The organism is Paenochrobactrum sp. BZR 201-1 (assembly GCF_044987585.2).
GTDB lineage: Bacteria > Pseudomonadota > Alphaproteobacteria > Rhizobiales > Rhizobiaceae > Paenochrobactrum > Paenochrobactrum pullorum.
In genome coordinates this window covers 1-115,343 of sequence record NZ_JBJDRZ020000004.1, presented here as the reverse complement: position 1 = coordinate 115,343, position 115,343 = coordinate 1, and the positions used below count along the sequence as shown (strand labels likewise).

Annotated in this window: 100 protein-coding genes and 1 riboswitch (1 of these 101 running past the window's edge); of the genes, 38 read left to right on the top strand and 62 right to left on the bottom strand. The window is 49.5% G+C overall.

Going from position 1 to position 115,343, the window contains the following annotated elements:
• Both ACI0FR_RS02355 and polA read right to left on the bottom strand, forming a co-directional pair.
• Window positions 1–198, bottom strand: partial view of a DEAD/DEAH box helicase gene (locus ACI0FR_RS02355; protein WP_404907271.1) — the 5' portion only. 1,680 nt of this gene lie to the left of the window's left edge; the window shows 198 of its 1,878 coding nt (coding positions 1–198); the start codon lies at window positions 196–198; the stop codon falls past the left edge of the window.
• Between the two features lie 127 nt (window positions 199–325).
• Window positions 326–3,253, bottom strand: a complete 2,928-nt coding sequence (polA, locus tag ACI0FR_RS02350; protein ID WP_374829073.1) for a DNA polymerase I — start codon at window positions 3,251–3,253, stop codon at window positions 326–328.
• Window positions 3,254–3,703: 450 nt separating this feature from the next.
• Between polA and ACI0FR_RS02345 the strand changes: the two genes are divergently transcribed.
• From ACI0FR_RS02345 to ACI0FR_RS02330, 4 genes are all read left to right on the top strand, one after another.
• Window positions 3,704–5,101 carry a M20/M25/M40 family metallo-hydrolase gene (locus ACI0FR_RS02345; protein WP_404907269.1) on the top strand — a complete coding sequence of 466 codons (1,398 nt, stop codon included), beginning with the start codon at window positions 3,704–3,706 and terminating at the stop codon, window positions 5,099–5,101.
• A gap of 23 nt (window positions 5,102–5,124) precedes the next feature.
• Complete coding sequence (locus ACI0FR_RS02340; RefSeq protein WP_404907268.1) at window positions 5,125–5,742, top strand: ribonuclease D; 618 nt, start codon at window positions 5,125–5,127, stop codon at window positions 5,740–5,742.
• Window positions 5,743–6,125: 383 nt separating this feature from the next.
• Window positions 6,126–6,818 (top strand): outer membrane protein, encoded by a 693-nt coding sequence (locus tag ACI0FR_RS02335; protein WP_374829070.1) that lies wholly within the window; start codon window positions 6,126–6,128, stop codon window positions 6,816–6,818.
• A 189-nt stretch (window positions 6,819–7,007) separates the two neighbouring features.
• Window positions 7,008–9,176: a transglycosylase domain-containing protein gene (locus tag ACI0FR_RS02330; protein ID WP_374829069.1), complete on the top strand. Its 2,169-nt coding sequence runs from the start codon at window positions 7,008–7,010 to the stop codon at window positions 9,174–9,176.
• 68 nt (window positions 9,177–9,244) lie between these two features.
• Here the strand turns inward: ACI0FR_RS02330 and glpK are convergent, their stop codons facing one another.
• Window positions 9,245–10,732 (bottom strand): glycerol kinase GlpK, encoded by a 1,488-nt coding sequence (glpK, locus tag ACI0FR_RS02325; protein ID WP_404907266.1) that lies wholly within the window; start codon window positions 10,730–10,732, stop codon window positions 9,245–9,247.
• Between the two features lie 109 nt (window positions 10,733–10,841).
• Between glpK and ACI0FR_RS02320 the strand changes: the two genes are divergently transcribed.
• Together ACI0FR_RS02320 and ACI0FR_RS02315 are read left to right on the top strand one after the other, a co-directional pair.
• Window positions 10,842–11,588, top strand: coding sequence for an SDR family NAD(P)-dependent oxidoreductase (locus ACI0FR_RS02320; protein ID WP_374829067.1), 747 nt, complete (start codon window positions 10,842–10,844; stop codon window positions 11,586–11,588).
• 24 nt (window positions 11,589–11,612) lie between these two features.
• On the top strand, window positions 11,613–12,533 hold the full coding sequence (locus tag ACI0FR_RS02315; RefSeq protein ID WP_404907264.1) for a carbohydrate kinase family protein: 921 nt from the start codon (window positions 11,613–11,615) through the stop codon (window positions 12,531–12,533).
• A gap of 20 nt (window positions 12,534–12,553) precedes the next feature.
• Here ACI0FR_RS02315 and pncB read toward each other — a convergent pair whose 3' ends face one another.
• The 7 genes from pncB to ACI0FR_RS02280 all read right to left on the bottom strand — a co-directional run bounded on the left by pncB (window position 12,554) and on the right by ACI0FR_RS02280 (window position 27,426).
• The gene (pncB, locus tag ACI0FR_RS02310) at window positions 12,554–13,858 is read right to left on the bottom strand and encodes a nicotinate phosphoribosyltransferase (protein ID WP_404907262.1); all 1,305 of its coding nucleotides are present in this window, start codon (window positions 13,856–13,858) and stop codon (window positions 12,554–12,556) included.
• A gap of 113 nt (window positions 13,859–13,971) precedes the next feature.
• Complete coding sequence (locus tag ACI0FR_RS02305; protein ID WP_404907261.1) at window positions 13,972–22,569, bottom strand: GH36-type glycosyl hydrolase domain-containing protein; 8,598 nt, start codon at window positions 22,567–22,569, stop codon at window positions 13,972–13,974.
• 388 nt (window positions 22,570–22,957) lie between these two features.
• Entirely contained in the window at window positions 22,958–23,995 is a 1,038-nt protein-coding gene (locus ACI0FR_RS02300; protein WP_404907259.1) for a sulfate/molybdate ABC transporter ATP-binding protein, read from the bottom strand.
• A gap of 13 nt (window positions 23,996–24,008) precedes the next feature.
• Window positions 24,009–24,887, bottom strand: a complete 879-nt coding sequence (gene cysW / locus ACI0FR_RS02295; RefSeq protein ID WP_374829062.1) for a sulfate ABC transporter permease subunit CysW — start codon at window positions 24,885–24,887, stop codon at window positions 24,009–24,011.
• Window positions 24,871–25,734: a sulfate ABC transporter permease subunit CysT gene (gene cysT, locus ACI0FR_RS02290; RefSeq protein ID WP_374829061.1), complete on the bottom strand. Its 864-nt coding sequence runs from the start codon at window positions 25,732–25,734 to the stop codon at window positions 24,871–24,873. The genes cysW and cysT overlap by 17 nt, the downstream gene beginning before the upstream one ends.
• Window positions 25,735–25,786: 52 nt before the next feature.
• Window positions 25,787–26,815, bottom strand: coding sequence for a sulfate ABC transporter substrate-binding protein (locus tag ACI0FR_RS02285; RefSeq protein WP_404907257.1), 1,029 nt, complete (start codon window positions 26,813–26,815; stop codon window positions 25,787–25,789).
• A gap of 215 nt (window positions 26,816–27,030) precedes the next feature.
• Entirely contained in the window at window positions 27,031–27,426 is a 396-nt protein-coding gene (locus ACI0FR_RS02280) for a hypothetical protein (RefSeq protein WP_404907256.1), read from the bottom strand.
• Window positions 27,427–27,670: 244 nt separating this feature from the next.
• Between ACI0FR_RS02280 and ACI0FR_RS02275 the strand changes: the two genes are divergently transcribed.
• The gene (locus tag ACI0FR_RS02275; RefSeq protein ID WP_404907254.1) at window positions 27,671–28,057 is read left to right on the top strand and encodes an MliC family protein; all 387 of its coding nucleotides are present in this window, start codon (window positions 27,671–27,673) and stop codon (window positions 28,055–28,057) included.
• A 60-nt stretch (window positions 28,058–28,117) separates the two neighbouring features.
• On the opposite strand, the gene ACI0FR_RS02270 is transcribed toward ACI0FR_RS02275, so the two are convergent.
• From ACI0FR_RS02270 to ACI0FR_RS02260, 3 genes are all read right to left on the bottom strand, one after another.
• A complete protein-coding gene (locus ACI0FR_RS02270; protein WP_374829057.1) occupies window positions 28,118–28,507 on the bottom strand; it encodes a DUF930 domain-containing protein in 390 nt (129 codons plus the stop codon).
• Between the two features lie 165 nt (window positions 28,508–28,672).
• On the bottom strand, window positions 28,673–29,467 hold the full coding sequence (locus tag ACI0FR_RS02265) for a GGDEF domain-containing protein (RefSeq protein ID WP_404907252.1): 795 nt from the start codon (window positions 29,465–29,467) through the stop codon (window positions 28,673–28,675).
• A gap of 616 nt (window positions 29,468–30,083) precedes the next feature.
• Window positions 30,084–31,346 (bottom strand): D-amino acid dehydrogenase, encoded by a 1,263-nt coding sequence (locus ACI0FR_RS02260; protein WP_374829055.1) that lies wholly within the window; start codon window positions 31,344–31,346, stop codon window positions 30,084–30,086.
• 233 nt (window positions 31,347–31,579) lie between these two features.
• A riboswitch (glycine riboswitch) is annotated at window positions 31,580–31,666 on the bottom strand.
• Window positions 31,667–31,803: 137 nt separating this feature from the next.
• Here ACI0FR_RS02260 and ACI0FR_RS02255 point away from each other — a divergent pair.
• From ACI0FR_RS02255 to ilvD, 3 genes are all read left to right on the top strand, one after another.
• Window positions 31,804–32,040, top strand: a complete 237-nt coding sequence (locus tag ACI0FR_RS02255) for an Lrp/AsnC ligand binding domain-containing protein (protein WP_184222405.1) — start codon at window positions 31,804–31,806, stop codon at window positions 32,038–32,040.
• A 169-nt stretch (window positions 32,041–32,209) separates the two neighbouring features.
• Window positions 32,210–32,572: a response regulator gene (locus ACI0FR_RS02250; protein WP_404907364.1), complete on the top strand. Its 363-nt coding sequence runs from the start codon at window positions 32,210–32,212 to the stop codon at window positions 32,570–32,572.
• Between the two features lie 574 nt (window positions 32,573–33,146).
• A complete protein-coding gene (gene ilvD, locus ACI0FR_RS02245) occupies window positions 33,147–34,982 on the top strand; it encodes a dihydroxy-acid dehydratase (RefSeq protein ID WP_404907250.1) in 1,836 nt (611 codons plus the stop codon).
• A gap of 76 nt (window positions 34,983–35,058) precedes the next feature.
• Here ilvD and ACI0FR_RS02240 read toward each other — a convergent pair whose 3' ends face one another.
• The 5 genes from ACI0FR_RS02240 to ccmA form a co-directional block, all read right to left on the bottom strand.
• Complete coding sequence (locus tag ACI0FR_RS02240; protein WP_374829053.1) at window positions 35,059–35,664, bottom strand: DsbE family thiol:disulfide interchange protein; 606 nt, start codon at window positions 35,662–35,664, stop codon at window positions 35,059–35,061.
• A complete protein-coding gene (ccmD, locus tag ACI0FR_RS02235; protein WP_374829052.1) occupies window positions 35,657–35,842 on the bottom strand; it encodes a heme exporter protein CcmD in 186 nt (61 codons plus the stop codon). The genes ACI0FR_RS02240 and ccmD overlap by 8 nt, the downstream gene beginning before the upstream one ends.
• A 17-nt stretch (window positions 35,843–35,859) precedes the next feature.
• Window positions 35,860–36,654 carry a heme ABC transporter permease gene (locus tag ACI0FR_RS02230; RefSeq protein ID WP_374829051.1) on the bottom strand — a complete coding sequence of 265 codons (795 nt, stop codon included), beginning with the start codon at window positions 36,652–36,654 and terminating at the stop codon, window positions 35,860–35,862.
• Between the two features lie 197 nt (window positions 36,655–36,851).
• On the bottom strand, window positions 36,852–37,517 hold the full coding sequence (ccmB, locus tag ACI0FR_RS02225; RefSeq protein ID WP_374829050.1) for a heme exporter protein CcmB: 666 nt from the start codon (window positions 37,515–37,517) through the stop codon (window positions 36,852–36,854).
• Window positions 37,517–38,137, bottom strand: a complete 621-nt coding sequence (gene ccmA / locus ACI0FR_RS02220; RefSeq protein WP_404907247.1) for a heme ABC exporter ATP-binding protein CcmA — start codon at window positions 38,135–38,137, stop codon at window positions 37,517–37,519. The genes ccmB and ccmA overlap by 1 nt, the downstream gene beginning before the upstream one ends.
• Before the next feature lie 312 nt (window positions 38,138–38,449).
• Between ccmA and acnA the strand changes: the two genes are divergently transcribed.
• Window positions 38,450–41,137 carry an aconitate hydratase AcnA gene (acnA, locus tag ACI0FR_RS02215; RefSeq protein WP_374829048.1) on the top strand — a complete coding sequence of 896 codons (2,688 nt, stop codon included), beginning with the start codon at window positions 38,450–38,452 and terminating at the stop codon, window positions 41,135–41,137.
• A gap of 855 nt (window positions 41,138–41,992) precedes the next feature.
• On the opposite strand, the gene ACI0FR_RS02210 is transcribed toward acnA, so the two are convergent.
• The 4 genes from ACI0FR_RS02210 to ACI0FR_RS02195 form a co-directional block, all read right to left on the bottom strand.
• Entirely contained in the window at window positions 41,993–42,532 is a 540-nt protein-coding gene (locus ACI0FR_RS02210; protein WP_374829047.1) for a GNAT family N-acetyltransferase, read from the bottom strand.
• Between the two features lie 201 nt (window positions 42,533–42,733).
• Window positions 42,734–43,510: a Bax inhibitor-1/YccA family protein gene (locus ACI0FR_RS02205; protein ID WP_374829046.1), complete on the bottom strand. Its 777-nt coding sequence runs from the start codon at window positions 43,508–43,510 to the stop codon at window positions 42,734–42,736.
• Window positions 43,511–43,755: 245 nt separating this feature from the next.
• Window positions 43,756–46,305: an ABC transporter permease gene (locus tag ACI0FR_RS02200; protein WP_404907245.1), complete on the bottom strand. Its 2,550-nt coding sequence runs from the start codon at window positions 46,303–46,305 to the stop codon at window positions 43,756–43,758.
• The gene (locus ACI0FR_RS02195) at window positions 46,302–47,021 is read right to left on the bottom strand and encodes an ABC transporter ATP-binding protein (protein WP_404907243.1); all 720 of its coding nucleotides are present in this window, start codon (window positions 47,019–47,021) and stop codon (window positions 46,302–46,304) included. The genes ACI0FR_RS02200 and ACI0FR_RS02195 overlap by 4 nt, the downstream gene beginning before the upstream one ends.
• 244 nt (window positions 47,022–47,265) lie before the next feature.
• On the opposite strand from ACI0FR_RS02195, the gene ACI0FR_RS02190 reads away from it, so the two are divergent.
• Together ACI0FR_RS02190 and thpR are read left to right on the top strand one after the other, a co-directional pair.
• Window positions 47,266–48,003: an arylesterase gene (locus ACI0FR_RS02190; RefSeq protein ID WP_374829043.1), complete on the top strand. Its 738-nt coding sequence runs from the start codon at window positions 47,266–47,268 to the stop codon at window positions 48,001–48,003.
• A gap of 214 nt (window positions 48,004–48,217) precedes the next feature.
• Complete coding sequence (gene thpR / locus ACI0FR_RS02185) at window positions 48,218–48,811, top strand: RNA 2',3'-cyclic phosphodiesterase (RefSeq protein ID WP_374829042.1); 594 nt, start codon at window positions 48,218–48,220, stop codon at window positions 48,809–48,811.
• Here the strand turns inward: thpR and ACI0FR_RS02180 are convergent.
• Window positions 48,763–49,233, bottom strand: a complete 471-nt coding sequence (locus ACI0FR_RS02180; RefSeq protein WP_374829041.1) for a low molecular weight protein-tyrosine-phosphatase — start codon at window positions 49,231–49,233, stop codon at window positions 48,763–48,765. The genes thpR and ACI0FR_RS02180 overlap by 49 nt on opposite strands.
• A 61-nt stretch (window positions 49,234–49,294) precedes the next feature.
• Between ACI0FR_RS02180 and ACI0FR_RS02175 the strand changes: the two genes are divergently transcribed.
• From ACI0FR_RS02175 to ACI0FR_RS02155, 5 genes are all read left to right on the top strand, one after another.
• Window positions 49,295–49,591, top strand: a complete 297-nt coding sequence (locus ACI0FR_RS02175; RefSeq protein ID WP_404907241.1) for a 4a-hydroxytetrahydrobiopterin dehydratase — start codon at window positions 49,295–49,297, stop codon at window positions 49,589–49,591.
• Between the two features lie 128 nt (window positions 49,592–49,719).
• Window positions 49,720–50,112 (top strand): YkvA family protein, encoded by a 393-nt coding sequence (locus ACI0FR_RS02170; RefSeq protein ID WP_404907239.1) that lies wholly within the window; start codon window positions 49,720–49,722, stop codon window positions 50,110–50,112.
• A 297-nt stretch (window positions 50,113–50,409) separates the two neighbouring features.
• Window positions 50,410–50,913, top strand: coding sequence for an invasion associated locus B family protein (locus tag ACI0FR_RS02165; RefSeq protein WP_374829038.1), 504 nt, complete (start codon window positions 50,410–50,412; stop codon window positions 50,911–50,913).
• A 287-nt stretch (window positions 50,914–51,200) separates the two neighbouring features.
• The gene (gene rlmN / locus ACI0FR_RS02160) at window positions 51,201–52,436 is read left to right on the top strand and encodes a dual-specificity RNA methyltransferase RlmN (RefSeq protein WP_404907237.1); all 1,236 of its coding nucleotides are present in this window, start codon (window positions 51,201–51,203) and stop codon (window positions 52,434–52,436) included.
• Window positions 52,433–52,912, top strand: coding sequence for a hypothetical protein (locus ACI0FR_RS02155; protein WP_404907236.1), 480 nt, complete (start codon window positions 52,433–52,435; stop codon window positions 52,910–52,912). Before rlmN ends, ACI0FR_RS02155 begins: the two co-directional genes overlap by 4 nt.
• A 22-nt stretch (window positions 52,913–52,934) precedes the next feature.
• Here ACI0FR_RS02155 and ACI0FR_RS02150 read toward each other — a convergent pair whose 3' ends face one another.
• On the bottom strand, window positions 52,935–53,594 hold the full coding sequence (locus tag ACI0FR_RS02150) for a LysE family translocator (protein WP_374829035.1): 660 nt from the start codon (window positions 53,592–53,594) through the stop codon (window positions 52,935–52,937).
• 203 nt (window positions 53,595–53,797) lie between these two features.
• Between ACI0FR_RS02150 and ACI0FR_RS02145 the strand changes: the two genes are divergently transcribed.
• The gene (locus tag ACI0FR_RS02145; protein WP_374829034.1) at window positions 53,798–55,018 is read left to right on the top strand and encodes an argininosuccinate synthase; all 1,221 of its coding nucleotides are present in this window, start codon (window positions 53,798–53,800) and stop codon (window positions 55,016–55,018) included.
• Between the two features lie 71 nt (window positions 55,019–55,089).
• Here the strand turns inward: ACI0FR_RS02145 and map are convergent, their stop codons facing one another.
• The 6 genes from map to ACI0FR_RS02115 all read right to left on the bottom strand — a co-directional run bounded on the left by map (window position 55,090) and on the right by ACI0FR_RS02115 (window position 58,745).
• A complete protein-coding gene (gene map / locus ACI0FR_RS02140) occupies window positions 55,090–55,869 on the bottom strand; it encodes a type I methionyl aminopeptidase (RefSeq protein WP_404907234.1) in 780 nt (259 codons plus the stop codon).
• On the bottom strand, window positions 55,866–56,078 hold the full coding sequence (locus tag ACI0FR_RS02135; RefSeq protein ID WP_374829032.1) for a ParD-like family protein: 213 nt from the start codon (window positions 56,076–56,078) through the stop codon (window positions 55,866–55,868). Before ACI0FR_RS02135 ends, map begins: the two co-directional genes overlap by 4 nt.
• A 68-nt stretch (window positions 56,079–56,146) precedes the next feature.
• On the bottom strand, window positions 56,147–56,797 hold the full coding sequence (trhA, locus tag ACI0FR_RS02130) for a PAQR family membrane homeostasis protein TrhA (RefSeq protein ID WP_404907232.1): 651 nt from the start codon (window positions 56,795–56,797) through the stop codon (window positions 56,147–56,149).
• Between the two features lie 124 nt (window positions 56,798–56,921).
• Window positions 56,922–57,692 (bottom strand): transglycosylase SLT domain-containing protein, encoded by a 771-nt coding sequence (locus ACI0FR_RS02125; protein WP_404909759.1) that lies wholly within the window; start codon window positions 57,690–57,692, stop codon window positions 56,922–56,924.
• A 7-nt stretch (window positions 57,693–57,699) separates the two neighbouring features.
• Complete coding sequence (locus ACI0FR_RS02120; protein ID WP_374829030.1) at window positions 57,700–57,888, bottom strand: hypothetical protein; 189 nt, start codon at window positions 57,886–57,888, stop codon at window positions 57,700–57,702.
• 164 nt (window positions 57,889–58,052) lie between these two features.
• Entirely contained in the window at window positions 58,053–58,745 is a 693-nt protein-coding gene (locus ACI0FR_RS02115; RefSeq protein ID WP_374829029.1) for a fumarylacetoacetate hydrolase family protein, read from the bottom strand.
• A 288-nt stretch (window positions 58,746–59,033) separates the two neighbouring features.
• Here ACI0FR_RS02115 and ACI0FR_RS02110 point away from each other — a divergent pair, with 288 nt between their 5' ends.
• The gene (locus ACI0FR_RS02110; protein ID WP_404907362.1) at window positions 59,034–60,665 is read left to right on the top strand and encodes an alpha-D-glucose phosphate-specific phosphoglucomutase; all 1,632 of its coding nucleotides are present in this window, start codon (window positions 59,034–59,036) and stop codon (window positions 60,663–60,665) included.
• Window positions 60,666–60,703: 38 nt separating this feature from the next.
• Here ACI0FR_RS02110 and ACI0FR_RS02105 read toward each other — a convergent pair whose 3' ends face one another.
• A complete protein-coding gene (locus ACI0FR_RS02105) occupies window positions 60,704–61,876 on the bottom strand; it encodes an Mrp/NBP35 family ATP-binding protein (RefSeq protein WP_404907227.1) in 1,173 nt (390 codons plus the stop codon).
• A gap of 177 nt (window positions 61,877–62,053) precedes the next feature.
• Here ACI0FR_RS02105 and ACI0FR_RS02100 point away from each other — a divergent pair, with 177 nt between their 5' ends.
• From ACI0FR_RS02100 to ACI0FR_RS02075, 6 genes are all read left to right on the top strand, one after another.
• The gene (locus ACI0FR_RS02100; RefSeq protein WP_404907225.1) at window positions 62,054–62,449 is read left to right on the top strand and encodes a VOC family protein; all 396 of its coding nucleotides are present in this window, start codon (window positions 62,054–62,056) and stop codon (window positions 62,447–62,449) included.
• A 73-nt stretch (window positions 62,450–62,522) separates the two neighbouring features.
• Window positions 62,523–62,924 (top strand): hypothetical protein, encoded by a 402-nt coding sequence (locus ACI0FR_RS02095; protein ID WP_404907223.1) that lies wholly within the window; start codon window positions 62,523–62,525, stop codon window positions 62,922–62,924.
• Between the two features lie 82 nt (window positions 62,925–63,006).
• Complete coding sequence (locus tag ACI0FR_RS02090; RefSeq protein WP_404907221.1) at window positions 63,007–63,531, top strand: copper chaperone PCu(A)C; 525 nt, start codon at window positions 63,007–63,009, stop codon at window positions 63,529–63,531.
• Window positions 63,532–63,957: 426 nt separating this feature from the next.
• Window positions 63,958–64,137 (top strand): hypothetical protein, encoded by a 180-nt coding sequence (locus ACI0FR_RS02085; RefSeq protein ID WP_404907219.1) that lies wholly within the window; start codon window positions 63,958–63,960, stop codon window positions 64,135–64,137.
• Window positions 64,134–64,640 (top strand): hypothetical protein, encoded by a 507-nt coding sequence (locus ACI0FR_RS02080; RefSeq protein WP_404907217.1) that lies wholly within the window; start codon window positions 64,134–64,136, stop codon window positions 64,638–64,640. The genes ACI0FR_RS02085 and ACI0FR_RS02080 overlap by 4 nt, the downstream gene beginning before the upstream one ends.
• A 147-nt stretch (window positions 64,641–64,787) precedes the next feature.
• Complete coding sequence (locus ACI0FR_RS02075) at window positions 64,788–65,021, top strand: hypothetical protein (protein WP_404907215.1); 234 nt, start codon at window positions 64,788–64,790, stop codon at window positions 65,019–65,021.
• A gap of 90 nt (window positions 65,022–65,111) precedes the next feature.
• Here ACI0FR_RS02075 and ACI0FR_RS02070 read toward each other — a convergent pair whose 3' ends face one another.
• The 9 genes from ACI0FR_RS02070 to ACI0FR_RS02030 form a co-directional block, all read right to left on the bottom strand.
• Entirely contained in the window at window positions 65,112–65,837 is a 726-nt protein-coding gene (locus ACI0FR_RS02070) for a L,D-transpeptidase (RefSeq protein ID WP_404907213.1), read from the bottom strand.
• A gap of 129 nt (window positions 65,838–65,966) precedes the next feature.
• Complete coding sequence (locus ACI0FR_RS02065; RefSeq protein ID WP_404907211.1) at window positions 65,967–70,613, bottom strand: translocation/assembly module TamB domain-containing protein; 4,647 nt, start codon at window positions 70,611–70,613, stop codon at window positions 65,967–65,969.
• Window positions 70,610–72,583 (bottom strand): autotransporter assembly complex protein TamA, encoded by a 1,974-nt coding sequence (locus ACI0FR_RS02060; protein ID WP_404907210.1) that lies wholly within the window; start codon window positions 72,581–72,583, stop codon window positions 70,610–70,612. The genes ACI0FR_RS02065 and ACI0FR_RS02060 overlap by 4 nt, the downstream gene beginning before the upstream one ends.
• A 399-nt stretch (window positions 72,584–72,982) precedes the next feature.
• Complete coding sequence (locus ACI0FR_RS02055) at window positions 72,983–73,624, bottom strand: SH3 domain-containing protein (protein ID WP_404907208.1); 642 nt, start codon at window positions 73,622–73,624, stop codon at window positions 72,983–72,985.
• Window positions 73,625–73,854: 230 nt separating this feature from the next.
• Window positions 73,855–74,232 (bottom strand): cytochrome o ubiquinol oxidase subunit IV, encoded by a 378-nt coding sequence (gene cyoD, locus ACI0FR_RS02050; RefSeq protein ID WP_374829017.1) that lies wholly within the window; start codon window positions 74,230–74,232, stop codon window positions 73,855–73,857.
• Complete coding sequence (gene cyoC, locus ACI0FR_RS02045; RefSeq protein ID WP_374829016.1) at window positions 74,232–74,861, bottom strand: cytochrome o ubiquinol oxidase subunit III; 630 nt, start codon at window positions 74,859–74,861, stop codon at window positions 74,232–74,234. Before cyoC ends, cyoD begins: the two co-directional genes overlap by 1 nt.
• A gap of 2 nt (window positions 74,862–74,863) precedes the next feature.
• Complete coding sequence (cyoB, locus tag ACI0FR_RS02040) at window positions 74,864–76,843, bottom strand: cytochrome o ubiquinol oxidase subunit I (protein WP_374829015.1); 1,980 nt, start codon at window positions 76,841–76,843, stop codon at window positions 74,864–74,866.
• A 24-nt stretch (window positions 76,844–76,867) separates the two neighbouring features.
• Window positions 76,868–77,899, bottom strand: a complete 1,032-nt coding sequence (gene cyoA, locus ACI0FR_RS02035; RefSeq protein ID WP_374829014.1) for a ubiquinol oxidase subunit II — start codon at window positions 77,897–77,899, stop codon at window positions 76,868–76,870.
• A gap of 370 nt (window positions 77,900–78,269) precedes the next feature.
• The gene (locus ACI0FR_RS02030; protein WP_374829013.1) at window positions 78,270–79,274 is read right to left on the bottom strand and encodes a 2-hydroxyacid dehydrogenase; all 1,005 of its coding nucleotides are present in this window, start codon (window positions 79,272–79,274) and stop codon (window positions 78,270–78,272) included.
• Window positions 79,275–79,533: 259 nt separating this feature from the next.
• Here ACI0FR_RS02030 and ACI0FR_RS02025 point away from each other — a divergent pair, with 259 nt between their 5' ends.
• Window positions 79,534–80,094: an SH3 domain-containing protein gene (locus ACI0FR_RS02025; RefSeq protein ID WP_404907206.1), complete on the top strand. Its 561-nt coding sequence runs from the start codon at window positions 79,534–79,536 to the stop codon at window positions 80,092–80,094.
• Between the two features lie 98 nt (window positions 80,095–80,192).
• Here ACI0FR_RS02025 and irrA read toward each other — a convergent pair whose 3' ends face one another.
• On the bottom strand, window positions 80,193–80,600 hold the full coding sequence (irrA, locus tag ACI0FR_RS02020) for an iron response transcriptional regulator IrrA (RefSeq protein WP_374830425.1): 408 nt from the start codon (window positions 80,598–80,600) through the stop codon (window positions 80,193–80,195).
• Window positions 80,601–80,879: 279 nt separating this feature from the next.
• Here irrA and fabA point away from each other — a divergent pair, with 279 nt between their 5' ends.
• From fabA to fabI, 3 genes are all read left to right on the top strand, one after another.
• Window positions 80,880–81,398 carry a 3-hydroxyacyl-[acyl-carrier-protein] dehydratase FabA gene (fabA, locus tag ACI0FR_RS02015; RefSeq protein WP_374829011.1) on the top strand — a complete coding sequence of 173 codons (519 nt, stop codon included), beginning with the start codon at window positions 80,880–80,882 and terminating at the stop codon, window positions 81,396–81,398.
• 173 nt (window positions 81,399–81,571) lie between these two features.
• A complete protein-coding gene (gene fabB / locus ACI0FR_RS02010) occupies window positions 81,572–82,795 on the top strand; it encodes a beta-ketoacyl-ACP synthase I (RefSeq protein ID WP_374829010.1) in 1,224 nt (407 codons plus the stop codon).
• Window positions 82,796–82,806: 11 nt separating this feature from the next.
• Window positions 82,807–83,622, top strand: coding sequence for an enoyl-ACP reductase FabI (fabI, locus tag ACI0FR_RS02005; RefSeq protein ID WP_404907204.1), 816 nt, complete (start codon window positions 82,807–82,809; stop codon window positions 83,620–83,622).
• Window positions 83,623–83,700: 78 nt separating this feature from the next.
• On the opposite strand, the gene ACI0FR_RS02000 is transcribed toward fabI, so the two are convergent.
• From ACI0FR_RS02000 to tsaB, 20 genes are all read right to left on the bottom strand, one after another.
• Window positions 83,701–84,717 (bottom strand): methyltransferase, encoded by a 1,017-nt coding sequence (locus tag ACI0FR_RS02000; protein WP_404907202.1) that lies wholly within the window; start codon window positions 84,715–84,717, stop codon window positions 83,701–83,703.
• Between the two features lie 85 nt (window positions 84,718–84,802).
• On the bottom strand, window positions 84,803–86,944 hold the full coding sequence (pnp, locus tag ACI0FR_RS01995; protein ID WP_374829007.1) for a polyribonucleotide nucleotidyltransferase: 2,142 nt from the start codon (window positions 86,942–86,944) through the stop codon (window positions 84,803–84,805).
• Window positions 86,945–87,238: 294 nt separating this feature from the next.
• A complete protein-coding gene (gene rpsO / locus ACI0FR_RS01990) occupies window positions 87,239–87,508 on the bottom strand; it encodes a 30S ribosomal protein S15 (protein WP_184222244.1) in 270 nt (89 codons plus the stop codon).
• Between the two features lie 271 nt (window positions 87,509–87,779).
• Window positions 87,780–88,760 carry a tRNA pseudouridine(55) synthase TruB gene (gene truB / locus ACI0FR_RS01985; protein ID WP_404907199.1) on the bottom strand — a complete coding sequence of 327 codons (981 nt, stop codon included), beginning with the start codon at window positions 88,758–88,760 and terminating at the stop codon, window positions 87,780–87,782.
• A gap of 2 nt (window positions 88,761–88,762) precedes the next feature.
• Window positions 88,763–89,206 carry a 30S ribosome-binding factor RbfA gene (gene rbfA, locus ACI0FR_RS01980; RefSeq protein WP_374829005.1) on the bottom strand — a complete coding sequence of 148 codons (444 nt, stop codon included), beginning with the start codon at window positions 89,204–89,206 and terminating at the stop codon, window positions 88,763–88,765.
• A 229-nt stretch (window positions 89,207–89,435) separates the two neighbouring features.
• Window positions 89,436–92,363 carry a translation initiation factor IF-2 gene (infB, locus tag ACI0FR_RS01975; RefSeq protein WP_404907197.1) on the bottom strand — a complete coding sequence of 976 codons (2,928 nt, stop codon included), beginning with the start codon at window positions 92,361–92,363 and terminating at the stop codon, window positions 89,436–89,438.
• Window positions 92,360–93,001 (bottom strand): RNA-binding protein, encoded by a 642-nt coding sequence (locus tag ACI0FR_RS01970; RefSeq protein WP_404907196.1) that lies wholly within the window; start codon window positions 92,999–93,001, stop codon window positions 92,360–92,362. Before ACI0FR_RS01970 ends, infB begins: the two co-directional genes overlap by 4 nt.
• A 116-nt stretch (window positions 93,002–93,117) precedes the next feature.
• A complete protein-coding gene (nusA, locus tag ACI0FR_RS01965) occupies window positions 93,118–94,722 on the bottom strand; it encodes a transcription termination factor NusA (RefSeq protein ID WP_374829002.1) in 1,605 nt (534 codons plus the stop codon).
• Window positions 94,723–94,775: 53 nt separating this feature from the next.
• Entirely contained in the window at window positions 94,776–95,459 is a 684-nt protein-coding gene (rimP, locus tag ACI0FR_RS01960) for a ribosome maturation factor RimP (protein WP_404907194.1), read from the bottom strand.
• A gap of 165 nt (window positions 95,460–95,624) precedes the next feature.
• A complete protein-coding gene (gene trmB / locus ACI0FR_RS01955) occupies window positions 95,625–96,326 on the bottom strand; it encodes a tRNA (guanosine(46)-N7)-methyltransferase TrmB (protein ID WP_404907192.1) in 702 nt (233 codons plus the stop codon).
• A gap of 30 nt (window positions 96,327–96,356) precedes the next feature.
• Window positions 96,357–97,622, bottom strand: coding sequence for a methionine adenosyltransferase (gene metK, locus ACI0FR_RS01950; protein ID WP_404907190.1), 1,266 nt, complete (start codon window positions 97,620–97,622; stop codon window positions 96,357–96,359).
• 209 nt (window positions 97,623–97,831) lie between these two features.
• On the bottom strand, window positions 97,832–98,242 hold the full coding sequence (locus tag ACI0FR_RS01945; RefSeq protein ID WP_374828998.1) for a helix-turn-helix domain-containing protein: 411 nt from the start codon (window positions 98,240–98,242) through the stop codon (window positions 97,832–97,834).
• A gap of 160 nt (window positions 98,243–98,402) precedes the next feature.
• Window positions 98,403–99,989, bottom strand: a complete 1,587-nt coding sequence (lnt, locus tag ACI0FR_RS01940) for an apolipoprotein N-acyltransferase (protein ID WP_404907188.1) — start codon at window positions 99,987–99,989, stop codon at window positions 98,403–98,405.
• 79 nt (window positions 99,990–100,068) lie between these two features.
• Window positions 100,069–101,151 carry a hemolysin family protein gene (locus tag ACI0FR_RS01935; RefSeq protein WP_404907187.1) on the bottom strand — a complete coding sequence of 361 codons (1,083 nt, stop codon included), beginning with the start codon at window positions 101,149–101,151 and terminating at the stop codon, window positions 100,069–100,071.
• Window positions 101,152–101,153: 2 nt separating this feature from the next.
• Window positions 101,154–101,648, bottom strand: a complete 495-nt coding sequence (ybeY, locus tag ACI0FR_RS01930) for an rRNA maturation RNase YbeY (protein ID WP_404907360.1) — start codon at window positions 101,646–101,648, stop codon at window positions 101,154–101,156.
• Between the two features lie 152 nt (window positions 101,649–101,800).
• The gene (locus ACI0FR_RS01925; RefSeq protein ID WP_374828995.1) at window positions 101,801–102,865 is read right to left on the bottom strand and encodes a PhoH family protein; all 1,065 of its coding nucleotides are present in this window, start codon (window positions 102,863–102,865) and stop codon (window positions 101,801–101,803) included.
• 60 nt (window positions 102,866–102,925) lie between these two features.
• Complete coding sequence (gene miaB / locus ACI0FR_RS01920) at window positions 102,926–104,335, bottom strand: tRNA (N6-isopentenyl adenosine(37)-C2)-methylthiotransferase MiaB (protein ID WP_374828994.1); 1,410 nt, start codon at window positions 104,333–104,335, stop codon at window positions 102,926–102,928.
• A gap of 59 nt (window positions 104,336–104,394) precedes the next feature.
• On the bottom strand, window positions 104,395–105,198 hold the full coding sequence (gene olsA / locus ACI0FR_RS01915; protein WP_404907185.1) for a lyso-ornithine lipid O-acyltransferase: 804 nt from the start codon (window positions 105,196–105,198) through the stop codon (window positions 104,395–104,397).
• On the bottom strand, window positions 105,195–105,698 hold the full coding sequence (locus ACI0FR_RS01910) for a GNAT family N-acetyltransferase (protein ID WP_374830418.1): 504 nt from the start codon (window positions 105,696–105,698) through the stop codon (window positions 105,195–105,197). The genes olsA and ACI0FR_RS01910 overlap by 4 nt, the downstream gene beginning before the upstream one ends.
• Window positions 105,699–105,755: 57 nt before the next feature.
• Window positions 105,756–106,460, bottom strand: a complete 705-nt coding sequence (gene tsaB, locus ACI0FR_RS01905) for a tRNA (adenosine(37)-N6)-threonylcarbamoyltransferase complex dimerization subunit type 1 TsaB (protein WP_374828992.1) — start codon at window positions 106,458–106,460, stop codon at window positions 105,756–105,758.
• Window positions 106,461–106,665: 205 nt separating this feature from the next.
• Here tsaB and dps point away from each other — a divergent pair, with 205 nt between their 5' ends.
• Window positions 106,666–107,157: a DNA starvation/stationary phase protection protein Dps gene (dps, locus tag ACI0FR_RS01900; protein ID WP_374828991.1), complete on the top strand. Its 492-nt coding sequence runs from the start codon at window positions 106,666–106,668 to the stop codon at window positions 107,155–107,157.
• 15 nt (window positions 107,158–107,172) lie between these two features.
• Here dps and ACI0FR_RS01895 read toward each other — a convergent pair whose 3' ends face one another.
• On the bottom strand, window positions 107,173–107,538 hold the full coding sequence (locus ACI0FR_RS01895; RefSeq protein WP_404907183.1) for a septal ring lytic transglycosylase RlpA family protein: 366 nt from the start codon (window positions 107,536–107,538) through the stop codon (window positions 107,173–107,175).
• A 702-nt stretch (window positions 107,539–108,240) separates the two neighbouring features.
• Between ACI0FR_RS01895 and ACI0FR_RS01890 the strand changes: the two genes are divergently transcribed.
• The 7 genes from ACI0FR_RS01890 (at window position 108,241) to phoB (ending at window position 115,193) form a co-directional block, all read left to right on the top strand.
• Window positions 108,241–108,609, top strand: coding sequence for a YbaN family protein (locus ACI0FR_RS01890; protein ID WP_374830416.1), 369 nt, complete (start codon window positions 108,241–108,243; stop codon window positions 108,607–108,609).
• Window positions 108,610–108,757: 148 nt separating this feature from the next.
• Window positions 108,758–109,804: a PstS family phosphate ABC transporter substrate-binding protein gene (locus ACI0FR_RS01885; RefSeq protein ID WP_404907181.1), complete on the top strand. Its 1,047-nt coding sequence runs from the start codon at window positions 108,758–108,760 to the stop codon at window positions 109,802–109,804.
• A gap of 136 nt (window positions 109,805–109,940) precedes the next feature.
• Window positions 109,941–111,404 carry a phosphate ABC transporter permease subunit PstC gene (gene pstC / locus ACI0FR_RS01880; RefSeq protein ID WP_374828988.1) on the top strand — a complete coding sequence of 488 codons (1,464 nt, stop codon included), beginning with the start codon at window positions 109,941–109,943 and terminating at the stop codon, window positions 111,402–111,404.
• A complete protein-coding gene (pstA, locus tag ACI0FR_RS01875; RefSeq protein WP_404907179.1) occupies window positions 111,404–112,732 on the top strand; it encodes a phosphate ABC transporter permease PstA in 1,329 nt (442 codons plus the stop codon). Before pstC ends, pstA begins: the two co-directional genes overlap by 1 nt.
• Window positions 112,733–112,794: 62 nt before the next feature.
• Window positions 112,795–113,568: a phosphate ABC transporter ATP-binding protein PstB gene (gene pstB / locus ACI0FR_RS01870; RefSeq protein WP_374830414.1), complete on the top strand. Its 774-nt coding sequence runs from the start codon at window positions 112,795–112,797 to the stop codon at window positions 113,566–113,568.
• A 35-nt stretch (window positions 113,569–113,603) separates the two neighbouring features.
• Window positions 113,604–114,326 carry a phosphate signaling complex protein PhoU gene (gene phoU / locus ACI0FR_RS01865; RefSeq protein WP_374828986.1) on the top strand — a complete coding sequence of 241 codons (723 nt, stop codon included), beginning with the start codon at window positions 113,604–113,606 and terminating at the stop codon, window positions 114,324–114,326.
• 180 nt (window positions 114,327–114,506) lie between these two features.
• A complete protein-coding gene (gene phoB / locus ACI0FR_RS01860) occupies window positions 114,507–115,193 on the top strand; it encodes a phosphate regulon transcriptional regulator PhoB (RefSeq protein WP_374828985.1) in 687 nt (228 codons plus the stop codon).
• Window positions 115,194–115,343: the final 150 nt, after the last annotated feature.

Below are 115,343 nucleotides of genomic sequence, written 5' to 3'. Positions count from 1 at the left end.
TTTACCGTCCAAAAGCTTGGCAGCAATAGCAATACCAAATGCAACGGTTTTACCGGAGCCCGTCTGGGCAGAGACTAAAAGGTCAGTATCGGCCGCTTCGGGTGCCAATACTGCCGTTTGAACGGCAGTAAGCGAGGCATAACCACGAGCGGCAAGAGCGCCGGACAGAGCCGGAGCGATTGTTTCAGGCAGGGACATGAATGACTTTCGAAAAAAGAATTCCACATCCGGGACGCAAAGATCGCCTTGGCACGACGGATACAGAAAACAAATTGGTTACGTTCTCCCTAAAGGGTACAGCGCCCGTGGTCAACCTTGCTCATGCTTAGTGTGCCTCATCCCAGTTATGCGCTGCACGCGCATCTACCTGTAACGGAACCGAAAGAGACACTGCCGGCATGGCAGCATTTTCCATAATATCGCGGATCACCGGTATGGTTTTTTCTACCTCTTCTTCAGGGGTTTCAAAGATTAATTCGTCGTGCACCTGCAAAAGCATCCGTGCCGACAGACCCACCGCATCAAGAGCATCTTCCATGCGCACCATCGCACGGCGGATAATATCAGCAGCAGAGCCCTGAATTGGCGCATTAATGGCAGCGCGCTCGTTAAAAGCACGGATTTGCGCATTAGACGCTTTAATTTCAGGGTAATGCGCGCGGCGGCCGAAAATGGTTTCGACATAGCCATGTTCACGCGCAAATTCCTTGGTCGCATCCATATAATCACGAATTCCAGGAAAACGCACGAAATAAGTTTTAATATATTGGCTCGCCTCTTCACGCGAAATCGACAATTGATTGGCAAGGCCAAAAGCCGAGATACCATAAATGATGCCGAAATTGATAGCTTTGGCGCGGCGGCGCACTTCAGACGGCATGCCTTCCACCGGCACACCAAACATTTCAGAAGCCGTCATGGCATGAATATCAATACCATCGGCAAAGGCCTGTTTGAGTTGTGCAATATCCGCCACATGGGCAAGCACGCGCAATTCAATCTGGCTATAGTCGGCAGAAATCAGCTTATTGCCTTGCTCAGCCACAAAAGCGGTTCTGATTTTGCGGCCTTCACTGGTGCGCACCGGAATATTCTGCAAATTCGGATCCGATGACGACAAGCGCCCTGTGGTGGTTGCAGCCATCGAATAAGATGTATGCACGCGCTTGGTTTGCGGATTAATAAAGCCCGGCAGCGCATCCGTATAGGTAGATTTTAATTTGGTAAGCTGACGCCAATCAACGATTTTGCGCGGCAACTCATGGCCTTCTGCGGCCAAATCTTCCAATACTTGCGCCGAGGTTGACCATTGGCCGGTTTTGGTTTTTGCGCCACCCGGCAGGTTGAGCTTACCAAACAGTATATCACCAAGCTGTTTTGGTGATGCAATATTGAGCTTTTCACCGGCCAGTTCGTAAATTTCTTCCTCATATCCGGCGGCTGCTTGTGCCAATTCACCTGAAAGACGCGACAATATCTGGCGATCAACGGAAATGCCGCGCTCTTCCATCCGCGCCAGAACAGCAACCAGCGGACGTTCCAGACGTTCATAAACGGAAGTCAGTCCATCAGCAATGAGGCGTGGCTTCAACACCTGCCACAGACGTAAAGTAACATCAGCATCTTCGCCGGCATAGGCGGTGGCTTTTTCCAGATTGACCATATCAAAGGTGACGGCATTTTTGCCAGTGCCGGCAACATCTTTATAGACAATGGTTTTATGACCCAACCAGCGCTCGGCCAGTGCATCCATGCCATGCGCATTGGCACCCGCATCAAGCACATAAGACAGCAACATCGTATCATCAAAAGACACGATATTGACGCCGTAGCGGCGCATGATCAGCCAGTCATATTTCATGTTCTGCGCAATTTTCAGCACAGATTTATCTTCCAAAACCACCTTCAGCGCTTGAATGGCAGCATCGAACGGGATTTGGTTTTCAACCAATCCGCCGCCCAGCAAATCATCCTGACCGGACTTATGTTGCAACGGCACATAACCTACTTTGCCGCTTTCAAGAGCGATAGAAAAACCAATCAGATCAGCCTGCATCGGATCAAGCGAATTGGTTTCGGTGTCAAAGGACATCACGCCTTTTTCAAGCGCTTCATCGAGCCAGCTTTCCAACAATTTTAGATCACGGATACAGGTATAGGATGATGTATCAATCTTTTTCGTCAGTGCTTGACCTATGCGCGACGCCACCAGATCGGACGGCATACCGCCTGCGACCGCTGCGGCAGACCCGGCATTATCTGCATCAGCTGCTGTCACTGCCGTGCCCAAATCCAGATCAGGTCCACGGGCATCCGCGCCCCATTCGGTTTCCACATGACATGGTTCGACCACAGACGCATCCGTATCAGTTGCATCCGCCACACGGCGAACCAATGAGGTAAATTCCATCGCCTTCAGGAAGCTGATCAATTTTGGCCCGTTTTGCGGCTCAAGTACAAAAGCATCCAGATCAACATCCACCGGCACATCGGTGCGTAATGTCACCAGTTCACGCGCAATTTTGGTCTGCTCGGCATAAGCGATAATATTCTCACGGCGCTTATTTTGCTTGATCTCGCCAGCACGCGCCAGCAATGTATCAAGATCGCCATATTCTTCCAAAAGAAGAGCGGCGGTTTTGGGCCCGATTCCCGGAATGCCCGGAATATTATCGGTGCTGTCACCGGTCAATGATTGCAGATCAATCATTTTTTCCGGCGGAACGCCCCATTTTTCAATCACTTCCGGAATAGCAATCTGCTTGTCTTTCATCCCGTCATACATCCACACTTGTGGCGAAACGAGCTGCATCAAATCTTTATCCGACGAAACAATTGTTACATCGCCGCCAGCTTGCGTTGCATGGCGGGCATAAGTGGCAATCAGATCATCCGCCTCAAAGCCTTCTTTTTCGATGCAGGGCAGATCGAAAGCGCGCGTTGCCTGACGGATAAGCCCGAATTGCGGGATCAAATCTTCCGGCGGTGCGGTACGATTAGCTTTATATTCCGGATAAATTTCATTGCGGAAGGTTTTCGACGAATAGTCAAAAATCACCGCAAAATGCGTCGGCACTACGCCCAAATCCGTGTCGCGGGCATCTTTTAAAAGCTTCCACAACATGTTGCAGAAACCCGACACCGCGCCAACCGGCAAACCATCAGATTTGCGCGTCAGCGGTGGTAATGCATGGTAAGCCCGGAAAATATAACCCGAACCGTCGATGAGAAATAAATGATCGCCTTTTTTCATGGCTCAAAGTCTTAAAGCAATCTGCCGCGAAAAGAAATAAAACCTTGATAATCTCCATGCCCCATCCACGCATATGATTATTATTTTCAAAAAACACGCAAAAACGACGCTGAAATTTCGTAATTTTGCCCTTGAAAGGACATGATTCCATGGTCAATTCATTTTCATCAACGCACTGTTGATCGTCAGCTTTCCCCCCAACTAAAGCTGACCAAAGCCGTTTCCCCCACCCCTTTCGGGAAATGTGCAACTTGAGAGTATGACCGTTGTGGCCTTCCCCCTCGCCACGACGGTCAGTACATTTACCCATTCCCTTAAAGTCTTAAGACCCGACACGCGCTTTCATCCTTGCAGCACAATGATACGATGCTGTAGTGTGCCTTTACTTCATTTCGCGTCCAAATCTGGTTTAATGTCCAAACCGGATTTTACACCAAGTCAGGCTTAGCAATGTCCACAATCGCTCTCGATCCCGTTTTGTCGCATATTGATACCAGTTTTGACGCCAGCGTCGAACATTTGTTCGATTTGTTGCGCATCAAATCCATTTCCACCGATCCGGCTTTCAAAGCCGATTGCCGCCAAGCCGCCGAGTGGCTGGTCAAAGACCTGCAATCCATCGGCTTTGAGGCAAGTGTTCGCGATACACCGGGGCATCCGATGGTTGTTGCCCATCATGAAGGCCCCTCAAGCGATGCACCACATGTGCTTTTCTACGGCCATTATGATGTGCAGCCTGTTGATCCGCTCAATCTTTGGGAAAATGATCCGTTTGCACCTGCCGTCAAAGATTTGGGCAATGGCCGCAAAATCATGACCGGTCGCGGCACCTCGGACGATAAAGGCCAATTGATGACCTTTGTTGAAGCTTGCCGCGCTTATAAAGCCGTCCATGGCAAATTGCCGGTTAAAGTCACCCTTCTGTTTGAAGGCGAAGAAGAATCCGGTTCACCATCATTGAAGCCGTTTTTGGAGCAAAACAAACAAGAACTGAAAGCCGATTGCGCGCTCGTTTGCGACACCTCGATGTGGGATATCAACACACCGGCTATTTCGGTAGGCTTACGCGGTCTTGTAGGCACGGAAGTTACCATTTTTGCAGCTGACCGCGACCTTCATTCCGGCTTTTTCGGTGGCGCTGCGGCCAACCCTATCCATATTTTGAGCAAGATCATTGCCGATATTCATGATGAAAACGGCCATATCACTATTCCTGGCTTTTATGACGGCGTTGAAGAAACTCCATCACAAATCCTGCAATCATGGGACAATCTCGGTCGCACAGCTGAAAATTTCTTAGGTCCTATTGGTCTTTCCCAGCCAAGTGGCGAAAAAGGCCGCAGTATTCTGGAGCTGACATGGGCGCGCCCGACTGCCGAAGTCAACGGCATCACCGGCGGCTACACAGGCGACGGCTTCAAAACCGTTATTGCTGCTCAAGCTTCTGCCAAAATCTCATTCCGCCTTGTACATAAACAAGATCCGGAAAAAATCCGCGCCGCTTTCCATCAGTTTGTTCTCGACAGATTGCCAACCGATTGCCGCGCAGAATTTTCCGATCACGGCGGCTCACCTGCCATTCAACTGCCTTACGATTCCTCCCTCGTCAACAAAGCTAAAGACGCATTGTCCGACGAATGGCCAAATCCGGCAGCTCTCATCGCTATGGGCGGCTCCATTCCAATCGTTGGCGATTTCGACACTTATCTGGGCATGGAATCGCTGCTCGTCGGCTTCGGCCTTGAAGACGACCGTATCCACTCACCAAACGAAAAATACGAAATCACTTCCTTCCATAAGGGGCAGCGCTCATGGGCTCGCATTCTAAACGCCCTGGCACAAAAATAATCCCCGCAAAGAAACGGCATGCAATGACTATTCGCTTTCACAAAAACGATCTGCCTGATTTAAGCAATTATCAGGTGGATTCCGTTGCCATCGACACCGAAACACTGGGACTTAATCCACTGCGCGACCGCCTATGCGTGGTGCAGATTTCGCCCGGTGACGGTACTGCCGACATCATCCAGATTGAAAAGGGGCAAAAACAGGCACCGAACCTGATGAAACTTTTGAGCGATGACAACATCACCAAAATTTTCCACTTCGGCCGTTTTGATATTGCTGTTCTTTATCACACATTCGGCGTGATGCCGCTGCCGGTTTTCTGCACCAAAATTGCTTCAAAACTGACCCGCACCTATACAGACCGCCACGGCCTGAAGGAAATTTGCGGCGAGCTGCTGGATGTTTCGATTTCCAAGCAACAGCAGTCATCGGATTGGGCGGCAGAAATCCTGTCGCAAGCTCAGTTGGAATATGCAGCCTCGGATGTGCTTTATCTGCACCGCCTCAAAACCATTCTTGAGCAGAGACTGGAACGCGATGGCCGTAAAAACCAAGCCGCAGAATGCTTCAAATTTCTGCCGACCCGCGCAGAACTTGATCTGATGGGCTGGGATGAGCAGGATATTTTCTCGCACGCCTGATTTATCTGCATCTCAATTCAACTAGAGCGTGTCGCACTTAATCATATCCACTGTGCTCGCTCTAGCGTTTTGTTTTTACGCATGTCTTTATCCCAAAACCGGTGCCCACTTTTGGGAGACATGCTCTAGAATCAGCAAAAGGTGACAGCGCGAAAGCTTTGTCGCCTTTTTCATTTTAATATTTTATTCCATCAAACCTATATTTCCAATAATACTTATTTTATTAAAAATAAACAAATATTCATTCATATAAATCAAATATAATAATATATTAAAAGCAACAATCCATGATGTGTTACTTTAATACTACATACATATACAGGTTATCATGAGACGATGTCTTCATTATCTACCCTATACATTATTTCACAATTGAGGTTTTCATGAAAAAATTACTTATAGCATCTACACTTGCATTAACCACTGCCAATTATGCTCAGGCAGCCGATGCCATTATGCATCACGAAATCGTGCCCGTTATTGACTACGGACACTCTTGGACAGGCGCTTATTTAGGCTTCCAGACTGGTTATCAGAATGGCAGCTTCAAAGAACGCTTTGACGGTCAGCATCACACGCGCAACAGTTCCGACGGAGTGTTAGGTGGAATTTATGGCGGTTATAACTTTGAATTCTGGAATAATATGATTCTCGGTATTGATGCGGATTTAACCTACAATAGCGCGCGCCAAAACCTGATCTATACTGCGGTTATCGATTCCACTACATCACAAGATTTCAATCATGAAAGCAAGCTGGAATGGTCAGGTGCTGTACGCGCACGTCTTGGCTTTGCGATGGATCGCTGGATGCCCTACCTCGCCGGTGGTATTGCCTTCGCTCAAGTAAAAAATTCGCTTTATGACACAAACTTCAATTATCAAGACGCTAACTCCACCATGACCGGTTGGACAGCTGGTGTAGGTGTTGATTACGCACTTGCCAGCAATACAGCACTGCGCCTTGAATATCGCCACACAGATTATGGCCGCAAAACCTTTGCCATTGATAATTTTGAATACAAAACCAAGCTTAAAACCGACGAGGTTCGCATCGGGGTTGCCTATCGCTTCTAAGGCGTGATCATATTCACGTTCCTTGAAGTCTGCTCTGACCAATGCCTCCATGGTCAGGGCAGGTTTCACTCATTACCAATCAAGCGGGGCAAACAATAAATCCGGTTACAATCTTTACCCCCCTTTAAACCGCCGCATTTATCATACAGAGCAGACAAAAATTATTAGCCGGACAGAATCTGATCACGTATGTCGTCACGCAAAAATAACAACAATCGCATTGAGCCGAGCTTTGGTGGTTCAAAACAAAAAAATGGCCATGATGATTTTCGTGCTGACGAAAGTGATCGCACATCTGGCAGACGCACGCCGCAACCGAAACAAAAAGGCAAACGCTCAAAGAAAAAGCCTGCCGGCTTTTGGGGCAGATTGCGCCGGTTGATTTACTGGTTAATGGTTCTTGGCCTTTGGGGCGCCATCGGTTTTGCCGGTGTACTGGTTTATTTTGCCGCTAAAATGCCACCGACAACTGATTGGGAAATTCCTGACCGTCCACCAAATGTCAAAATTCTCGATGCCAACGGCAATCTGATCGCCAATCGCGGCACAACGGGTGGTGAATCTGTAGGCTTACATGAAATGTCGCCTTATATTCCGCAAGCCGTTGTCGCCATTGAGGACAGACGTTTTTACTCCCATTTCGGTATTGATCCGATTGGCCTTGCTCGTGCAGTGGTAACCAACATCACCAAGGGGCGCGCAGCACAGGGCGGCTCCACCCTGACCCAGCAGTTGGCTAAAAACCTGTTTCTTTCACCTGAGCGCACCATCGAGCGTAAGGTGCAGGAAGTCATGCTCGCTTTATGGCTTGAGCATAAATATACCAAAGACCAGATTTTGGAGATGTATCTCAACCGCGTTTATCTGGGTTCCGGTGCTTTTGGTGTCGATGCCGCTTCAAGACGTTATTTCGACAAATCCGCCCGTGATGTCACGCTTATTGAAGCAGCTACTCTGGCTGGCCTTTTAAAAGCCCCTTCCCGTCTCTCGCCTGCACGTGACCCGCAAGCTGCCTCCGACCGTGCCAAACTGGTGCTGGCCGCCATGCGTGAACAAGGCATGATCAACGATACCGATAAAGCCATTGCTGAAAGCGAGCCGCCAACACGCGCCGCCAGCTATTGGCAAGGTTCGGAAAACTATGCCGCAGACCGTATTGTCGGTTCATTGAAAAGTCTGATCGGCGATGTGCATGACGACATCACGGTTCAGACCACCATCGACATGAACCTGCAACATACGGGCGAGGAAATCATTCGTGATCTGATTTCGCAAAACAAAGACAAAATGCAGGTTTCACAAGGCGCACTTGTCTCCATTGATGCAACAGGCGCTGTGCGCGCCTGGATTGGTGGCTATGATTACGCCGCCAGCCAGTTTGACCGCGCAAGTGACGCCCGTCGTCAGCCCGCTTCTGCATTTAAACCTTTTGTCTATCTGACCGCTCTTGAACAAGGACGCACACCGGATTCCGTTCGCAATGATGCACCGATCCGCATCGGTAAATGGACACCGGGCAATGACAGCGGTAAATATATGGGTGAAGTGACACTTGCCACCGCCCTTTCCCATTCGCTCAACTCCGTTTCGGCGCAATTGGTGATGGAAGTCGGCCCGCAAGCGGTCATTGATACAGCCCATCGTCTCGGCATCCAATCGAAGCTTGCCGACAATGCTTCGCTGGCACTTGGCACCTCCGAAGTATCCTTGGTGGAACTCACCGATGCTTATGTGCCATTTGCCAATGGCGGCTATAGTGCGCCTCCCTTTATGATTGAAAAAGTTACAACCAATGACGGCACCGTGCTTTATCAACGTGACAATATTTTAGGCCCACGCGTTATTGATGAACGCAATATCGGCATGATGAACGCGATGCTCAGCCGTACCGTTGAAGACGGTACCGCCAAGCGCGCGCAATTCGGTTGGCCTGCTGCGGGTAAAACCGGTACCGGACAAAACTTCCGCGATGCATGGTTTGTCGGCTATACTTCAAACCTTACCACCGGTGTTTGGTTTGGCAATGATGACGGTAAATCGATGAAGCGTGTTTTCGGCTCCACTTTGCCGGTGACCGCATGGAAAAGCTTCATGACCGCCGCGCATAAAGGCGTGCCGATTACACCGCTTCCCGGCTCCTATCATATCGAAAATATCGTACCGGGCGGAAGCGATAATATGCCCGATATTGATGCGCCATTCGGCAGTTATGACGGCCAGAATGTGCCACAGGATGATGATGGCTATTGGCCACCAGCACCTGAAACCACACAGCCAAATGCCGCTATTGATGACAACGCACCGGCACAACCGGCAAATAAACCAACCACATTGCTCGATATCATTATGGGCAATTAAAATAGCAACCTATAAAAAAACCAAAGACTGCGCCCATCAGGACGCAGTCTTTTTTATGCGCTGAACAATTAGCGGGACAAAGTGCGCGACAACGCATCTTTCCAACCCGAAATCTTACGCGTCCGCTCCATCTGATCCATTTTAGGCGCAAAACGACGCTCAAGCGCCCATGTTTGGGAAAACTCATCAGCGCCGGCCCAAAGACCCGCCTTGGAACCGGCAAGCCATGCCGCACCCAATGCTGTTGTTTCAAGAATTTCAGGGCGATCCACCTCGACATTGAGAATATCGGCCAGACGCTGCATGGTCCAATCCGAAGCCACCATGCCGCCATCGACACGAAGCACGGTTTGCGAAGCATTTTGCCAGTCTTTTTGCATCGCCTGCAATAAATCAGCGGTTTGATAGGCAACCGATTCCAGTGCAGCGCGGCAAAATTCGGCGGGGCCTGTATTGCGTGTCAAACCATATATCGCACCACGCGCATCCGCATCCCAATGCGGCGCACCAAGGCCAACAAAAGCCGGAACCAGATAAACATCCTGATGCGGATCAGCATCATCTGCAAGCTTGCCCGACTGATCGGCGCTTTCAATAATTCTCAAACCATCGCGTAACCATTGCACTGCCGCACCGGCAATAAAAATTGACCCTTCCAGTGCATAAGCGACTTTGCCGTTCAAACGATAAGCAATCGTGGTCAAAAGCCGGTTCTTTGAGCGCACAATATCTTCGCCGGTATTAATCAGTGCAAAACAACCAGTGCCATAGGTTGATTTAACCATACCTGGTTGAAAACAAGCTTGCCCCATCAAAGCGGCATGCTGATCGCCCGCAACACCAAGGATTGGGATTTCCGCTCCTAAAATTTCGGCGCTTGTGACGCCAAAATTATCAGCGCAATCTTTTACCTCCGGCAGCATTGCCTGCGGAATATCAAATAGCTTTAACAGCTCGTCATCCCAAGTCTGCTCAGCAATATTGAACAGCTGCGTACGCGAGGCATTGGTGGCGTCGGTCGCATGAACTTGCCCCCCCGTCAGTCGCCAGATTAAAAAACAATCAATAGTGCCAAATAGTAATTCGCCTTTTTCGGCGCGCACTCTGGCATTGCGGACATTATCTAAAATCCAGCGGATTTTGCTTGCCGAAAAATATGGATCAAGCAACAAACCCGTTTTGGAAACCACCATCTCCTCGTGGTCGCTATCGCGCAATTGCGAGCAAAACAAAGCAGTTCGCCTGTCTTGCCAGACAATCGCATTATAAAGTGGGCGACCGGTATGTTTGTCCCAAACAACCACAGTTTCGCGCTGATTGGTTATGCCGATGGCAGCAACTTGACCGGCCTCTATATGCGCGTTGCGGATGGCTTGACGGCTTGTTTCCACAACGGTGCGCCAGATATCCTCCGGATCGTGCTCGACCCAGCCGGATTGTGGAAAATGCTGTTCAAATTCTTCCTGTCCCACACCAACAACGCGCCGCCTTTGATTGAACACAATACTGCGTGTTGATGTTGTTCCCTGATCAATTGCCAATATAAATTTTTGCATATGGCCTCCATAAAGAATGCCAAACTACGGATTAACGGTGAGATGATCAATAAGTCTACTCGAATTCCTTTAATCAATAGGTTATTCAAGGTTGAACAGTGAGGCAATTATGAGTGAATCAGAGCGTAAAACTCTTGTATTGACCGGCGCCAGCCGAGGTATCGGCCATGCTACCGTCAAACGTTTTTCCAAAGCCGGATGGCGGGTTATCACCTGCTCGCGGCAGGATTTTTCCGAAAATTGCCCGTGGCCTGCGGGGCCTGAAGACCATATCAAAATTGATCTGGCCGATGCAGAAGATATCGGGCGCGGAATTGGCGAAATTCGTCGACGCCTTGAGGCGCAAGGAAGCCGGTTGCATGCACTCGTCAACAATGCCGGTATATCGCCCAAAGCCGAAGGCGGGCGCCGTCTCAACTCGCTGGAAACCCCGATGCAGATTTGGCGTGATGTCTTTCAGGTCAATTTCATGGCTCCGATCATGTTGGGACGCGGCCTTTTTAAAGAATTGGAAGCGGCACAAGGTTCCATCGTCAACGTAACCTCTATTGCCGGAAGCCGTGTGCATCCTTTTGCCGGCACCGCCTATTCCACCTCCAAAGCAGCGCTTGCAGCCCTCACCCGCGAGATGGCTTCGGATTTCGGTCCGCACGGCATTCGTGTTAATGCAATTGCACCGGGTGAAATTGAAACATCCATTCTCTCGCCCGGTACCGAAAAGCTGGTAGACCAGCTGCCATTACGCCGTTTGGGCCAGACCTCGGAAGTTGCCGAAACAATTTATTATTTGTGCTCCGAAGCCTCGTCTTATGTCACCGGCTCTGAAATCCACATTAACGGCGGACAACACGTCTGATTATTTATAAAACAGGGGGACAACATGATCCTGTGCTGCGGCGAAGCTTTGATTGACATGATTGCGGAGATTAATGAAGCTGGCGAACCCGTTTTCAAGCCTCATGCGGGTGGTGCAATTTTCAATAGCGCCGTTGCCATTGGCCGCCTTGGTGCGCCTTCCGGCTTGCTCACCGGCCTCTCATCCGATTTTTTCGGTGACGTGTTGCGTGGCACCATGGCCGCATCCAATGTCAGTGACAAATACGCTATTCCATCCGACCGCCCGACAACACTTGCCTTCGTTCGCCTTGTCAATGGTCAGGCATCCTATGCTTTTTATGATGAAAATACCGCAACCCGCCTGCTGCATATCGATGATATTCCAGCTTTGGATGACGCTGTGTCGGCCTTGCTTTTTGGCGGCATCAGCCTGATTTCCGAACCATGCGGCAGCACTTTTGAAGCGCTGATGATGCGGGAAAAAACCAAACGGGTCATTATGCTTGACCCCAATATCCGCGCCAATTTCGTTCAAGACCGCGACGCCTACCTGTCGCGTCTCAACCGTATGATCAAACATGCCGACATCATCAAATTATCGGATGAAGATTTAGGCTGGTTTGCCAGCGAAGACAATCAAGATGCCAAGATTGATGAATGGCTTGCCCAAGGCGTGAGACTTATTATCATTACCCGCGGCGCCAATGGTGCGGATGCTTATACACCGCATGGCAAATTATGCGTGGCTGCGCAAAAAGTGAATGTCGTTGATACAGTCGGTGCCGGCGATACCGTCAATGCCGGTATTTTAGCAAGCCTCCACAGCCAGCAGCTTTTAAACAAGCAAGCTGTTGCGAAACTCTCCGACATGGCCATTTTGCAAGCTCTGCGCCTTGGTATTAATGCGGCATCAGTGACGATTTCCCGTGCAGGAGCCAATCCACCTTGGGCGCATGAGCTTTAACAATCAGCTGTGCGGGATCATTAAACCCGCACCAGATGGTCGCTGCGCTCTTCGTTGCCGAAGAATTTAATATAGCGCTCCACTTCTGCCGGATCGCCGGTGGCCTTCTGGATATTGTCCGACAATTTTACTGCCTGACGGCCATTGGCATCAATCACTTTGCAAACCAGCGAAATGGCTTTCAAGCCATCAATACTGTTTGGCGCGCATCCGGCAAAATCATTGGTTAGGTTCGTGCCCCAACCAAAGCTCATCCGCACGCGATCTTTAAAATGATGGTAGGTTTCTTCAATCGTATCCACATCCAAAGCATCGGAAAAAATCAACATTTTCTCACGCGGGTCTTTGCCGTGTTCTTTCCACCATTGAATAATACGCTCACCACCTTCAATCGGCGGAGCGCTGTCAGGACGGAAACCTGTCCAATCCGCCACCCAATCAGGTGCATCGTGCAAAAATGCAGCCGTACCGAATGCATCCGGCAGCACAATTAAAAGATTGCCGCCATAATAGCGGTTCCAGTCCTGTAAGACGCGGTAAGGAGCGGTACGTAGTTCTTCATCCGTATTAGCAAGGGCTGCAAGCACCATCGGCAATTCATGCGCGTTGGTGCCAAGCGCTTCCAGATCGGTATCCATCGCCAGCAACACATTGCTGGTGCCAGTGAAAGAATCGCCGATACCTTCTTTCAAAGCTTCCACACACCAGCGCTGCCACAGGAAAGAATGGCGGCGGCGGGTACCGAAATCCGATACTTTCAGGTCCGGCAATTCACGCAACCGCTCGACCTTGCTCCACATTTTAGCTTTCGCACGGGCATAAAGCACATCAAGTGCGAAAGGCCCTAAATTCTTCATCGCGGCGCGCGAGCGCATTTCATTGATGATGGCAAGGGCCGGAATTTCCCACATGGTGGTGTGTGACCAAGGCCCGTGGAAATTGAGCTCATACTGACCATCACGGCGGATCAGTTCATATTCCGGCAGTTGGAAATCCTGCAGCCAATGCAGAAATTCCGGCTGGAAAATCTGCTTGCGGCCATAAAATGTATTACCGGCCAGCCAGATCATTTCCTTCTTTGAAATGCGCAACGTGCGGGCATGGTCTAGCTGGGCGCGTAATTCGCCTTCATCAATCTCGTCAGCCAAACGCACGGTTTTGGTACGGTTGATCAGCGAAAAAGTTGCATCAACTTTCGGATAGAGCCCCCAGATCATTTGCAGCATAAGCAGTTTATAAAAATCCGTATCCAGCAGACTGCGGACGATCGGATCCAGCTTCCATGCATGGTTATAAACACGCCGGGCAATATCTGTTCTGGCCATAACGGCTCCCATTCCACTTAATAATTTGGCTAAGCATTACGCTTAGCCAATAAACGAAAACCTGCAATAAAAAAGGCGGGATACTACCCGCCTTTTCAATCATTTCAGCTTAATTACAGAAGCTCAAGCAAAATTTCATGGTTGCCATCTTCAGCAATCGTGATGCTTTCCATGGATTGGGCTAGTTTTTTACCGTCAACCATTACTGTTCGCGCCTTGGCACCGCGTTTCACCACCACATGATAATGCGCTTTGCCAAAGTGCAGATCGGCTTCAAAACCATCCCATTCCGGTGGCAAACAAGGCTCGATAAAGAGCTGATCACCACGGCGTTTAAGCCCCAAAATGCCTTCTGTAGCAACACGGAAGAACCAACCGGCGGAGCCTGTATACCATGTCCAGCCGCCCTGTCCGCGTCGCGGCTCCACCGAGTAAATATCAGCGGCAATTACATAAGGCTCGACGCGGTAGGTCTCAGGTTCTGCCCCGTGATTGACCGGATTGATCATCGAGAACAGCTGATAGGCTTCTTTAGCCTTACCCATTTTGGTCAGTGCCAGAATGGCCCATGTCGCACCATGAGTATATTGGCCGCCATTTTCACGCACACCCGGCGGATAGCCTTTAATATAACCCGGCTGTTGCTCGGTCTTGTTAAATGGCGGCGTAAAGAGACGTAGCAACCCGCCCTCACCATCCAACAGATGCTCATGCAGCGATTGCATTGCCTGTTCTGCACGTTCATCAGAAGCCGTGCCCGACAAAACGCCCCATGATTGCGCGATCGCATCAATCGAGCATTCGTCACTCTCTTTCGAGCCAAGCAAAGCGCCATTGTCGTAGAAGCCACGGCGATACCATGCACCGTCCCAGCCATCACGCTCCAAGGCTTGTGCGAGGCTTTCCAGATGTGCACCCCACTCTTTCACACGAATTTGGTCGTTACGGCTTTGGGCAATCGGCAGCATTTGTTTGAGTGTATAGCTCAAGAACCAGCCAAGCCAGACGCTTTCGCCACGCCCTTCAACGCCGACAAGGTTCATGCCGTCATTCCAGTCGCCCCCCAACATCAATGGCAAACCATGCTGGCCGGTGCGTTTGATGGCAAGATCAAGCGCCAAGGCACAATGTTCATAGACACTCACCGTGTGCTCGGTGATTTCCGGCTGATAGAAGGCATCATGCTGGCCTTCTTCAAGCACCGCCCCTTTTAAGAAAGGTATCTGTTCATCCAACACAGCCGTATCGCCGGTGGTTTCCACATAAAGCGACGCTGCATAACCTAGCCAGACGACATCATCGGAAATCAATGTTCTGACGCCTGCACCCGTTTCCGGTAGCCACCAATGCTGCACGTCACCTTCTTCAAATTGACGCGATGCAACATTGATCAACTGCGTACGTGCCAAGCTTGGGTCAAGCAGCAACAGCGACAGGCTATCTTGCAACTGATCACGGAAACCAAAGGCACCACTGGCCTGATAGAAAGCAGCACGTGCCCAGATACGGCAGGCTAGGCTTTGATATGGCAGCCAACCATTGACCATCACGTCAAAGGACTGATCAGGCGTTTTGACCTGTACCGGTTTAAAGAATTCTTTCCATTGGTTGCGGCAAGCTTGCAATGCGGCGTCAAAATCAACGCCCCTGATATCTTCAAGCAATGCGCTTGCCGATGCCTCATCTTTCTCGTCACCAAGATAGAAGATGATTTCTTTGGTCTCGCCGGCTTTCAATTCAAAATTAAAAGCTAAAGCGGCACAAGGATCGCGCCCGGCTTCAACAATATTGGAAAGTGCCTGCGCTTTCATCACGGCATCCGGCATTTCCACCGAACCGGTATGGCCGATAAATTCGGAACGGTCGGAGGTGACGGATTGCGGCTTTTGCGACATGGCGAAAAACGCAACCTGCTTTGAGCGGTCAGTGTGATAAGGATTGCGTGCCAGAAGAGCATGCAAATCTGGCCGGTAAGACGGCACAATAAACGGCGCATTTTTGGCGCGTTTATTGCCAAGCACCCATTCGGCATAGGCATAGCTACGCAAATGACGTTTGCCCTTGCCCTTATTCGTAACAGTCAGACGTGATAAGCGCACCGGTCTTTCCGGATCAACAATATGGGTCAGTTCCAGCGCCACATCGCCGTGGTTTGCCGAGAATGTGCTGAAACCATGCCCGTGACGCGCCTGATAAGTGACTGCCGCATCACGCACCACACCAGCCGTTGGCGCAAAGCTTTTGCCGCTCTCCAGATCAACCAGATAGATTGCCTCTCCACTGCGGTTAGTAACGGGATCATTCGCCCAAGGGGTCAGCTGATAATCGCGGCTGTTGCCGGCCCAAGTAAAGCCTGCCCCTTCCACTGAGACATGGAAACCAAAATCCGGATTGGCGATGACGTTAATCCACGGATGCGGTGTCACCATATGACCGTTGAGACGCACGACATAAGCGCCCTCACTGTCAAAGCCGCCATAGCCGTTCCAGAAGGATAAATCACTTCCATCCGGTGCCGGATAGGTCTGGCGCGGTGCAGGAATTGGCAGTGCGGGAGCTTTTTTGCTGCTATCTTTATCGGCGGCCGCTTCTTCTTTTTCACCATAACCGATGACTGCCAGTCCGGCTGTCTCGGACACTTTTAACGGCTTAGCGTCACGTAAAGCAGCCAAATCGCCCGACAATTCATCACTACGGCGCAATTGCTCCGCCAGCGAACCATTTTGCGCGTGCATCACAATGCGAGCCGATGCCAGCAAAGTATTGTATGTTTCCACACTCATCTGATCGCGGCGAACCGAGAAAATATGTGCCCGCATTTCATGGCTGCGCGCGCGGAAACCTTCCAAAATCCAGTCAATCGCGCGCTGGGTATCCTGAGCGTAAGAGAAGGCACGCTCATTGACTACCACCACATCAACAATCAAGCCTTTGCTTAGCCAATATTCGTGCGCTTTCAATAGACCACGCAGCACATCGAGATCAGCTTCATTGTCAATTCTGAGCGCAAAAATCGGGTAGTCACCAGAAATCGATGCCGGCCACAAGTCTGATTGTTTGCCAAGGCCCGAAGCGATGGTTTCCGGCGGCTGACGTAAAGTACGATCCGGATAGGTCAGATAAGATGCAATCTTTTGGCACTCGACGGCTTCTGCAGATTTCATGCCGATATGATAGAGCTGTACCTGCGAACGTGTCCATGAGAGCGAATATTCACGCACAAAGCTTTCGGAGAAATTGTGCTGTGCGACAGCTTCTTCCAGAGAGGCACGTGTTTCGGCAGCCAATGTCCAGAAGACAAGGCTGACTTTTTTATGCGCCGGTACACGCACCCTCGTGCGCACCGATGCGATCGGATCAAGCACACAGCCCTGCGAACCTGTCAGATGCGAGCCCACATCAAAAGCTGCCGGATTGCGTAAATTACGGCCACGGCCAATAAAGGCGCGACGGTCGGTTTCAGCTTCCACTTCACGCGCCGCACCCGACATATCGGTGACGAAATGCGCCACATGCATATCCGGATCGGATGGTGCACGTTTGCGACGGCTCGCATAAATGGTCGTGCCGTTACCGGCGATTTCCGTCTCCACGAACATTTTTGCAAAAGCCGGATGCGCCGTATCATTATCTTCAGTGTTCAGCACCAATTCCGCATAAGATGTCACATCCAGCACACGGTCTCGCGAGCTGGTATTGATGATATCAATGCGGCGGCCTTCACCGTCAGTTTCAGAGGTGACAATCACTTCCACAACGGTTTTGATATCACCGGCCGTTTTATAAAACTCGGCCTTGTCCTCGGTAAAGACCGTCTTGGCGAGCTCATGGGTCGAGCGTGTCGGCTCACCGGTGGCAGACCACCATGCACCACTTTCCACATCTTTAAGGAAAATGAATGTGCCCTGCATATCCTCCGATGCATCCGGCTGGAAACGCGTCACCATCAGATTATGCCAACGGCTATAGCCCGAACCATTGGCGGTGAGCATCAGCGAATATTGACCATTGGACATCAGGTGTGTGCTGCGCGGAGCTTTGAGTGGTTTTTCAATAATCCGCATCGGCGCATCATCAAAACCACCGGCATCCACACGCATCGGGTTTTCTGTCTTGGCATAAACCATCGGAATTTCGCGCGGCGCTTTTTCCTGCAACAGCAATTCGGCCGCTTCAATCACCGGATCACTATGGAAACGCTCGCGCATACGACCTTCAAAAATCACATTATTGACCGCGATAATCGCCATGCCGTGATGGTGGGCATAATAGTTTTGCACTACTGCGTATTCCTGACCTTCACGCACACGCGAAGGGGTGAAGTCAACGGAATCATAGAAACCATAGCGGCCAAGCGCACCAAGTTTGTCCAAACGCTTGAGATTTTGCACCGCAGCTGCAGGCTGATATTGCGAAGCCAATAAGCTAGCATAAGGGGCAATCACCGCATTGCGCGACAGGCCGCGTTGTAAGCCCAGTGTCGGCACACCAAAGTTTGAATATTGATAATTCATATGCGCATCACGGGCATTGAAGGCTGCCTCCGAGATACCCCAAGGAAGTCCGCGCGAGGTGGCATATTCAATCTGGCGCTGCACTACCAGCTTGTTGGTTTGATCAAGCATCGAGCCGAGCGGTTCTGACATCACCAAAGGCGGCATCAGATATTCAAACATCGAGCCCGACCAGGAAAGCAAGGCGCCTTTCCAGCCGACTGGCACCAGCAGACGGCCTAAGCGGAACCAATGCTCCACCGGAACATCGCCCTTGGCAATGGCAAAGAGACTGGCAAGACGCGCTTCGGATGCAAGCAGATCGTAGCAGCTTTCATCCAGCTCGTTTTCCTGCACGCGGAAACCAATCGACAGCAAGCGGCGTTCTTTACGCTCAAGGAAACCGAACTGCATATCAAAGGCAAGCTGGCGCGAACGGGTGGAAAGATCACTCAATATTTGACGTAAACTATCGGTATTATGTTCACCGATCGCATCATCAGTGTGCGCCTTACAGGTTTTGATTAAAACCTGTGCCCAATATTTGGCCTCAGCGCTCTGCAGTGTTTCCACCTCCGTATCAAGCTCTGTCATCAGACGATGAATATCATTGGCAAAAAGCGACAGATTGATGGTACGGAAAGAAGCGGTTTCCGGTTCTTTCTTGATCGTCTGCACTGCACGGCGGAAATTGGCAATGCGCTCTTCCAAACGTCGGCGCAATGGGCGCAATATACGTCTGTCATCAGGAATTTTGACAATTTCCTGCTCCAGCACGTCGTTGACGTCCAGAAGACCATTAAGATCGGCCTGCAAATAGACCGAAGGTGCTTCTGACCATTCTTCCAAAGCGGATGAAAGGGTGACCAGATGACCGGCGAGATTGCCGCTATCCACTGCCGACACATAAAGTGGCTGCAATGGATTAAGCGTATCGGTCTCATACCAGTTATAAAGATGGCCTTGATATTTCTCCATTTTTTCCAAAGTATCGACGGTTGCAGACAAACGTCTGATCGTCTCGTCAAAGCCGATCCAGCCGAAATCACGCGCCGCCACGACGGACAACACATAAACACCGATATTGGTTGGCGATGTACGTTGTGCCACCAAAGGCGCCGGATCTTCCTGAAAATTATCCGGTGGCAGATGATTGTTATCTGCATTGGCAAATTCATCAAAGAAGCGCCAAGTCCGACGGGCAAAGCGGCGTAAATCCCCTTTATCCGAGGAACGCACTTCCAATGTATCTTGCGGTTTGGCCGAACGGCTGACCAGCCATGCAATCAGCGGCGAAGCAAACCAAACCACAAAAAATGGCAGCGCAATAAGCAAGGATTTCGTGCCCACCGATAAAGGAGCGAGCAGAGCCACAACAGCAATCGCCATAGCCGGCCACATCAGCCATGCATAATAAGACAATGTATCGGGTGAAGATTTCGCCTGAGCGGCGGTGTGCCATTCCAGCAAATCACGTTTTGACACAAACAAACGATAAAGCGTGCGGATAATCGCATCAGCCATCAAGAATGCCGAATGAGCAAGGAAGGATGTGCGCAATGCTACATCCGCAGTACCTAGGCCGATGTCGGTCAGAATGGATTGCGCATGGCCTTTCAAAGAATAATCCATACTGACCGGAATGAGATTGGTAACGATGGAAAAAGTCGGTGCGATAAAAATCGACAACAGCAGAAAGAACTGCCAAACAGCAGCAGCGCCGACCGGCAGCACGACCCAACCCGAGACGGAAGCCAGAAGCCACAAAACCGGATTGAGCGAACGACGTAAATTATCCACCATCTTCCAGCGGGTGATCGCATTGATACCGCTTTTCATTGAGAAGAGATAAGGCAGCAACTGCCAGTCACCACGCGCCCAGCGATGGTGGCGCGACACGTCAACATTATAGCCGGTCGGGTAATCTTCCACCACTTCCACATCGCTGACCAGCGCTGCACGGGCATAGCCACCTTCGAGTAGATCATGGCTGAGAATAGTGTTTTCTTTTATCCGGTCTTTCATCACCGCTTCAAAAGCGTCGATGTCATAAAGGCCTTTACCGGTAAAGGTGCCCTCACCCAGCAAATCCTGATAAGTGTCGGAGACCGCAAACACATAAGGATCAATACCACGATTGGCAGAGAAAACGCGCTGCAGGAAAGAGGCATCGTCACCGGTGGTCAGGGATGGTGTCACGCGCGGTTGCATAATGCCGTAACCGCGCACCACACGACGTGTTTCCGGATCAATGACCGGACAATTGAGCGGATGGCTCATTTTACCGGCAAGATAGGTCACCGCTTCCGGTGTCAGACGCGTATCAGCATCCAATGTCATTACAAAGCGAATACCGGCCGGCAGTTTTTCATCCGGCGGGAAGAAGCTCGTATCGCGATCACCGCGCAAGAGCAGATTGAGCTCATGCAGTTTGCCGCGCTTGCGCTCCCATCCCATCCAGCAACCTTGCTTGTTATTATATAAACGACGGCGATGTAAAACAAAGAAGCGCGGTGCATCAATTGCACCATATTGCACGTTCAAACGGGCAATTTCTTGCTGCGCATAGTCATAAATTTCCATATCCGCAGGTGTAACTTCAACCTCTGCATCCAGCCAATCACTGACCAGTGCAAAATATACCTCACCGCGCGGATTGGTCAGATAATGCACTTCCAAATTACGGATCTGCTCATCAACAGTATCGCGTGAATTGATCAGCGTCGGAACAGCCACCAAAGTGCGCGCTTCTTCCGGCAAGCCATCTTTATATTCATAACCGATCAAGCGTGTTGGCTGTAAAAACCACGGAACCAAAGAGTTAACCAGCGAATAACTCGCTTCCATCGCCGGAAACAATGCCAATATGACAAACAAAAACTGCAACTCGCCCGGCAACCCCAGACGGCTCATGCAATATTCCACGAGCCATAAAAGCAACCCGGTGAGAATTGCTGTCGGCAGGAACAAGCCCCAAAGACCGAGACCACGATAAAACCGTTCAAAACGCACAGAAAAAGGAATATTATAGCTGCAGATTTCCTCCAGCTTTTTTCGTCCGTCACCAGCTAAATAATAGGCGATCGCACCTGTACCTTTGGCAGCATCATGACCGGCAGCCTCTGCCGCTTCACCATCTTCCGCCAATCTCAATGCAGCATGGGTGATTTCCACCTCGCTCATTTTAGAGCGACGTGCCAACTTTTCAATGGTCACACGATAAGCATTGCGTGAGCGGAAATCCAATCGCTCGAAATCGCATTTCTCACGCAAAATCGCATCAACAACACTGACTGTTTCAAACCATGACGGCCAATCAATATCGTCAATCGCTTTGAGGCTGCGAATAAGATTACCCATCGTTACGCCACCGCTGGACTGACGGGCATGTTCTTCGACAATGGCATCTTCGCTATCGGTACCAACACGCTTCAATTCGGCTTCAAGCCATGACGTGGAAGGCCCCGTATCGGTTGGTGCACTGCGCAAGCGATACAGCAAATGAGTGGTGAAGGTGCTGTCGGCTACCACCGGCTGAATATGTGCCAATACAGCGTTCAGTTCATCATCATTTTTAACGACAATGATTTCATCAGCTGCACGGTTGGCAAGATTGCGCATATTGCGCGCGCGCTCGACACGCAGCGCAAGTCGGCGTGCATTTTCAATCAGCACATAACGGATGGCGGAAGGAAGCGCCCAAAGCTCCCCGATACGCAACGGCTCTACAGTTTGAAAACCCTGCACCAGCGCAGTCAGTGTTTTCAGTGAAAAGTTACTGTCGATATGGCCGACATAAAGCCAAGCGAGCGCAAAAATACGCGGCATATCCGGCATTGACGGATAGACCGGCAACTGTCGCATAAAGCGCGGCGGTAAATCACGGCGCACCTGCTGGATATTTTTATCGATCAAATAATGGTTATCAAGCAGCCACTGTGCGGCAGGTGTAATGGTTTCACCCGCACGTGCTGCCGCATCTGACGAGCGATAGGCATGCAGAATAAATTTTGCGTTTTCTGATAATCTTTTGTCAAAAGCGAACTGCTCATAACCCGATAAAGCCAGCGCTTCGCCGCGTGCCACAGAGGCTGCGATCTGCTGCAATTCTTCCGGTGTTTTATAATTTAACCGCACCGGTGCGGGCTGTTCAGGGGGCAGGATCATCTGATCGTTGGAAGAAAACATCGAAGACAGCGAAGAAGACAATTTGGGCATATGCCTTGGCAGCCTTTCAGGTAGAAATCATCAGATGCATATTGAGAAAAGCTTGGAAGGATTTTTCAAAATCAATATGCGGTGGATCTAAAAGTTGAGAGAGTTACACGTCACAAGCGGTACCGATGCAGCTGCATGTCCGAAAACCAAAAGCATCCTTAATCAATACCAGACAGAGAATTGAAACCCCTCTTAATTGGAAGATAACGAAGTAAAACACGAATAGTTCCGTGTCTGCGAACAAGATTAGGCCAAATTGCGTCAGAGCTTATTGCTGTGACGCAATTTGGCCAATTCTCAATGCACTTTTCGTTCCGGTTTTTAATCTTGTGTTATAAAAAGCGCTTAAAATACAAATAATTCGAGCAAAGCTGCCCAAGAGCACGACTTAGCCTAAAAACAACGACCAATGATGCGGGCGGAATTTCAAACTTGCCCCTTCAGGCTCAGGCAAATTGGCCGGCACTTCAATTTCTACCGATGCATTGCCTTCATCAATATTCAGCTCCACACGACGCCTGCTACCAGAACGGCGACTGCTTAAAATCACACCGTCAATGCCATCTTCATCAGCACCTACCACCACAACATCATGCGGTCGGAAATAAAGCAACCCTTGGCGCTCAGGAAAGCCGTCCGCCTTCAAACCGCTTGGAGCATTTTGAATAAAAATTTCACCATCCCTGACTTCGACAGTCAGATGATTGGATTCACCGACAAAACCATAAGTGAAAGGTGAATTCGGGTGATCATAAACCTCATCAGGTGTACCAACCTGTTCAATCTTGCCTTGGCTCATCACCACCACGCGATCGGCCAGTTCCAGCGCTTCATCCTGATCATGGGTGACAAAAACTGTCGTATGGCCGGTCTTTTCGTGAATTTCGCGCAGCCATTTGCGCAATTCTTTACGCACCTGCGCATCCAATGCACCGAATGGCTCATCCAGCAACAAGAGTTTTGGTTCAATCGCCATAGCGCGGGCAAGCGCTACCCGCTGACGCTGACCACCGGAAAGCTGCGACGGATAGCGATCTTCAAGCCCTTTCAGCTGGACAAAATCCAAAAGCTGCAAAGTACGGCGGCGAATTTCCGCATTTGTTTCACGCGACCCCCGCGGGCGCACTTTAAGACCAAAACCAATATTATCAGCCACAGTCATATGCCGGAACAGTGCATAATGCTGAAACACAAAGCCGACATTACGCTCCTGCACGGTTTTGGCAGAGGCATCTTCATCGCCAAAGAAAATGGCGCCTTCAGAGGGAGTTTCAAGCCCTGCAATCAGCCGCAACAAAGTAGTTTTCCCCGAGCCTGAAGGCCCAAGCAAAGCGATTAACTCGCCTGAATTGATATCCAATGAAACATTATGCAAAGCCGGAAACTGGCCAAACTGCTTCTTCACATCAACAACGCGAACATCCATTAAATACGACCCCTCAATGCCTGCCGCCATTGCTTGCAAGTTCTGCGCTATAGCGCATTTCCAAAAGCGCTTTCAGCGCCAGCGTTAAAAGCGCCAGCAAGGTCAGCAGCGATGCCACCGCAAAAGCGCCGACAAAATTATATTCATTATAGAGAATTTCCACATGCAGCGGCATGGTGTTGGTCAACCCGCGAATATGGCCGGAGACAACAGAAACTGCCCCGAACTCGCCCATTGCACGCGCATTGCACAGCAAAACACCGTAGAGCAGCCCCCATTTGATATTCGGTAAAGTCACATACCAGAAGGTCTGCCAGCCGCTGGCACCAAGCGACAAGGCCGCTTCTTCATCACCTGTGCCCTGTTCTTGCATCAAAGGTATCAACTCACGTGCAACAAAGGGGAAAGTGACAAACAAAGTTGCCAGTACGATACCGGGAACCGCAAAAAGAATGTCGATATTATAGGATTTCAGCCACGGCCCCAACAGACTTTGGCTGGAAAACAACAACACAAAAACCAGACCTGAAATCACAGGAGACACCGAAAAAGGCAGATCGATCAAAGTGGTCAAAAAAGCTTTGCCCTTGAACTCGAATTTAGCAATCGCCCATGCGCCAGCCACACCAAAAAACAGATTAACCGGCACGGAAATAGCCGCCACAAGCAAAGTCAGGCGGATGGCCGCAATTGCATCGGGCTCTATAAAAGCATCAAAATAATGCGTTACACCTTTGCGGAATGCTTCGATGAAGACCGTCAGTACCGGTAAAATCAGCACCAAGCTCAAGAACAACATTGCAATCGCGATCAGACTAAAGCGTACCCAGCCTTGTTCGCTCACCGCATGATCATCGGCAGGCAGAGTGCGCTGATCAATTTTGATAGCCATATTTCCTCCTGCTCCAGCTTTGCAAAAGATTGATGATAAACAACATCAAAAATGACAAGAACAGCATGATGGTGCCGATAGCTGCTGCGCCGCGATAATCAAACTCTTCCAGCTTGATAACGATCAGCAAAGGTGCAATTTCCGACACATAAGGCGTATTGCCGGCAATAAAAATCACCGATCCATATTCACCGACACCACGGGCGAAAGCCAGCGCGAAACCGGTCAGAATTGCTGGTTGCAACCCCGGCAGCAACACCCGCCAAATGGTTTGGAAACGACTGGCACCAAGAGTTGCCGCCGCTTCCTCAACCTCGCGGCTGATCTCTTCCATAATCGGCTGAACGGTGCGCACAATAAAAGGCAGACCGATGAAAACCAGCGCAATCACAATACCGGCTTTGGTGAAAGCCACCCGCGTGTTGAATTGCATCAAGATACTGCCGATCCAGCCATTGGGCGCATAAATAGCAGTGAGAGCTATCCCTGCCACTGCTGTCGGCAATGCAAAGGGCAAATCAACAATTGCATCCACGAGACGTCGTCCCGGAAAGCGGTAACGCACCAAAACCCATGCCACCAACACGCCGAACACCACATTGATGAGCGCGGCCACAAAAGCCGTGCCAAAGCTTGTTTGCAGCGCATAAAGAGTGCGCTGATCCATAGCGATACGCCAAAACCCGGCCCACCCCAAGCCACTGGCATAAAGAACCAATACAGCCAGCGGAATGAGAATCAACAGGGTCAGATAGGTAACACTCAAACCAAATGTGAGCCTGAAACCAGGCAACACACTCGGTTGACGAAAGTTAAAACCACCCGGTCGCGTGAGCCCTGATGACATCAATCACACCCTTTGGTTTTGAGAGCAGTTATGTTCACGAAACCAAACAAGATCATCTGCCCGGCTTGTAAATCTGGTCAAAAGTACCGCCATCACCAAAATGATAAGGCTGTGCTTTTTTCCAACCACCGAAAATCGGATCGTCAATTGTCAGCAATTTCACATCCGGTAACGGCTTCAACTGACCTTCAGGTACCAGCTCCGGCAAAGACGGACGATAATAATGCTTGGAAGCTATCGCTTGACCCTCAGGTGAATACAGATACTGCAAGTAGCTTTCCGCTAATTTACGAGTACCCTTGCTATCCACATTTTTATCCACCACAGCAACTGGCGGTTCTGCCAGAATGGAAACCTCCGGCACAACAATATCAAAGGCATCGTCGCCAAATTCGGCCACCGACAAATAGGCTTCATTTTCCCATGCCAGCAGCACATCACCTAATTGGCGCTGCACGAAAGTGGTGGTCGAGCCGCGCGCTCCCGTATCCAATACCGGTACATGGCGGAAAAGTTCAGAGAGATAGCCTTTGATCTTCTCTTCATCGCCATTAAATTGCTGATGTGCCCATCCCCATGCAGCCAGATAATTCCAGCGCGCACCACCCGATGTTTTCGGGTTGGGCGTAATCACCTCGACACCGTCTTTGGTCAGATCTGCCCAGCTTGTAATATTTTTAGGATTGCCCTTACGGGTCAAAAACACGATTGTAGATGTATAGGGGGCTGAATTTTTCGGCAATTTTGTCCGCCAATCTTCAGCAATTTTGCCCGTTCGTTCAACAATAGCATCAATATCGCTTTGTAACGCCAGCGTTACCACATCGGCATCAATACCATCAATGACAGAACGCGCCTGTGCGCCCGATCCGCCATGCGATGTGCGGATTGTGATCGTTTCACCGGTTTCCGCTTTCCAATGTTTTGCAAATGCTGTGTTATAATCCTTATACAGCTCGCGCGTCGGATCATAAGACACATTCAGCAGCACTTGCTGTGCGGCCACTACCCCTGTTGCTGCTCCCATCGCAGCACTCGCCAGAAAAGCACCCGCCAACACTCTCACAAAAGTCTTGTTCATGCATGCCTCCATCTGGTTAACAATGTTCAGCCTAGCAAAATGTGAGGCAAAGAAAACTTATGAACACCACCTGAAATAGCGTGATCGCAGAAAATATAACCTCTACCCGCACTTCACGGAAAATAGATTTCCAAGACGCTTGCTCAACCTGCTTAATGTAGCAGGCCTGCTGCCCTGCATCTATACAAAAAAAACACCCCCGTTTTTACACTGGCTTAAAAACCACGATTGCGCCGTGTCACAGCGAAGCCGCAAATATAGCGCACTTCATAATAAGGATCGACGATCATTGTAACGTCACGGCTCTCGCAACGCCGGTTGGATGAATTCAAATAAGCTTCGGCTGCATCACGCACCACCACCGGTGAAACCGGATCTATGCCACTTCCCAGCGCCAAACCTTTCACAAACCCACGGGATGCAGAAGGATCGATCGAAGGGCCAATCAGAATTTTCTTCTGTTCGCGATTTTCAACAATGCGATAGCTGCGGCCATCATCGGTTTTATAGTCGATGGCTGGTAAACCGGCATAGTTTTTTTGCGTATAATCAACGCCTGCACAACCGGAAACCAGAACTAACACAAGGCTAAAACCTGCTAATTTCGACATTTTTTCTCTGTATTTAAAAATGATACCAGACAGAATAATCGTTTATGACCTTACCCACGTTACTGCCATTCAACAGCTATGCACCATAAAAGATCACTTTTTCGTGTGCTCTTTTAACGCTTATTCGCGGCATAAAAAAGTCAGAGCCTGCAGTCGCTCATGCAGATTATTATTTATGTTTTCATCTTTCCTAATTCATGCCATCAATCTATCATAAAATAAGATGGTTATGAACGGAGTTTAGATGATGAAATCAATTGCCTTGTTGACGATGGGCGCCGGCCTGATCTTACAAGCTGGTGTCACAATGGCACAACCTGCCGGCGGCGATACGATCCAAAAAGTTGACTATTATTGTGAACGCAACATCGTCATTCCCGTCACCTATATCAACACAGCCGCAGGAACATCTTTTGCAGTTCTCAATGTTGACGGCAAGCAAGTTTCCATGACCAATGCACCAAGCGGAAGCGGCGCGCTTTATATAGCAATCGACGAACAGGACAGCTATCGCTGGCATGAAAAAGCCGGCGAAGCCGTGCTATCATTCCTTGAAGCAGACCATACCGCTGAAGAACAAATCCTGCTGAAAGAATGCCGTGCCGATGATCTGAGCGAAGACGAAAATTAATCCATCACCTCCAAATGAAAAAGCCGCCTGAATATGCATTCCAGGCGGTTTTTTTAATTTTCATGGCACCAGATAATGGGCGTCCCATTGATCATGAGGGACGATGTCACCCAATTTATATTTGAACGACAAAATCGTCATCCGATCAGTATCGGTTTCACAAGTGTAAGAGAGACGGTACCATTGATTACGACTGCGCAAAGCAGCCCCTTTCGCCACAATGGATTGCGGCTTAATGCTGGGTTCAGCAAAAGCATAGGCCAGCACTTTATCAGGGCTGAAGCCGGGTTCTGAACGACCAACCGCCTCCATTGCTTCCACATCACAGCGTTGCTCAAGGCGTGTCGCAGGATCCAGTTTTTTTAACTGGGCAATTTCCAGCGCTGTCATGGCATTTGCCGGCATTGCAAAAAACACAGTGCCAACAATTATAAATTCATGCAGTTTCATCAGGCTCTTTTCAGTCAAAATCCGTAAAATATATTAATGATCCGGCCTGTCAGAAGAACGGAAAAGGAGCGAATAGGCATTAAAAGCAATTTAATGCCCATAGTGCAAGACATTGCAAAATGAATTTAACGCTTGCAAACAGGAAAGCGCAAATTAAGGCTTTTTTTAAGCAGAATAGTTAAAAGGAACTTTCGCATCTTCAGCATAAGTTCTATTGCGACCGCCATTTTTGGCCTTATATAAATTCTTGTCAGCACGTTCGATCACCGCCCAGATATCTTCATGATGATACAATTTAGCAATACCGAAACTACAGGTCAGAATATGCGTATCCTCAAGCCCATCGAAGAAAGTCTCTTCGATTTCATTGCGTAATCTTTCAATCAAAATATAAGCTTGCTCGACGCTTTTTTGATGCAAAATCAGCACAAATTCCTCACCACCCAGACGAATAGCCAAATCGCGCGTACCTATGGAGCCTGACAGAATAGATGCGAATTGCTTGAGTACTTTGTCACCCGTTGCATGACCGTAAGTGTCATTAATATTTTTAAAATGATCAATATCGCACATAATGATGCTATCGGCGCGGATACGTTTTTCTTCCGAAATTGCGCTCAAACGATTCATCAAGCCACGACGGTTCAAAAGACCCGTCAACACATCCGTATCGCGGTCACGGGTCAAAAGCGCGATAACCTCCATCCCGACCGAGAGAATGATAATTACGCCAAATACCAGCCCCAGAATGGCCGACCAAAAGGAGGTCATATCCCAATAAGAACTATCTAAATATGCATCCACCTGCATAACCTTATGAACGGTATCATCCGTCATTAATACTTTCGGGAAGAAATGCAGCCCCACCAAAAGCAAGCAACCAAGCAAGATACGGTCTGCATTGGTGCCCCACACCAGTTTGCGCAACCGGAAAACCGCAATCAAAAAGAATGCAGCCATACCAAAATTAACCAAGTAAATTCTCGCAAATAAATTGTTATCAAAATAATAAAAATAGATAATTCCGCAGATTATTATCATAAGTATCAAAACATAAACGAAAAGATTAATCGTTTTTCCAGAGCGGTAAAGCACGCCGCCCGTCATAAGCTGACTTCCCAAAATATAACAGAAAGCGCTTGTGACAGAACTCCCGCCTTTAAACGGGATAATTTCAACCGTTTGAATGCAGGCAGCAAGAGAAATTAAAAGGAAACCTGCGGCACAAATCAGAAGATATTTACGCTCACGCGAATAGGACCAGACGCTGCATAAAAAGAGTGAAACAAGCAATAAAACTGCAGGCAATGCAAATTTCATAACGTAGTTCGCCCTCCCCATTAGCGGCTCTGCCTTTCAAACAGCTGCGAGCTTATTATTGAAATCGGCAGAGATGAAACAGGCCGGAAAAACTGTTATATTTAAATATTCCCTGCGCTTTCTCTCTTCTAAAGTCATAAGAGAAAGCACAGAAATTATATCTCAACGCGTCTGGTTTGTAACCAGTTTATTTCTTATCTTAAAAGATAATCCTTATCTCAAGATAATACCGTAATATTATGAAATATTGCTGGCGTTATGCGGCTTGCTTTTCTTTTTCGCCTGCCGGAAATGCTCCACAAATTTGCTGTGTAATCATTTCAGCAGTAACGGCCGACAAAGTCCAACCCAGATGTCCGTGACCGGTATTATAGAAAACACGCGGCTTGCTGCCCGCACCGACGCGGGGCATCATATCCGGCATCATCGGACGCAATCCCGCCCACGGCACCACGCTGGATGTGCTCATTTCAGGGAAGAAGCTGCGGCTCCATTCCACCAATGGCCGAATGCGATCATGACGGATATCGCGATTATCACCGTTATATTCGGCCGTACCTGCAACGCGCAAGCGTGTCAGCCCCAAACGGCTGGTGACGATTTTTGCATCATCATCAAGCAGGCTCACCCAAGGTGCCGCCTGCTGGCAATGTTCAGTATCGAGATTAATGGTGATTGAATAACCTTTAACCGGATAAATATTGACCCGATCACCCAGCATCGAGGCAAAACGACGGCTGCCAATGCCCGCACAGATTACAACCGCATCAAATTGGGCTTTTTGCAGATCAGATTTTTCAGGGCAGGAATTGCTGCGCCAGCTGATTTCAATACCATTGCCGGTATGAGACAGGTTCTCAACATCGGCATCACCAATAAATTTCAGACCTTTGCGCATTGCCGCATCTGCAAGGCCGCGCGTAAATTTATGAATATCACCGGTCGCATCGGACGGAGTGAAAAAGCCGCCATATAAAGAGCCAGTCAGTGCCGGTTCGATTTGCTTTGCTTCTTCCGGAGAGACCGCTCTGCGATCAAGGCCGGCCTGAGTCAGCAATTGATTGACCTTTTCCGCATGGCGATAACCTGCTTCGTTCCGGTAAACATGGAGGATACCGCGTTTTTCCAGATCAAAATTGATGTTTTCTTCTTCGGCGATACGGTAAAGATGCTGACGCGCTTCAATTGCAAGCTTCGCCGTTGCAACGGTATTGCTCTGATATTTCGGAATATTGAGCATAAATTCCGTCAACCATGAATATTTATGCCATGAAGGTTTAGGGCTCATCAATAAAGGCGCATCTTTGCGCAAAATCCATTTGATACCTTTAAGAACTGTGCCCCAATTGTTCCAAACTTCCGCATTGGATGCAGAAAGCTGACCGCCATTGGCAAAAGATGTTTCCATGGCGGCATAACGGTTACGATCAAAAACCGTCACCTCATGCCCTTGTTTCAAAAGTGCATAAGCCGTCGTAATACCGGTAATACCGGCGCCAATAATTGCGATATGTGACATGTTAATCCCACAAACAGATGTTCCACCCGATCCTCTGAACCTGTAAAAGCCAGAAGACATGAAACCCCATCTGTCATGGAACCTGAGAGTTTGGCCTTTCCACGTGGCCGGATGTTAATTCATCCGTGCTCAGCGTTTCTGCCCTGATTTGACAACAAGGCGAAAAGACTTTCTCCTTCGGTGGGCTTAGCGGTTTTCAACCCTCGAAACCTTCAGCCGCTCTCCAGATGCTCTTTAACTAATTGGTCCTTTTGCCTGAGAGTTTCCGGGGTGGTTGCTCCGTCGGCGTCGGGTTTCCCGATCTCTTCCAGATAGTCATAATCGAGCGGGCTATGTATAAACTAATCTTTTAACGATAACAAGCAACATCAATAAAGGCTGAAATAACATTGTAATCCGATGACTTTACAGTAAAAGATGGGATTACCTCTCAACCGCCAACGAACGGAGCCCCAATATGAAACCCGTTTTTTTACAACTGCAATGCACCCCAGGCAAGACCTATCAGGTTGCAGAAGAACTGTTTCGCCGTGAAATAGCTTCCGAGCTTTATTCTACCAGCGGCGAGTTCGACCTGCTGATCAAAATCTACATCAAAGAAGAAGATGATATAGGTAAGTTTATCAATGATAATGTGCTCAATATTCCGGATATTGTCAGATCTTTGACAACACTGACATTTACCGCTTTTTAAATAACTTGTTCATAATATTATTATATTGTAATATTATTGCATCTTAATAAAAAATACACCTAAACTGCCTTTAAATGCACAAATTGACAGTCGTTAAATGCTTTTAAAGGCATATTATACAGCCTACGTCGGAAAAGGATTAACCGGTTTTCAATCAGGCAGGCTAAATATGCCAGTTACGCTTCAGGACTTGAACATTCTTATTGTTGAAGATGAGTTGATAACCGCCATGGATGTTGCGGCAACTGTGGAAGAGGCGCATGGCACAGTCTTGGGGCCTTGCAGTTCGGTGCAACATGCGCTGGATATTATTGAACACCACACTATCCATGCGGCGATATTAGACATGAATTTAAGTGACGGCAATGTTACGCCGGTACTGGAAAGACTTCTTGCCCACGGTATCTTTGTCATCATTTATAGCAGTGCCAGCCTGCCAAAAGAAATGACCAAGCGGCATCCAAGCCTTTCTTTCTTTCAAAAACCAATGCCACATGCCGTTTTGACTCGCGCTTTGATGAATGCTTTTTAAATTCCTGGCGCCAAAAGGCCAGTTGAACATACTACACAAAGCTTTAAAGTGAGTGTCGCTGCTGAGATGTGTCAGACCACTTTAAATTTTAAATTTTATATGGTAACAATATTTAGTCAGCGCATATTTGAAGCGCGACATCTTTCTCTTCCGATGACCGCATAAGCCCGCATCCTTCCTATGCATTGACTTATCCTTGGTCACACCACCGGATCAGAAAGTTGCATGCACAGCATGACCACTTCTGGAATGACTGCAATTTTAGTTTAAACATCTGGTCACACCAGAGCCTTTTTCGGACATGTCCGTTTTAAGGCCAAATGAAGCACCCCATACTAAACTTGCTTCATTTAGTCATGATTGTGAACATTAACGAACCTCTCGCTGGGGCAATTTGTCCTTTGCCCCTTGCGGGCGGTTCTGTAATAAAAATAACAAGATTATTGCATTCTTTTTACCCCGTGCTCTTGCAGTCGGGGGTGAAGAATTGCAATAAGCACCTTATATTATAACCAATGTCACATTATTTTTGAAATAATATGACAATTTAACTTGAATTCGTGAAGGACTTAGAATGCCTCCTTATCGTTCGCGCACTACCACCCACGGCCGTAATATGGCTGGTGCTCGCGGCCTTTGGCGCGCCACCGGCATGAAAGATGAGGATTTCGGCAAGCCAATTATCGCAGTGGTCAACTCCTTTACCCAGTTCGTGCCCGGTCACGTCCATTTGAAAGATATGGGACAGCTCGTGGCACGCGAGATTGAACGCGCCGGTGGTGTGGCTAAAGAATTCAACACCATTGCGGTTGATGACGGTATCGCCATGGGGCACGACGGCATGCTTTATTCGCTGCCATCACGTGAAATCATCGCGGACTCGGTTGAATATATGGTCAATGCCCATTGCGCCGATGCAATGGTGTGCATTTCCAATTGTGACAAGATCACCCCTGGCATGCTGATGGCCTCCTTGCGCCTCAATATCCCTGTTGTTTTCGTTTCCGGCGGTCCGATGGAAGCGGGTAAAGTTGTCTGGGATGACATCGAAAAAAGCCTCGATCTGGTTGACGCCATGGTGGCCGCGGCTGACGACAGTTACACCGACGAACAAGTTGCCACTATCGAGCGTTCCGCTTGCCCGACCTGCGGCTCCTGCTCCGGCATGTTTACCGCTAACTCGATGAACTGCCTGACTGAAGCACTTGGCCTCTCGCTGCCGGGCAATGGCTCCACGCTTGCAACACACGCTGACCGTGAACGTCTGTTTCTTGAAGCTGGCCGTCTCGTGGTTGATCTGGCACGCCGCTATTATGAACAGGATGACCATTCCGTTCTGCCGCGCCAGATTGCCAATTTTGAAGCCTTCAAAAACGCCATGACCCTTGATGTGGCGATGGGTGGCTCGACCAACACCGTCCTGCACTTGCTGGCAGCCGCGCACGAAGCAGAGCTTGATTTCAATATGAGCCATATTGACCAGCTTTCGCGCCATGTGCCGGTCTTGTGTAAAGTTGCGCCTGCTGTGCCTGATGTCCACATGGAAGACGTGCATCGCGCCGGTGGCATCATGGGCATTTTGGGCGAATTGGATCGCGCCGGTCTTCTCGATACATCGGTTGGTTCCGTTCACGCCAAATCTTTGAAAGATGCGCTTGATAAATGGGACATCAAACGCACCAATGACGAAAGCGTGCATGATTTCTTCCGTGCAGCACCAGGCGGCGTACCGACACAGGTGGCCTTCAGCCAGTCACGCCGCTTTGACAGCGTTGACAGCGACCGCGACAAGGGCGTGATCCGCAACAAAGCCCACGCCTTCTCACAAGATGGTGGCTTGGCTGTGCTTTACGGTAACTTGGCAGAAGACGGTTGCATTGTTAAAACTGCCGGTGTTGACGACAGCATTTTGACTTTCTCCGGCCCTGCCCGCATTTTTGAAAGTCAGGACAGTGCAGTTCTTGGCATTCTCAATGGCAAGATCAAAGAAGGCGACATCGTCCTCATCCGTTATGAAGGCCCGCGTGGTGGTCCGGGTATGCAGGAAATGCTCTATCCAACCAGCTATCTGAAGTCGAAAGGTCTGGGCAAGGCTTGTGCGCTCGTTACTGACGGTCGCTTCTCAGGTGGTTCTTCCGGTCTTTCTATCGGTCACGTTTCACCGGAAGCGGCTGAAGGCGGCACCATTGGTCTGGTGGAAGAAGGCGATATCATCAATATCGACATTCCAAACCGTATCATCCATCTGGATGTGGCCGATGCCATTTTGGCAGAACGTCGCGCAGCGATGGAAGCAAAAGGCTGGAAACCGGTTGAGCAACGCAAACGTAAAGTCAGTGCGGCGCTGCGTGCCTATGCTGCCATGACCACAAGTGCCGCTAAAGGTGCTGTGCGTGTTGTTCCTGAATAACAACAAGCCGATATAATCAAAAAAAGCGCAGTCCGTTTTGGCACTGCGCTTTTTTTATAAGTAAAAATAAAAAATTTTAAGAGGCTGCGTATTTATCAACCAATGGCAGGATTTCTTCCACCACTGCTTTTGGCGTCACCGGCCCGACATGCTTATAGAGAATAGCGCCATCAGGACCGATCAGAAATGTTTCCGGAACGCCATAAACGCCCCAGTTAATGGTTGAACGTCCGGCCTGATCTGTTCCGACAGCCACATAAGGGTTGCCCAGATCACCCAAAAAGCGGCGGGCATTTTCCGGCTGGTCTTTATAGTTCAATCCGACGATCTTGATGCGCTTGTCTTTAGCCAGCTCCATGAACACCGGATGCTCCTGACGGCATGGTGCACACCATGATGCCCAAACATTGAGTAATGTCAGCTGACCTTTGAAATCGGCACTGGTTATGCCTGCCAGTTGCACACCATCGCGTGTCAGACCTTCCAAAGGCGGCAGTTCGGTGTCCGGTGCCTGTTTCCCGATCAAAGCAGACGGAATGGTGGACGCATCTTTGCCGGACAATAATTGATAGGCAAACACGCCCGCCAGACTTGCAAAGATGATCAGTGGCAACAAAGCCATAATGACGCGCTTGGAGCTGACAGACTGCGCTTGCGTTTCAGGCTGTTTCTGCTCAGTCATTGCTATTTCCTGCGCCATTTTCTTGCGTGCGACGCGAACGGCGGCGCACACCTTGCGCTTCCAGACGCTGCAATTCACTGCGTTGTGCGCGCTGATCCAACAAAATCCATGTAATCATGCCGGTCAGAACCAAAGCGGAGATCACATAAGATGCAACAACATAAGTGATATGAGTCATTGTTTTATGTCTCCTTTTCACACATCTGCGACTTGTGGCGCAGCTGGCGATCTTGCAGGTCTTGCATCGGCATGACGTGCCGCCATTTTGCGCATGGCAGCCACACGGCGGCGCCAGATTTCATTACGCATCGCCATCAAATGCAGCGTGAAAAACAACATGGTAAAACCGGCAGCCATCACCAGCAAAGGATAAAGCATCGACGGATCAATGGTCGAGCCGCCCATGCGGATGACTGATGCCGGCTGATGGAGCGTATTCCACCAATCAACCGAGAATTTGATAATCGGAATATTGATAAAGCCGATCAGAATGAGCACAGCCGCAGCACGCGCTGATTTTGACGGATCATCAATGGCGCGGCTTAAAGCAATCACGCCGAGATACATCAAAAACAGCACAAATACAGAGGTCAGGCGTGCATCCCACACCCACCAAGTGCCCCACATCGGCTTGCCCCATAAGGAGCCGGTCAAAAGCGCAAGCGCTGTGAATGCCGCACCAATCGGAGCGGCTGCACGGGCAGATACATCAGCCAGCGGATGACGCCACACAAGTGTGCCCAGCGCCGACATCGCCATCACAGTATAACACATCATCGAGAGCCATGCGAAAGGCACGTGGATATACATAATCCAAACGGTAATACCCTGCTGATAATCTTCAGGTGAAAAGTAGACCATGTAAAGGCCGACAATCAGCAACACAGCAGAAATGACAGCCATCCAAGGCAGCAATAAGCCCGCCAGCCACAAAAACCGTGTCGGATTAGCCAGATCAATCCAGCGGGAAAGAAAGAATTTATTGCTCATTAAACCTACATAGCCTCGCCGGTCAAACTTTCAACACCTGCATGCAAATGCGCCATACTGACCGCCTTAGGTGTTTGTTACATGCTCCGTTGCTCATATACGTGCAGTATACTGCTGTCGGGCACACGAAAATCACCATTTTCGCCGCAGCCTGTCGCTTTTTAGTCAGACACCTTCAATTTATCCGGTATATTTCATTAATCAGTTGCATTTTTGAGCGCGGACGCTGCCGCTATAGGGCCGATGACAGCAAAAAATAGCGTAATTGCGATCAGGATCAGGAAAGGTGCCAGAAATGGTGAGCCTTCAACCGTTGCGCCATAAGAAGCTGAAACTCCGAAAATAAGCACAGGGATAGTTAAAGGCAACACAATCACCGATACAAGTAGCCCCCCGCGCGGAAGTGCCACTGCCAAGGCCGCACCAACTGCGCCGACAAAGGTGATCGCCGGCGTACCGACCAGCAAGGTCAAAGCCGTTGCACCGATTGATATTTCATCCATATTCATAAAAAGCCCAAGCAGTGGACTTGCCACCACCAGCGGCAACACACTGCCTGTCCAATGTGCCAGACTTTTGGTAAACACAATCAGCGGCAGCATATGGGTATTGGATGCCATGATCATCAGATCAATCGAGCCATCCTCCCGATCCACCTGAAACAAGCGGTCAAGTCCGAGCAAAACCGCAAGCAATGCACCGATCCACAACATGGCAGGGCCGATGCGCGCCAGCAGATTAAGATCAGGGCCGACGCCAAAAGGCATCACCGCAATGACAGCCAGAAAAAATAGAATTCCGATCAAAGCCCCGCCGCCTGCGCGCAGGCTCAAGCGAATATCACGGATAAAGAGTGCGAGCATTAATCCGCGCTTTCCGTTTGATAAGCACCAAGATCAATTCTTTGTGCACCTTCAAGGCCAAGAGGAATATGGGTTGCGGCAATAATCATGCCGCCCTCAGCCAGATGTGTTCTCATCAAATTGGCAAAGCGTTTTTCCGAAGCCTCGTCAAGGCCGGCGGTTGGTTCATCTACCACCCAGATCGGGCGATAGCTGACCAAAAGCTTGGCAATGGAAACACGGCGCTTTTGCCCTGTCGACAAATATCCAAACGGCAAATGATCAATGCCGATCAGACCAACCTGCTCCAGTGCATCGTCAATTTCAATATGTGGATTACCATTGAATGTGCGCCAATATTGCAAATTCTCACGCACTGTCAGGCTAGGCTTCATCGCATTTTGATGGCCGAGATAATGCAATGAGGATTGTAGATCCAACAACCCGTCGCTGCTTTCCAAGCGGATAAAGCCATGTACCGGCTCCAGCAGACCACAAATGATTCGCAGCAATGTGGATTTGCCGGAACCGTTTTCGCCGGTAATCACCAAAGCGTTACCTTGCTCCAGACTGAAAAATAGGCCGCTAAAAACATGCTGACCGCCGCGTTCTGCGGCTAAATCCGTCACAACAACCCGCATTTCACCTCCGAAAACCCTGCATCTGCGATTACAAACCGATTAAATATAGTGCATCGCAACATTTCGCCGCAACCAGCCAATATTCTCAATATCTATCTAGAATCGTTTTAAAAAACTCTCTATATAGCAGCTACCATGCCAGCGGTCGGTGTGGAAACGAATTTTGGCCGATCTCAAAAGCTTGATGCTAAAACAGCACAGGTCGGGACGGACAGCGGAAATGACTGCACCCGCACCTTGAGCAGCGTCCTTGAAACGCAAGCCTTGGCGTTCGTCCTGGTTTTCCGGCCAGTAGCATGAAGGACGAACATCGTGTCGCAAATCGACAGTTTTAAATGCCGCAAAACCTTGCAAGCAGGGGGCAAGGACTATGTCTATTACAGCCTGACCGAAGCTGAAAAGAACGGACTGACTGGAATTTCCAAGCTGCCTTTCTCCATGAAAGTCTTGCTTGAAAACCTCCTTCGTTTTGAAGACGGCCGCTCTGTCAAAAAAACAGACATTGAAAATGTTGCCAAATGGCTGACCGACCGCGGTACCGCAGGTGCCGAAATTGCATATCGTCCAGCCCGCGTTTTGATGCAGGATTTTACCGGCGTTCCGGCCGTTGTTGATCTGGCTGCAATGCGCGATGCAATGGTTTCGCTCGGCGGCGACCCTGAAAAAATCAACCCGCTCGTGCCGGTTGACCTCGTAATTGACCACTCCGTCATCGTTGACGAATTCGGCAATGCAAACGCTTTCAAACGCAACGTTGATCTGGAATATGAACGCAACGGCGAACGCTACCGCTTCCTCAAATGGGGTCAGCAGGCATTCCAGAACTTCCGCGTTGTGCCTCCTGGCACCGGTATCTGCCATCAGGTCAACCTTGAATATCTGGCGCAGACCGTATGGACCAAAGAAGAAGACGGCGTCACCGTTGCTTATCCTGATACATGCGTTGGTACCGACAGTCACACCACCATGGTCAATGGCCTCGGCGTGCTGGGCTGGGGTGTTGGCGGTATTGAAGCTGAAGCTGCCATGCTCGGCCAGCCTGTTTCCATGCTGTTGCCGGAAGTTATCGGCTTCAAGCTGACCGGTAAGGTTAAAGAAGGCGTCACCGCAACTGACTTGGTGCTGACCGTTACGCAGATGCTGCGTAAAAAAGGCGTTGTCGGTAAGTTCGTTGAATTCTTCGGCCCTGGTCTCGACAATATGACCCTCGCCGATCGCGCCACCATTGCCAATATGGGCCCTGAATATGGTGCGACCTGTGGTTTCTTCCCAGTGGACAAAGAAACCCTCAACTATATGAATACCACCGGCCGTACAGAAGAACGTATGGCACTGGTTGAAGCTTATTCGCGCGCACAAGGCATGTGGCGTGAAGCAGGTTCGGAAGATCCTGTATTCACCGACATTCTCGAGCTGGACATGAGCGATGTTGTGCCTTCTATGGCTGGACCAAAACGCCCTGAAGGCCGTATTCCGCTTGAAGGTATTGCCTCCGGCTTTGCCACGGCACTGGAAACAGAATACAAAAAAACAACCGGTCAGGATGCACGCTACGCTGTAGAAGGTGAAGATTATGATCTCGGTCATGGTGATGTTGCTATTGCTGCAATTACCTCCTGCACCAACACATCCAACCCAAGTGTTCTTATTGCTGCCGGTCTTCTCGCACGCAATGCAGTCGCCAAAGGCTTGAAAACCAAGCCTTGGGTTAAAACCTCGCTGGCTCCGGGTTCTCAGGTTGTTGCAGCCTATCTCGAAAGCGCCGGCCTGCAAAAAGACCTCGACGCATTGGGCTTCAACCTTGTCGGCTTTGGTTGCACCACCTGTATCGGTAACTCCGGTCCACTGCCTGCTGCCATTTCCAAGACCATCAATGAAAAGGGTCTGATTGCGGCGGCTGTTCTCTCCGGTAACCGTAACTTTGAAGGTCGCGTATCACCGGACGTACAGGCAAACTATCTGGCTTCCCCGCCATTGGTTGTGGCCCACGCGCTGGCCGGTACTGTCACCAAAGACCTCACATCTGAGCCTTTGGGCGAAGACCAGAACGGCAATCCGGTTTATCTTCGTGATATCTGGCCTTCATCGGCCGAGATTCAGGAATTCATCGCCAAGAACGTAACCCGCAAAATCTTCTCTGAAAAATATGCGGACGTATTTAAAGGCGACGAAAACTGGCAGGCCGTTCAGGTGCCGGATGGCCAGACCTATGCCTGGGATGACAAGTCCACTTATGTGCAGAACCCGCCATATTTTGTCGGCATGGGCAAATCTGCCGGCAAGATCAATGATGTTAAGGGCGCACGTGTTCTCGGTCTCTTCGGCGACAAGATCACCACCGACCACATCTCCCCTGCCGGTTCGATCAAGGCACAGTCGCCTGCCGGTAAATATCTGCTCGATAACGGCGTGGCTGTTGCAGACTTCAACCAGTACGGTACACGTCGTGGTAATCACGAAGTGATGATGCGCGGTACATTTGCCAATATCCGTATCCGCAACCACATGCTGGGTGAAAACGGCCGTGAAGGCGGTTACACCATCCACTACCCATCCAAGGAAGAAACTTCAATTTATGATGCAGCAATGCAGTATAAAGATGAAGGCGTTCCATTGGTTGTGTTTGCCGGTGTGGAATATGGTAACGGATCATCGCGTGACTGGGCTGCAAAGGGCACCAATCTGCTCGGCGTCAAAGCCGTGATTGCGCAGTCTTTTGAACGTATTCACCGCTCCAACCTCGTTGGTATGGGTATCGTACCATTCGTGTTTGAAGACGGCACCAGCTGGCAGTCCCTCGGCATCAAAGGTGACGAAATGGTCACCATTGAAGGTCTGGAAAATGTACGTCCGCGTCAGGTTATCAACTCCACCATCACCTTTGCTGATGGCAGCGTGAAGCAGGTTCCACTGATCTGCCGTATTGATACACTTGATGAAATCGACTACATGAAGAACGGCGGCATTTTGCAGACGGTCTTACGTGATCTGGCTTCTTAATCTGTAAGCCGGATATAAAATCACAAATGCCGCTGGAGCGATCCGGCGGCATTTTTTATGCCGCGCAAAAGCGAATCAGAGAGCCTCTCACCACGCACAGATCACATTATTAAGCACTTCCTGAACTAAGCTTAATTTCATTGAAAATTATGTCAGCGTTTTCTGATGCAATCAGCAGATCAAGTAAAGCAACGGGATTCCAAACAGCGCCAAATAAAGCTATATATAGAGGCACATAATCATTCAGACCGAAGTCCAATTAAGCGTAAAAATTTGTTTTTTATTAAAAAGTTTTTTTCAAATGACGGAGCTATATAATGTCAATCTCAAGAGCAGGCATGCTTATTTATTACATCATACTCGCAAAACTGGCGGGTTAGAGCACCACAGCAGCAATGCACTTTATGAGCAGAGATATATGTGCGCTTTCAATGAGAACGCATTGCGGCCGTCTCTGCACACGAAAAAATAATCGCTCGTAAATGCATGCTGCGTTTTGCGTGAAGCGCTTTTGCAATACCCTTATCTTAAACCGAAGGAGGTGAAGCGACATCTTTGCACTATGCTGTGCTTGACGATGAGCGGCTCTAACCGGCGCAGAAACGCTGTGTTAGTAAGCATAAATAAACGCGTGGAGCTCACTCCGCGCGTGTGGCGGCACCATGTACTGCCACCACTTATCACGACGCTGTCGGCTTTTTATCAAAAGCGACAGGTCGCTATTGGTGTTGCATCTAAAGCATGTCTCCCAAAAGTGGGCACCGGTTTTAGGATAAAGACATGCGTAAAAACAAAACGCTAGAGCGAGCACGGTGGATACGATTAAGTGCGATACGCTCTAGAATACTTAAAAAATCAGGCAAAAGGCGGCTTGTTTGCTGGCACTTTATCACCTTCATTCAGTTCAAACTGCATCAGCAAAGTATCAAGCCAACGTTCATGTTTGAAGCCGGAACCTTTAATGCGGCCACACTCGATAAAGCCCAAACTTTCATGCAAACGTACCGAGCCGAAATTGCCCTCGGCATCACCAATCACCGACACCATCTGGCGGAAACCCAAAGCAGTGCATTGCTTGATCAACTCGCTTAAAAGCAATTTGCCAATGCCCTGCCCGCGCGCCTCTTCAGCAATGTAAATTGAATCTTCCACCATCCAGCGATAAGCAGGCCGCGTGCGGAAATAGCTGCCATAGGCATAGCCCAGCACCTGATCGCCTTCCACCGCCACAATCAGCGGAAAGCCTTGTGCAATCAGCATGGTCAGTCGGCCGCGCATATCCGTCATCGTCGGCGGCTCGGTTTCATAGCTACCAGTGCCTTTTTCTACTGCATCTGAATAAATAGCATAGACATCGGCGAAATCCGAAAACTGAAACTTGCGAAGACTAACCATGATTTATTCCTGTATCCTCCCGGCATCACATGTCGGGAACGCGTAGCTGCATAAAAGCAGGCGGAGACATAATCATGAGTGCTATTGCATAGTTTAAATAAAAGGCACAAGACCTAATTAAAAAAGAGGGGGTTTTTTAAAAAAAACCAATAAAAAAGGCGGCCATTCAGCCGCCTTTTTCAATTCATTCACATTCAGTGATTAGTCCCGGTTGCCCATGAACTGAAGCAGGAACATGAACATATTGATGAAGTCGAGATACAGACGCAGCGCGCCCATAACAACTTTACGACCCTGCGTTTCGGAACCATCACCTTCGTAATACATTTCCTTGATCGACTGGGTGTCATAAGCGGTCAAACCAGCAAAGATCAATACGCCGATAACCGAGATTGCAAACTGCAACGCGGTAGAGCCGAGGAAAATATTAACAACAGATGCAATGATCAGGCCGAAGAGACCCATCATCAGGAACGAGCCCATCGCCGACAGGTCACGCTTGGTGGTGTAACCATAAAGCGACAGCGCGCCGAATGAAGCAGCCGTTACGAAGAATGTACGAACGATGCTTTCGCCGGTGAAGACCAGGAAAACCGATGAAAGCGAAATACCTACCAGCGCCGCATAGCCCCAGAACACAGCATTTGCTGTTGCAACTGAAAGACGTTCAATGCGGAAGCTCAGGAAGAAGACTGCAGCCAATGGTGCAAGCATTACAACCCAGCGCAATGGCGAGGTGTAAAGAGTTGCGCCAAATGAGGTGAGCATTTTACCGTTGCTCATCTGCGCGACGGCCAATGATGCATCTGTGGTGGTTGCCAATGCAGCCATTGCGAAAGCCGCAATACCTGTGACAGCCAAACCAATAGCCATCATATTATAGACGCCGAGCATGTAACTGCGCAGGCCCTGATCGATGCCTGCTTCTGCGCGGGCTCCAACCGGACCACGCGCCTGAATGTTGCGATAGTCAGCCATGACTTAAAATCCTTTTGCGTTGTCCCGTCCGGTGTCGGTGCGCTCAGCATTCACGAAACATACGTGACCACCAAAACACTCCAGGCGCCGCTGGCGGGACCCCAGCATGCCTGAACATATTATGGTGATTATCAAGCCCCGACACAAGACAATGTTTAAAAAAACCAGCGATTCCGCCACGATTCGGGTCGTTTTTTTATATATCGACCAGTACCTTAACATAAAATCCGATAAAATTGCTCCTGTTATAACTCCCGCAATATACTGGCCGGCTTTTGTCCAAGCACCCGCCATGTTCCGGCAAGCCCGAATCCTATCGTCAAAATCAATGCGATGAAAACGGTCATACCTGCTACATCGGGTAAGAATTCTGCTTTCAGCCGCATGATTTGCGCAATCACATACCAGCCAGCCAAACCGCCGGCAAAAAGTGCAAAAACAGCTGTTGCCAGTCCCAGCAGCATATATTCGAGCACATAGGCTTTAATCAGCGTGCCACGCGTAGCGCCCAAAGTTTTTAACACCACAGCATCATAAATCCGCGCCCGATTGCCCGCAGCCAATGCCCCGCCCAACACCAGAACAGATGCCGCCAACGCAATCGAAGCGGCTGCACGAATGGCTGTGGAAAGCTGTGATATCAATGTGTTGGCTACTTCCACCGCATCTTTGACACCAACGGATGTAATGGTCGGATAGGTTTGAGTCACCTGTCGCAACACATCGGCGGTCAGATTTTTATCGCCATTATCCAAAGTGAGGGTCGAAAGCCATGTCACCGGCGCACCGGCAAAGGTATTAGGCGAAAACACCATGACAAAATTCATCGCCAATGTTTCCCATTGCACCTGCCGGACATTGGCAATTTTAGCGGTAATATTGCGCCCCAGCACATTAACCGTAATCGTATCGCCGATTTTCAAGCCCAAATCCTGCGCTTCTTGAGCGGCGAAAGAGACGAGCGGTTCGCCGCTATAGTCGGTTGGCCACCACTCCCCTTCATTGAGCGTCGCATTATCAGGCATATTTGCAGAAAAAGTGATGCCGCGATCGCCGCGCAGCACCCATCCGCCTGCTGCCGGAATATCCATTTTTCGCACATTGGTGCCATTGAGCTCAATCACACGACCGCGCAACATGGGTGCGGCAGTGAGTTTACCGTTAGGAGCAATGCCGCCGACCAATTTCTGGAAGCCATCGATTTCCGCATTTTGTATATCAACGAAGAAAAAATCAGGTGCTTGCGCTGGAATATTGGAGGCCACTTGCTGACGCAAATTGCCATCCACCAGCGCCAAAGCCACCATTAATGTCAGCCCCAAACCAAGCGATAAAACGACCGAAGAGGTCAGTGCATTCGGCCGGTAAATATTGCCGATAGCCAAACGTAATGCTGTGGAGCGGGTGCGAGGTGCTTTTCTAGCGATATATTGAATGAGGTGTGCCACCAGCCGCAAAATGATAAAGGCTGCAATCGTTGCTGTGATAAACACCACTGCAATGCGCCGGTCATAAGCCACGTAAAGCGCCAATCCGGCCAACAGTGCCATCAAAGCAAAAGCAAGGATAAAATAAATCCAAGGCGCGCGGCCATGATGTGCCACACCGTTTTCGCGCAGCAATTCTGTTGGTGCGACAGAGCGTGCCCGCCCCAGCGGGATGCTGGCAAAAGCCCAAACTGTGATGAGGCCAAAAACAGCGGCCAAAAACAGCGACCAAGGATAAACACCGCTCATACCTGTCACTGGCAGATAGCCATCCAATGCCGCCATTGCGGCAAAAGGAATAAGCATTGCAAGTCCTAAGCCAATCACAATACCGATCAAAGCAATCAGTGTGATCTGGATGAGATAGACAAGAACTGCAAAACGCGCAGGCGCCCCCAGTGATTTAAACATCGCAATCACGGCACGTTTGCTGTCAAGATAAGCACGCACCGCATTGGCCACGCCAACACCACCAACGATCAGTGCTGTTAAACCAACAAGAGTTAAAAACTGCGAGAAACGTTCAATATTCGCCGTTAAAGATGGTGCCGCATTGTTGCGGCTGCGGATATTCCAGCCTGCATCGGGAAAGTCTTTAGCGGCGTCGTCGCGAATTTGCGTCAACGCACTATCGCCTGCATCATCAGGCAATGCGATCTTATAAATATGAGTGACCAAACTTCCGGGTTGAATAAGACCGGCACCGGATAAAGCATCGAGCGATATCATAAAACGGGGCGCAAAACTAAAGCCGTCCGATAATAAATCCGGCTCTTCGTCGATCACAGCCCGCAATTGAAAACGTGCAGTGCCGAGTAGAATATCGTCGCCGATATTCATGCCCATCCGGTCAAGAAAAAGCTGCGAAACCAACGCTCCATAGATACCATTCTGTGGCGCAAAACGCGCATCTTGCGCGAGATCAGGCGTGGTTTTTAAATCACCATAAAGCGGATAGCTCTGATCGACAGCCTTAACTTCAACCAAGGACTGGTCACTGCCATCGGCTTTTCTGGCCATCGAGCGCATGGTGGCGCTTTCGGATAATTGACCTTGCTTGTCTAAAAATTGTTTTTCTGCTTGCGTGACCTGGCGCTGCTGCAACGCAAAGCTCATGTCGCCCGCCAGGATGCTGCGCCCTTGTGCAGCAATGCCATCGCCCACCGATTGCGCCACCGAATTAACGCCGCCGATTGCAGCCACGCCTAAGGCAATACAGGCAATGAACACATAAAAACCGCTCAAACCACCGCGCATTTCACGCAGAGCATAGCGTAGCGCCAGCGCCACAGATTTAATCACGCTCATGCAGATACCGCCTGCCTTGAGGCGTTCATCTTTTCGCTTTCGATCAAGCCGGACCGTACCGGAATTTCCAGATCACAACGCGCCGCCAGTGAAGGATCATGGGTGACAAGCACCATCGTCAAGCCAGTTTCACGCTGCTTGGTAAAAAGGAGATCAGTAATTTGCTGGCCTGTGACCGTGTCCAGATTACCGGTTGGCTCATCGGCGATCAGAATTTTCGGCGATGGCGCAAGTGCGCGGGCAATGGCCACACGCTGCTGTTCGCCACCCGATAATTGGGAAGGGTAATGATTAAGGCGTTCTCCAAGGCCAACAGCGCGCAATTCTTTTTCAGCCACCTCAAAAGCATCTTTGCGCCCAGCCAGTTCCAGCGGCACCGCCACATTTTCGAGTGCTGTCATGTTGGGAATCAGATGAAAAGATTGAAAAACAATACCGATATTCTGACCGCGGAATGCAGCTGCCTGATCTTCATTCATCAAATCAAGGCGCTCGCCATGAATGGTGACACGGCCGCTATCAACTTTTTCCAAACCAGCCAGCACCATCAAAAGCGTTGATTTACCGGAGCCCGAAGGCCCGACGATGCCGAAAGAATGCCCTTGTTGCAATGACAGGCTAATGCCTTTCAATACATGAACGGAAGAAACTCCGTGTCCTAAAGTTAGCTCAATATTGTCGAGCACGATTGCCTGTTCAACAGTTTGATGTGACACGTATTTTTCTTCCCTTATCCATGATCTTGCCTCATATTTCACGCAATCTTGGTCTAGTTGTGGCTTGGTCTAGTTATGAGCAATAACAAAATATTTACGATGAAACCGAGTATTATCATTGGTGATGCAGATTGTTTTACCCAAGTATGATCTAACTTAAACAAGCAAAGCGGTTCTCGCCGCTTTAAAATTGCAAATGCTGGCCTCCCACATTTGCATACTCCGGCAATATGGGTTTTTCTGAATGCGTTTCAAACCTCTTGCAGCTTTTCTTCACATTATCCTCATCATCGCCATTATGGGGCTGTTTGCACTTGCCGCCCGTGCGCAAGGAACGGTGCAAAATCCGGAGCCGGATATGGAAGAATCATCAGGACTGGAAGAGGTTTTGCCCGAAGACCAACTATCATCATTTAAAATTATCGGCTTCGGCGACAGCCTGATGGCTGGCTATCTGCTGCCGGCAGGTGATGCTTTTCCCCAGCAGCTGGAAGATGCACTTCTTAAAAACGGGTTTGATGTTTCAGTCGAAAATGCCGGTGTTTCAGGAGACACCACCACCGGCGGCTTGGAACGCCTCAATTGGTCGGTGCCTGATGATGCCGATCTGGTGATTTTAGAACTTGGCGCCAATGATGCTTTACGCGGCATTGCGCCGGAAATTACCGCGCAAAACCTCGATCAAATGCTGGAGCGTTTGCAGGCACGCAAAATTCCAGCTGTTTTGGCTGGTATGATAGCACCACCGAATATGGGCGCGGATTACGCGGCGCAGTTCAATCCGATTTATCAAAAGCTTGCCGATAAATATCAAGTGCCGCTTTATCCGTTCTTTCTTGAAGGCGTGATGACCAATCAATCTTTGCAGCTCGAAGACGGTATGCATCCGAATGCAGAAGGCGTGGCTGTGATGGTTGCAAACTTCTCCCCCTTTATTCAAAAAACCATCACAGAGCTGCAAAATCAGGGGAAAGCCCAATAAAACATTGGTTCAAACAGTTAAATTGACTTGCCCCAAAGCACTTTCAATGTTTGGCTGACATATCGCCTTGCATTGAGCAGGCGATGAAAAGCAGAAATTAAGCACTCAAATGCCTGAAACTGCTGAAAAATTACAGCAGCTTCACGCAAGTGCCCCAAGCACAGCCGTTTAAGGCTTTTACAGTTTAGGGCACGACAGTTCGGGGAGTTGCCAGATGCCACGTCTTTTCACCGCTCTCGAAATCCCACGCGATGCTACACTTTCCCTCTCGCTGCTACGCGGCGGTTTGCCCGGTGCACGCTGGATTGATGTTGAAAACTATCACCTGACATTGCGCTTTATCGGCGATATTGAAGGCCATATTGCTGATGAAATCGTATCTGAATTCGACCGTATCGAACGGCAGCAATTTTCTTTGACCCTTTCGGGTGTCGGGGCTTTCGGCTCCAAAAAACCACATAGTATTTATGCAGGCGTTGCCCCTTCACCGGAACTGAATGCGCTGCAGGCCGAGATCGAACGCATCTGCCAGCGCCTAAGCGTACCGGCTGATCCGCGCAAATTTGTGCCCCATGTCACCCTTGCACGGTTGAAAAACCCGCGTGACGGCGATGTGGCGCATTATCTTTCATCACGAGGTAACTTTGCCACCCAACCCTTTACCGTCTCGCGCTTTGTGCTGATGTCATCGCGCGATTCTATCGGCGGCGGTCCTTATATTATTGAAGAAACGTGGCCTTTGAACCGCCCGTCTTCACTTCAAAAGCGCTCGGCAAGCGCTTTTGAAGATGAAAGCACCATGCGATAAACCTCTTCAAAACCAGACATATCACCAAAATAAGGATCGGGGATTTCCATATCCCCGATCCCTGAAATATCGGTAAAAAGCGCAATATGTGCGGTGGCGTCGTCTGGTTTTCTTTGCGCAAGTGTGGCCATATTGACCTGATCCATACCCAAAATCAGATCAAAATTATAAAAATCATCGCGGGTGAGCTGGCGGCAGCGCTGTGCCGCAATATCAATGCCATGCAACCTTGCCACTTCAATCGAACGGGGATCGGGTGCTTCGCCGGTGTGATAACCATTGGTGCCGGCAGAATCGAAATGAATGATCTCGTCACGCCCGGAATTCTCCCAGACGTGGCGCATCACGCCTTCTGCCAAAGGCGAGCGGCAAATATTGCCAAGACAGATAAATAGAATGGAACGCGGCGTATTTTTGAGCATAATCCCATCACCCATATGCGTTTATTTAACAACATACCTATCTAAACCGGAGCATGAGTGAATGTCACGCACACTTCTGACCCCACAAGAACTTGCCAATGCTCTCATCGCTTTGCCTGACTGGGAAATGGTCAATAGCGGCAAAGCTATACGACGCCTGTTCACTTTCCAAAATTTCAATGCCGCATTCGGTTTTATGACCCGTATTGCGATGCATGCAGAAAAGCTCGACCATCATCCGGAGTGGTCCAATGTTTATAATAAAGTGGAAGTTACACTCACCACCCATTCCAGCCACGGTATTACCAAACTGGATATTCAAATGGCTGAAATTATGGATCGGCTTGGCAGCAGTTAAAAACCGGATAATATCCTTCAATAACTTGCACGAAGATGAAAGCCTCCCCATTTATAGCTCATTGTGGCTCGTGCCGCCCCAAAACGCACATGAACTATTCTGCTTATTAAAGTCCCGGAGGGATGTTGATGGATGATGTGAAAATAGGAGAAATTCTGGAACCTGGTGATGACAACACCTACCAGCAGCGTAAAGACAAAGTGAAAAACGGCTTTTGGAAAACCGTGCGGCGCGCCGGCCGCCATATTCCGTTTATGGATGAAGTGGTTGCCGCTTATTTTTGCGCACTGGATCCGCAAACACCGCGCCGTGTCCGCATGACTCTGATGGCGGCACTGGCTTATTTTGTCCTGCCGTTTGATTTTATTCCGGACATGCTGATAGGCATTGGTTTTACCGATGATATCGCTGTGCTCATGGCCGCACTGGCAGCAATCCGCACCCATATTACCCCTGCCCATCGTGCAGCGGCCAAAACTGCTTTGCAGGAAGCCGACAGCAGAGCAAACAAACATGCATAAACAAAGTTGATTATTTTACTCAAATTCAACCTTTACACAAACAAAAACAAACTTATTATCAGTAGTCGCGAATATGACAAAATCTCGCCACCTTCTTTTGGCTGATGTCTGAGCAATCAGAGACGAGATGACGACCATTTTCCACAAGGCGAAAAAACTTGGACATTTTCGCTAAATCTTCACCGTTTAGTAACCTAAATTAAGTCAAATTAAGGGTAATTGAACGGGACGGCGTGTGAACGGCGGTTATCCCGATCTACCATTTTGAAGCAAACGAAAGAGAACCGGTAAAAAACAATGCTTGGAAAATCGATCGTCGCGGCTTCGGTGTTTACAATTGCAATGGCGGGTTCGGCACTCGCACAGACACCGACCCAGATTAAACAGTTCGACGTCTGGGGTGCCTATAGCTATAAGTCAGGTAACGGCAAGGTTTGCTATGTGCTGTCGGTTCCGACCCAGATGCAGCCATCATCCGTTAATCATGGCGACAATTTCTTTCTGGTCACCCAGAAGCCTGGTCAGAACGTGTCTTTCGAACCACAGTTCATGGCTGGTTATGACCTGAAAGCTAATTCTAAAGTAACCGTCACCATCGGTTCACGTTCATTCAATATGTTTGTGAACGGAAAATCGGGCTGGATGGAAAATGCAGCAGAAGAACCGCAGCTGATCGCAGCAATGCGCGGTGGTGCGGATATGGTTGTAAAAGCGCAATCCCAGCGTGGTACCAACACAAGCTACACCTATTCGCTGAAAGGCATTACCGCAGCATTGAACGCCATTCAAAACTGCAAGTAATTTCTTGATCTATGAAATCTGATTTTTTGAAACTTTAGTTTTCGATTTCAGATTGATTTTTCAAAGCCGGGCTTTAAGTCCGGCTTTTTTGTTCTATATAGAAAAAAGCCCCAATTGCCTGTTACCCAATTGCTTGTTAAATGACGCAATAGAACATGTGTGATGACGGCTGCGCTTTTTCATGTTATGAGCGCGCCTAACAAAGCCTTTGAAGAGGCTACAGGCATATGATGTGCCTTGATCATACCCACATTTAATTCGAACCAACACAGAAGAACTGTAAAACGATGTCCATTTCTTTCGACCTGACACAGGATGATACACGTGACCGTCTGGCGCAGCATATTCGCGCCAACAGGCCGCTGAAACCATCTTTGATCGGTCTTTCCCGCGAAGAAATGGCAGAAGCATTGGTCAATGTCGGCGTTCCGCCACGTCAGACAAAAATGCGCATCGCCCAGCTCTGGCATTGGCTCTATGTGCGCGGCGTATCCGAGTTTGATGATATGCTGAATATTTCCAAGGATTTGCGTCATACGTTGACGGAAAATTTCAGTATTCAACGGCCGGAAATGGTTGAAGAACAGATCTCCAATGACGGAACCCGCAAATGGTTGTTCCGTTTTCCGCCACGCGGTGCCGGTCGTCCGGTGGAAATTGAAACCGTTTATATTCCTGAAGAAGGTCGCGGCACTTTGTGCATCTCCTCGCAGGTTGGTTGCACACTCACTTGCTCTTTTTGCCATACCGGTACCCAGAAAATGGTGCGTAACCTGACCGCCGAAGAAATTCTGGCGCAGCTTCTCGTGGCGCGTGATCGCTTGGGCGATTTCCCTGAAAAAGGCACACCAGATGGTGCAATTGTGCCTGCTGAAGGCCGCAAGGTTACCAATATCGTCATGATGGGTATGGGTGAGCCGCTTTATAATTTTGAAGAAGTGAAAAAGGCGCTGTTGATTGCCTCTGATGGTGATGGCTTGGCGCTTTCCAAGCGCCGTATTACGCTCTCCACATCCGGTGTTGTGCCTGAAATATACCGCACCGGCGAAGAAATTGGCGTGATGCTGGCGATTTCGCTTCATGCTGTGCGTGATGAATTGCGCGACATGCTGGTGCCGATCAATAAGAAATATCCGCTGGCCGAATTGATGAAAGCCTGCCGTGATTATCCGGGGCTTTCCAATGCCAAGCGCATTACCTTTGAATATGTAATGCTTAAGGATGTGAATGACAGTTTGGAAGATGCCAAAGCACTGGTGAAACTGCTGCGTGGCATTCCTGCAAAGATCAACCTTATCCCGTTCAACCCTTGGCCTGGCACCAATTACCAATGCTCGGATTGGGAGCAGATCGAGCGTTTTGCTGATTATGTCAATGCGGCTGGTTATGCGTCTCCAATCCGCACCCCGCGTGGGCGCGATATTTTCGCAGCCTGCGGCCAGTTAAAATCCGAATCTGAAATCATGCGCAAGAGTGAACGTCTTCAACTTGAAGCCATGATAGCAGAGGAAAATGCTGTTTGAAGCAATCCTCCGGCATTTTAATTTTAAAAATTCTGGCCGGCTATGTTTTGATCACACTGGTTGCCCTCATATGCTTGTTTTTTGTGTCCGCTCCTCAAAGTTTTCTGTTTCCTGAAGGCATAGAAGACCCAGTTGAATTTATTCATGGCATTGGTGCGGTTTTGCTGATCGGCTGGGTTTTAACTGCCTTTATCATGGCTGTGCCTTGCACAATTTTTATTCTGATTACGGAAATTTTTGCCCTTAAAAACCGTCTGACCTACATGATTTTCGGAGCAATGCTAGGCATTGCCATCATTTATTATAATTGGTTTGAAAATCTTATCTCAGGACGACTGATGCCCTTTGAAGACAGCTTGTTTAAATTAGGCGGCCTTATTATCAGTGGTGCCATTTGCGGATTGATTTATTGGAAGATCGCCGGTCGCAATGCCGGTACAATCAGACAAAGAATTTGCAATAAAAACGGGGTTTAAATCCCCGTTTTCTTATTCATTATTATTTGGTTTGAGCGGTCAGAATTTTCAGGGCAAAGGCCGAGAATACACCAGCAAACAACCAATCAATAATACGAGTAACTTTCGGGTTTTTCTTCAAAAGACCAGCAAACTTATCGGCTACCAGCACCATAGGAATGGTGAAAGGCAGCGCCATCGGAATAAAGATCAGCCCCAAAAACAACAATTTTCCCGTCACATGCGGATCATGTGCCGACACAAATTGCGGTAAAAACGTCATGTTGAACAAAATCACTTTCGGGTTGAGCAAATTGATGCCTAAACCAGTAAGCCAGTTTTGCCAGAATGTGTGTTTCTTCGTAACGTTCTTTTCCAGTGAAAAAGCCGAGCCTTTGGTGATCGCCTGAAATGCCAGCCAGACAAGATACATAGCTCCCACCACCTTCAACACCCAAAAGGCTGTTGGTGAAGCAATGATGAGTGCTGATAAACCCAGCGCCACCATGCTGCTATGAATAACAATGCCGGTGCAGGCGCCTGCCATACAGGCAAAACCGGCAGCCTTACCTTCCGACAAAGAACGCCCGACAAATAGTGTCATATCAGGTCCGGGGGTGAGAGACAGGATCGCAGTTGCGATAAAAAACTGCACAATCACCGGCCATTCAGGAATAAATGTGAGCGCCGCCAAAAATGACATCCGAACCTCATGTAAGATGAATTTTCGGCAAGCTAACGCGAATAGAGGCGATTATCTATCATTTTTTTTGACAGAAACAACGCCTCTTGCACCATCATACTTGCACAGTCTTATCCAGCTGATAAAAGACCAAGTAACAAATATATTTCTCTGACCCTTTCTGGCCGTCAACCGGCTGATTTTGCATCGAACGGAAGTGAATTATGAGCAAGTTGAAAGACGTTAAAAAAGTCGTTCTCGCCTATTCGGGCGGCCTCGATACATCCATCATTCTGAAATGGCTGCAAACCGAACTGAATGCAGAAGTTGTGACCTTTACTGCTGATCTGGGTCAGGGCGAAGAACTTGAACCTGCGCGCAAAAAAGCAGAAATGCTCGGCATCAAAGAAATCTATGTTGAAGATGTCCGTGAAGAATTTGTTCGTGATTTCGTCTTTCCGATGTTCCGCGCCAATGCGGTTTATGAAGGCGTCTACCTGCTCGGTACTTCCATTGCACGTCCGCTCATTTCCAAGCGTTTGATCGAAATCGCTGAAGAAACCGGTGCGGATGCCATTGCACACGGCGCAACCGGTAAAGGCAACGATCAGGTTCGTTTCGAGCTTTCCGCTTACGCGCTCAATCCGGACATCAAGATCATTGCACCTTGGCGCGACTGGGCATTCAAGAGCCGTACAGACCTGCTCAACTTTGCTGAACAGCACCAGATCCCTGTTGCAAAAGACAAGCTCGGCGAAGCACCATTCTCCGTTGATGCCAACCTGCTGCATTCTTCATCCGAAGGTAAAGTTCTGGAAGATCCAGCAGTTGAAGCCCCTGAATATGTACATATGCGCACCATTTCGCCGGAAGCCGCACCAGACAAGCCAACCATCATCAAGATCGGCTTTGAAAAAGGTGATGCGGTTTCCATCAACGGCATCCGCATGTCACCAGCAACGATTCTCGCCAAGTTGAACGATTATGGCCGTGACAATGGTATTGGTCGTCTTGACCTTGTAGAAAACCGTTTTGTCGGCATGAAGTCACGCGGCGTTTACGAAACACCAGGCGGCACCATCTTGTTGGCAGCGCATCGCGCAATGGAATCCATCACTCTTGACCGAGGTGCGGCTCACCTTAAAGATGAACTGATGCCACGTTATGCAGAGTTGATCTATTACGGCTTCTGGTTCTCGCCTGAGCGTGAAATGTTGCAGGCCGCAATCGACCTCAGCCAGCAGCATGTTGAAGGTGAAGTAACCCTGAAACTCTACAAGGGCAATGTTATCGTCACCGGTCGTGAAAGCGATAAGTCGCTTTATTCCGATGCGCTTGTTACCTTTGAAGACGATCACGGCGCCTATGACCAGAAAGATGCAGCAGGCTTCATCAAGCTCAATGCATTGCGTCTGCGTACATTGGCGGCACGTAATCGTCGCTAATTTTATCCGCATAAAAAATGAAAAAGCCCTTTCGCAATGCGGAAGGGCTTTTTTTACATCAAAATTTGCTTTTATTTCAGCAAATCCAGCATTTTTTCTTCATCGGGGCGCAGTGTCAAAACCCTGACTCCATCGGCTGTCACTTGCACAGTATGCTCGAACTGGGCGGACAGTTTTCCGTCCTTTGTGACCACCGTCCAGCCGTCTTTTTTGGTTTTGACCCGCGCGGTTCCCTGATTGAGCATTGGCTCGATGGTAAAGGTCATGCCTTCATGCAACACCACGCCGGTGCCTGCTTTGCCCACATGAATAATATCCGGTGCTTCATGCATTTCGCGCCCTATACCATGGCCGCAATATTCGCTCACCACGCCATAGCCATGCCCCTTGGCAAAGCTCTCGATCGCATGGCCAATATCGCCAACGGTTGCGCCCGGTCGCACGACTGCAATGCCCTTCCACAAGGCTTCATAAGTGCTGCGCACCAACTTTTCCGCATAAGGCGCTACACTGCCGATCATATAAGTCTTACTGGAATCAGCGATAAAGCCGTCTTTCTCAAGCGTGATGTCAAAATTGATGATCTGACCATTGGCAATCACATCCTTTTCCGACGGCATTCCATGGCAGACCACCTCATTGCGCGAGCAGTTCAGCACATAGGGATAATCATATTGCCCTTTGCTGGCAGGGCGTGATTTCAACGTGTTGACGATATAATCTTCCACCTGATCATTCACCTGCATGGTGGTCATGCCCACCAACGGCAGCTGATCAATGAAGACAAAAACATCAGCCAGCAAGCGGCCGGATACAGCCATTTTTTCCAGTTCTTCAGCACTTTTTATCATGAATGAGCCTGCACAATTTGCCCCAGATCCACCTTGGCGCTGCGTAACTGCATCTGCACAATGTCATTAAATGTCATGTCGGGATGCGCTTGCGCCAACATGCCGATTTTCATCCAATATTCTGCCTGTGCGTTGATAGAGCGGCACATCACATCGCTGGCTTTACGCAACTCTTCATGCAGCTCGTCATTAATTTTTACAATACCCATAGCTCAACCAATATATGATTCATATACGAAACATATACTGATCAATTACCATAAAATCAAACTGAAATTCATGTCAAAGAGCTGGCAAAAAACACGGCACAATAATGTAGCGCCGCCCCTGACACGACAAACCCATGCCAGATGGCATTTTGAAAGCGTAACCGCTCCCAAACATGGAAAATGACACCTAGCGAGTAAACCACGCCTCCGGCAGCGATCAGCCAGAGTGTAGTGGGTGAAAGCACTTGAAAAAGTGTGTCATAAACCAGAATCCCGCTCCAGCCTAACGCCAGATAAAGCACAATCGACAATCGCTCAAAACGTGCCGGCCACATAAGCTTCAGGCTTACTCCTAATAGTGCTACACCCCACACAAAGCTCAATAAATATGGTGCTTGTCCACCAGTCTGGATAAGAAAAGGCGTATAGGTTCCGGCGATCAGAACGTAAATCGCCGCATGATCAAAACGACGCAAAAACCACTTTACCCGTGATACCGGCCAGATATTGTAAAGTGCCGACATTGTTAAAACCAGCACCAGCGACAATGCATAAATTGCAATTGCCATAGACTTGGAAACAGGCAAAACCGGCAGTGTGTAAATGAGCAATGCGACTGCACCGATCAAACCAAGTATCACGCCCAACACATGGATAACCCCATCCGCCCATAATTCGGCACGGGTATAATTCCATGAGGGATTGGTCTTAGTCGTCATAGCGGTGCTTTCTGCTTACTCGTTCCAGGCGCAAACATTCAGCATATATAGGCTGTCGTTTGCGCGACTTGAAGATGTCGCGCAATTATGACATGGCTATGACTTTAAAAGAGAAGACAGATTGCTATTTGCGAGCTGGACGCAAACCGGTTTCTTCCAGCAGACCTTTACGCTTGGCATCATAATAATAGCCGCGCGCATAGAATCTAACCGCCTGACTTTCGTCACCATCGGCCACTTTATAAGCACCAGCGAGATACTTAACCGCATATTTGAGGTTGGTTTCAGCATCCAGCAAACCGCTGGCCACACCGCGATACCCCATACCGCGCGCCGTCGGATGGCTGATCTGCATCAATCCCCAATAAGGCCCGTTACGTGCTGCCGGATTAAAACGGCTTTCACGATGCACCACGCGACGCACCAGCCGTTCGGGCACTTCATAGGTGGAAGCATATTTCTGGATGAGTTCATCAAGGCCGGTTGGTGCATTCGGCGGTGTCTCAAAGGCTAAATTGGCAGCCAGCGAACCCGGCGATGAATCCGCCGGTGTTCCGGCATAAGCCATGGCCGGTATAGCTGCTTCACGTGATAACGGCAAAGGGGCGGACTGCTGCAAACCGGCAATTTGCATGGCAGCTGCGGCTTCTGACTCGGCATCGACAGGTGTATCAGCATTTGCAACAGCAACCGCATTGTTGCCATCAGCCGCTTGACCTGTTTCAGCATCGGTTGACACCGAAGATAGTAAAGCCATTTGTGATGAAGAGCCCTCACCTGTCGTATTGCAACCGGATAAAACCAGTCCAATCGCTGACATGGCAAGTCCGACACAAAAAATACGTGTCCGCGCCAGATCAGATGTCTGGTTGTAACCATTGAGAGCCGTAATCATTAAACTTTTACGCTTCAAAATCTGTGGTCAGGCGTTTTTCAAGCTCGACCAAATCTTCAGGAAGCGGCAGACCACTGGCTTTCAATGTATTGAGTTTTTCATGCAAGGCTTCACGAATTTCATGCGCATCTTCCGGCTGGTTCACCATCTGCTCAAACAAGAGCGCCAGTTCTGCCTTGATATCCTCAAATGCCATGACCAATCCTTTTGCAATGTAAATTCCAAACGCCGGAATCTCTTCCCATACCTGAACTAAGCCTAAAGCTACCACGTATTGGAGTACTTAAGAAAGAGCAAAGCGTGTAACATCTGATAAAATCAATATTACACGCTGTTAGAATAGTGTTTAAGTATTTATTATTACACCACTTTACAGCGCACACTGCCAAGCTTGTCAATGCCGCCTTCGATGCTGTCTCCGCGCTGAATAGCACCAACACCTGCCGGTGTGCCGGTGAAAATCAAGTCACCTGCTTTTAACTCAAACAGTGATGAAAGATAAGCGATGCTCTCGCCTACTTTCCAGATCATCTGATTGAGATCACCGCTTTGACGCGTTTCACCATTCACTTTCAACCAGATAGCACCCGATGAAAGATGACCGCATTCTTCAACGTGCACCAGATCACCGCAAGGTGCAGAATGATCAAACGACTTGGCGGTCTCCCATGGCCGGCCGGCTTTTTTAGCGACAGCCTGCAAATCACGACGTGTCATATCAATGCCAACCGCATAGGCATAGACATGATCCAGCGCGCTTTCCGCCGCAATATCCGCACCATCTTTACCGATTGCTACGACCAGTTCAATCTCGTGATGCACATCATTGGTCTGCGACGGATAAGGAAAATCAGCATTTCCTTCCACCAGACAATCAGGGCTTTTCTGGAAGAAAAACGGGAAAGAACGGTTTGGATCACCACCCATTTCTACCACATGGTCAGCATAATTTTGACCAACGCAATAGATCCGATGCACCGGAAAGTGCTGATCAATCCCTTTAACAGGCAAGCTTGCCTGTGGTTGCGGTGCGAAAACATAAGTCTGTGACATGGAATATCCTGTCTTTAGCAAGCTGTTTTTTATGTGCCACGATTTAGACGTATAAGAGCTGTGCGCACAAGCCTGAAAGATTAAACTTTAGCTAAGGCTTAGACAGGATTGAATAGATCCCTATACGAAATACAATTTGCTTTTGTGCAACTAAAGCGGCAGACACAGAATATTATCAAGTCCGCGCAATATTGATATCCTAACATCATCTGAATGCGCTAAACAGCATTGAAGATCATTAAAAAAGCAAAGAAGAACCGAAACGCCATGACAAAGATGAGTGATGATATAGTGATCAAAACTGTAGCAACGGAGCCTTATCTGGATCAATTACCCGGCACATCGGGTTTGCGTAAAAAAGTACCGGTCTTTCAGCAGGAAAATTATGCCGAAAATTTCATTCAGTCGATTTTTGACGTGATCGGCAATCTGCAAGGGCAAAAGCTTATCATTGGTGGTGATGGTCGTTTTTATAATGATCAGGTGATTCAGAAGGCGATACGTCTGGCTGTTGCCAATGGGTTTGGCCATGTGATGATCGGTCAAAACGGTATTTTATCAACACCTGCCGTTTCCAATCTGATCCGAAAATATCAAGCACTCGGCGGCTTGGTGCTTTCTGCCAGCCATAATCCGGGCGGTCCGAAACAAGATTTCGGCATCAAATACAATATCAGCAATGGTGGTCCGGCGCCTGAAAAAATCACCAATGCAGTTTTCGAGCGCACAAAACATATTGATCAATATTTCAGCGTTGAAACCCCAGACATTGATCTAAGCCACATTGGCAAACATCAGATTGGCGCAACCACCATCGAGATCATCGACAGTGTTGCTGATTATGCCGAAATGATGGAAGAAATCTTTGATTTCGATGCCATTCGCGCTTTGATAAAAGCCGGCTTTACGCTGCAATTTGATGCAATGCATGCCGTCACCGGCCCTTATGCCAAAGAGATTTTTGAAAAGCGCTTGGGTGCGTTGGAAGGCAGTGTCATCAATGCTGTGCCACTACCGGATTTTGGCGGCCAGCACCCAGACCCCAACCTGATCTATGCCAAAGGGCTTTATGATCTGCTGATGTCGGACAATGCACCGGATTTTGGTGCAGCCTCTGACGGCGACGGCGACCGCAATATGATTGTCGGACGTGGCATGTTTGTGGCACCATCTGATTCCCTCGCTGTCCTTGCCGCCAATGCGCATCTGGTTCCGGCTTATTCATCCGGATTGAAAGGCATTGCCCGCTCAATGCCGACAAGCTGTGCCGCTGATCGTGTGGCCGAAAAACTGAAAATCGGCATGTATGAAGTGCCGACCGGCTGGAAGTTCTTCGGCAATCTGCTCGACCATCAAATGGCAACCATCTGTGGCGAGGAAAGTGCAGGCACAAGCTCTGATCATGTGCGCGAAAAAGACGGTCTTTGGGCGGTCTTGTTATGGCTCAATATTCTGGCTGTGCGTCGCCAAAGTGTGGCCGATATTGTCAATGAGCATTGGCGCATTTTTGGCCGCAACTATTATTCACGCCATGATTTTGAAGGGGTGGACACTGATATTGCCAACAAGGTCATGCAACGTCTGCGTGATGAGCTCGCTTCTCTGTCCGGCACCACCATTGATGGTCAATCAATCGAAAAAACCGATGACTTTGCCTATCATGATCCGGTGGATCAGTCAGTCAGCGCCCATCAAGGCATTCGGATTTTATTTAATAATGGTTCGCGCATTGTTGTGCGTTTGTCAGGCACCGGCACAACAGGTGCTACCATCCGCATTTATATTGAACGCTATGAAGCAAATGAAGATAAGCTGGCACTCGACACCCAAGAAGCACTGGCAGAGCTTATTGTGATTGCAGAAAAGATCACGCAAGTGAAAGCGATCACCGGCTTTGCTATGCCCACCGCCATCACCTGACGCATTAAAAAAGGCCGGTTAACCGGCCTTTTTTAATATCAATCGAAAACAATATTAGGTGCCTGACGGCCGCTGCCACCTTCGCCCGCATTGATATTGTCCCAAACCTTTTTCGCCATATCGCGATAGATCTGCGCATGCACACTTTCAGGCTCTATGGCGGTAATGGGTGTGCCTGCATCGGAATAAGCACGCACATCCATATGCAGCGGCACTTCGCCCAAGAACGGTACGCCAATGCGCTCGGCTTCTGCCTTAGCACCGCCATGACCGAAAATGTCATAACGTGCGCCCGTATCAGGGGCGAGAAAATAGCTCATATTTTCCACCACGCCCAGCAAAGGGATTTCCACTTTGCGGAACATGTTCAAACCTTTACGCGCATCAATCAGCGCCAGATCCTGCGGCGTCGAAACAATGACGGCACCGGAAAGCGGCACTTTCTGTGCCATAGTCAATTGCACGTCGCCAGTGCCTGGAGGCATATCCACCACCATCACGTCGAGATTGCCCCAATTGACCTCACGCAGCATTTGCGTAAGTGCTGAAACCACCATCGGCCCGCGCCAGATCATCGGCGCATCTTCATCAACCATAAAGCCCATCGACATCACTTTGATGCCATAACGCTCCATCGGCTCGATGCGTTTGTCACGGGTCTGTTCCGGCTGACCGGAAATACCAAGCAGACGCGGCATAGAGGGGCCATAAATATCGGCATCCAAAATGCCGACTTTCAAGCCATTGGCATGAAGTCCGAGCGCCAGATTGACGCTGGTGGTGGATTTCCCCACCCCGCCTTTGCCGGAAGCAACTGCGATAATATGTTTGACACCCGGAACCCCAGCTTTTGGAGGCAATGTCGGTGCGCCTTGCGGGCGGGTCGCCTGTGGTTGTGGTTGAGCCGGGCGTGCAGGCTGCGGACGCGCTGGCGGCGCATCATCACTGGTCCGGCCGCCGATTTTTTCAGCCGTCAATGTCACGAGTGTACTTTTTACTGCAGGAATGCCAGAGACAACTTTTTCAGCCATGCTGCGCAACGGCTCCAGTGCCTCGGCACGGTCTGAGGGAACCGTAATGGAAAAGAACACTTTACCATCGGCAATAAAAATATCCGAAACCAATCCGAGCGAAACAATATCGCCTTTAAAATCCGGCCCCGTCACCTGCCGGAGTTGGTTGAGAACCTGTTCGCGCGTTACACCTGACATTGAGCCTTCATCCCGCATCATCATTTTGATACATATAGGGATAAAGCAGTTTGCAAGAAAAGGCCAACCCTTCAAGAGCGCTTCTATGCAGATTTTAAGCGCAACATTCCTCTGCTCTCTTCATTGTCATTTCACATGAGACTGATAAAAAGAGTCAAACTTTATAAGGAGCGTTTAATGGCTAAAGCTATTCACAGTATGATCCGGGTGCTTGACGAACAAAAATCCGTTGATTTTTATGCCGGCGCATTCAGTTTGAAAATTGCCGAACGTATTGAATTTGAAGCATTTACGCTCGTCTATCTTCGCAATGAAGAAAATGATTTTGAGTTAGAACTCACCATCAATAAAGGACGCGAAATTCCTTATGATCTGGGTGACGGTTATGGCCATTTAGCCTTCGTGGTCGATGATCTCAACGCTGAACACAAACGCATGACAGCTCTAGGTTTTGCGCCACGTGATATAGTCGAGTTTAAAAATGGCGACACACTTATTGCCCGCTTCTTCTTCATCAGTGACCCTGACGGCTACAAGATCGAAGTGATCCAGTGTGGCGGCCGCTATATTTAACCCTTGGCAAGATTGATGCTTCCACGCTAAATACAAGCTAAGATTATAAAACTCTTAATCCGGCAGACGGTGAATGGTGCAAAACACAACAAAAAAAACAGCACTTCTGATACGCTTTCTAAGCGTATTGGCTCTATTTTTTGTCGCTTTTGCCCATAAGCCGATCGAACTACGCGCGACAGAAGCTTCCGATTTTTTACGCTCCGAATTCAGACTGCCGGACGGGACATTTCCGGTCATCTGCCTCGACAGCAGGCGCGATATTAACGGCAAACCCGGCGAAACACGCCATCTGCATGTGGCTGATTGCGATGCCTGCCGGCTGACCGCCAAATTCGTCTGCCCTGCCCCTAACGCCTCATCCGGCCCTGTACTCCATCCAGCTTTAGCGCACGGGGAGATTTTATCCGAAACAATTATCAGCCGGATAATCTACCCGCCAGCGGCACCTCCACGCGCACCTCCTGTTGCCTGATCTTTTTAAATCTCAACGAAATTGCGCCGTAAACTCACAATTATTGCGCATCGATAATGATTAAAAATTCAGGATTATTTCAATGATGTTACGTTTTTTTGCTGCAACTTCTGCGGCACTTCTCATCAGCCTTTCCGCGGCACACGCCCATTCGCCTTCAAAGCCAGCCCCCCATGAATCCCACGGCCATGCAGACGCAATTAAACTGGGGGACCTGTCACTTGCTGCACCAACAGTGCGCGCAAGCGTGCCCGGTGCCAGCGTGGCTGGTGGGTATATCCTTATTACCAATAACGGCAAAGAAGCCGATCGCCTTGTGGCGGCTTCAACTCCAACCGCCGATCATGTTGAAATCCATGAAATGAGTATGGAAAATGACGTGATGAAAATGCGTCAGCTCAAAAATGGTCTGGAAATTCCGGCCGGTGAAACTGTGGAGCTGAAATCGGGTGGTTATCACCTTATGTTGATGAAGCCTGCCAAGCCTTATGTTGAAGGGACAACAGTTCCGGTTACACTGGAATTTGAAAAGGCAGGTAAAGTGGATGTGGAATTTAACGTCACATCCGCTAAAGGTAAAGCGGCTTCAGAACATAGCCACCACTAAGCGAGCCTTTTGCGTCTACGGGGGCACGGCTTAAACTTCTGCCGGACAAGGCCAACTGATTTTGTCCGGCATTTTTATTGCTTCAATCATTTTTCAAAAAACCTTCATCCAATCGCCATGCTGTGACCTTGGTTAGCTTTTATCCACTGTTTACGCGCAATTTGTCACAGCTAAATTAAATGTCATGATCGCCCTTTGCAGCTTAAAAAATATTTGCTATTGAAAATGCAGTAAACATGACTATTTTAGTCTAGAATAATTCTAAACTATTGAAATATAAAGAAAATACTTAAATTTCATTTGACAGATTAGAGAATCCACGGTTCTATGTCTGCAAATGAAACTGGCAAAGATAGCTCTGCTGCCTTACCAGCTTCGTTCAACCTTTAATGTCTGGGCCTTGAACCCGTTCGATTGGAGGACCTTATGTTTGGTCTCAAAAAAGACCGTTACGCTGCGGATGACAGATTGCAGGTGCAATTTTTCTCCGCAACCAATGGTCAACGCATTATTGCCTCTGCTTTTGCCCCAATGGCAGCAGCACCTTATTTATATCACCCAGTTGCCAGCACAGCTTGCGAAGCTGCACCGCGGAGGTTCTCATGAACCCGCGTATTGCCGAATTGAACGGCAGCAACACATGCTATTTTGACCGCCTGCCGGAACGGCTGGTGCTTGAAGGTTATCGTCGCTGGATTGCCGGCTTTGAAACCGGAACCGTTTTGCCATGGGAAATGACCTGGGCACTTTATAGTGATGCGGTTGGCATTGATGCCAGCAAAGCACTCATTGCGGAGCTTTCGCAATTTGTACGCGTGCTGCGCCACTGCGCCTTATGCCCTTTGCATAGTTTCCCCTTCGATTCCCATCAGGTCTGTCAGGCTGAATGCCTGACCTTAGGGCTAATTTCCGCTATGCAGAACGGCGATCAAGCGACAATCGATGCCTGTCTTGGCTCTATAGCTTGCAAAAGCCGCTGTCTGGAAGTGGAAAAGGCAGCGCAAGATTTTGCTGATGCCTTGATGGCGGCTGATCAGATTTTACTGCCGATTCCTACGAATGCATTGATGAGCGCACTTAGCCGTACCTCGGCGGTGATCGTTCACTAGAGATCAGTCTGAACATGAGGCGGTGCGGTCTTAATCAGTTTGCCCTAATCCTCCCGACTGACACTTAAGATACGCATCGCCGAACCAACAGTTAACTCTTGCATTTGAGCCCAGTCTTCTCAAATGCCCCACACAACGGAGAGTGTTATGCTTGCCAGTACTGAAAAACGCCTCGGAATTATTGCGGCTTCAGCTTTGACAGCAGCTTCACTGCTTATGATGAGCCAGCAACATCCGCTGACCACTTACAAAGTGGCCGAAATCGTTTCGCCTATGCCTGCGGTACAAACACTGGCTGATGCAACTAGTGCGGATATCCAAAAGCTCGTTGTTGACTTTTCCGACAAACAGCACAGCGCCCAGCGTTTAGCCATGCGTTGATGCTGCTGCACTTTATCACCCAAACTTGTTAAAGTGCACCGGATGAGACTTCTCCTGACCTCAGTCTCATCCGGATTTTTATCTGCCTGCTCAGGCTCGAACCACGATCGGCGCCTTGCCCTCAGTTCGGTTATAAAGGTCAATAATATCCTGATTCATCAAACGGATGCAGCCGGACGACATAGATTGTCCGATTGACCACCATTCCGGTGACCCGTGAATACGGTAACCTGTATCCTGCCCGTTTTGGAAAATATAAAGCGCGCGCGCGCCCAGCGGATTTTGCGGGCCCGGCTCCATACCATTACGATATTTTTCCAATTCCGGCTGACGTTTGATCATTTCCGGCGGCGGAGTCCAACGCGGCCATTGCCTTTTATACTGCACATTGGCGCGTCCCGACCACTCAAAACCAGCTTTGCCAATGCCGACACCATAACGCAAAGCATCACCGCCCGGCTGTACCAGATAGAGAAAATGATTGGCCGTATCGACAACGATCGTGCCGGGTACTTCACCGGTTGGATCGGGTACAATCTGGCGGCGGAATTCTTTCGACACTTTTTGATACGGAATAGCAGGGAGACTATACTCCCCCTCATGCACCGCCGCATACATCTCATCCGGTGTGGTAATGGCTTTATCAACACTGATCTGCGGCCGCATCGGTGAAATGCCGCCGGTGCTCATTGGGTCAACATTCATCTGCAAAGCCGACATATCCATCGACTGGCAACCAGCCACTGCTGTAAAAGCTACCGAGCCAGCGCCCAGCAAAAATGTACGACGGTTAAATTGCGCGTCAAACTTCGCCATAAACGTATTCCGGTCATGATTAATATCAAAAATGACCTTGCGCTTTTATGGTTTAGGAAGCGTTAATCCGACAGCTTCATCCGTTCAAATAAATGAGCTGCCGGATCATAAAATAAAACGCTTTATGTTTTAGTAATCGCGTTCGTAGAACACACCCGCACTGGAATTACCGTCTGAACCAACAGATGCTTTGGCCTTCAGGCTGCGGGTAATATCCATATTCACGGTACCTTTGGTTGTTCCGGCAGAACCAGCCTCAACGCCCAGATAAATATTGTCACGGATATATGTGCCTGCGCGAACAGCAGTATTGCCCTGCTGGTCGGTAACAACGTCCAAATCATCCAAACCGATACCTTGACGGATACTTCCCATCAATGAGGTATTGGAGCCGCCTGCCAGTTCTGCCGCGGCTGCGGCCAGCTGTGCAATCTGGAAAGGTGACAATTCGCTGATCGAACGATTGAAGAGTAAGCGCGCCAAAACTTCATCCTGTGGCAGTTCCGGCTGTGAGCTGAACGAAATGTCGAGATCGTCAACAGTACCTTTAACCGTAACAAGCACAACAATATCATTGCCTTCAGTACGCGCGACAAAATTGACCTGCGGATTGAGATCGCCAATCAGTGTCACCTGTCCTTCATCAAAGGTAATACGCTGACCCATAATGCTGATACGGCCACGCAACAAATCAAAGCCGCCAACAGGCTGGATATTGGTCACAGGTCCTGTCAAGCGCAAACGACCGCCCAGCTCCGTATCAAGACCACGACCACGCACGAAAATCTTGTTTGGTGCATTGACCAGAATATCCAGCTTGGCGACACTTGGACGTGCGGAAGGTGTTGGAATTGGCCCTTTTCGCGTTTCAACCTTCGCCCGTGTCAGCGTACGCATCACGGCAAGCGGTGTATTAATATGGTTCACATTAATGCTTGCAGCACTGCCGCCCATGCTTTCAGGCACAGAGATTTCAGCGCGTTCCACATCAATACGGCCACCAATCAGAGGATCACGTAACAACGGCCCTGTAATCGACAGACCGCCATTAACCGTTGCAACCACCAGCGCACCATCGGCATAACGCGCACGATTAAACTTGATCTCAATATTGGCAGGCATTGCAGCTGCCATATTGGTGGAAATTGTTCCGCTTGCGCTTAACGAACCACCGCTGCCCAGATCCGCATTAATCTGACGCAGCGAAATCGTTTCACCGTCAAGACTACCCATCACATTGATATTATTAAGACGGACATTGGTTTCCGGATCAATAAACTGTGCGCCATTGGTTGAGAACATACCGCGCAATTGCGGGTGATCAAATCCACCGGACACAGAGGCTGTCAACGACAGAGTGCCGCTGGCTTGCGAACCGCGATCTGCTAAAAAACGATTGGCAAGCGCCAAAGGCACATTACCGGTTACATTAACGCCAAAACCTTGACCTGAAAACGGCACTTTACCATCAGCACGAACATTGAGACCTTTAGGGCCATCAACTGTCAGGCTGGAGAAATTGACCGCTTCTCCGGCATATTCACCGGCCGCATTCAAGGTTAGAGGTGCAAGACCGTTTTCACGTAAGAAAGCTGTGGCAAGCTCGCTGCCCTTCAGCGAGAACTTTGCATTCGGGTTTTGCAAAGTACCGGTCACACGAGCAGAACCGGTAACGACCCCGCGCAAATCCTGCCCCTTCACCGCACCGTTTAAAACGGCCAGTGGCAATTGGGTAAGGTTCACATCAAGCGCCAATTCGCCTTTGTCTAAAGGCACACCGCCATTAGCACGTATATCAATGCCGCCACCACCGAATATGCGGGCCTCAACATTGAGACGATTGTTAGCAGATGTTCCTTTTGCATCAGCATCAAGTGCAGCAATACCCTGTTTTTTCAATTCAGCAGCTGTTACACCGCGTGCCTGTAAATCAAAACGCACATCCGGCGCATCAGCCGTGCCGGTAATATGCGCTGTACCATTGACGATACCGCCAAGGCCAAGTGCCGGCTGCACCGCATTGGCAAGCGCCAGGGGCAAATCAGAAATGGCGACAGATAAATCAAATTTATCTGCCAAACCGCCTTTTACCTTCACCTGACCACTATTGCCGCCATTGCTGGCATTAATGATAACATCACCAAAGGAAATACGACCATCTCGCACGGCTATATCAGCAGGGGACGCAAGAATTGCATTCAACTGCGCCTGCTTCACTTCCGCCTTCATCAAGCTTAACAGGAAGCCACCATCTTTCGGCTCCAATGAACCGGCAGCCGTCACAGCGGTACCAATAGAAAGCTTCGTATTGGCATTAAACTGTGTTTTCGAGCCTTGTGCATTGGCTTGTGCATCAAGCGTATCAATGCCGAAATCACCCACTTTGATATTACGTGCTGTTGCATGACCATCAACAACCGGAACGCCCAAGAGATCCTGCGCTTTCATCGCAATATCGGCAGTATCGATGTGGTTGCCGTTAGCTTTCAGGTTTTTCACATTCGCATTGATAACGGCATTTTGGTTTTCGCCATTATGATCAAGGCCGATTTCGGCTTTAACGGCACCCGTTGCTTCAACCAGGAACAAGGCTGCAGCAGTGGAGACATCAGGTGCATCGACCTGTAGCTGGCCGTCAAACAAACCTTTGGCGGTTTGTGTGACATTGCCGCGAACTTCTGCCCCACCTGCTTTGAAAAACAGGTTGCTCAAACGTTTTTCGTCATCAATCAGATCAACCAATGTCGACAAATCAACACGCTCACCATTAAGAAACGCATGGCCTGCCAACTGACCATTCAAAACGGTGCCGGTTTTCGAATTACCATCCATCAAGGCGTTAAAATCAAATGCGCCGTTACTTAGCTTCTGACCGGCAAGTGTGCCCTCTGGCGCTGCCACACGCATTGCCACGGCGAACACACCGTCATTGCCACGCGCACTGCCTTTGACAGTCAACTTGCCCGATGTCTGATCCGACACATAAGCCATATCTGAAAGCGAAGCGGAAAAGTTAAAATCTGCATCCTTGCTGGCAAAAACCCCGTTGGCGGTCAGTTCGGTCTGCTCGTTAACAACACGGAAATCACGCGCTGCAAAGCCCTCCGGCCCGCGAGCAATGCCGCCTGTCAGACGGGTCTGACCGGCCAGTACTTTGTCAGCCGCTTCAATACCGGTGCGCATACCATCGGCACTGCCATCCAGATCAAGATCGAAGGCTCCTGTTAATGGATCGATTTTACCTTTGGCAGCCAGATGCAGTGCACCGCCAAGATCGCGTCCGGCAAGCGCACCAAATGGCGACAAACTTTCAATTGCCGCATTGATATCCCCGTTAAAACGGTTTTCTTCAATAATACCCTTCAGGCTCAGCTTGGTATCTTGCGCGATAATATCCGCACGGTTCAAATCAACCGGACGACCGGCTGTCCAGTTACCATTAATCAAAAGGTCTATTTTTTCGCCAAGCGCCTGCGCCAATTCCGCATTGGGCGAATCAAGACCGCCGACATTCCCCTTCACATCAAAACTAATATGGCGTGCATCCGGCTGATCGAGATTTTCTGCCAAGCCACCCATATCGAAACTGATATGGTCACTGGTAAGATTAGCCGTTTTTAACTTTGCAATATCAAGACGTCCAACCCAGTCATTGGTCGGTCGGTCACCAAAAGCAACCTGCAAACGCGCATTGGCAACAGAGGTTTCACCTCCTGAAACCGGCAGCAAGACGCGCCCTTTTTCAGCATCAGCCAGTGTTAGATCAACACGAAGACGGTTCAAAAAGCCGTCTTTGCCGCTCTCAGCAGAAGCGGCAAGCTTCAATGCCGCACTATCAACTGCCAGATCATCGAGGCGCATACCGCCTTGATCCTTAATCAGCCCAAGTGCGGAAAGCTTGGTGTCAGCACCAAAGAAGTCACGAAATTCCTGCGGAACCAAAGCTGCAATCGGACCATTGAGGCGCACATTAAACGCACGTCCCTGATCTTGGCCCTGATCTATGCGATCCACTGTCAAAGCACCGGTCAAAATGCGCTTGCCGTCGGCATCAAGAGCCAGATCAATATTCAAATCATCTAGAACGCCTGCACCTTGCACATCGAGTTTGACCGGCGGACGACCATCAATGTTCAACAGATTGGCGATAATTCCATTGGCCGGTTCCTCAGCCTGCAAATTCAGATCAAGCTTCTGTGTGCTATTGGTAAAATCTGCTTTCAGATCAAATTTGCCACCCGGTCCGTCAAGACGGTTGATCGCAAATTCGGATTGCAGCGAGCCATCAGCCAGCGCCAATTTACCTTTGGCAGATACATCCGATTCAAGGCCAAAAACCTCTTTGCCAAAATGAATACGCGCAATATCAAGTTGATCAAGATGCACTGATAATGGCAATTCAGGTACGCTGAAACTTGACGATTCAGGTGATGGAACATTGCTGTCCGGCAAAGGTGTACGCAAAAAATCCACACGCTCGGCCGATAGGTTCTGAATGCTTAAATTACCGCGCAACAGCGCCAGACGGCTCCAGTTCAGCGTTGCGTTTTCAATACGCAGCCATACACCTTCACGGTCAGCGATAGTGATTGCACCAACTTTAGCTTCGGAAGATAAAACACCGTTCAGACCAGAGAAAGAAATTCTGCGGTTTGGTGCGGATAATTGATTTTCAATGAAGGACAGAAAATACGATTTCTCTTCCTCCGCCTGATCCTGTGCGAAAACCGGCAGAGCAAACAAAAGAACAAAAACAAGTGTCAGTAATCGTGTCAAAACGACTGTCCTATACCCACATAGAAAGAAAATTTCGGATCACCGGATCCACGGTCAAGCGGCACGGCTGCATCAAGGCGGATTGGGCCAAGTCCGGTATGATAACGCAAACCACCACCAACGCCGACGCGCAATTTTTCGGAGAAATCCGGATAGGATTTCTCGCCCACATAGCCTGCATCGGCAAAAGCCACCACACCGATCGATTCTGTTACTTTCGCACGAACCTCACCCGATGCCTCGACCAAAGAGCGCCCACCAATGATTTCGCCAGTTAATGTTTCCACACCAACATTGCGATAAGCATAACCACGGATGGAACCACCGCCACCGGCAAAGAACAATTTATCCGGCGGCAATTCGCTAATGCCCGCACCAACAATAGAGCCAACTTTTGCCCGACCCGCCAATGTTACGCGGTCACCCTTACCGAAGCTGTAATAAGCGCGCCCTTCAGCGGTAAATTTATTGATGAAGTTGCCATATGTCGCTTCATAAAACGGCTCAAGATACAACTCACCGTAGAGCCCGTGTTTGGCATCATTTTTATCATCACGACCATCATAAAGCAGATTGCCTTGCAGACCTATCGTGGTGAATTCACGCTTGCCAAAATAATCATCATTAAAATGCGAACGGCCAACATTGGCATATGCGCTGCCTGATAACTGATCAGAGAAGATATGCGTAAAACCGCCTTTAAGGTTCACGGAGGTTTCCGTATAGGCGTCAATGACTTCACGGCGTGCATTCAGTCCGGCGACAAAATCCGTATCCGGCGTAAAGACACCCGGTTTGGTAAAACTTGTTCCCAGCAAATAGGTATAGTTCTTCGGATTGAAAGAATCCTTTTGCGAACCACCAATACCGCTGATCTTACCTTCAACGCGTAAACGCTCGCCTTTGCCCAACAAATTGCGGTGCATCCAATAAGATTCTGCACCAAAACCATCTAATGTGGAATAACTGCCACCAATACCAAAACGGCGCGGTTTGCGTTCCTGCACATTCAAGGTCATCGGCAATGTGCCGTCCGGATTGATTTTTTCAGCTTCCTGAAAGCTCATCGCCCGGAAAACTTCCATACGCGCCAAACGTTTTTTGGCGCGCTCCAAATCGGCCGGATCGAAATCCTCACCCTCTTTCAGACCGGTCATCCAAGCCACAAAAGCCGGATCCATCCGGTCGGTACCCTCAACGGCGATGGGGCCATATTGCGCATGCATGCCAGGATCTATCGTAATTACGGCCGCAATTGTATTGCCCTTATGATCAGCAGTGACCTCTTCGTCACTCATACGGGCTTTGGCATAACCTTGCTGACGCCATGCTTCAACGGCCAATCGTTCGGCACGTAAAATCGTGCCGGATTTAGCCACTTCACCATCGGCGAAACCGGATTCTGCCGGTGTTTTCACCTGATCACGACGCGGCTTCGCCGGTGGCGGTGCCATATTGACAATACTGGCGCGCGAAAACAGAAATTGCGGTCCCGGATCAATATTCATCACAATATTGACGTGATCAGGCATATCCGCATCCGGCGGAATGTCGCTGGCTTCACGTCCGTTGACTAAAATTGAAATCGTGCCGCCATAACGCCCTTCATTGTAAAGAGCGGCCAGAATACGGCGATAATCACCACGTGCTTTGGCCAGCAGACCAGCCGATCCTGAAGCAGGCTTGTCCTGATCTGAAAATAATCCGGATGCACCTTCAATAATTGCCTTGCTATCGTCCGCCTTACCATCAGTATTGATCTGCTTGCCGCTGATAACCACTTCAACATCATAGTTTTTAGGTTCAGCGATCACTGCATCAGGATCAACTGTTGATTTCTTCTCGCCCCACAAATGAATACCGAACAATTCAAATGCCTGTGCGGGAGAGACAAGGAATGGTGAAAGCTGGGCAGCCATCAGCAATGCCAATACGCTTGCTTTATATATGGGCTTTGCCTTCAGTCTCATATGCTTGTGCATTCCTATACTAAACTCATACGAACAGACTGAATTGGATAAATTCCAGATGAAATCCTATCCGTTCAGTCCGTATTTGTCGATTGCCACAGCTTGCTTTTTTGCTGTGCAACGTCGTTTCCCGGCATCATGGCAAGTTTAAAATTATCATCATCCGAGATATACAGTGAATAGCACAGGCATGGTTAACGGCTAAACAAGATAAGCCGCAATTCAACTTTTAGGTAAATGAAATATTAATGCGTGAGACCGAGTTGTCCGGCCACCCATACAGGACGGACAAACCATTATAAAATATAAGTAATTTCTGAAGTAATAATTTCCTTCACTCTGCTTAAGCCTGACTGAACTTACTAAATTCCCGGCTTCGATGATCTGACAGTCATAATTTTAGCGGCCTGCCGGCACGATATTTTTAATTTTACCGGAACCAAATGGAATCATCTGCGCTCCCTTGCCCGCAGGGCGCACACCTTCGCCAATCGGCACATTGCGCATTGGCGGATAAACAGGGCCGGGACCAACAGTTGGTGATGGACCATAAGGATCATAATGTGGCACATAAGGCACCGGTGGTTGCGGTCTTGGACGATATGGCGGGCGATAGTGATGGCGATGAGGACGATAATCCCAGCCATTTCTGCCCCAGCTGTTCCAGCCCCAATATGGCTGACGCCTATAAACCGGACCGCTTTGAATAATAATGCCTGGCTGGCGAACATAATAAGGTGAAGGCTGCACTATCTGCGGGGCATAATTATTAAAGCTTAAGTATCGGGCAGATGCCCAACCATAAATGCGGCCTACTCGCACATGACACCAGCCTGCCTGACACGGCCCTGCCTCAACCTGCCAGCCCGGACGTAATGTTCCGATTTTCTTATAACGCGCCGCAGCACCTTCACGCACATTAACATTGCCGGTAACAATAGCCGGTACCGCATATCCCACCGTTGGTACGCCAACCAACAGGCCAAGCACGGCCAGTCTGATGACGTGTTTTGGATTGCCAATCTTTTCAAGAAACAACATTAGCATACTCCGTTACAACCGAAGCAAGACATCAGGCTTATCCCGACTCCTTCCGGTCAGAGAAATGCCTTTTATCATTTTAGCAATCATTAATACAACCATAGATTGATTTTTAAAAATAATACCCGCAAAATAAAAAAGCGCTCCGGATCAAAAAATCCGGAGCGCCCGATGCGGCTTTTGCGGGGGGAGAGGAGAGAAAAGCCGCTGAAAACAGTGTATTCGTTTATTTAAGGCAGGTTGCGGGCCGCCTCCGGAGTCATCGGCATCGGCATCATATTAGTATCCAGATGATGCATGATCCAGACCGAGCCGATGAGAACAATCGCCAGAATAATGATCGTGAACAACAGTGCCATCATATTCCAGCCGCCTTCCGATTTTGGGCTCATATGCAGGAAATAAATCAGATGGACGACCATCTGTACCGCACCAATACCCAAAATAATCGCAGCCGTGACCGCGGGCGTAAATGTACCAACCATAACGAGGCCGAAAGGCACTGCTGTCAAAATAACAGCCAGTACAAATCCGGTCAGGTAAGTTTTCAGATCACCGTGATCCGCACCATGATCAGTTGTTGCATGTGTATCTTTCACAGCACTCATCACAATACTCCCATCAGATAGACCAGTGTGAAGACACCAATCCAGACAATATCCAGAAAGTGCCAGAACAAGCTGAGGCACATCACGCGAGCCTGATTGCTCTTGGTCAGACCGGTGCGCTTGATCTGTGCCACCAGAACCACAATCCAGATCAGACCTGTAGTAATGTGGAAACCGTGTGTTCCGACAAGCGTAAAGAAGGCAGACAGGAACGCACTGCGGTCAGGGCCTGCACCTTCTGCAATCATGTGATGGAATTCATAGATTTCCATCGCAAGGAATGTGGCGCCTAACAGGAATGTCACAGCAAGCCAGCGGATAAGTCCGGCCTGATTGCCTTTGAACATTGCCAATGTGGCCAGACCATAGGTCAAGCTTGATACCAGCAACAATGCGGTTTCAACGGCAACAAATTGCAGATCGAACAATTCACGACCCGTCGGGCCACCAGCAAACTGGTGAGACAAAACTGCATAGGTTGCGAAGAGCCCCGAGAACAACACACAGTCACTCATCAGGTAAATCCAGAAACCTACCAGCGTGGTAGAGCCTGCATCATGATGATCTTCGTGTGCCGCTTCCACATCAGTGGAAGCGCCGTGGCTATCTAAAACAGCTGAGGAACTCATTATCAGGCCTCCTGTGCTTTGAGTTGTGCGGTGCGGATATCTTCAACGGCCTGCACTTCATCAGCAGAGACATAATAATCTCTGTCCAGCGAGAAGGAGTGACCGATACCGACAGCCAGCATGGCAAGAGCCGAGACAATCGCCAACCACCAAATATGCCAAACCATAGCGAAACCAAAGATGATGCTGATCATGGCAATGATGAAACCTGCACCCGTGTTTTTCGGCATATGAATACGCGCGAATTTTTCGGTACGACGCGGCACACCACGTTGTTTCATATCCCACCAGGCATCGACATCTTTGACCACAGGGGTTTCGGCAAAGTTATAAAATGGTGGCGGTGAAGAGATCGACCATTCAAGTGTCCGGCCTGTGCCCCATGTATCACCATTGAGATCGCGCAGTTTTTCACGGTTACGAATGGAAACGAGAATCTGAAGCACCTGGAAGACAATACCAACCAAGATGATCGCGGCACCAACGGCTGCAATAATCAGATAAATCTGCCAGGCAGGATTTTCTGTGTGGTTGAGACGGCGGGTCATACCCATCAGGCCAAGTACATAAAGCGGTGCGAAAGCGAGGATGAAACCGGTCAACCAGCACCAGAATGCATAACGGCCAAGACGTTCATTGAGCTTGAAGCCGAAAGCTTTCGGGAACCAGTAAACCACACCGGCAAAGCAACCGAACAGCACACCTGAAATGATCACATTATGGAAGTGGGCAATCAGGAATACCGAATTGTGCAGCACAAAGTCTGCCGGCGGAACCGCCAGAAGCACACCGGTCATACCACCGATAACAAAGGTACACATGAAACCGATAGTCCACAGAACCGGTGTTTCGAAACGGACGCGACCTTTATACATAGTGAACAGCCAGTTGAACACTTTCGCACCCGTCGGGATGGAAATGATCATGGTTGCCACACCAAAGAACGAGTTCACGCTTGCGCCACCACCCATGGTGAAGAAGTGGTGCGCCCAGACCAGAAACGACAAGACAGTAATAGCAACGGTTGCATAAACCATCGACGTATATCCGAACAGGCGCTTGCCGGTATAAGTTGCGATCACTTCAGAGAAGACACCAAAGCACGGCAGAACCAGAATATAGACTTCCGGATGACCCCAGATCCAGATGAGGTTGATATACATCATCGCATTGCCACCAAGATCATTGGTGAAGAAATGGAAGTCAAGATAACGGTCAAGAGTTAGCATCGACAGGGTTACTGTCAGGATCGGGAAAGCTGCCACAATCAAAATGTTGGAGCAAAGTGCTGTCCATGTGAAAACCGGCACTTTCATCATATCCATGCCGGGAGCACGCATTTTAATGATGGTAGTGATAAGGTTCACACCCGATAAAAGCGTCCCCATACCCGAAATCTGTAAAGCCCAGATATAATAATCCACACCAACATCAGGGCTGTATTGCATGCCCGAAAGCGGCGGATAAGCCAGCCAACCGGTTTTGGCAAATTCACCCACGCCCAATGAAATATTGAGAAGGATCGCACCTGCTGCGGTCAGCCAGAAACTCAAGCTGTTCAGATAAGGGAAAGCAACGTCACGTGCACCGATCTGCAAAGGCACTGCAAAGTTCATCAAACCAACGATGAAAGGCATTGCAACGAAGAAGATCATGATCACGCCATGCGCCGTGAAAATCTGGTCATAGTGATGCGGCGGCAAGAAACCTTCTTCTGCACCGCTGGCGATAGCCTGCTGGGCGCGCATCATCACAGCATCGGAGAAGCCGCGGAACAGCATCACCAGCGCCAGAATAATATACATGATACCGACGCGTTTATGGTCAACCGACGTCAGCCAGTCGTGCCACAACACGCCCCATTTGCGATAATAAGTAATCGCTGCAAAAAGTGCCAAACCACCACCAAACACGGCCGCCAGGGTAACCATGACGATCGGCTCATGAAATGGAATCGCATCAAGCGTTAATTTTCCGAACATTTTAAAGCTTCACTTGAATTTTTGTCAGCCGCGCGGGGGACGTGGCGACGAAGTTTTCATTGAATCCGCATCAGTCAGATTGACCGGAGTAGTCAGGCAGATCACATCATCTGCCCAAAGACTCATGTCGATAGGCGAAGATTTACGTAAATTGGCACGTGCTTCCCGGGCCATCTGCACACGATGCATTTCATCATCCATGCAAACAGTTTTGCCATCCACACAACGATTGATGATGTCATGGAACAAGGTCGGATCATTGTAAGTGAAATACTGAACCGGATGTTTTTCACTCGGCTGTTCAACCGACATGTAACGGGCGCGGTCAAGCGGCTCACCTTTAGCTTTCACCTCGGCTACCCATTTATCAAAACCGGCCTGATCAAAGCTGTGCGCCTTAAAACGCATCTGGGCAAAGCCGGCACCGCTATAATTTGCCGACATACCATCAAACACACCTTCATAATTGGCGATGAGATGAAGCTGTGTCTGCATGCCAGCCATCGTATAAACCTGACTGCCCAAAGCCGGAATGAAGAACGAATTCATCACCGTACCCGATGTCAGTTTGAAATTGACCGGAACATCCACAGGCATCGCCATCTCGTTGACGGTCGCAATGCCGTATTGCGGATAAAAGAACATCCACTTCCAATCAAGAGCTGTCACTTCCACTTCCAATGGAGGCACATCTGAATCCAGCGGGCGGTAAGGGTCGAGCTTATGCGTGGAAATCCATGTCACGGTGCCAAGCACAATGATGATTGCACACGGGATAAGCCAGACGGCCAATTCGATTTTGGTCGAATGGTGCCAATCCGGCTGATAATCTGCCTTCTCGTTGGAGGCACGATATTTCCATGCAAAAAACAGGGTCATAATGATGACCGGAACAACGACGAGCAACATAAGACCTGTTGCAAAATAGATAAGGTCGCGTTGCTGCATCCCTATCTCACCCTTGGGATCCAGCAGCACCTGCTGACAGCCACTCATAAAAAGGGTCAGGACTGCGAGGCTCAAAAGGCCAAGCACGCGTGATGATCCAATTTTCATTTACGCTTCCGTTTCATGCACTGCCCTATATGGGGGAAGGCAATGCACGCCTCAATTTCTCAATTTACGGTAATTACTGAAAGTTTGATAGGTACAGTTATACCTATTAACTCTGATTGTCACGCGTCTTCTAAAATAATTCTTGATCAATTAGAAGACACTAAAAATGGCTCGTGCAAAAAAATATTTTATCTGTGACAGATCAAAGCTTATAAAATTTCAATATGAGTAATATAAAATATAATATTATGCAAATTTGTCGCACCCAGATAGATTATTATTGGTTTTCAAGACTATACATCAAGTCAATACTAAAAAGGCTGCCCTTCTTATGAGCAGCCCTGCGATATAGCCATCATTTTAATAAAGCTTACACCTTGTTGGGCAAGACACGATCCGGCGGGCGGTGGCCGTCGACAAAGGCGCGAATATTGATGATCACCTTATCCCCCATATCAATGCGCCCTTCCAAAGTGGCCGAGCCCATATGCGGAAGAATCACAACTTTGCCTTTTTTGGCCAAGTCCAGAAGCCGCGGATTAACCGCAGGCTCGTGTTCAAAAACATCAAGCCCAGCACCTGCAAGCTTGCCCTGTTCGATCTGTTCGATCAACGCCATTTCATCAATAATCTGGCCGCGCGCTGTGTTTACCACATAGGCATGCGGCTGCATCAAGGCTATGCGCCGTGCAGACAATAAATGGAATGTCGCTGGCGTTGACGGACAATTGACCGAGATAATATCCATCCGCGCCAGCATCTGATCAAGGCTGTCCCAATAAGTAGCCTCCAGCTCTTCCTCGATCTTGGGACTGACATTCTTACGGTTATGATAATGGATCGACATACCAAACGCTTTGGCGCGTCTTGCCACAGCCGTTCCGATACGCCCCATGCCGATAATACCAATGCGCTTGCCCCAGATGCGCCGCCCCAGCATCCATGTCGGCGACCAACCCGGCCATTGGCCAGAATTTTCATGCAGGGAATTAGCACCTTCCACCAAACGGCGTGGAACAGACAGCAATAAAGCCAATGTCATATCGGCGGTGTCTTCTGTCAGCACATTGGGCGTATTTGTGACAGTAATGCCGCGCTTGGCAGCGGCTGCAACATCAATATTGTCGACACCATTACCGAAATTAGCAATCAGCTTCAGATCGGGTCCTGCCTGCTCGATCATCGACGCATCAATAATATCGTTAATCGTCGGCACGAATACATCCGCATCTTTTAATGCCGCAACGATTTCCGCCTGCGTCATGCGGTGATCATCAATATTCAGCCGCGCGTCAAACAGTTCCCGCATCCGCGTTTCAACCGAATCGGGTAATTTGCGGGCAAGAACAACCAGCGGCTTCTTCCTGACGGACATATTCACCTCTTTTTTGGTCGAATTCACACCGAATTAATCTGCGTTGAGACCTCCTTAACCAAGAAGGTGCAAAATCACAAAAAACTTCATGCGCTTCTTATCTATCAAGGCACATGGACAAAGACAAAGGAAAACAGGTCATGATGCAGCAATTTCACATCATCATGCAAACCTGTGCCAGAAATAACCGGCTGAAAACAGCAATGAACTGTTGCGGCCGTTGTAAATGACGCGAATATAAGGGTCAAAGCGAGGATACGTGTACCGAGTTTTTCTTGCGAAACTATTGAAATTCATCTCTGTGGCAACTGCTGTGGCACTGCTAAGCCTCAGTCTGAACATGCCTGCTTATGCACAAACTGTAGAAAAAATCGCCACACCGGTTGGTAAAAGCGGCCTGCCTTTGCCGCGCTTTGTCAGTTTAAAACCCGCGCGTGCCAATATACGCGTGGGGCCCGGGCGCGAATATGCGGTTTCATGGCTTTTTGTTAAAGCCGGATTGCCGGTGGAAATTATTCAGGAATATGATAACTGGCGCCGCATCCGTGATGCAGATGGCACAGAAGGCTGGATTTACCAATCGCTTTTATCAGGCAAACGCACAGCCGTCACAGCACCTTGGGACAAGTCCGGCCGTTTGCTGGAATTGCGTACATCCCCGGAACCAACGGCCAAAATCGTGGCACAGGTGGAAGGCGGCGTGATCGCCAATATCCGTGAATGCAATGGCGAATGGTGCAGACTGGAAGTCAATAAAGTGCGCGGCTGGTTACCCCAGCGCAAATTATGGGGTGCTTATCCAGGCGAGGTCTTTGACTAAGTAAGCCCGCAATCAAATAAATAATGAACCGGAAAAATTAAAAAAAGCTCGTGAAACGCTGTTCACGAGCTTTTTCAATCGGGAATCAACAGCTGCGTTTAGCTTTTGCGGCGCAACCGGACGATGATATCAACATTCACGATTTCCATTCCCTCAGGTGCTTCAGGCATATTTGCCACGGTCGGCTGGCCTTTGGTGCTGTGCGGAATATCAAACACCACATTTTCTCCTTCAAGGAAGAAATGCTGATGATCGGAAATATTAGTATCAAAGTAGCTCTTGGCCCCTTCAATAGCGATGATGCGCAGCAAGCCCGCTTCAGTAAACTGATGCAGTGTATTATAAACGGTGGCCAGAGACACCGGCACATCGGCAATAACAGCCTCTTCATGCAGCTCTTCAGCTGACAAGTGGCGGTCGCCGCGGGCGAAGATAAGACTAGCAAGAGCGACTCGTTGTCGTGTAGGCCGCAAACCTGCGTCACGTAAACGGTGTTCCATCAACATCGAATCTGCATGCAAAACAGGTATATTCACGTTTTATCCGTTACAGCTCGTACCAAATTTGCCAAAAATGCAACGAAGTGTTGCTCATTGGCATTCTCCATTGATATATGCAGTCACAATAATACTATCAATAGCCTTCTTCATAGCATTGATTGCAGGAAAAAGCTATCAGGATGGTTTTACTGTTGGAAACAGTCTGTGCTAAGACTATTTTAACATAAACGACATCATTCATGACCGGCCATGCCGGTCACACAGAGAATTTGATTTGGAGGCGTAATGGCAGAACAAAAATCGAGCTACGGGTATGAGGAGCTCCTTTCCTGCGCTCGCGGTGAAATGTTTGGTCCGGGCAATGCCCAGCTGCCGCTGCCACCGATGCTGATGGTGCACCGCATCACCGAAATTTCGGAAACCGGTGGTGAACACGGCAAAGGCTTCATTCGTGCTGAGTATGATGTAAAACCTGATGATTGGTATTTCCCGTGCCATTTTCAGGGCAATCCGATCATGCCTGGCTGCCTTGGCCTAGACGGCATGTGGCAGCTGACCGGTTTTTTCCTCGGCTGGCTCGGCGAGCCAGGTCGCGGCATGGCGCTTTCAACCGGTGAAGTGAAGTTCAAAGGCATGGTGCGTCCGCACACCAAGCTCATTCAGTATGGCATTGATTTCAAACGCGTTATGCGTGGTCGCCTTGTTCTGGGTACAGCTGATGGCTGGCTAAAGGCAGACGGCGAAACAATTTATACGGCGAGCGATTTACGCGTTGGTTTATCGAAAGACAGTTCAGCTGAATAAGTCAGCTTTATAAAAATATTGATTGCTCATTGATCAAAGATTGGGCAAATTTTCATGAGCGCGGCGTTCAGAAAAGTGATTTTCTTTAACGCCGCGCTCAAAACATGTGAAGAACACACCTATCTGTTCTGATAGCAACTTTAAGAACAGCACAGGTGTCAAAGGAGAGCGCTATGCGGCGTGTAGTCGTCACCGGAATGGGGATCGTATCCTCAATTGGAAACAATACCGACGAGGTGACAGCCTCGCTTCGTGAAGCGAAATCCGGCATCAGCCGGGCGCAGGAATACGCCGATCTGGGCTTCAGATGTCAGGTTCATGGTGAGCCGAAAATTGATATTGAAGCACTGGTCGATCGTCGCCATATGCGTTTTCATGGCCGCGGAACAGCATGGAATCACATCGCGATGGATCAGGCGATTGCTGATGCAGGTTTGAGCGAAGAACAAGTTTCAAACGAGCGAACCGGTATTATTATGGGTTCCGGCGGCCCGTCCACACGCACGATTGTCGAATCAGCTGATATCACCCGCGAAAAAGGCCCGAAACGCGTTGGTCCTTTTGCTGTGCCTAAAGCTATGAGCTCGACAGCCTCCGCCACTTTGGCGACCTTCTTCAAAATCAAAGGCATCAATTATTCGATTTCATCTGCCTGCGCGACCTCCAACCATTGCATCGGCAATGCGGTTGAGATGATCCAGTACGGCAAGCAGGATCGTATGTTTGCCGGTGGCTGTGAAGACCTCGACTGGACCTTGTCGGTGTTGTTTGATGCCATGGGTGCAATGTCTTCGAAATATAACGACACCCCTTCCACAGCATCCCGCGCCTATGACAAAAACCGCGACGGTTTTGTGATTGCCGGCGGTGCCGGTGTGCTCGTGCTGGAAGACCTCGAAACCGCCCTTGCCCGCGGCGCCAAAATTTACGGCGAAGTGGTTGGCTATGGTGCAACATCCGATGGTTTCGACATGGTTGCCCCGTCCGGCGAAGGCGCATTGCGCTGCATGCAGATGGCGCTTTCCACTGTTGAGGGTAAGATCGACTATATCAATCCGCATGCGACCTCGACCCCTGCCGGCGACGCACCGGAAATTGAATCGATCCGCAAGATTTTTGGCTCCGGCGATAGCTGCCCGCCGATTGCTGCAACCAAATCCCTGACCGGTCACTCACTGGGTGCAACCGGCGTTCAGGAAGCCATTTATTCGCTGTTGATGATGCAAAACAACTTCATCTGCGAGAGCGCACATATTGAAGAAATCGATCCGGCCTTTGCCGATATGCCGATTGTGCGCAAACGTATTGATAATGCTGAAATAAATACAGTCCTGTCCAACTCGTTCGGGTTTGGGGGCACGAATGCGACGCTGGTTTTCCAGCGCTATAAGGACTGACGGAGAAAAATATGGAAGGTCTCATGAAAGGCAAACGCGGCCTGATTATGGGGGTCGCGAATAACCACTCAATCGCTTGGGGGATTGCAAAAAATCTTGCCGATCAGGGTGCAGAACTTGCTTTCACCTATCAGGGCGAAGCATTGGGCAAGCGCGTGATGCCATTGGCTGAACAGGCTGGCTCGAAATTCGTGCTGCCTTGTGATGTGGAAGATATTGCCTCCGTCGATAAAGTTTTCGAAACCATCGAAAAAGAATGGGGTGGCCTGGATTTTGTCGTCCATGCCATTGGTTTTTCCGACAAAAACGAGTTGAAAGGTCGCTATGCAGATGTAACAACCCGTGAAAACTTCAGCCGTACCATGGTCATTTCTGCCTATTCCTTCACCGAAGTGGCGCAGCGCGCTGCAAAGCTGATGAAAAACGGCGGCTCCATGCTGACGCTGACCTATGGCGGCTCAACCCGCGTGATCCCGAACTATAACGTGATGGGCGTAGCGAAAGCTGCTCTTGAAGCTATGGTTCGTTATCTGGCTTCCGATTACGGCCCGCAGGGCATCCGCGTCAATGCGATTTCGGCAGGCCCTGTGCGCACACTGGCTGGCGCTGGCATTGGTGATGCACGCGAGATTTTCACCTATCAGCGCCGCAATGCGCCGCTGCGTCGTACTGTTGATATTGATGATGTGGGTAAAGCAGCGCTTTACATGCTGTCTGAACTCTCCAGCGGTGTGACCGGTGAAATCCACTTTGTTGATTCAGGCTATAATATCGTTTCGATGCCGTCGATTGATGAGCTGAAAAAAGTGCCTGACAGCAACGACTAAAAAACTGAATGCACAAAAAAACGCCGCCTTAAAAATAAGGCGGCGTTTTTGTATCTGAAGCCCATTAAAAAGCCCGAATTATTTACGTGCTTCGATCACCTTGAAACCGCGCTCGTCTTTCAACAGATTGACGACGCGGAAAGACCCTTTCAGCACCGCTTCATATGGCAGTTGACGATTAGCCACCATCAACAAACGCCCGCCGGTTTTCAAGCGTTTGGCCGCAGCTGTGATAAAACTTTGCCCCAAAGAAACATCTGTCGCGCGCCCTTCATGGAAAGGCGGGTTCATGATCACTGTATCATAAATACCGGTAAGCGCTTCTGTGGTCAGATCAAACCAATGAAAATCGACGGGCTTTTCGGCGTGACTTAAATTTTTACACGCCGCCTGAAGCGATTCATAATCCGCCTCATAGAGATCAAGGCGCTCAAGCTTTGGCGCGAGGTTAAGCGCCTGAGCGCTTAAATAGCCCCATCCGGCACCATAATCAGCAACATTGCCAAAGACAATATCCTTCAGATAAGGCACCAACAGCGCTGAGCCGCGATCAATCGCCTGATGCGAGAACATGCCTGCTTCAGTATAATAAAGCCCGTCCACGAGGTTGTGTGTCGGTTTTAAGACTGTAATCTGCTCATCGGTGACATCAGCCGGTCGTCTGAACCAAAAAGCAACAGCATGGTTTTTCGACATCCGGTCTTCGATTTCCGCAATGCCGCCCGCCATTTTGCGGAAACTATCAATACCAAGTTTTTTATCACCCGACACAATGATAGTGCCGCCCGGTTTTACCCGTGTCAAAATTTGCGCCAACCATGCTTCATTGCGCCCGCGATGCTTACCAAGCAGCAACAACCCGCCATCAAAGCTTAAGTCCTCTTCCAAACGCGGCACGGCTTTAAAGTCTTCACGTTCCAGCGCCAAGAAATCAGGCCGCTGTGGTTGCAGGCAGGTCAACACTTCTTTCCATGCAGCATCCAATGTCCGGTCAGCACGAATACCGCAGGCAAGAAAGCGCGAGCCCTCTTCCGGCATATCAAAAATCTCATGTTCAAAAGGCAAAAATAGTGTCTGTTGCGCGCCTGAAATCATTTTTGCATCACCTGCATCAAATTATGATGAATAAAAAAGCGCACCTTTTGGGTGCGCTTTCTTGAAATACAAAGCCAATCACTGATTACTCAGCGTCTGCTTCAGCTTTCTTTTCGGCAACGACTTCTTTGCCGGTTTCCTGATCGACAACTTTCATCGACAAGCGAACTTTACCGCGCTCATCAAAGCCCATCAGTTTAACCCAAACTTTTTGACCTTCCTTCACCACGTCAGTGGTTTTGGCAACGCGGTCAGAAGCCAGCTGCGAAATGTGTACCAAGCCATCGCGTGGGCCGAAGAAGTTAACGAATGCACCGAAGTCAGCAGTTTTAACAACTGTACCTTCGTAGATTTCACCAACTTCAGGCTCGGCAACAATTGAATGAATCCACTTTTTAGCAGCTTCGATTTCTTTAGCCGAAGAAGAAGCAATTTTGACAGTGCCGTCATCTTCAATGTTGATTTTAGCGCCGGTCTTTTCAACAATTTCACGGATAACCTTACCGCCTGAACCGATCACATCACGGATCTTGTCGGTCGGGATATTCATAACTTCGATGCGCGGAGCAAATTCGCCCAGCTCTTCGCGCGAACCGCTGATGGCATTTGCCATTTCGCTGAGGATATGGACGCGACCGCCCTTAGCCTGTTCCAATGCGATCTGCATGATTTCCTGCGTGATGCCATCAATTTTGATGTCCATCTGCAAAGCGGTAATACCGTTTTCTGTACCGGCTACCTTAAAGTCCATATCGCCGAGATGATCTTCATCACCCAAGATATCGGACAGAACCGCGTAACGGTCGCCTTCCTTGATCAAACCCATCGCAATACCTGCGACCGGACGCTGAAGAGGAACACCGGCATCCATCAGAGCAAGCGATGCACCGCAAACACTTGCCATCGACGAAGAACCGTTTGATTCAGTAATTTCTGACACAACGCGGATGGTGTACGGGAACTGCTCTTTGGCAGGCAGCATCGGATGGATAGCGCGCCATGCGAGCTTGCCGTGACCAATTTCACGACGACCAGGCGAACCCATACGGCCGGTTTCACCAACAGAATATGGAGGGAAGTTGTAATGCAGAAGGAATGATTCTTTGTACATGCCGGTCAGAGAATCGATAAACTGTTCATCTTCACCGGTGCCGAGTGTGGCGACAACGAAAGCCTGTGTTTCACCGCGGGTAAACAGCGACGAACCGTGGGTACGCGGAAGCAAGCGAACCTGTGAATCAATTGCACGAACGGTGCTCAGATCACGGCCATCAATACGGCTGCCGGTGTCAAGAATGTTCCAACGAACAATCTTGGCCTGCAAGCTCTTGAATACGGTATCAACCTGTTCTTTGGAAAACTCGGTTGTTTCAGCATCTTCCGGTAGAAAGTGTGCTTTAACTTTTGCCTTGGCAGCGTCAACAGCGGCATAACGAGCCTGCTTGTCGATGATCTTGTAAGCTGCACGCAAATCGTCTTCAACGATTGCAAGCATTTTGCCTTCGAGGTCGGAAAGGTCTTCAGCCTGAAACTCGCGTGGCTCTTTAGCTGCAACTTCAGCCAGTTTGATGATAGCATCAATCACAGGCTGGAATGCTTTGTGACCGAACATCACAGCACCGAGCATCAGCTCTTCGGTAAGTTCCTGCGCTTCAGATTCAACCATCAGAACAGCTTCTGAAGTACCGGCAACAACCAGATCAAGGTTAGATTCCGGCAAAACGTCAATGCTTGGATTGAGCACATATTCGCCGTTGATCAGACCAACGCGCGATGCTCCGATCGGGCCCATGAAAGGAACACCAGAAAGGGTCAGAGCTGCAGAAGCTGCAATCATCGACAGGATATCCGGATTGTTTTCCAGATCGTGCTGGATAACAGTCAAAACAACCTGTGTGTCGTTCTTATAGCCATCAGCAAAAAGCGGACGGATAGGACGGTCGATCAAGCGGGAAACGAGGGTTTCGTTTTCGCTCGGACGGCCTTCACGCTTGAAATAGCCACCGGGGATTTTACCGGCAGCATAGGTCTTTTCCTGATAGTTTACGGTCAGCGGAAAGAAATCCTGACCCGGCTTTGGTTCCTTAGCAGAAACGACAGTTGCGAGAACCATGGTTTCGCCGTAAGTGGCAAGAACCGCACCATCAGCCTGACGGGCAATTTTACCTGTTTCGAGAATGAGCGGACGACCGCCCCATTCGATTTCCACTTTGTGGGTATTGAACATCATATGTCCTTCAATTGGAGATGCCGCGCATGATTGCAGCAAGCATCCCACTGGTTGGCTTAATGGCCATGGGCAAGACAACAAGTAGTTTTAACTCCAGAGCGTAGCGTAACTTATCGCAGCCATTCGCTCTATTTTTTACGTATGTCTCTATCCCAAAACCGATACTGAATTTTGGGAGACATAGTTTTAAAACCACCGGCAATCCTGCCCCATGACGATCATTTCAAGGCTTTTTCATAAAAGCCCATAGAGTAACGGGCGACGTTTAAAAAACATCGCCCGTAATTTATTTTAGCGACGCAGGCCAAGACGGCTGATGAGCGCCTGATAACGAGCATGGTCAACGCCCTTTACGTAGTCGAGAAGACGACGGCGCTGGGAAACCAGCTTCAAGAGACCGCGACGTGAATGGTTGTCATTCTTGTGGCCTTTGAAGTGCTCGGTCAAGTTTGCAATGCGCTCGGAAAGAACAGCAACCTGTACTTCAGGTGAACCGGTGTCACCTTCTTTGGTTGCGTATTCTTTGATCAAAGCTGCTTTACGTTCTGCTGTAATCGACATCATAATACCTTTCTAAAGAGAGGGAGTGGGATGCCCGAGCCGGGATGTCGTCCAGCTAAGGCCGTTAAAATGAGTCTGAATTTTTAAAAATACAGAACCAATGCTGTGCATATAATCGAAATAAGGCAATATTACTAGAGCGCGTCGCGTATAATTGGTTTTCAGCCTTTGCAACGCCCCGCTTCCATTGCCTGTTTCAGGCAAAATGCTTATTTCAACTGTGTCACGATAAACTCTGACGGCATGAATGACACCCCGCCAGAATAACTAATCAAAGCGAAGTGAAAACCCGTTTCGGCTTGAACTGGCCTTGTTCGATCAGCCCGATCGCCAGCAATTTTCCTTTGGTCGTGACGCATGCCTCACCTGCTTCCAAAGGTGCATCACGGCCACGCAAAATCACCGGATTGCCAAGGCGCACACGGTGAGCCTGATCATCAGACAACGGCACCTGCGGCAGACATTCAAGAGCTGCCAAAGTGTCGATCACAAAAGCATCAAGAGCTGAAAAATCACGCACGATAAACGGGCGGTCTTCAACCTCTTCACCCTCTTCCGGCTTGGGCGGCAATGGCGGCCAAGCCTGCTCCAACTCGCTTAATGTGACGAAATCTTCATCGGTGAAAGGCGAGACTTCGATGCGGCGCAATTCGGCAATATAGCCATAGCAGCCCAGATCCAGCCCCATATCACGCGCCAAAGAGCGCACATAGGTGCCTTTAGAGCAAACAACTTCGAACTCAGCAAAATGCTCATCCGGCATTTCCATTAGATCAAGGCTGTCGATTTCCACTTCACGGGAGGGAATTTCAACCGCCTCGCCGCCACGTGCCAGATCATAAGCACGTTCGCCATCAATTTTAATGGCAGAAAACTGCGGTGGTACTTGTTGAATAATGCCGACATATTTTGCGGCTGCCGCCAAAATCTCGTCACGCGACGGGCGTTTGTCGGAAGAATGCGTTACAACGCCTTCCATATCATCGGTCGAGCGCTGCTCTCCCCAACCAACGCGGAAACGATAAACTTTGGTACCGTCCATCACATAAGGAACGGTCTTGGTGGCCTCGCCCAAGGCAATCGGCAACATGCCGGAGGCCAGCGGATCAAGCGTGCCGGCGTGTCCTGCTTTTTCCGCATTAAAAAGCCATTTTATCTTTGAAACAGCTTCCGTTGAGCCCATGCCTTTAGGCTTGTCAAAGATAACCCAGCCGGAAACCGGACGACCTTTTTTCTTACCACGTCTTGCCATGCTTATTCTGCTCCGCGCTCACTCTTGCGATCATCCAAATCATCGGCCTCATCCACAGAATGATCCAGATCTCGGGCGACTTCAGGAGAACGCAACAGAGCGTCAATTTTCGAGAAATTATCGAAGCTTGTATCAATGCGGAAACGGAATTCCGGCATATATTTCATCTGGCTCAAGTAAGGCGCCATCTTACCACGCAAAAACTTAGCGTGTTTTGCCAAGGCTTTGACCACCGCCTGACCATCCACATCGCCCAATGGAGTGATGAAGCATGTAGCAATTTTCAAATCCGGCGACATACGTACTTCGGAAATCGAAATAACAGTTTGTTCCAGTAATTCATCGTGAATTTGTTCGCGTTGCAGCACTTGTGCAATTGCATGGCGCACTTGCTCGCCCACACGAAGCTGGCGCTGCGAAGGGCCGTTGCCTTGATGACGTGACATTGTTTTTTAATCCCGGTTTTTATTATTAAAGCACCATACTTCGCGGGGATCAAACCCGCCAGTAAATCCACTCCGGCTTATTACATCTTATGTTTAAAGCGGATTATAGCAGATGCATGCAATCTTATCGAAAATTGAACAAGCAGATTGATCCTGCCTATAGAAGAAGAAAGGACGTGCGCAGCTTTAACGCCACGCACGCCCTTAATATTTGGAAACCGCCGTCCAATTAGAGCGTACGGGTAATATGCTCAACGCGGAAGGCTTCGATGATGTCGCCAGCGCGCATATCATCGTAGTTTTCAAAGGCCATACCACATTCCTGACCGACAGGAACTTCAGATACCTCGTCCTTGAAGCGCTTGAGAGTCTTGAGCTTGCCTTCGTGAATAACAACGTTATCACGGATAAGGCGCACACCTGCACCACGCTCAACCTTACCTTCGGTGACGCGGCAACCAGCCACTTTACCGACCTTGGTAATGTTGAAGACTTCAAGAATTTCTGCGTTACCGATGAAGGTTTCACGACGCTCTGGTGACAACAGACCCGACATAGCTGCTTTCACGTCATCCAACAGATCGTAGATGATGTTGTAGTAGCGGATTTCGATGCCCTGCTGTTCAGAAGCAGCGCGCGCCTGCTGGTTGGCACGAACGTTAAAGCCGATGATCGCGGCGTTTGAAGCTTCTGCCAGCGCAATATCGCTTTCGGTAATACCACCGGCACCCGAATGAACGATACGTGCACGAACTTCGTCGGTACCAAGCTTGTCGAGAGACGCGATAATCGCTTCCACCGAACCCTGCACGTCACCTTTGATGACAAGCGGGAATTCTTTCAAGCCGGTATCCTGCAAGTTCGACATCATCTGCTCAAGCGAGCCACGCATACCGGTCTGACGGGCAACTGCCTTGTCACGTGCGAGACGCTGACGATATTCAGAAATTTCACGTGCCTTGGCTTCGTTGGCAACAACAGCGAAACGGTCACCGGCCTGCGGTGTACCAGAGAGGCCGAGGATCTCAACCGGCATTGCAGGACCAGCTTCTTTCACGTGATCGCCGTGGTCGTTGACCAGAGCGCGTACACGACCCCATTCGCTGCCGGCCACGATGATTTCACCCGGACGCAATGTACCTTTTTGAACCAGAACGGTTGCGACAGAACCGCGACCACGATCCAGCTGCGCTTCAATGACAACACCTTCAGCCGTACGCTCAGGATCAGCTTTGAGATCCAGAATTTCAGCCTGCAAAAGCACGGCTTCAAGCAGCTTGTCGAGGTTCATGCGCTGCTTGGCAGACACTTCCACATCGAGCACTTCACCGCCCATGGTTTCAACAAAAACATCGTGCTGCAACAGTGCAGTGCGAACTTTTTGCGGATCAGCAGTCGGTTTATCAATCTTGTTGATGGCAACAATGATCGGAACGCCGGCAGCTTTGGCATGATTGATGGATTCAATTGTCTGCGGCATCACGCTATCATCAGCAGCGACCACCAGAATGGCGATATCGGTTGCCTGCGCACCACGAGCACGCATCTGTGTAAAGGCTGCGTGACCAGGGGTATCGATAAAGGTGATCTTCTGGCCATTCTGTTCAACCTGATAAGCACCGATATGCTGGGTAATACCACCGGCTTCACCCGATACGACATTCGCTTTACGGATCGCATCGAGAAGAGAAGTTTTTCCGTGGTCAACGTGACCCATAATGGTCACAACAGGCGCACGCGGCAACATCGCTGCTGTATCATCTTCTACGTTGAAGATACCTTCTTCGACGTCAGATTCAGCAACACGTTTAACGGTATGACCAAATTCTTCCGCAATGAGCTGAGCCAGATCGGAATCGATCACATCGCCCGGCTTCATCATCTGCCCCTGTTTCATCAGATATTTGATGATATCAACAGAGCGTTCAGTCATACGCTGCGCCAGCTCCTGAATGGTGATGGTTTCAGGTACAGTCACTTCACGAGAAATCTTCTCGCGCACTTCCTGCATCTGGGAGCGTTTGAATTTTTCCTGACGGCGACGCATCGCTGACAATGAACGCCCACGTGCACTATCTTCTTCCAAGTTACTGGTCAGGGTCAGTTTGCCGCGACGGCGATCATCTTCACCCTTCACAACCTTTGGTGCGCGCACTTCCGGTTTCGCAGGCGTAGCACTGCCGCCACGACGGGCACCCGGTCCACGACGATCATCATCGTCATTATTATTATTTTTGCTACGTGACAACACGCCGGATGTGTTCGGCTTCAGCGGCACCTGATCTATCGGTGTTGCCGCAACTGGGGCAGGTCGTGAACCACCGCGCTGATTGTCAGAACGTGGCTGTGCATTGCGCACTGGCGCGGCAGCAGCAGGTGCGTTTTTCGCAGCTTCTTTTTCCTGAGCCTGACGGGTTTCCGCCTCGGCTTTCAGACGTGCATCTTCAATTGCCTGCAAGCGGGCAGCTTCTTCACGCTCTTTTGCAAGGCGCGCATCTTCTGCAGCCTGACGGACAGCTTCTTCAGCGGCACGTTTTTTCTCTTCTGCATCACGCACCATTGCATCTTCCAATGCACGGCGGCGGGCATCCATTTCATTGCGTGACAAAGTATTGAGCACTGCACCACCGCGTTCATTGGAGCGCGAACGGTTCTGCTGGCCATCACGTTGTGGACGGCCTCCATTTTGCTGGCGCTGTCCTTGTCCCTGACGCTGCTGACCACCGCGTGGTTGTTGTGCCTGAGCTTGCGACTGTGCGGGTTTTGGTGCCGCAGGCTTTGTAACCGGAGCTTCAACAGGCTTCACCACAGCTGGCTTAACTTCTGCCGCCGGTGCAGTATCTGCCGGAGCAACGGGTGCCGGTGCTGAAACTGGCGCAGCAACAGGAGCAGCCGGAGCTGGTGCCGCCGGTGCCGCAGCTTGTGGCGCAACCGGGGCTGGTGCAACCGGCTTGGCCGCTACAGGTTCTACCGCTGCCGGCTTGTCGTCTGGTCGCGCAAATTTGCGTTTTCTCGTTTCCACGACGACAGATTTCGTGCGTCCGTGGCTAAAATTTTGGCGCACGGTGCTCTGTTCAACGCTTGACCGTTTAAGGGTCAACGTTTTTTTGTTATCGACGCCCAGCGTCTTGTCGTCGTTAGATTTGCTGTCGCTCATTCCGTTTCCGTTTCCCTGACGGCATCCGCCGTTTCACTTTCCGAATTCGTGGCGATTTGCCCGCGATAATTTCGCAACATGTGCGCCCGCTTAACGAACCCGTTCGCCGCCATTCCTTGGAGCACGGCAGCATGTATCACATTTCCACCCCCGAATGCCAAATCCATTTCCTCTCCAGTAAAAAGAGAAAAAGCGGGGATGTCACGCCCCAGCGTATGGATCACGGCACGGCGGGCCTGATCAAGTTTTCTCACGCCATCCGGCGAAGCTTCCAAAGCATGCAATACCATAATTGCATTGCCTGAACGTATATCCGCATCAACCTTGGCGGAGCCTGTAACAACAACGCCAGATTTACGGGCAAGAGCCAAACTGCCAATTGCGGATTTTGTCAGCAGCTGATCCACCAGCGCGCCAAGATCCGGTTGGACTGTTACACCCTTTTTAAGGCCGCGCGCAAATAAATTACGCTTGACGGCCTCATCCACTTTCCCGCGCTCGGCTGTAACCCAACAACCGCGCCCGGGCAAATTCGCTTTCAGATCCGGCACAACCGAACCATCCGGCCCTGCGACAAACCTTATCATGTTTTCGACAGAACCGCTCTCACGCGTAACGATGCAACTTCTGTCATTCATGCCAATTTCTGTCACTCTTGTGGGCCTCACTCAAGAACCCTTGCCTGCCATAGGCAAGAACCCCCGCCTTATGGCAGGTTGGCGCGCAAACGCCAACCCCTTAACATCAAGAAACCTTAAACGGTTTCTTCTGCTATTTCGTCGCCATCATCTGTTTCGGTGACAACAGCTTCATCTTCAGTAATCCAGCCGCACTTCAAACGTGCCTGCAAGATCATCTGTTCAGCCTCAACACGTGAAAGCTCGAAGTTCGACAAAATACCGGAATGGTTGATTGTCTCACCTTCTTTACGTTCACGCCAGCCAACCAGATCATCAACAGCATAACCGGCAAAATCTTCAACGGTTTTCACGCCATCTTCACCAACCGCGACCATGATGCCTGTGGTCATGCCCGACAATTCACGAAGCTCGTCTTCAACACCCAGTTCAAGACGACGGGCATCTTGTTCGTTTTCAAGACGATCGAGATATTCACGGGCACGATCCTGAATTTCACCTGCAGTTTCATCACCGAAACCATCAATCGACGAAATTTCTTCCGCTTCCACATAAGCCAGTTCTTCAACGGAAGCAAAACCTTCCGATGCCAGTACCTGACCTACCATCTCGTCAACATTGAGCGCTTCCATGAATAAAGCGGAACGCTCAGCAAATTCTTTCTGACGACGCTCAGACTCTTCATTTTCGGTCATGATGTCGATATCCCAGCCGGTCAGCTGCGAAGCCAGACGAACGTTCTGACCGCGACGACCGATCGCCAATGATAATTGGTCATCAGGAACCACAACTTCAATACGCTCTGCATCTTCATCCAGAACAACCTTGGCAACTTCAGCAGGTTGCAAGGCATTTACGATGAAGGAAGCAGCATCTGGCGACCATGGAATAATATCCACTTTTTCGCCCTGCAATTCTGCCACAACTGCCTGCACACGGGAACCACGCATACCAACGCAGGCACCGACAGGATCAATGGAAGAATCACGTGATACAACAGCGATCTTGGCGCGCGAACCCGGATCACGGGCAACCGACTTGATTTCGATGATGCCGTCGTAGATTTCCGGCACTTCCATGGTGAACAATTTCGCCATGAACTGCGGATGAGTACGCGACAGGAAAACCTGCGGGCCACGCTGTTCACGACGAACATCGTAAACATAGGCACGAATGCGATCACCATAACGGAATGCTTCACGCGGGATCAGTTCGTCACGGCGCACAATCGCTTCACCACGACCCAGATCAACAATCACATTGCCATATTCAACGCGCTTGACGGTACCATTGATGATTTCACCAACGCGGTCATGGAATTCATCATACTGACGATCACGCTCGGCTTCACGCACTTTCTGCACGATAACCTGCTTGGCGGACTGGGCTGCGATACGGCCAAAATCCATCGGCGGCAGCTGGTCGGCCAGGAAGTCACCGATCTGCGCATCAGGATTACGCTCGCGGGCTGTTTCCAGTGCAATTTGCGTATTGTAATCTTCAACCAGTTCAACAACTTCCAGCAAACGCTGCAATTTGATTTCACCAGATTTCGCATTGATATCAGCACGAATATTGGTTTCCTGACCATAGCGCGAACGCGCAGCTTTCTGGATGGCATCGGCCATCGCCGCGATTACGATTTCGCGGTCGATAGACTTCTCACGGGCGACCGCATCGGCGATCTGCAGAAGTTCCAGCCTGTTTGCACTGACTGCCATAAGTCTCTCCTTGGTGCCGCGCCCGCCCTTTCCTCTTGGACGGGTGCTCAATCTTAATCTTTTTCGCCAACGTCGCTTGTGTCAGCGTCATCTGAAGCAGTACCGGTGACATCACCCAGCTCATCGTTTAATTCGTCGCCAGGAATACGTCCCTCACGAAGATCTTTATCTTTACGCAGGGCGTCACGAATCAAATCATCCGTCAAAACCAGTCGCGCATCAGAAATGACATCATATGGAATAGTTACGACCTGTTCATGACCATAACCGACCTGATCATTTTCAATCGTCACGCCTTCATCGTCATGAGCCGTGATTTTACCACGAAACTTCTTGCGGCCATTAATAATCATGGATGTTTCAATCCGCGCCATATGACCCGACCAATCAGCAAAATCGGATACGCGAACCAATGGGCGATCAATACCAGGAGAAGAAACTTCCAGATGATATTTACCGCTGATCGGATCATCCACATCAAGTGCGGGCGATACGTTGCGGCTGATCAGCTCGCAATCTTCAACCGTCATAGTGCCGTCAAAGCGTTCAGCCATAATCTGCAAGGTAGCGCCGTTCAAGCCGGACAGGCGAACACGCACCAGCCGAAAACCAAGCACCTGCAAAACAGGCTGGACAATAGCCGCTACCTTCGCATCAACACCGGTTTCACGAATGATGCGTGTATCAGCCACGGTTTCAGCAGCGTTTGTTTGTGCAGTGTCTAATTGTTCGGACAACCCAGTTTATTCCCTTTAATTTGTATCATCAAACAAAAAAGAGCGGGACCGACCGGACCCACCCTTGTTCAATCGACCAAGAATTTGAAATGAATATACCGACTTTTCCTGTTCTTTTCAAGTACGCAGTTCAGATACAGCAATATTCATAGGCTTGTGACATTATCACTTGCGGATAAATGTCAGATAAGCCCCCTTACGCCCCTCGCGGAAAGCCTTGGCTTCATAGCGTGTGCCCGGCCAACCTTCATATGGTGTGTTCCAATCCGCCGAAGACGATGCCTGCCACTCAAAAGCTTGATGGGAATCGCAATGTTGCAATGTCCAATTCACATATGATTCAATATCGGAAGCGAATCGGAAACGTCCGCCGGATTTCAAAACCCGTGCAAAACGATCCAGATTTTTCTGACTGACAAAGCGACGCTTCCAATGACGTTTTTTATGCCACGGATCAGGATAGAAAAGATCAATGCCCGCCAATGAATTGTCAGGAAGCCAATCCAGCACTTCCGTTGCGTCATCATCATAAAGACGAATATTTTGCAGCGGTGTTTCGTGCAGTGTGCCCAGCATTTTCGCCATACCATTGACGAAAGGCTCGACACCAATAAAGCCGCTTTGTGGTGTGCGCCCTGCTTCATGCATCAAATGCTCGCCGCCGCCAAAGCCGATTTCCATCCGGACATTTTCAACCGGAGCCGCAAAAAGACTGCACAAATCCTGCGGCGCAGGTTCGTTCAGATCAATCAGCAATTCAGGCAGCAAGCCTTCACGCAGCATCTTTTGGTGCGGGCGCAATGGCTTACCATGACGGCGACCGAAGAATGCCTCGGTCGCACGTGATTTTTTCATCTCATCCGACATAAATATTTCCGTCAGGCTGCCATGTTTTCATCAAGCAACAAGCGCACTTTTAAGCGCTTTGGCCAGATCCGTTTTTTCCCACGAGAACGAGCCGTCACGACCAGGCTTGCGGCCAAAATGGCCATAAGCAGCAGTCTTGGCATAGATCGGCTTGTTCAGATCCAAATGTTTGCGGATACCGGTTGGCGACAGATCGACAACTTTACGCAAAGCGCTTTCAAGTGCTGCCTCGTCTACCTTACCGGTGCCATGCAAATCGACATAGACAGACAAAGGCTGTGCTACACCGATGGCATATGACAACTGAATAGTGCAGCGATCGGCAAAACCGGCAGCAACCACATTTTTCGCCAGATAGCGGGCAGCATAAGCGGCGGAACGATCCACTTTGGTGGTATCCTTGCCCGAAAACGCACCGCCGCCATGCGGCGCCGCACCACCATAAGTGTCGACAATGATTTTACGGCCGGTGAGGCCTGCATCACCATCGGGACCGCCGATGACAAATTTGCCGGTCGGGTTGATGTACCAAACGCAATCATCGGCGATTGGCAAACCATCCAGCGCTTGCAAAATATAAGGCTCAACCACCGTGCGAACCTTGGCTGAATCCCAGCTTGCATCCAGATGCTGTGTGGAAAGAACAATCTGCGTCACTTCCGCAGGCTTGCCGTTCACATAACGCACAGTTACCTGACTTTTAGCATCAGGCCCAAGCTTGCCTGCTTCGCCTTCACCGCTATGACGGGCAGCAGCAAGAAGCTCAAGAATTTTATGTGAGTAGTAAATTGGTGCCGGCATCAGTTCAGGCGTTTCACGGCAAGCATAGCCAAACATGATACCCTGATCGCCAGCACCTTCTTCGCCTTGACGGTCGGCCGCATTATCAACGCCCTGCGCAATATCCGCTGATTGCGAATGCAGCAATACGTCGATTTTGACGGTCTTCCAATGGAAACCATCCTGCTCATAACCGATCTCGCGAATGGCTTTACGGGCGGCGGAGCGGAAACGAGCCGGATTGATGACCGGATTTCCATTGTCATCTATGATGACATTACCGTCCTTATCCTTTTTCAGGAAAGTTTCAGGCACGCGCACTTCACCGGCGATCACCACGCGGTTTGTCGTCGCCAATGTTTCACAAGCGATACGCACTGTCCAAGGATCAACACCGGAACGGCGTGCCTCCTTGTAAATCATATCTACAATTTCGTCGGAAATACGATCACATACCTTATCGGGGTGACCCTCAGATACGGATTCGCTGGTAAAAAGATAAGAACTGCGCGACACGGGAAACCCCTCTAGAAAATCTTGCGGAGCCAGATCTCCGCTTCAGACAGACAGCACAGTAAAGGTGGTTTTTCGGATGTAAACACAAGAAATGCGCTTACCCGAAACAATCACCTTAACTTTTTATGTCTTTGCCAACATAGTTCTTTAGCGTCAACAGCAATTGTGCTGATAACACTCTTCTCATCACGAATTGTTGAGGGAAAAGATTATTCCGCGTCAGGATCCAGCGTCTTGACCAGATCAATAATCTTGCGGCGAATTTTCGGATCGGTAATTTTGGTAAAAGCGCGTGTCAGTTGAACGCCTTCATTGGAATTCATGAAATCGACGATATAGGTTGAGTCATTCTCTTCGGCAAAACCCGTGGTTTGCGTTTCGGAACCCGGTGCATCTTCAAAGAAAAAAGAAACAGGGACATTGAGAATGGAAGAAATAGCCTGCAAGCGGCTGGCTCCGACGCGATTGGTGCCTTTTTCATATTTCTGAATCTGCTGGAATGTAATGCCGAGGCTTTCACCCAGTTTTTCCTGACTAAAGCCCAACATATTCCGACGCAGACGAATACGACTACCTACATGGATATCAATCGGGTTGGGCTTCTTTTTATTCTGTACCATTCAAATGCTCCTCGCGATTTGCGAGCTTCCCTGTACGTGCTTCACTCGACCGCAAAACACCATACGATTTCAAATTACGTGATATTTCAAAGACTGCGCTGCTATGTGATTTCAAAATGTCAGCATGATGAAACTATAACAACCGATGAAAATTGCGATGTCAATCGCGCTGTGATTTTCTTTTATACACAATTGCTAATAAACCACAAAGTAGTAGCAAGATCATCGCCCACGTTTGGCGCGAAACCCATCCCTTGTCATCAACGTCCAACCGCAGCGGCGGTAAAACCGCATCCACCACACCAACCTCATTGAGGTTAAGAGACGCAATGATTCGGCCATAACTATCGGTGACCGCCGAGATGCCGTTATTGGCAGCACGCAACAGCGGCATCCCTTGCTCCACTGCACGCAGTTGCGCCTGTCTAAAATGTTGGTAAGGCCCCGGTGTATTGCCATACCATGCATCATTGGTGACATTGACAATCGCGCCGGCACGCTCGCCCTGATAATCAAGCTCATTGCCAAAAATCGCCTCGTAGCAAATTAAAGGCAAGATAGCCAGCTTCTCTCCGATTTTCAGTGAATGACGGCTTTTTCCAGCTTTAAAACCTCCCGGCATTTCCACAACTTCTTGCAAGCCAAGCGCACGCAAAACGCCTTCCAACGGCAAATACTCGCCAAAAGGTACCAAATGCACTTTGTCAAAAGAGCTGATGATAAAGCCCTGATCGTTAATCACGGTGATTGAATTATAATAATTCAATCCTTGCGGTGTCTCTTCCTCACGCACCGCACCTACCATCAGCAATTGACCATCCTGCAACACGTCTGCAATACGCGCCAAGGCATCAGGGGTTTGGGTCAAAATGTAAGGAACGGATGTTTCCGGCCAGATGATGATATCGGGGCGCAGCGCACCATCTTGTGGCGCTTGCGCGGTGAGGCTCAAGTGACGCTCGAAAATACTGCGCCGCTCGGCATTATCCCATTTGAGATCCTGCGCAATCGATGGTTGAACAATACGGATATGCGGATTGGTTGCCGCCACTTCTACCGGCTGGTGAAGCTGCCATGCGCCATAGCCCAAATGAGCAACCACAAGCAGCAGGCCAAACACCATACCACCCAACCTGTGGCGTTTGCCGACCAATAAAGCAGGCATGGCAAAAACCATGACTGCCAGAGCATTCATGCCCGTCAGTCCGACAATCTTGGCCGATTGCATCAATAATGGTGTCGGCATTGCCGTGTAGCCGATGGAATTCCACGGGAAACCGGTCAGAATAAAGCTGCGCAGATATTCGGCAACACCAAAACCAAAGGCGAGTGCGAAAATGCGCCCCACCCCATGAGACCAAAAGAGCCGCGCCAAGTAAGCAGCAAAGCCATAAAACAGGGCTAAAAAGGCAGGCAAACCCACAACCGCAAGCGGCAGCGCCCATGCAAATTGCTCGGCGTCAACCAGAAGGGCCGCGCCAATCCACCATAGGCCACCGACAAAATAGCCAAAGCCAAACCACCAGCCAGTGGCAAAGGCTGGCAATGCATCGCGCAACATTTTTTTTCCGGCGTGTTTTACCGGGCGATCAAGCAGCCAGACCAGAGTTGGAAAAGCAATGAACCCAACGGGCAGAAAATCATATGGAGGAAGCGCCAGTGTCAAAAGCAGACCGGCAAACAGGCTTAAAAAGCGATGTGGCCATTTCCCTGACAGGGTTATTTTTTGAGCCAATTGCGCAAACATGAAAATCCCGATCAGTACAATTCCAATTCAAACACAGGCGAAAAGCGTATTTTAACAGCACTTTTCGCCTGTTTATTTTTTAATGTTCGGTAACGTGTTCTTCGCCGGATTTTGTCGTCACACCAGCGCGCGCCTGACGACGGCGATCAGCAGCTGACAGCGGAATAATCCGCACCCGGCGAATACGGCGCGGATCAACTTCCAGCACGTGGAATTCATAGCCCGGAATAGCCTGCACCACTTCGCCGCGTGACGGAATACGGCCCAGCACCGAGAAGATCAGACCGCCAACCGTATCCACATCTTCGCCATGTTCACCCACAGCAAAAGACGGGCCGATTTTCTCCGTCAGCTCGTCCAGATCTGCACGGGCATCCACAACAAAAATGCCGTCAGCTTCCTGCAAGATCATGATTTCTTCGTCATCGTGCTCGTCTTCAATATCACCGACGACCATTTCAACAATATCTTCCAGCGACACCAGACCATCAGTGCCGCCATATTCGTCAATGACCAGCGCCATTTGAATATGACTTGCCTGCATGCGCGCCATCAGGCCGCTTGCCAGCATGGATGGCGGTACAAACAACACTTTACGCATCAAATTCAGTTCACCGATGGTCTTGGTCAGATCAATGCGGCCAATGTCAAATTTGGTTGGTGTTGTGCCCGCCGTTTTCGTAGCGGCACCATTGCGGCGGCTCGATTTTTGGCGTGACTGGCGGGTGATAAAATTCAAAACATCGCGGATATGGATCATACCGCGCGGATCATCGAGGGTTTCGGCATAGACCGGCATGCGTGAATGGCCGGACTTTTCAAACTGTTCCAGCACTTCGCCGAGTGGTGTTGAAATTTCCACCGCTTCCACATCGGCGCGCGGAATCATCACATCTTCAACGCGGATTTCACGCAGGCGCAAAATATTATTGAGCATCGCCCGTTCTTCAGGCGAGAAAACCGTATTGCTACTGTCTTGTTCCGACAGCGCGTCAGCCAAATCTTCACGCAAGGAAGATGTTTGGCGACTGCGTAAAAACGGCAATAAATTGCTTAAGAATGAGCGCTTCTCCGTTGGAGAGACTCTGTGCGTACTCTGCCCCTCCGGATCAGTATTTTGCGGGACATCGCCCGAGGGGGGAACACTAGTTTGATCAGACATGGTCAACCGGCTTTGTTAGGTGAAAGGGTTTGTGAATATGGATCGGGAATAGCAAGGGCGGCCAAAATATCGCGCTCCCATTGTTCCATGATTTCAGCGTCAAGGTCATCTTCATGGTCATAGCCTAAAAGATGCAGGAAACCGTGCACAATCATATGGTTCAAATGATGCTCAAAAAGTTTATCTTCTTCCTGCGCTTCGCGCATCACTGTTTCGCGCGCGATGACAATATCGCCGAGCATCGGCCCGGGTTTTGCACCCGCTTTAACCGGAAAGGCCGGAAAAGACAAAACATTGGTTGCCTTATCCTTGTTGCGCCACTGCGCATTCAGCTCCTGAATAGAAGCATCATCGGTAAAAACGAGACTTAACTCACTTTGCCCGTCATCGGTAAAAAGGCTTTTCCATGCGGTATCAACCGCTTTTTGCGCCACCTGGAGTAAGGCGTCCTCTTCGGGCCAGCCTTCCGCCTCTATCAATATATCGATGTCGATCACTTTTAAAACGGCAGTTGCGGCTATCAAGAAGCCGGCTGACGCATAGTCCTTTCTCTTACAAACTCTAAAGTCGTATTAAATAGCATATAAACATGGATAGATCATAGCGCTCACCGCAAAATACAAGGCTCGCACCTTATTTTTGTGCCAGTTCAGCCAGCCGATCTTCCATCATTGTCATAGGCTTCAACAATAGCCGCCACCAGTGCATGGCGCACCACGTCTTTTTGAGTGAAGCGGACGGTCACAACACCATCGACATTGTCCAGAATACGCAAGGCTTCGACAAGGCCGGATTTCTGACCGGGCGGCAAGTCAATCTGGCTTGGATCACCGGTCACAATCATGCGTGATCCCTCACCCAAACGCGTGAGAAACATCTTCATCTGCATAGAGGTCGTATTTTGCGCCTCATCCAGAATAACCGCAGCATGAGCAAGGGTACGTCCGCGCATGAAGGCAAGCGGCGCAATTTCAATCACACCCGCAGTTAAAGCGCGCTCCACTTTATCGGCAGGCATCATATCATAAAGCGCATCATAAAGCGGTCGCAGATAAGGATCGACCTTCTCTTTCATGTCACCCGGCAAAAAGCCCAAGCGTTCGCCTGCTTCCACCGCCGGGCGCGACAAAATAATGCGCTCGACCAGTCCGCGCTCCAACAGCATCGCAGCATGAGCAACCGCCAGATAGGTTTTACCGGTTCCGGCAGGGCCGACACCAAAAACCAGTTCGGAGCGGTCAAGAGCGCGCATATAGGCATCTTGCGTCGGCGTGCGGGCAAAAATAGTTTTCTTGCGGGTGGAAATTTGCGCAGAGGCTAATTTGCCTTTGTTTTCCATCGTAGGAAGCGGCAACTGCCCCTCCGCAGTCGTGGTTATATTTCCGGCCATACGCAAAGCACCATCAACATCGGAAAGCGTGATCTCACGTCCTTTTTGTAAAAAGCCGTAAAGCTCATCCAATGCGCGACGCGCCTGTTCGGTCGCTGAAGGCGTGCCGCGAATCGTCAGCTCATTGCCTTTGGAGCGGACATCAACGCCGAGCTTCTGCTCGATGCGCGCCAGATTTTCATCAAACTGCCCGTAAAGCGCAATGGCGTGACGATTATTGTCAAAAGTCAGCACAATATGCGCCATATCCGAAGCGCCATTAGATAATTTGTTCTGTGTTTCAGTCTTACTCTTATCGGTCTTCAGCTGTTCTGTAGCGCTCAACCGGCTCCCCCCATCGAATGAAAAACACCCGCGAAACTATATGATGCTCTTATCATGCCTTTAAGACAGTTTTTTCGCAACCAAACTATTGGTTCCTGTGGAAATGATTTCAACATTGATAATATCACCGATCTGGTCGTGATTATTATCAAGAATAACCGGCAGCAACCACGGTGATCGACCAACCATTTGCTGTTCCTCACGTCCCGGCTTTTCAATCAGCACGCTGGTTTTTTTACCAACCAGACTATCCTGAAACGCATATTGCTGCTCATTAAGCAAAGCCTGCAAGCGCTGCAAACGTTCGTCTTTGACCGCTTCATCCACATGATCGGGCAAATCTGCGCCCGGCGTTCCCGGGCGACTGGAATATTTGAAAGAATAGGCCTGCGCATAATTTACATCACGCACCAGCTGCATTGTATCTTCAAAATCCTGATCTGTTTCACCAGGGAAGCCGACAATAAAGTCACCTGACAGCGCCATATCAGGGCGTGCTTCACGGATACGTTCGATCAGGCGGCGATAATCATCGCCCTTATGTTTGCGGTTCATCGCTTTCAAAATACGATCCGAGCCTGCCTGCACCGGCAGATGCAGATAAGGCATCAAAATATCAAGATCACGATGTGCATTGATCAATGCATCATCCATATCGCGCGGATGGCTGGTGGTATAACGAAGACGCTTAAGCTCCGGCACATCGGCCAAACGGTAAAGCAGTTCGCCAAAGCCCCATTCACGGCCATCATCGCCAAGCCCGTGCCATGCGTTCACATTCTGGCCAAGCAGGGTAATTTCGCGCACACCACCAGCCACAAGCCTTTCAGCCTCGGCCAAAATTTGCGCAACCGAACGCGATACTTCCGAACCGCGCGTATAAGGCACCACGCAGAATGTGCAGAATTTATCACAACCTTCCTGAACGGTCAGGAAAGCGGAGACACCGCGTTTGCGCACCACTTCGCGCTGTGGTGCTGGCAGATGTTCAAATTTGTCTTCCAGTGCATATTCGGTTTCGACAACCTTTTCGCCACCGCGCACTTTAGCCAGTGCCTGCGGTAAACGGTGATAGGTCTGCGGCCCGATCACCAGATCAACGGATGGTGCACGGCGCAGGATTTCCTGTCCTTCGGCCTGCGCCACACAACCGGCAACACCGATGGTCAGTTCTTTGCCATTGGCCGCATTTTTATCTTTAAGTTTACGCAAACGACCAAGCGCTGAATAAAGCTTTTCGGAAGCGCGCTCACGAATGTGACACGTATTGAGCAGCACCAGATCCGCATCTTCCGGCGTATCGGTTGAAATATAACCCTCCGCCGCCAGACTGTCGGCCATACGCTGACTGTCATAGACATTCATCTGGCAGCCATAGGTTTTCACAAAAACCTTGCGCGTATTGGCAGGTGTTTTTGCGTCATTATCTGGGGTCGGGTTCAAAGAAGGGATCGTTTCAAGAGTGCTCATAGGCTGGCTTCTAAACCTTTTATCGCCGTTTGAGAATAGTTAGGCCGACGATATTTCCATCAACCCGGTTTAATTTCGCGCCCTAAGAGCGAGGATTGCAGTTGCGAGCGAACCCTCTCCTCCATCACACGGGCTAAAAGCTTGCGGTCGGTTTTGGCGTCAATCACCATCGGTTCACCGAAACTGATTTCCACATCAATAGCACCTTCTTTCAAGATACCTTTCAGATGTGGCATCAATTCGACATCCCCCGGCCATGACGCAATCGGACGATGATAGCGCCCCATCGCCATACCATGCACACCTGTATAAGCAATTGAAACTGGTTGAACTGTCACATGTTCAGCACCACCCTCGCGGATGGCTGCATGAGCCGCGCCAAAAAGTGCAGTTTTAAACGGCAATAACCGATTACCGTCCGACGTTGTGCCTTCCGGAAACAGTACCATCACATCGCCTGCCGCAAGCCTTGTAGCAATTTCCGATGCCTGTTCGCCGGTTCTTCCGCGCTTTGCCCGCTCGACAAAAACCGAGCGCTGCAAATATGCCAAATGACCGAAAACCGGCCATGACCGCACTTCGGATTTAGCGATAAAAGACACCTCTCCGACCGTAGAAAGAACGATAATATCGCTCCATGAAATGTGATTCGACACTAAAAGCAGCGGCCGGTCTTCGCTCATTGTACCGATGGTTTTGACGCGAAAACCAAACAACCTTGCCACCAAACGATGGAAAAATCGCGGCAAACGGCGCTGGAACACATGATTGAGCTTCATGAAAATATACTGAAACGGCACCAGCGACAGGGTCAGCAGAATGAAAGCAACCAGCACAAAAAGGATTCTGACAGCACCAATCATTTGGCAACCACCAGATCACGGCGCAAAATCAGCGCAGAAGCATAAGTGCCATCAGCATGCTGATAATAACTGGGGCGATCACCCACTTTGATAAAACCAAGTCGGTTATAAAGCGCTTGCGCCGCCACATTGCTTTTATCGACTTCCAGAAACAGACTTGCCGCACGCTCATGGTGCAAATGACGCAAAACTGCATCCATCAGCCCGTGTCCGGCGCCCAGTTTACGTGAAGCGATATCAACGGCAATGGTCAAAATTTCTGCTTCATCCACCACCAGACGCGCCAGCACAAATCCGGCCAGTTTGTTGGGCTCTCCTTCCCGGCGCGCCAAAAAACCAAACACTGTAGGCTCACTCAAAAGTCCGCGAAAATCTTCTGTCGTCCACCCCTGATGGAAAGAGGCCATATGTACATCTTCCAACGCGGCGCTATCATCCGGCCTCAATGGTGCAATTGAAAAGCCTTTTTTATTAAAGTGCTCCATCAAGCGCCCCATCAAGTTTTTCGCTGATAACTTGCTGCCCGAGCTGAACATTGTTTGTTTTTCGCCCCACCCCTATGACGCCTGCTCTTCTGATTTGACCTCTGACTTACGAGGTAAAGCAAAGCCAACCTGCGGTTTGGCGTCTGGCCCGCGCAAATAAAGCGGCTTTGGTGCTTCACCCATTGGTTTTGTCGCAGCAATGCGCGCATAAACAGCAATATCGGCGGTTGGTTCGGTTTGCGCAATCACATGTGTCTCCCCAAGTGCTTGCGTGACCGCAGGTGCAGCCGATCCGGTCAGCACATGATCGGGTTTTTCGGCACATAATTGCACCGCTTCTTGTAATGTCAGCGCCAAGGCTTCCGTTTCCGGCTCGCCATTGCCGTCAAAGCTTTGCGCAAAAATTTCACCGCGATGCGCATCAAGCAGCACCAATACCGGACGCTTAGCATAGCTCTCATGAGCTTGAGCGCAAAGCGCTTCAAAAGCAGTCACACCAATGGCGGTACTATTTAAAGCCAAAGCAAAGCCACGTGCCGAAGAAACTGCAATACGAACGCCGGTGAAAGAGCCTGGCCCGACATTGACCGCCACGCGATCAATCTGATGAAAATCCAGTCTTGCCTCTTCCAGCACGTCTTGCACATAGGCCATCAGCACTTCGGCATGGCCTTTTCCGATATTTTCACGGCGCTGTGCCAGCACTAAAGCTTTTTCACTGTCATAAAGGGCGGCGGCACAAAAAGAAGCCGCAGTATCAAGAGCAAGTATTTTCATGATCTATCAGGTAAAACAGATATTGTGTTCCGGCAAGCTTCTGCATCTTTTTTCTGCGTTCAAAAACACTATATTATATATAAACCTGTTATGGAGAGGGAACCAACTGTCATTAACAGCGTTTAGTTTAAGAGATGTGGCTCTGGCGGGCTCCCAAAGGCATGAGTCATTGACAATGATAATTTGTAAAGCAAGCGAGGATATAATGGCTAAAACCCATAACACACGTAACGATCTGCCATCCAATGCCAAAGCAACGGTTATTTCTCTGCTTAATCAAAATCTGGCGGCAACGCTGGATCTGTCACTGGCAACCAAGCAGGCACACTGGAATCTTAAAGGTCTGCAATTTATCGCTGTGCATGAAATGCTGGATGGTTTCCGCGATAGTCTGGATGAGCATACCGACACTATCGCCGAGCGTGTTGTGCAATTAGGCGGCACCGCGATGGGAACTGTGCAGACCGTTGGCAACGACACTAACCTCAAGCCATATCCGACCGATATTTATAATATTCATGATCACCTGAATGCGCTGATCGACCGCTACGCTGCAGTCGCCAATCTGGTGCGTCAGTCAATCAAAGAGGCCGATGAGGCAGGTGATGAAACTTCAGCCGATGTTCTCACCGCTGCGTCGCGTGATCTCGACAAATCCCTGTGGTTCCTCGAAGCGCACCTGCAGGAAAAGAACTAAAGCTTTAAAAAGCTATTAGCCCTTTTTCGCGGCAACCGGTGTAATGCACACTTTTGTATGACCGGCATTGATAAAGCCCATACGGCTTGCCGCACCTTTAGATAAATCCAACACGCGGCCTTTGATGAAAGGGCCGCGATCGTTTATCCGCACTATCAGTGACTTGCCGTTGGCCTGATTGGTTACCTTCACTTTCGTACCCAGTGGCAATGTTCGATGTGCCGCAGTCATACCGGCCGGATTCATCCGCTCGCCAGATGCTGTCTTGGATGTCAGCGCATACCATGAAGCACCGCCGCATTGTCCGGCTGATGCCAAAGCCGCATTGGCTGAAAATGCAAAAGCCATTCCAACAGTCAATAAAGCCACATATTTTTTCATTGTTTCAAGCATCCACAATTGCACATTAATATTTTCAACGCCGCACTTTTTAAAGAAATAAAAGGCAGACTTTAAAAACAATGTCCGATTGGCGGGTAAATGTGGCACTCAAGTGGACGAAATAAAGATGATTTAAGGCATTTTGAATCTATAGTTAAAAGGAAAATCATCCCATTGATCGGATAATTACTTTTTATATTTCAGTATAAATTTGAAATAACTTGATTATATTCACATGAATCAATCATAAAATATGTTATTCGTATGTTTACCATCAGAATAATTCGTTAACATCGGCTTCTTGAAAGTGCTCTGCGGATTTTTCATTGCATAAAGTAAAAGCGGCTTCACGATGCAAATGTTTTTTATTGACGAGCCAAGTTATCAGCCGTTTCACCGCAGTTAAGATTTGTGTCTTTTTTGCGGCAAATTTCAAGGCTTCAGCGCTGTAAATAACACAGTGAAATAGTTTGTGATCGCGTAAAGTTTACTTATTGACACTAGTTTTCAACATCCCGGTGTTTTGCCTACTGGCGATTCCATGCATAAACAGCTATCAAATCATGACCCTTGAAGGCATCTGAAAGATAAGCAGTGAGCAAACCGCACCCCGAAAACGTGAAAGACCAACAAACAGCTCATGATCAGGCAGAACCTGTAGATAGCGTCGCACAGGAACAACAAAAACCTGACGACAATGTTTTGTCTAAAGCGCAGCGCATCATTTATCTACTGCTCGGGTTTCTGATGCTGGCGCTTGGTATTATCGGTGCCTTTTTGCCCGTCATGCCGACTACAATCTTTATTATTCTGGCAGCATGGTTTTTCAGTCGCTCTTCTCCGGCATTGGAAGCCAAGCTTTTGGCAAATCCGCAATTCGGACCCATGCTGATTAAATGGCGTGATAAAGGTGCAGTGCCGGTCAAAGCCAAATTTTTTGCCTGTGGCGGCATGGCTGCGGGCTATGCCATCTTTTGGTGGGGTGCTCGCCCCGGCCTGTGGCTGGGATTAGGTGTTGCAATTTTCATGCTGGCAAGCGCCATTTATGTTGTCAGCCGTCCCAACGGCTGAAGCTAATCCTTAAAAAATTACCCGATATTTTTTGATAAAGTTCATATGACATGAAGCTGTAATATTACTGTCATATGACTGTAATAAACAGCGCCTAGACGGTTAGTGACATTAAACGTCATTGTCTTTACCAACTGGAGCTACTCCTATGAACACGTTGATTTCCACAACCGCTGCACTTGCTATTGCGGCTGTCATGTCGGTTTCCGCAGCATCCGCTCGCGACCAGCTTCAGGTCGCTGGTTCTTCAACCGTTCTGCCATATGCAAAAATCGTCGCTGAAACTTTCGGCGAAACATATCCTGACTTCAAAACTCCGGTGATTGAATCCGGCGGTTCGGGTGCAGGTATTAAAGAATTCTGTAAAGGTGTTGGTGAAAACACAATCGATATCGCCAATGCATCGCGTGGATTGAAGGACTCCGAACTGAAATCCTGCATCGATGCAGGTGTTAAAGATGTTCAGGAAGTTCAATTCGGTTATGACGGCATTGTCTTTGCTACCGATGCAAAAGGCCCTGAATGGAAGTTGAAGCCGGTTGATCTTTATCAGGCACTTGCTGCCAAAGTGATTGTAGACGGCAAGCTTGTAGACAATCCAAACACCAAATGGAATCAGGTTAACTCCGCTCTGCCGGATTGGGACATTGCGGCTTATATCCCTGGTGAAAAGCACGGTACCCGTGAAGTTTTCGAAGAAAAAGTTCTGACCGAAGGTTGTAAAGAATCCGGTGCTCTTGAGGTCATCAAAGCAACCGGCCTTGATGACAAAGCAGCAGCTTCCGCTTGTATTGCAGTTCGTAAAGACGGCAAAGCCGTTGATATCGACGGTGACTACAGCGAAACTCTTGCCCGCATCGACAGCAACAAAACAGGCGTTGGCGTTTTCGGCCTTTATTTCTACGAAAACAATGCTGACAAGCTGCGTGTAGCAACTGTCAACGATGTTGTGCCTTCAGCAGAAACTGTTGCTTCAGGCGACTATCCAGTATCCCGCCCGCTGTTCTTCTACGTGAAGAAAGCACACCTCGGCGTGATCCCCGGCTTGAAAGAATATGTAGATTTCTTCTTGTCCGAACAGATGGTTGGCCCGGACAGCCCGCTGGCTGAATATGGTCTGGTTCCTGCTCCGGAAGCAGAACGTGAAGCACAGCGCGCCGACTTTGCCGCTGGCAAGGTTATGGCTGCCAAATAAGACAAAAACAATTGAATGCGACAGGCAAATGCCTGTCGCATTCATTCCATGAAAGCTTTGCGGTTTTTCCACCGCATAAGCACAATCGCCTAAGCATTTTCACTAAAGTTTATGTAGCGCGCTTTAAGGAAATTGAATGTCCGCCTTACTGGTTTTATTCACAGTCATACTGATTGGTCTGGCTGGATTTTTTATGGGGCGTCAGAAAGCGCTTTCACAATATAAATCCGTGCCCCAAAACGAAAAAATGCACTCACGGCCTCATTATCACGGCTGGTGGGTGTTTTTGGTTTCCGCCCTGCCAGCAACTTTGTTTCTGATCGTATGGATGATCGGTTCCTCGGTTTATATCGAGCATAATGCGACGTCGCAGCTTTCAGAAGTTTCCACCACCAACAATAATCTCAATTTGAGCATGGTACGCGGCCTTGCCAAAGGTATCGAGCGCCTTCCCCTTCAGGAAAGAGACGCTCTGCCGACAAATTATCAGATGGCGCGTGAATATATGAGCAATAAGGGTATTGCGCTTGCCACTGAAGGTCAGGATTTCATGGTGCCGATCGCCCAATATTGGACAAAGGCATCTTCGCTGGCACAAAAAACCGGCACCGCCATCAGCATTGTGCTGGCCCTTGCCGGTGTGATTTTTGGCCTGTCTTCTATCAAAGTGCGCACACGTGCGCGCAATAATGTTGAAAGAATCGTGCTTTGGGGACTGATCGCTGCATCGGGTATCGCGATCCTCACCACTATCGGCATTATTTTCTCGATGCTGTTCCAGACAATCACTTTCTTCCAGTCTGTTTCTTTCTCCAACTTCTTCTTCGGCACCGTATGGGATCCGCGCTTTGCAGCTGCCGGTTCTGATGGTGCGGTTGGTCAGTTCGGCCTTATCCCGCTTTTGGCCGGCACACTTTATATCGCCTTTGTTGCCATGCTGTTTGCTGTACCTGTCGGCCTGTTCTCCGCTGTTTATATGGCGGAATATGCCTCGCCAAAGCTACGCAGTGTCGTCAAACCGGTGCTGGAGCTTCTTGCCGGTATCCCGACCATTGTTTACGGCTTTTTTGCCATGGTAACCGTTGGCCCGTTCCTGCGCGATCTCAGCATCGCCATTGCAGGCGGCCAAGGCTTTATCATGGCGCAGAGCGTGTTGACCGCTGGTCTGGTGATGGGCGTCATGCTGATCCCGTTTGTGTCTTCGCTCTCCGACGACATCATCACGGCAGTGCCCAATGCGATGCGTGACGGTTCGCTCGGGCTTGGTGCGACCCAATCGGAAACCATTAAAAAAGTGGTGCTTCCTGCTGCCCTACCGGGCATTGTCGGTGCGCTGCTTCTCACCGCTTCGCGTGCAATTGGTGAAACAATGATTGTGGTGCTGGCTGCCGGTGTTGCCGCCAATCTGACGCTCAACCCGTTTGAAGCCATGACCACCATTACCGTTAAAATCGTCAATCAGCTGACCGGTGACCTTGAGTTCAACTCACCGCAGACCTTGGTAGCCTTTGCCCTTGGCATCACCTTGTTCTTCCTGACGCTGATCATGAATATTTTTGCGCTCTATATCGTTCGCAAATATCGGGAGCAGTACGACTGATGAGTGATATGAGCCTTTCTTCAAATTCAACAGGTGCCCCGATGAATGCAAAACCAGCGCGCCGTGATATCGGCATCAAGCGCCGCTATGCTGCTGAACGCCGCTTCCGCCTTTATGGTATATTGGCAATCTGCGTCGGTGTGTTTTTTCTCTGCGCCTTGCTATTTACGGTTTTTTCCAAAGGCTACACCGCTTTTTGGCAAACCACGGTCAGCATTCCGGTGCTGCTCGAAGAAAAAGTAATCGACCCAAGCCATAAACGCGCTGAAGATCCGAATGTGCTGATCACAGCAAATTACCCGTTGCTGGTGCGTAATGCTTTGGCTCATCATTTGCAGGTGCAGACAGATGACAAAGCGACTATGCGTGAATTGGGTAAGTTTTATTCCAATGGTGTTCGCATTCAGCTGCGCCAAATGGTGATGGATAATCCGTCGCTTATCGGCACCACACAGAATATCAATTTCCTTGCCAGCGCCGATATTGATTCAGCCTTCAAAGGCCAGATTGATTTGAACGTACCGGAAGCAAACCGCAAAGTTACTGACCGTCAAGTTGACTGGATGCACAAGCTTTCAAAAGAAGGCGTGATGGGACAGAGCTTCAACACTGGCCTCTTTACCTATGGTGCTTCAAGCCGCCCTGAAACATCCGGTCTTGGTGTCGCTTTTGTAGGTTCGCTTTATATGATGTTGATCGTGCTTGGCATTGCATTGCCGGTCGGCGTTGCTGCTTCTATTTATCTGGAAGAGTTTGCCAAAAAAAATCGCTTCACAGATCTGATCGAAGTCAACATCAATAATCTGGCGGCTGTTCCCTCCATTGTATTTGGTCTGTTGGGGCTGGCGGTTTTCATCAATCTTTTCGGCCTGCCGCGTTCCGCCTCACTGGTCGGGGGCTTGGTGCTCTCGCTGATGACACTGCCAACCATCATTATTGCCACCCGTGCAGCACTGCGCGCCGTGCCGCCTTCCATCCGCGATGCGGCATTGGGGCTGGGCGCTTCTAAAACCCAAATGGTGTTCCACCATGTGCTGCCGCTTGCAGCACCGGGCATCCTCACTGGCACCATTATCGGTCTGGCGCAGGCTTTAGGTGAAACTGCACCGCTGCTTCTTATCGGAATGGTTGCTTTCGTTGCAAATGTTCCAACCACACCGCTTGAACCTGCCACAGCTCTGCCGGTTCAAATCTTCATGTGGGCAAATGAAGCCGAGCGTGCTTTCGTGGAACGTACATCCGGTGCCATCATTGTACTTCTGGCATTCTTGGCCATTATGAACATTGCTGCCATCATCCTGCGCCGTCGCTTCGAGCGCCGTTGGTAAGCGGAGCCTTAACGATGAATACTGTAGCAGACTATCCTCAGGACAACCTACCGGGAGTTAAAATGAACCTCAGCGCCCAACCAACCAAAATGCGCGGTGAAAAAGTCAGCGTATTTTATGGCGCCAAACAAGCGCTGTTTGAAGTTGATCTCGATATTCCTGAAAAGATGGTGACCGCCCTGATCGGCCCTTCAGGTTGTGGCAAGTCCACCTTCCTGCGCTCGCTCAACCGTATGAATGATACGATTGAAGGCTGCCGCGTCGAGGGCAAAATCACCCTTGATAACGAGGATATTTATGATCCGAAAATCGACGTGGTGGAACTGCGCGCCCGTGTCGGCATGGTATTTCAGAAGCCAAACCCGTTTCCGAAATCCATCTTCGACAATGTGGCTTACGGCCCGCGTATCCACGGCCTTGCCAAAGACCGCACTGACTTGGAAGAAACCGTTATTACCAGCCTGAAAAAGGCCAGCCTTTATGAAGAAGTGAAAGACCGTCTTCATGATGCAGGCACTGGTCTTTCCGGTGGTCAGCAGCAGCGCCTTTGCATCGCGCGTGCCATTGCAGTGAGCCCTGAAGTTATCCTGATGGACGAACCATGCTCGGCGCTTGATCCGATTGCTACGGCCAAGATCGAAGAGCTGATTGACGAATTACGCCAGAATTACACCATTGCAATCGTCACGCACTCCATGCAGCAAGCCGCGCGTGTTTCGCAAAAAACTGCCTTCTTCCACCTAGGCAATATTGTCGAGGAAGGTGAAACCGAAGCGATCTTCACCGCACCAAAAGAAAAACGGACACAGGACTACATCACCGGCCGCTTCGGCTGATTGTGGTTACCGATATTTTTTTAAGAGGTTTTTTCATGCCTATAAAACACACTGTCCGCTCTTATGATGAAGAACTGAAGTTCTTGGCCCATAAGATTGCCGAAATGGGCGGCCATGCCGAGCGTATGGTCGAGCAATCCATTGCCGCAATCGTCAATGCCGACAATGAGCTGGCACAACGCGTGATTGCCGATGATCTGTTTCTTGATGCAGCAGAACGCGAGATCGACGACAAGGCCATCACCATCATTGCCAAGCGCCAGCCCATGGCGATTGACTTGCGTGAAATTATCGGCGCCATCCGTATTTCTGCCGATCTGGAACGCGTGGGCGACCTGGGAAAAAACATTGCCAAGCGCGTTGCGGCTGTTTCCGACACCCGCCAATCCGTCAAGCTTTATCGCGGCCTTGAAACCCTGGCCGAGCTGGCACTCACCCAGCTGAAAGAAGTGCTTGATGCCTATGCCACCCGCTCGGTGGCACAGATCAATATTGTGCGTGACCGCGACGATGAAATCGACGCCATGTACACCTCGATTTTCCGTGAGCTTCTCACCTATATGATGGAAGATCCGCGCAATATTTCCTCCTGCACCCATTTGCTTTTCAGTGCGAAAAACATTGAACGCATCGGCGATCACGCCACCAATATTGCCGAGACGGTTTACTACATCGTTACCGGCCAGCAAATGCCGGCTGAACGGCCGAAAGAAGACCTCAGCCACGATATCATCGTGGCTGAAGCCCGCAAACCTTAAATGACCGGAAAGGCGGACAAAATTTTGATAAAAACTTATGTCCGCCAACGGTTTAATATGCAGCTTTCAAGAGCGGCGCTCCCGCTCTGCACCCTTGTTTTGTCGCAATTTCAGGCATGCATAATATTTTTTTCACCGCCTCTCCTGACTTTTGCGCCAATTGACTGAAGGAACCTTGTAATGTCACATGCCCCCAAAATTGCCGTCGTGGAAGATGAAGAAGCGCTGAGTGTATTGCTGCGCTATAATCTCGAAGCTGAAGGCTATCAGGTCACAACCATCATGCGCGGTGATGAAGCAGAAATTGCTTTACGCGAAGATGTACCCGACATGTTGATTTTGGACTGGATGCTGCCGGGTGTCTCCGGCATTGAACTGTGCCGTCGTTTACGCCAGCGCGCCGAGACCGAACGTCTGCCGATTATCATGCTGACTGCGCGTGGCGAGGAAAGCGAGCGCGTGCGCGGCTTGGCGGTTGGTGCCGATGACTATGTCGTAAAACCTTTCTCCACACCGGAACTGATTGCCCGTGTCAAAGCCATGCTGCGCCGTGCCAATCCAAGCTTGCTCTCGCATGTGCTAAAAGTCGGTGATCTCATTCTCGACCGTCAGCAGCACCGCGTCTATCGCAAAGACAAGGAAGTGCATCTGGGCCCGACCGAATATCGTCTGCTTGAATATTTCATGATGGCACCGGGACGCGTATTCTCCCGCAGCCAATTGCTGGATGGTGTCTGGGGCGCAGACATTTACGTTGATGACCGCACCGTGGATGTACATATCGGACGCCTGCGAAAAGCCATCAATCCGAATGGTTCAACCGACCCTATCCGCACTGTGCGCGGTGCAGGCTATTCATTCGGTTAATGTTGAAAGGCGCACAGTTTTTCTAAGCGCATGTCTTTATCCCGAAACCGGTAACCACTTTCGGGAGACATGCGTGCGCGGTGCAGGCTATTCATTCGGTTAATGTTGAAAGGCGCACAGTTTTTCTAAGCGCATGTCTTTATCCCGAAA

What these genes read in the sequence shown, in the direction of transcription:
- ACI0FR_RS02240 (WP_374829053.1), bottom strand. Translation starts at nt 35,664, where the DNA reads ATGACTGAGCAGAAACAGCCTGAAACGCAAGCGCAGTCTGTCAGCTCC.
- fabI (WP_404907204.1), top strand. Translation starts at nt 82,807, where the DNA reads ATGGAAGGTCTCATGAAAGGCAAACGCGGCCTGATTATGGGGGTCGCG.
- rlmN (WP_404907237.1), top strand. Translation starts at nt 51,201, where the DNA reads ATGTCCATTTCTTTCGACCTGACACAGGATGATACACGTGACCGTCTG.
- ACI0FR_RS02125 (WP_404909759.1), bottom strand. Translation starts at nt 57,692, where the DNA reads ATGATTACGGCTCTCAATGGTTACAACCAGACATCTGATCTGGCGCGG.
- ACI0FR_RS02000 (WP_404907202.1), bottom strand. Translation starts at nt 84,717, where the DNA reads ATGATTTCAGGCGCGCAACAGACACTATTTTTGCCTTTTGAACATGAG.
- ACI0FR_RS02335 (WP_374829070.1), top strand. Translation starts at nt 6,126, where the DNA reads ATGAAAAAATTACTTATAGCATCTACACTTGCATTAACCACTGCCAAT.
- ACI0FR_RS02055 (WP_404907208.1), bottom strand. Translation starts at nt 73,624, where the DNA reads ATGTTGTTTCTTGAAAAGATTGGCAATCCAAAACACGTCATCAGACTG.
- ACI0FR_RS02060 (WP_404907210.1), bottom strand. Translation starts at nt 72,583, where the DNA reads ATGAGACTGAAGGCAAAGCCCATATATAAAGCAAGCGTATTGGCATTG.
- olsA (WP_404907185.1), bottom strand. Translation starts at nt 105,198, where the DNA reads ATGATTGGTGCTGTCAGAATCCTTTTTGTGCTGGTTGCTTTCATTCTG.
- ACI0FR_RS02145 (WP_374829034.1), top strand. Translation starts at nt 53,798, where the DNA reads ATGAGCAAGTTGAAAGACGTTAAAAAAGTCGTTCTCGCCTATTCGGGC.
- ACI0FR_RS02205 (WP_374829046.1), bottom strand. Translation starts at nt 43,510, where the DNA reads ATGGCTGACTATCGCAACATTCAGGCGCGTGGTCCGGTTGGAGCCCGC.
- rpsO (WP_184222244.1), bottom strand. Translation starts at nt 87,508, where the DNA reads ATGTCGATTACAGCAGAACGTAAAGCAGCTTTGATCAAAGAATACGCA.
- infB (WP_404907197.1), bottom strand. Translation starts at nt 92,363, where the DNA reads ATGAGCGACAGCAAATCTAACGACGACAAGACGCTGGGCGTCGATAAC.
- trmB (WP_404907192.1), bottom strand. Translation starts at nt 96,326, where the DNA reads ATGTCGGATGAGATGAAAAAATCACGTGCGACCGAGGCATTCTTCGGT.
- ACI0FR_RS02120 (WP_374829030.1), bottom strand. Translation starts at nt 57,888, where the DNA reads ATGGCATTTGAGGATATCAAGGCAGAACTGGCGCTCTTGTTTGAGCAG.
- ccmB (WP_374829050.1), bottom strand. Translation starts at nt 37,517, where the DNA reads ATGCTCGCACTCTTTATCCGTGATATTCGCTTGAGCCTGCGCGCAGGC.
- miaB (WP_374828994.1), bottom strand. Translation starts at nt 104,335, where the DNA reads ATGAGCACTCTTGAAACGATCCCTTCTTTGAACCCGACCCCAGATAAT.
- ACI0FR_RS02170 (WP_404907239.1), top strand. Translation starts at nt 49,720, where the DNA reads ATGGATGATGTGAAAATAGGAGAAATTCTGGAACCTGGTGATGACAAC.
- nusA (WP_374829002.1), bottom strand. Translation starts at nt 94,722, where the DNA reads ATGGCAGTCAGTGCAAACAGGCTGGAACTTCTGCAGATCGCCGATGCG.
- cysW (WP_374829062.1), bottom strand. Translation starts at nt 24,887, where the DNA reads ATGGCTATCAAAATTGATCAGCGCACTCTGCCTGCCGATGATCATGCG.
- phoU (WP_374828986.1), top strand. Translation starts at nt 113,604, where the DNA reads ATGCCTATAAAACACACTGTCCGCTCTTATGATGAAGAACTGAAGTTC.
- ccmD (WP_374829052.1), bottom strand. Translation starts at nt 35,842, where the DNA reads ATGACTCATATCACTTATGTTGTTGCATCTTATGTGATCTCCGCTTTG.
- ACI0FR_RS02070 (WP_404907213.1), bottom strand. Translation starts at nt 65,837, where the DNA reads ATGGCGAAGTTTGACGCGCAATTTAACCGTCGTACATTTTTGCTGGGC.
- ACI0FR_RS02300 (WP_404907259.1), bottom strand. Translation starts at nt 23,995, where the DNA reads ATGGATGTTCGCGTTGTTGATGTGAAGAAGCAGTTTGGCCAGTTTCCG.
- truB (WP_404907199.1), bottom strand. Translation starts at nt 88,760, where the DNA reads ATGGCAAGACGTGGTAAGAAAAAAGGTCGTCCGGTTTCCGGCTGGGTT.
- cyoD (WP_374829017.1), bottom strand. Translation starts at nt 74,232, where the DNA reads ATGAGTGCTGTGAAAGATACACATGCAACAACTGATCATGGTGCGGAT.
- pstC (WP_374828988.1), top strand. Translation starts at nt 109,941, where the DNA reads ATGTCCGCCTTACTGGTTTTATTCACAGTCATACTGATTGGTCTGGCT.
- ACI0FR_RS02190 (WP_374829043.1), top strand. Translation starts at nt 47,266, where the DNA reads ATGCGTTTCAAACCTCTTGCAGCTTTTCTTCACATTATCCTCATCATC.
- ACI0FR_RS02105 (WP_404907227.1), bottom strand. Translation starts at nt 61,876, where the DNA reads ATGTCAGGTGTAACGCGCGAACAGGTTCTCAACCAACTCCGGCAGGTG.
- ACI0FR_RS02090 (WP_404907221.1), top strand. Translation starts at nt 63,007, where the DNA reads ATGATGTTACGTTTTTTTGCTGCAACTTCTGCGGCACTTCTCATCAGC.
- cyoA (WP_374829014.1), bottom strand. Translation starts at nt 77,899, where the DNA reads ATGAAAATTGGATCATCACGCGTGCTTGGCCTTTTGAGCCTCGCAGTC.
- ACI0FR_RS01885 (WP_404907181.1), top strand. Translation starts at nt 108,758, where the DNA reads ATGAACACGTTGATTTCCACAACCGCTGCACTTGCTATTGCGGCTGTC.
- pnp (WP_374829007.1), bottom strand. Translation starts at nt 86,944, where the DNA reads ATGTTCAATACCCACAAAGTGGAAATCGAATGGGGCGGTCGTCCGCTC.
- ACI0FR_RS02030 (WP_374829013.1), bottom strand. Translation starts at nt 79,274, where the DNA reads ATGTCCGTCAGGAAGAAGCCGCTGGTTGTTCTTGCCCGCAAATTACCC.
- ACI0FR_RS02315 (WP_404907264.1), top strand. Translation starts at nt 11,613, where the DNA reads ATGATCCTGTGCTGCGGCGAAGCTTTGATTGACATGATTGCGGAGATT.
- ACI0FR_RS02275 (WP_404907254.1), top strand. Translation starts at nt 27,671, where the DNA reads ATGATGAAATCAATTGCCTTGTTGACGATGGGCGCCGGCCTGATCTTA.
- ACI0FR_RS02115 (WP_374829029.1), bottom strand. Translation starts at nt 58,745, where the DNA reads ATGTCACAGACTTATGTTTTCGCACCGCAACCACAGGCAAGCTTGCCT.
- fabA (WP_374829011.1), top strand. Translation starts at nt 80,880, where the DNA reads ATGGCAGAACAAAAATCGAGCTACGGGTATGAGGAGCTCCTTTCCTGC.
- ACI0FR_RS02305 (WP_404907261.1), bottom strand. Translation starts at nt 22,569, where the DNA reads ATGCCCAAATTGTCTTCTTCGCTGTCTTCGATGTTTTCTTCCAACGAT.
- ACI0FR_RS02340 (WP_404907268.1), top strand. Translation starts at nt 5,125, where the DNA reads ATGACTATTCGCTTTCACAAAAACGATCTGCCTGATTTAAGCAATTAT.
- ACI0FR_RS02085 (WP_404907219.1), top strand. Translation starts at nt 63,958, where the DNA reads ATGTTTGGTCTCAAAAAAGACCGTTACGCTGCGGATGACAGATTGCAG.
- dps (WP_374828991.1), top strand. Translation starts at nt 106,666, where the DNA reads ATGGCTAAAACCCATAACACACGTAACGATCTGCCATCCAATGCCAAA.
- ACI0FR_RS02260 (WP_374829055.1), bottom strand. Translation starts at nt 31,346, where the DNA reads ATGTCACATATCGCAATTATTGGCGCCGGTATTACCGGTATTACGACG.
- ACI0FR_RS01945 (WP_374828998.1), bottom strand. Translation starts at nt 98,242, where the DNA reads ATGGTACAGAATAAAAAGAAGCCCAACCCGATTGATATCCATGTAGGT.
- ACI0FR_RS02270 (WP_374829057.1), bottom strand. Translation starts at nt 28,507, where the DNA reads ATGAAACTGCATGAATTTATAATTGTTGGCACTGTGTTTTTTGCAATG.
- ACI0FR_RS02200 (WP_404907245.1), bottom strand. Translation starts at nt 46,305, where the DNA reads ATGAGCGTGATTAAATCTGTGGCGCTGGCGCTACGCTATGCTCTGCGT.
- ACI0FR_RS01895 (WP_404907183.1), bottom strand. Translation starts at nt 107,538, where the DNA reads ATGAAAAAATATGTGGCTTTATTGACTGTTGGAATGGCTTTTGCATTT.
- pstA (WP_404907179.1), top strand. Translation starts at nt 111,404, where the DNA reads ATGAGTGATATGAGCCTTTCTTCAAATTCAACAGGTGCCCCGATGAAT.
- ACI0FR_RS01935 (WP_404907187.1), bottom strand. Translation starts at nt 101,151, where the DNA reads ATGTCTGATCAAACTAGTGTTCCCCCCTCGGGCGATGTCCCGCAAAAT.
- glpK (WP_404907266.1), bottom strand. Translation starts at nt 10,732, where the DNA reads ATGCAAAAATTTATATTGGCAATTGATCAGGGAACAACATCAACACGC.
- ACI0FR_RS02100 (WP_404907225.1), top strand. Translation starts at nt 62,054, where the DNA reads ATGGCTAAAGCTATTCACAGTATGATCCGGGTGCTTGACGAACAAAAA.
- ACI0FR_RS02080 (WP_404907217.1), top strand. Translation starts at nt 64,134, where the DNA reads ATGAACCCGCGTATTGCCGAATTGAACGGCAGCAACACATGCTATTTT.
- ACI0FR_RS02150 (WP_374829035.1), bottom strand. Translation starts at nt 53,594, where the DNA reads ATGTCATTTTTGGCGGCGCTCACATTTATTCCTGAATGGCCGGTGATT.
- ilvD (WP_404907250.1), top strand. Translation starts at nt 33,147, where the DNA reads ATGCCTCCTTATCGTTCGCGCACTACCACCCACGGCCGTAATATGGCT.
- ccmA (WP_404907247.1), bottom strand. Translation starts at nt 38,137, where the DNA reads ATGCGGGTTGTTGTGACGGATTTAGCCGCAGAACGCGGCGGTCAGCAT.
- cyoB (WP_374829015.1), bottom strand. Translation starts at nt 76,843, where the DNA reads ATGTTCGGAAAATTAACGCTTGATGCGATTCCATTTCATGAGCCGATC.
- ACI0FR_RS02255 (WP_184222405.1), top strand. Translation starts at nt 31,804, where the DNA reads ATGAAACCCGTTTTTTTACAACTGCAATGCACCCCAGGCAAGACCTAT.
- ACI0FR_RS02075 (WP_404907215.1), top strand. Translation starts at nt 64,788, where the DNA reads ATGCTTGCCAGTACTGAAAAACGCCTCGGAATTATTGCGGCTTCAGCT.
- pstB (WP_374830414.1), top strand. Translation starts at nt 112,795, where the DNA reads ATGAACCTCAGCGCCCAACCAACCAAAATGCGCGGTGAAAAAGTCAGC.
- irrA (WP_374830425.1), bottom strand. Translation starts at nt 80,600, where the DNA reads ATGTTGATGGAACACCGTTTACGTGACGCAGGTTTGCGGCCTACACGA.
- cysT (WP_374829061.1), bottom strand. Translation starts at nt 25,734, where the DNA reads ATGTCATCAGGGCTCACGCGACCGGGTGGTTTTAACTTTCGTCAACCG.
- ACI0FR_RS02230 (WP_374829051.1), bottom strand. Translation starts at nt 36,654, where the DNA reads ATGAGCAATAAATTCTTTCTTTCCCGCTGGATTGATCTGGCTAATCCG.
- ACI0FR_RS02285 (WP_404907257.1), bottom strand. Translation starts at nt 26,815, where the DNA reads ATGAACAAGACTTTTGTGAGAGTGTTGGCGGGTGCTTTTCTGGCGAGT.
- ACI0FR_RS02250 (WP_404907364.1), top strand. Translation starts at nt 32,210, where the DNA reads ATGCCAGTTACGCTTCAGGACTTGAACATTCTTATTGTTGAAGATGAG.
- ACI0FR_RS02280 (WP_404907256.1), bottom strand. Translation starts at nt 27,426, where the DNA reads ATGTCGAAATTAGCAGGTTTTAGCCTTGTGTTAGTTCTGGTTTCCGGT.
- trhA (WP_404907232.1), bottom strand. Translation starts at nt 56,797, where the DNA reads ATGACGACTAAGACCAATCCCTCATGGAATTATACCCGTGCCGAATTA.
- ACI0FR_RS02165 (WP_374829038.1), top strand. Translation starts at nt 50,410, where the DNA reads ATGCTTGGAAAATCGATCGTCGCGGCTTCGGTGTTTACAATTGCAATG.
- lnt (WP_404907188.1), bottom strand. Translation starts at nt 99,989, where the DNA reads ATGTTTGCGCAATTGGCTCAAAAAATAACCCTGTCAGGGAAATGGCCA.
- ACI0FR_RS02210 (WP_374829047.1), bottom strand. Translation starts at nt 42,532, where the DNA reads ATGGTTAGTCTTCGCAAGTTTCAGTTTTCGGATTTCGCCGATGTCTAT.
- pncB (WP_404907262.1), bottom strand. Translation starts at nt 13,858, where the DNA reads ATGGCCAGAACAGATATTGCCCGGCGTGTTTATAACCATGCATGGAAG.
- ACI0FR_RS02180 (WP_374829041.1), bottom strand. Translation starts at nt 49,233, where the DNA reads ATGCTCAAAAATACGCCGCGTTCCATTCTATTTATCTGTCTTGGCAAT.
- cyoC (WP_374829016.1), bottom strand. Translation starts at nt 74,861, where the DNA reads ATGAGTTCCTCAGCTGTTTTAGATAGCCACGGCGCTTCCACTGATGTG.
- map (WP_404907234.1), bottom strand. Translation starts at nt 55,869, where the DNA reads ATGATAAAAAGTGCTGAAGAACTGGAAAAAATGGCTGTATCCGGCCGC.
- ACI0FR_RS02095 (WP_404907223.1), top strand. Translation starts at nt 62,523, where the DNA reads ATGGTGCAAAACACAACAAAAAAAACAGCACTTCTGATACGCTTTCTA.
- ACI0FR_RS02175 (WP_404907241.1), top strand. Translation starts at nt 49,295, where the DNA reads ATGTCACGCACACTTCTGACCCCACAAGAACTTGCCAATGCTCTCATC.
- ACI0FR_RS02265 (WP_404907252.1), bottom strand. Translation starts at nt 29,467, where the DNA reads ATGGCTGCATTCTTTTTGATTGCGGTTTTCCGGTTGCGCAAACTGGTG.
- ACI0FR_RS01970 (WP_404907196.1), bottom strand. Translation starts at nt 93,001, where the DNA reads ATGAATGACAGAAGTTGCATCGTTACGCGTGAGAGCGGTTCTGTCGAA.
- rbfA (WP_374829005.1), bottom strand. Translation starts at nt 89,206, where the DNA reads ATGTCACGTCATCAAGGCAACGGCCCTTCGCAGCGCCAGCTTCGTGTG.
- polA (WP_374829073.1), bottom strand. Translation starts at nt 3,253, where the DNA reads ATGAAAAAAGGCGATCATTTATTTCTCATCGACGGTTCGGGTTATATT.
- ACI0FR_RS02320 (WP_374829067.1), top strand. Translation starts at nt 10,842, where the DNA reads ATGAGTGAATCAGAGCGTAAAACTCTTGTATTGACCGGCGCCAGCCGA.
- ACI0FR_RS02330 (WP_374829069.1), top strand. Translation starts at nt 7,008, where the DNA reads ATGTCGTCACGCAAAAATAACAACAATCGCATTGAGCCGAGCTTTGGT.
- fabB (WP_374829010.1), top strand. Translation starts at nt 81,572, where the DNA reads ATGCGGCGTGTAGTCGTCACCGGAATGGGGATCGTATCCTCAATTGGA.
- phoB (WP_374828985.1), top strand. Translation starts at nt 114,507, where the DNA reads ATGTCACATGCCCCCAAAATTGCCGTCGTGGAAGATGAAGAAGCGCTG.
- thpR (WP_374829042.1), top strand. Translation starts at nt 48,218, where the DNA reads ATGCCACGTCTTTTCACCGCTCTCGAAATCCCACGCGATGCTACACTT.
- tsaB (WP_374828992.1), bottom strand. Translation starts at nt 106,460, where the DNA reads ATGAAAATACTTGCTCTTGATACTGCGGCTTCTTTTTGTGCCGCCGCC.
- ACI0FR_RS02135 (WP_374829032.1), bottom strand. Translation starts at nt 56,078, where the DNA reads ATGGGTATTGTAAAAATTAATGACGAGCTGCATGAAGAGTTGCGTAAA.
- ACI0FR_RS02345 (WP_404907269.1), top strand. Translation starts at nt 3,704, where the DNA reads ATGTCCACAATCGCTCTCGATCCCGTTTTGTCGCATATTGATACCAGT.